Source organism: Pseudomonas mandelii, from assembly GCF_002251635.1.
Classification (GTDB): domain Bacteria; phylum Pseudomonadota; class Gammaproteobacteria; order Pseudomonadales; family Pseudomonadaceae; genus Aquipseudomonas; species Aquipseudomonas mandelii_B.
In genome coordinates this window covers 1-115,343 of record NZ_NMOJ01000012.1, presented here as the reverse complement: position 1 = coordinate 115,343, position 115,343 = coordinate 1, and the positions used below count along the sequence as shown (strand labels likewise).

The window sequence follows — 115,343 nt, the reverse complement described above, 5'->3', positions numbered from 1 at the left end:
TGACCACGGGCCAGCCGTTGCTGATCGACGCCGCCGGCATTCGCGCGGCTCAGGCCGATGGGCGCTTCTATTGCGTGGGGGATCGTCCCGAGTTCTGGATGGGCGCGCCGTTGAAAAATGCCTCGGATGACGTGTTTGGCATGCTGGCGATGCAGGTCTACGACGTTTCCCGTACTTACAGCGCTGAAGACCGTGCGCTGTTTCTGGTGGTGGCCCGTCACGTGGCCATGGCGCTGGACCGGATCCTGCACCGCGAGAACCTGGAAGGGATCGTCATGCGTCGCACCCTGGAGCTTTCGGCACTCAACGACGCCTTGAGGCAGGAAGTAGCAGAACGTGAGCGCGCCGAACATCTGCAGAGCGCGTTGTTCCAGATTGCCGAGCTGTCGAGCCAGCCTGGCGATATGGCTGAACTGTTTCAAACCCTGCATGGCATCGTCGGTGATCTGCTGTTCGCGCAGAACTTCTACATCGCGCTGTTCGACGACGCGACCACTGAAGTGACCTTTCCGTATTACGTTGATGAACGACAGACGACCTGCCCGTCGGCGCGGCGTGGACGCCGGGGCCTGACTGAGTACGTGATTCGTCAGCGTCGACCTTGTCTGATTGATGCCGGCGAGGCTGACCGATTGCATGCGCACGGTGAAATCGAAATTGCCGAAGAGTGCTACCGGTCCTACTCCTGGCTGGGCATTCCCTTGTTCGATGGCGATGTGGTGCGTGGGGTGCTGGCGGTGCAAAGCTATACCTCGCAAGTGCGGTATACCCTGCGTGACCAGGAGCTGCTGACGTTTGTGTCGCGGCACATCGACACAGCGTTGTCGCGACGCACGGCCGCCGAAGCCATCCATTCCGCCAACCTCAAGCTCGAAGCCCGGGTGCAGAGCCGCACCCGAGAACTCGATCACGCCAATGCCAAGTTGCAACACGAAAACTCCCACGATGCGCTAACCGGGCTGCCGAACCGTACCTACCTGCAACAGCACCTCAATCAGGCCTGGTCGCGATTCGGCAGCGAAGGCGGGCACCTGGCGGTGATGTTCATCGACCTTGATCGTTTCAAGATGGTCAACGACAGCCTCGGCCACCATTTCGGCGATCTGCTGTTGATGCAGGCCGCCCACCGTTTGCGCAGCTGCCTGCGTGACACCGACATGCTCGCGCGATTGGGGGGCGATGAGTTCTCGGTGCTCGCTCCCGAGGCGCCGCTGGACGTGGTGATCGAAATCGCCGAACGGATCCTGGTGGCGTTTGACCTGCCGTTTTTTATCAATGGCCATGAGGTTTTTTCGTCCTGCAGTATCGGTATTGTCAGCGCCGACAATCAGTTCCATCACGAACCGGCCGACTTGCTGCGCGATGCCGATGCGGCGATGTACCGGGTCAAGAGTGCCGGTCGCGACAGCTACGCGGTGTTCAATCAGGAAGTGCGCCGAGAAGTCTCAGACCAGATGGAGCGCGAAGGGGCTTTGCGCAATGCGCTCAAACGTACCGACGAACTGCTGCCGTATTTTCAGCCGATTGTCAGCGTTGAAACGGGTGAGCTCCTGGCCCTTGAAGCGCTGATCCGCTGGCATCAGCCGGGCGGCCGAGTGATTGCGCCAGGGGAGTTTTTGCCGAATGTCGAGGGTTTACGTCTGATCGGCCGACTGGACCTGTACATGCTCACCAGCGTCGCAGTGATCCTCGCACACCCTCAACACGCCAATTGGCCGCCGGTGCATGTGAATTGCTCCAGCTACAGCATGACGCGCCCGGACTTCGCCAGTGATGTGCTTGCCCTGTTGGCGCAGCATCGGGTCGCGCCGTCGCGGATCTGCCTCGAGTTGACCGAAGGCGCGCTGGTGGCCGAGCCGGCTATTGCCCGGCAGAACATGCAGCAATTGGCCGACAATGGCATGTCAGTGGTGCTCGATGATTTCGGTGCAGGATTTTCATCTCTGAGCTACGTGCATCAATACCGTTTCAGCGGCTTGAAGATCGACAAGTCATTCATCCTCGAACTGACCACCAGCGCCCGCAGTCGCGCGATCGTGCGGGCAATTGTGCGGATGGCCGAATCGCTGGACCTGAGCGTGGTGGCCGAAGGTGTGGAGGATGAAGCAACGCTAATCTTGCTGCGCGAAATGGGGGCAGGGCAGGCCCAGGGTTATTATTTTGCCAAACCTATGGGCTTGGAGGCGTTGTTGAAAACTTCGCTGGTCGATTGCTAGGGTTTGTAATGTTTCGAGGCAGTAGAGGACCGGGCACTGATCACTTTGAAGTCCCTATATATAACTAAACTAAAGATACATTTAGCATATCAATCTCGCCCGAGCGGTACATGTCACTTAGCGCGGTATCGACCAGCAAACGGAAGTCTTCATCGTTTCGATCCACTGCCATTGCAGTCGGTGCGTACTCGAAAATTCGGTCGAGCAAAACCAGATTGCTTGCAGACTTATCCGTGGCGAGAAGATTTTTCAGCACCATGCGTTCGGCGAAGAAGGCATCGGCCTTGCCTTCGGCGACCTGCTTGAGGCCTGCCGCGGTATTTTCGACAGTGACAAGCGTGGCCACGACCCCGAGTAATCGCATCCGCTCACGGATCCATGTCTCAGTGACTCCGCCTGCAATGGCGGCATAGGTCTGGTTGGACAACCCATGGTTGATCGTCGCTCGCCACGTTGGTCCGGTGTTAGCCACCTTGCCAGCAAGCGCATTGAGCAACGGCTGCGGTGCATCCTGACGCACCACTACCGAGAGGCCAGCCGTGTAGACCGGTACTGAGTAGCTCACCCTCTTGCGCCGCTCCAGAGTGGGGGCGGTCGGTGTACAGAGAATGTCGATTTTCCCCGAGCTGACGGCATTTATCTCGTCGGTGGGTGAGACCGACAGGTAGCGTATTTGCAAACCAGGCAGAGCCAATTCGGTCTTGACCTTGTCGGCGATCTTCAGGCACAGATCGATCGCATAACCGCTCGGTATATCGCTTGCCTGGGCGCTAAAAGGGGGGAAGTTCGGCAAGTAGCCGAGGGTGAAGGATTGAGTCGTCCGCACGCGCTCAAGCGTATCGGCACCCGCCAATACCGGCATCAGCGTGAGCAGGCAGACGAGCAGCAGGTTGTTGGCTTTGGACATTTTAACGTTCATATCCTGGTTCCCCGAATTCAGATGGCTGGCAGTCCTGAAGACGACGGTCAAGGGATGTTGGCCTGAGTCTGAGGCGGTGCAGATGGCTCGACAAACCGTTTGGAGAGGAAGCCGTAAAGCAGGTAGCCGAACGCCAGGACAAGGGCGCCGCCGAACACGGCTTCTTTGCCGCAGGCATACAAAGCGTACAAGGAGTAAGCCACGGCAATCAGTAACAGCGCCGTATTGCGGGTGTATACGCCTGCGCTGACTTTGGCTTTGTACATCATGACCAGCAGGCCGGTGGCCGCCGTCACATAGGGGATCAGGTTGGTCACTGCCGCCAGGCTGACGAGTTTTGCAAACTGAGCGCTGGCGTTGGGCGATATGGTCGACAGCGCCATCAAGGTCTGCAACACACCGCAGACAAGCATGCCGACAATGGGCGCGTTCAGCGCACTGACCTTGCTGAACAGTTTGGGAAACATGCCCTGGTCAGCCGTCATCTTGGCCGTTTGCGCCAGGGTGAACTGCCAACCCAGCAGCGAACCGACACAAGCCAATACTGCCAGGGCCATGATGATATTGCCGACTGTCGGGTTGAACATGTGTGCATAGACGAGCGCGAAAGGGGCCGATGAGTTGGCCAGTTCGGCATTGGGTATGATGCCCTGAATAACGGACGTCGACAGCACGTAAACCACTGCTGCACCGAGCGTGCCGAACAGGCAAGCCAGCGGCACCGTGCGCTTGGGATCGTCCACGGCATCGGAAGCCTGAGCCGCCGACTCCATGCCGAGGAAGGCCCACAGCGTCAGGGGGATCGCTTTGCTGATGGCTTCGGAGATGGGCAGTTCGTTGGGGTTCCATGCGGCAGCCAGCACGTCAGGCTTGAACCAGAACCAACCGATGATGCACAAGCCGGCCACCGGGATGATGACACCCCACACGGTGATCGCACCGATCTTGCCGGTGATGCCGGGGCCGCCAAAGTTGGCCACGGTGGTCAACCAGAGCAAGCCGACCGTTCCGATGAACAATGGAATGGCGCCACTTCCCAGCCACGGCAGGAACGATGTCATGTACCCCACCGCGGAGATGGCGACGGCCACGTTGGCGATAGCCAGCGAAAGGAAGTACAGGTACGAGCAGAGGAAAAACCCTGATTTGGCGTGTGCCTCTTCGGTGTAGGCAGACAACCCTCCTGGACGCGGGCAGAAAATACCGCACTGGGAAAAGCAGTAGGCGATGGACATTGAGCCAATGGCCGTGACGATCCATGACAACAATGAAACAGCCCCGAGTTGCGCCATGCTTGTCGGCAACATGATGATGCCTGAGCCCATCATGTTCACCGTGACCAGTGTGGTGAGCCCCATGAGGCTCATTTTCTTGCTTGAGTCGGCCATCGGAAACTCCTGGATCTGCTCGACGCATTGACCCTGTGCCCGACGCTTGGATACTTGTCGTCGGGCAAGGGCTTAACCTTGGTGTTTTTGTGACCCCATCTGTCTAGCGCTAATCAGGGTGGCTTTTCGCTTGCAGTGACGGTCAGCTTGTCCGCTTCGGTTACCCAGCCTCCGCCAGTAGCCTTGTAAACATCGACCATGGCGCTGAACACCGAACCCCGGGTCCGGGTGTAATTCAACTCGGCGTCGAACAAGCTTCGTTCGGCATCCAGTACTTCTATGTAGCTGGTGTATCCGTTGTCGTAGCGCAGACGCGCAAACCGGGTGTAAGTGCGCAACGCCTCGACCTGATTGGCCTGGGACACCATCTGCTCGCGGGATTTGCTCGCCGCCACCAGTGCGTTTTCAACATCCCTGAAAGCCGACTGAATGGTCTTTTGGTAGGCCAGCAAGGTTTGTTGCTGGAACGCCTCGGCTTGCTGGACTTCACCGGCGATGCCACCCGCGGTGAAAATTGGCATGCTCGCGGCGACACCATAGGACCAAGTGGCGGCGGGCCCGGTGAACAAATTCGAGAGTTGATCACTGACTGAGCCCAGTAGCCCGGTCAGGGAGATCGTCGGGAAATACAGCGCCTTGGCGGCACCGATGCGGGCATTGGCGGAAATCAGATCCAGCTCGGCCTGACGCAGATCGGGGCGTCGTTCCAATAAGTCCGAAGGCAAGCCGGCAGGCACCAACGGTAGCGTCAGTTGGGCCAGGTCACGTCCGCGCAGGATTGGGCCCGGGTTGCGTCCCAACAGCACGGCCAGGTTGTTTTCCTGCTGTGCAACCTGGGACTCGAATTGCGATACAGAGGCCTGGGTGCGCTGGAACTCGGAGAGGTTTTGCGCCAGTTCCATTTCGGAAATGGTGCCGGCACCAAAGCGCAGTTTGAAAATCTCGTAGGAGTCGCCGCGGGCCTTGGCAGTGGTGCGGGCGATTTCCAGTTCGCGGTCGAGATCGCGAAGCAGGATGTAGCTGGATGCCACCGACGACACCAGGCTCAGAATGACCGTGCGCCGGCCTTCTTCAGAGGCCAGCAGGTCAGCACGTGCGGATTCATTGAGGCGCCGCAAACGACCCCAGATATCCAGCTCCCAGCTGACACTGAGGGTGGCCTGGTAGTTGTTGTAAATCGGATCGACGTTGGCATCCAAAGGCACCGGGCCGTTGTCGCGTGGCGCCCTGGACCGACTGCCTTGCGCGCCGGCGCCGATTTGCGGAAACATCTGCGAGCGCACCACTCCGTAACGGCCCTGGAATTCCTCGACCCGGGCGGCGGCAATCTTGATGTCTTTGTTTTCCGCCAGCGCCGTGCGAATCAGGTCATTGAGCGCCGGATCCTTGAACTGTTCCCACCACAGCGTATTGGACAGGTCATGGGCTTCCTGGTCTGCATAACGGTAGGTTGCCGGGGTGTCCGTGGTCGGACGTTGGTAGTCCGGGCCGAGCATGCAGCCCGTCAGGCCCAGGCACACCACGAGGGGAAGATGAAAGGTGCGCATCTCAATCCCCCTCATGTCGGTGTTGCGCAGCGCCGCCGGGAATCTCCCCGGTCGACGTAGACGGCGGTGGTTGAGTGGTCTGCTTGACCGTGCCTTTTTTCTCGGTCAACCGTTCGACCAGGTAGTAAAACAGCGGGATAAAGAAGATTGCGATGACTGTCGCCGCCAGCATCCCGCCAATGACCCCTGTGCCGATGGAGTGGCGACTGTTTTCGGATGCACCGACGGCAATGGCCAGCGGGACGCAGCCAAGAATAAACGCCAGGGATGTCATCACAATCGGGCGCAAGCGCTCCTTCGCGGCGGTCATGGCGGCATCGTAGGCAGACATGCCGCTTTCGCGGTTCAGTACCGCAAACTCGAAAATCAGGATGGCGTTCTTGGCGGCCAGGGCCACCAGCATGGTCAAGCCGATCTGGAAATAAACGTCATTGCTCAACCCACGGATCAGCACAGCCAGCAGCGCACCGAACAATGCAAAGGGCACCGCCAGCAGCACCCCGACAGGCAGTGACCATTTCTCGTATTGAGCCGCCAGGATCAGGAACACCATGATCAGGCCGAAGATGAACACCCGGGACGAGGCACCGCCGCTTTTTTTCTCCTCGAAGGCTTCACCACTCAAGGCCAGGGCGTAGTCGTTGGTCATGATTTCAGCGCTTATTTCTTCCAGCGCCTTGAGTGCCTGGCCGGAGCTGTAACCGGGGGCTGCGTTGGCGGTGAGTTTGACTGCGGGGAAGTTATTGAAACGGGTCAGCAGGTCGGGACCGGTGACGTAGCGGGTGGTCAGCACGGCTTTGAGCGGCACCATCTCCTGGTTTTTGTTGCGCACGTAGATCTGTTGCAGGTCCTCGGCCTTGAGGCGATAGCTTGGTTCTGCCTGCAGGATCACCTGCCACAGCCGGCTGAATTTGTTGAATTGCGACACATAGAGCGAGCCGAACATGGTTTGCATGGTGCTATAGACTTCTTCCACCGGCACACCCAGCGACTCTGCCTTTTCCCGGTCTACGTCGACCAGCAACTGCCGGGAAAACACGTTGAAGGTGGAGGTGATGGCGCCGAGTTCGGGGCGCTGCCTGGCTTTGGCGACAAACGTGCCGACCATTTCTGCCAGTTGATTGACGCCGGCGTCCCCCTTGCTCTGAATCCATACCTCCATGCCGCCGGTGGTGCCAAGGCCGGGAATGGACGGCGGATTCACCGGCAGAATGATCCCGCCTTGAACGTTGGCAAAAGCATGGACTGCTTTCTGGATGACGGCGGGGGCGCTTTGTTCCTTGATTGTGTCCGAGTCCTTGTAGCGCTCCTCGAAATCCTTGAACCCGACAAAAAAGGCGCCGGCATTGTTCTTGTTCTGGCCGTCGAGCAGGCTGTAACCATTAACGATGGCAACGCCCTCGACGGCCTCGTCGTTCATGAAGAAGTCACTGGCTACTTTGCCCACCTCGCCGGTGCGATCGAGACTGGCGGCATCGGGCATGATCACGGCCCCCAGCAGATACCCCTGATCTTCCGGCGGCAAAAAGGCGCTGGGAATGCGCTGCGCCATGAGCAGAATCAACGCGATCATGCCGGCGAACAGTAACAACGCCATCACGAAGCGCTTGATCATGAAGGCCACCGAGCGCGAGTAGCCCTCGGTCATGCGTTCGAAGCTGTGCTCGAACCAGCGGAAAAAAGCATTTTTTTCGCCGTGTTGGGGTTTGAGCAGAAGGGCGGCCAAGGCAGGCGAAAGTGTCAACGCCACCAGACCGGATATCACCACAGAGATGGCGATGGTGATCGCGAACTGTTTGTAGAGCTGGCCCGTGATCCCGCCCATGAAGGCCACCGGGATGAACACCGCGCACAGCACCAGCACGATGGCCACCACCGGGCCTGCGACTTCATCCATGGCTTTTTTCGCGGCGTCCTTGGGCGTCATCTTGTGGACATGCATGTTGCGTTCGACGTTCTCGATCACCACGATGGCGTCGTCGACCACAATACCGATGGCCAACACCATCCCGAACAGCGTCAGCATGTTCACTGAAAAGCCCAATGCCGACATCCCGATGAAGGTGCCGACGATCGACACCGGCACCGCAAGCACCGGGATCAGGGTGGCACGCAGGCTCTGCAGAAAGATGAACACCACGATGACCACCAACACCAGCGCTTCGAAAAAGGTGTATATCACCTCGGAAATCGAGGCGCGGGTAAACGCGGTGGTGTCCATTACGATCTTGTATTCGATGCCCTCGGGGAAGGTCGTCTTCATGTCTGCCAGGGTCTTGGTAACCGCAGCAGACACGTCGAGGGCGTTGGCGCCCGGTTGTTGATACACCGCAATCAGCGTCGCCGGACGGCCCTGATAGGTGCTGCGCAGCGAGTAGTCTTTTTGTCCGAGTTCGGCACGGCCGATGTCCTTCAGACGAACGATTGCCGCCCCTTCGTTGCTGGCGCGCAGAATGATGTTCTCGAACTCTACCGGCTCGGTCAGACGTCCCTTGGTGGTCACGGCAAACGACTGCTCTACCGCCTGGCCGGTGGGCGACTGGCCAACGCGACCGACAGCAAATTGCTGGTTCTGATTGGACACGGCTTTTTGCACGTCTGCCGCAGTGATGCCCAACTGGGCCATCCGGTCGGGCTTGAGCCAGATCCGCATGGCGTAGTCGGGTGTGCCGAAAATACTGGCCTGGTTGGCGCCCGGAATACGCTTGATCGCATCCAGAATGTAGAGGTTGGCGTAGTTGGCCACATAGGTGCTGTCAAAACGATCACCTGCGGAGTACACGGCGAGGACCATCATGAAGGCCGAAGATTTCTTCTGCACCTGAATACCCTGGCTCTGAACCGCGGAGGGCAGTTGCGGCAGGGCCAGGTTGACCCGGTTCTGCACGTCTACCTGGGCAAGGGAAGGGTCGGTGCCAATCTCGAAGAACACATTGAGGGTCATGTTGCCGGTCGCTGAGCTCGACGAGTTCATGTAGATCATGTTGTCCGCGCCGTTGACCTGCTGCTCGATAGGCGCTGCCACATTATTGGCCACGACCTGGGCATCCGCGCCCGGGTAGGTGGCTGACACCGTAATCTGCGGCGGTGTGATATCCGGGTACTGGGCGACCGGCAAACTGACCATCGCCACTGCACCGGCCAAGGTGATGATGATCGAGATAACGGAAGCAAAAATGGGACGATCAATGCAATAGTGAGAGATGCTCATGGGCGACGCCCACTGTCTTGCACCGACGCGGTGGCTGTCGGTTTTGCCGTCGTCTCGGTTGCCGGGGGAGGGGGGGCGATGATATTCAGCGGCCCTCCGGGGGTCACTCTGATCGCACCATCGACCACGATGCGTTCACCGGCTTGCAGTCCTTGGGTGATAAACCAGTCATTGCCATACCAGTCACCCACTTCGACCACCCGTTGCTCGGGCTTGCCCTGTGCATTGATCACCCAGACGAAACGGCTTTTGGCTCCCTCCAGAACGGCCTTCTGCGGCACCGTAATGGCGTTCGGCCTGGAAGCCCCGATGGCCCGCACCCGCACGAACTGTCCGGGTCTAAGTAGGCCTGTCGGGTTGGCAACCACCGCCCGGACCAGAAAGGTCCCGGTATCCTGGCTATAAGAAGGCGCTGCAAAATTCAGGCGGCCACGCTCGGGGACAACGGTGCCGTCGGCCAGGACGACCTCTACGACGAACTCACTGCGCAGGGGAAATATAAGGTGTCCAGACGCAATCTCGTCGCGGAACTTGAGCGTCTCGTTTTCCGAAAGACTGAAGTTGACGTAGATAGGGTCCATCTGTGAAACGGTGGTCAGCAGCCCGGATTCACCCGGCGTGACGTAACTGCCTTCCTGCTTTTTGGCAAAACTTGAAAGGCCGGTGAGGGGCGAGGCTATGGTGGTGTAACTGAGGTTCAACTGTTCGGTTCGAACCGTGCCCTCGGCGGCAAGCACGGCAGCCCGTGTCTGACGCTCATCACCGACAGCATTGTCCAGATCCATCTTGCTGACCGCATTCTGCGCCGCCAAGGGACGGACACGGGCCAGCGTAGCCTTGGCGACTTCCCAGCGTGCCTGTTGTTGAGCCAATTGGCCCTGAGCCGACAGCAATGACGCTTCAAAAGGTTTACGGTCCATCTGGAACAGCGTTTGCCCGGTTTTTACCAAATCACCTTCGGTGTACAGCCGCTTCTCCAGGAAGCCGGCAACCCGGGCGCGGATCTCAACCTCGCGGGAACTTTGTGTCTGGGCAACGAATTCGAATGTTACCGGGGTGTCGCGGGCGGTGACCGTCATGACCGTCACATCGGGGGCTTGGCGAGCCAGGGTCACGGGCTCTTTGCCGCAACCGACCAGGCTCAAGACCCCGACCATAATGGCAACAGGCAAGCCGACGAGCTGCCTGACAACAATCATGTTTGCGCCCATTCTCACGCTCCCTAAACGCTTAGCCACGCTTTCGTAAAACGCTAACACCCGCAGACCGTGGCATTTCTGACAATAATCAATGAATACGACCGGCCAGCCGCGAGACCCATGGATTGGCGCTCAAGCCGTGCAGCAGCACGCTGAGTAAAACGGTACAGGCAGCGACAGATACCAAGGTGCGACTGGTTTCTAGAGGGTAGTCCAATATCATGACGGCGAAGACGATGCTGGCCAGGCCGCGTGGGCCGAACCAGCCGATGAACAGGCGGGTTTCGAAATCAAAGCCGGTTCCTGTCAGGCTGATCAGCACGGGCACTATGCGAATCACGGTCAGACTAAGCACTGCATACAGGCAGATGTTCAGGGTGAGATTGTTCCAGGCCCAAGGGATCACAATTGCGCCGAATACGACCCACGTGATGACCGACAGCAGGCTGGCGAATTCTTCACTGGCTTCGAGCAGATGATGCTTTTGTTCGGTAAACAAAAAACTGGCGAGCAACCCACCGACGAACGCGCCGATAAAACCGCTACCGCCCAATGTTTGCGCGGTGGCAAAGCACAAAATGGCGAGCCCCGGCAGTGTCAGTTGCGACCACATGGGGGCTTGCCAATGGTGTTTTGCGGCGTAACGCTGCAACAGCCAGGCAATGAGCGTAAGCGCCACACCACTGATTGCACCGATGCCCAGCTCCTCGATAACCAACTCTACTGCGAGTGAAAGCGGCGACTGCGTCTGCTCTTCGACCAGCAGTGCAAGGAACATCAGCAGCACTGGAACACAGATCCCGTCATTCAGCCCGCTTTCTACGTTCAGTCCTTCACGCACGGGGGCGGGCACCTTGGGATTACTCACCACCGCCTTCCCCAGCGCAGCGTCGGTGGGCGCCAGAAGGGTCGCCAGTATGGCCAGTTCCAATGGCGGTACTTGCGGGAACAGCCAGATACCGACCAGCCAGCCACTGAGCATGGTCAGTGGCAGACCTATCATCAATAAACGCAACGGCAACCCTTCGTGCGCCCTTAAAACCTTGAGATCAGCGTTGGCCGCATCGCTAAAGAGAACAATGGCCAATGTCAGCTCTGCCAGAATCCTGAGGCCGTCCTTGTCAATCCGGGGTTGCAGAATTCCCAGGAACGCAGGGCCAAGAATCAGGCCGGCAAGCATGAACATGAGTGGACCGTTGAGCAGGCGAGATTCGAAGCGCCCCGCAAATATGCTGTAGGTCAGGAGGAAGGCGGCAAGCAGAGCTAAGTTCTGATACATCGCAGACCTGCTTATCCAGGTTGATGTAAAGGCAATGGTGTCATTGCCAGGACGAGGCGCAGCTGAAATCAAAACATCAGGTTAGTCCACATGCTCGGGTTTGACCGGCTCGCCCGACTTCAAACCCAGCTGCGCCCTGACATCGTCGAGACTGGAGAAGCGATAACGCAGGATGAGTTCGTTCGTTGTCGATTCGTCTGATTTAAATCAAGGCAGGGCCACTCGGTACGTCCATTGAAACAAGTATTGCCTTGCCAACTGACTCAGTGGTGACCCAGGTTTCAGTTTTTTCTCTCGACCAACGATAAGAACGGTCGCTCCTGCGCGCTCGATAATGATGTAGCACGGTGAGTGTGGGTTTTGTGCTTTCTTGATCGATGTCAACCACATGGAGCGGACGGCTCTGTAGTCTCCAGAGATCGACATACCCGTGCGTAACGGGTTGCCTTGACTCAAGGCGACACCTCCATGATCTATCCGCTGATTCTGACGTTGCATCTGTTTGCCGCCCTGATCTTTATCGGCACGGTGTTCTTCGAAGTGCTGTTCCTTGAAAGTATCCGCAAACAGCTACCCACCAGGGTCATGTTGCTGGTGGAGGAAGGCATCGGCCGGCGAGCGCGCTCGCTGATGCCGTGGGTGCTGCTGGTATTGTTCGGTGCGGGGCTCGGCATGGTCTGGCTGCGCTACCTGCCAATCCTTGCCTCACCATTGGCTTCATCGTTAGGCACATTGCTTGCCTTGAAAGTCGCGGTGGCCGTGAGCGTACTGCTGCACTTCCTGGTGGCCATGTTTTTGTTCAAGCGTGGCCGAATGAGTCCGCGGTACCTGCAGTTCATCCACGGCAGCCTGTTTTGTCACATGGTCGTTATCGTGCTGCTGGCCAAGGGAATGTTTTATCTGACCTGGTGATCGGCTTTGACGGGTAGTCTGTTCTTCCAAGACTTTGCTTGTGCTTGATGCAAATCAAGGCGTATTGATCGTTGAACCCCGACACTGATGATCCGCAGCTAGTGTCGGAGACCTTCATGCTCGATTTCTTTCACAACCCCGGCGAGCTGGTCGCCCGGTGCGATCAGGGCGTGCTCGACCCCAACTGTCATGCCGACACGCAAAAATTCCATGAGGGTATCGGATCACTGGATCTGCTTCGCGCGTTGCGCGTCAGCCGCCAGAAGCGACGTCCGCTGTCCCTGAACGTGCAGCTACCCTCCAGCCTCAAGCTTTCCTTTTGTTCCCCTCGTGACAGCGCCGACGAGCACCAGGTTATTGAGCAGTACCTCCAGCATCTGGAGCAGGAGATCGACCTCGTCGGTTGCCACCTGGATGCGCAGCAACGGGTGGAACAGTTTCATCTGGGCGGCGGAACACTCACCACTGCTCACATAGGGCGGCTGATGAGTCACCTGCGTAGCCGTTTCAACTTTCTCTTACATGATTGCGGCGACTACAGCGTCGAAGTGGACCTCTATCAAACCGATTGGGCGACCATGGGCGTGCTGCGCGACCACGGTTTCAACCATGTCAGTATCGGCGTTCCGGATTTCGACAGCGACTGTGAAAGGTCGGTGGCCTGTTACCAGAACCCGGCGCCGATCCAGTCGCTCATGGACGCGGCGCGGACCTTTGGTTTTCGATCCATCAACGTCGATCTGGGTTTTGGCCATGCCTGGCAGACGCCAGACAGTTTTGCTTTGAAGCTGGCGAGCATTATCAAGCTGGAGCCAGACCGGCTGATGGTGTTCGATTATGCCCGGCCACCACGGCGCTATCGTCCGGTGCCCGGTGACAAAGTCAGAGCGCCGTGCAGCCAGGTCGATAAAGGCGCGATGCGCCAAATCTGCTTTGATCAACTGCTTTGCGCGGGTTATCACTACATCGGTATGGGGCAGTTTGTCCGGCCCGATGATGATTTGGCCGTCGCCCAGGAGCGAGGCCGGTTGCGCCGTACCTGTGAGGGCTTCTCCCGTCACGGCTATTGCGATCATGTTGGATTCGGTCTGGGTGCCATTAGCCAGATCGACGATTTGTACACGCAAAACACCGACGAGATTGAACGCTATCAGCAGCAACTGGACATGCGGCAGTTGCCGACGTGTCGAGGCTGGCGCTTCGAGGCGGGGGAGCAAATCAGGCAAATGGTCATGGAGCGACTGGCGTGTGATCTGGAACTGGATATACGCGCCATCGAAAGACGTTATGGGCTGGTTTTTTCCAGGTATTTCTCGTCGGTCTGGCCGTTGCTGGAGCAAATGAGTCGTGAGGGGTTGATTGAGTTGTCGGACCGCTTCATCAGCATTCTCCCTGCCGGTCGGCCGGAAGTGGATGCCATCTGCAACCTGTTTGAAAAGGATGTGGGCGGTGCGAGGTGTTAACCCATTTGCGAGTTGATTGATCATGAAGCCTTCCTTTGATTTCAATCGCGCCCTGGTCGAAAAGTATGACCGCCCGGGGCCGCGCTACACTTCTTACCCAACCGCGCCACAGTTCCATCAGGCCTTTGCCGTTGACGACTATCAGCGTGCCGCCCGCGAGAGCAACCGGGCAAGCGCGTCGAAACCGCTGTCGGTGTATATCCACATTCCGTTTTGCAAAAGTCTTTGTTACTACTGCGCCTGCAACAAAATCATTACCCAGAAAACCCATCGCGCAGTCGAGTACCTTCGGTACCTCAAGCTTGAGATTGCGATGCAGGCGGCCTTGTTCGATAGCACCCGTAAACTCACGCAATTGCACCTGGGCGGCGGCACGCCTACTTATTTAACCAGTGAACAGCTCGCGGACCTGATGGATTGCCTGCACCAGGCGTTCAATATGGATGACAGCGATGACCATGAATTTTCCATCGAAGTCGACCCGCGCACCATCAGTACCGAGCAGATCCGGTCGCTGCGCCAGTTGGGCTTCAATCGCCTGAGCTTCGGTGTTCAGGATTTCGACCCCGACGTGCAGGCCGCGGTCAATCGCCAGCAAAGTGAAGAGCAGATTTATGCGCTGGTTGCTGCGGCACGCGAGGCGCAATTTAAGTCGATCAGCGTCGATCTGATCTATGGCCTGCCGTTGCAAACCGTGCAGAGTTTCGACGTCACCCTCGGCAAGATCATCGCGCTGCGTCCGGACCGGATTGCCGCCTACAGCTACGCGCATCTGCCGGAAATGGTTCGCGCACAACGGTTGATTCGTCCCGCCGACATGCCGCCGCCGGAGCGCAAGCTGGAATTGCTTGAACTGACCATCCGCCGTCTGACCGCGGCCGGTTACGTCTATATCGGCATGGATCATTTCGCCTTGCCGGACGACGAGCTGTCACTGGCCCGCGCCAATGGCACCCTGCAGCGTAACTTTCAGGGCTACTCCACCCACGCCGACTGCGACTTGATCGGCCTCGGCGTGTCCTCAATCGGCAAGGTCGGCGACAGCTACAGCCAGAGCGTCAAGGAGCTGTCTCAGTACTACGCGCGTCTGGACCAAGGCCTGCTACCGGTGCATCGCGGTTACCGCTTGAGCGCAGACGACTTGCTGCGCCGCGAAGTGATCAGCGACCTGATGTGCCATGGCCGTATTACGTTTAACCGCTATGAAATGCGTCATGACATTCTCTTCACCGAGTATTTTGCCGATGCCTTGGCCCAACTGGAGGAACATGTTCGCGACGGACTGCTGCAGATCCACTGCGACGAACTGGTGCTGTTACCACAGGGGCACTTGATGATGCGCAGTGCCGCGATGGCGTTTGACGCCTATCTGGGTAGTGAGCAAAAAGGCCTGTTTTCACGCACGGTTTGAGTCATTGGCGCCTGTCCTCATGGGCTAATTTCTCAAGTTGATTTCAATCAAGGGCAGGGGGCGCAACGCTCCCTAACATGACCGAAAGCCCTTTTGAAATCAGCGAGCCCATGACAATCCATCCGCCTTCGATACACGGCAACCTGCGCGCCTGGGGCGTCGGGCTGGTGGTCATGCTAATGCTGATGCTCGCCACCTTTGAGGCGGTGCAAGCCAAGGAATACGGCGACATCGAGCAGCAGCGCATCGAGAAAACCTTCCCTCAGACCGATTCCGTTTCCGCCCCCGAAGGCCGGTTCAAGGTGCGCACGCTGTCCGCCGCCGGCAAGGTGCTCGGCTATGTGTTCCAGAGTCTGGACGTGGTGGACATTCCTGCCTACTCGGGCAAGCCGATCAATACTCAGGTGATCCTCGACACTGCTGGTGCGATTCAGGATGCCTATGTGCTGGAGCACCATGAGCCCATTCTGCTGATCGGCATTCCTGAGGCAAAACTTCACGGCTTCAGCGCCAGGTACAAGGGCATCAAGGTCAGCCAGCGGGTGGTCGTCGGCCATTCCAGCGACCCGAAGGCCGTCACCGTCGATGCGATTGCCGGGGCTACCGTCACGGCGATGGTGGTCAACGAGGTCATCATGCGCGCCGCCCACGACGTGGCCGTATCGCTCAAGCTGATCGAGGACACGGGCGGTGTGGCGCGCATGCCTGCCACCGTGCGCCAGGACTTTTTCGAACCCGTCACCTGGGAACAACTGACCGGCAACGGCGCCATCCGCCGCTTGAACCTGACCCGTGGTCAGGTCGACGCCGCCTTCAAGGGCACCGACGCCGAAGGCGTGGAAAACGCCGCCGCCGATCAGGTGGATGAGACCTTTATCGAGCTCTACACCGCCGACCTGAATCCGCCGACCATCGGCCGTGCACTGCTGGGCGACAATCAATATCGCTTACTTATGCAGGACCTCAAGCCCGGCGAGCAGGCCATCGTGGTGCTGGGTCGTGGGCTTTTTTCCTATAAAGGCTCGGGGTATGTGCGCGGCGGGATTTTCGATCGGGTGCAATTGCGCCAGTTCGGCAACGTCATCAGTTTTCGCGACATGGACCATCAGCGGCTCTCCGACGTCTTTGCCAAGGGCATGCCGGAATTCACTGAAATGTCGATTTTCATTGTGCGCGAGCCGGCCCGGTTCGACCCGGGATCGCCCTGGTCCCTGGAATTGCTGGTGCGTCGTCAAACCGGGCCGCTCAGTGGCACGTTCAGCAGCTTCGAACTGCCTTATCAACTGCCCGAGCCATACCTTGAGCGGCCACTGCCCAGCGCCGAAGAATTGGCCGCCCTCGAGGAAGCCGGTCGGCCGATGTGGTTGACCATCTGGTACCAGAAATCCTTTCAGATCACCCTGCTCGGCAGCGCATTACTGCTGCTGATGGCGATCCTGTTCCTGCAGGACTCCTTCACACGTCGGCCACGTTTTTTGCACTGGCTGCGCCGAGGTTACCTGGTCTTTACCGTGGTGTTTCTCGGCTGGTATGCGCTGGGACAGCTGTCGGTGGTCAATGTGCTGACCTTCGCCCATGCGCTGTTCGATCACTTTCGCTGGGAGCTGTTTCTCACCGACCCGCTGATCTTCATGCTCTGGGTCTTCACCGCTTCGAGCATTCTGCTGTGGGGGCGGGGCGTATTCTGCGGCTGGTTGTGCCCGTTCGGTGCCTTGCAGGAGCTGATCAACGAAGCCGCGCGCAAGCTGAGAATCCCCCAATACGAATTGCCTTTCGCGGTGCATGAACGGCTGTGGGCCATCAAATACATCATTTTGCTGCTGCTGTTCGGCCTCTCCCTTGAGTCGATGTCCACCGCCGAATTGTTCGCCGAGGTGGAACCGTTCAAGACCGCTGTCACCCTCAAGTTCGACCGCCAATGGTGGTTCGTCCTCTACGCGGTGGCACTGCTGGTCATCAACCTCTTCACCCGCAAAGTCTATTGCCGCTACATCTGCCCGTTGGGAGCCGCGCTGGCGATTCCGAGCAAATTTCGCCTGTTCGACTGGCTCAAACGCCGCAAGGACTGTGGCACTCCCTGCCAGCTGTGCGCCAAGGAGTGCGAGATCCAGGCGATTCATCCCGATGGCCGAATCAATGCCAACGAGTGCCACTACTGCCTCGATTGCCAGATGACTTACCAGAACGACAAAAAGTGTCCGCCGCTGATCAACAAGCGCAAGAAGCGCGGCAAACCGGCACCCATCGCTGTGCAACTGATACCTGTCGTGGAAGTGAGCGCTCTGGAATGAACCCCGCGAGCGCCTGTGCGCTGCGACCGTTTTTATCCCTTCAAGGAACACACCTGATGAACGACACAGAATCCAAGAAAACCACTGAAGTGCCGGAATCGACCGGCCTCAGTCGTCGCGGTTTCCTGGGCACCAGTGCGGTAACCGGTGCGGTACTGGCCGGTGCCACGGCCATCGGTGGCGCGGTGTTTACCCGTGAGACCTGGGCGGCTGCGGCCAAGGACGCGCAACTCAAAACCCACGTCGGGCCGGGCGAACTGGACCAGTACTACGGTTTCTGGAGTGGCGGTCATCAGGGGGAAGTGCGGATCATGGGCATTCCGTCGATGCGCGAGCTGTTGCGTGTACCGGTGTTCAACGTCGACTCCGCCACTGGCTGGGGCCTGACCAACGAAAGCAAACGGATCATGGGCGACAGCGCGCATTTCCAGAATGGCGACTGCCACCACCCGCATTTGTCCATGACTGACGGCAAGTACGACGGCAAATACCTGTTCATCAATGACAAGGCCAACAGCCGTGTTGCGCGAATCCGTCTGGACATCATGAAGTGCGACAAGATGCTCACCGTGCCCAATGTGCAGGCCGTTCACGGGCTGCGCCTGCAAAAAGTGCCGCACACAAAATACGTGTTCGCCAATGCCGAATTCGTGATTCCACACCCCAATGACGGCAGCACCTTCGACCTGCAGGACAAGAACAGCTACACGATGTTTAACGCCATCGATGCCGAGAAAATGGAGATGGCCTTCCAGGTCATTGTCGATGGCAACCTGGACAACACCGACGCCGACTACACCGGCAAATACGCGGCGTCCACCTGCTACAACTCGGAGAAGGCCTACGACCTGGGCGGCATGATGCGCAACGAGCGCGACTGGGTGGTGGTGTTCAACATCCCGCGCATCGAAGCGGCGATCAAGGCTGGCAAGTTCATCACCCTGGATGGCTCAAAAGTGCCGGTGGTCGACGGTCGTAAAACCGATGGCAAGGACAGCGCATTCACCCGTTACATCCCGACGCCGAAGAACCCCCACGGCCTCAATACCTCGCCTGATGGCAAATACTTCATTGCCAACGGCAAGCTTTCGCCGACCTGCACCATCATTGCCATCGCCAAGCTTGACGATCTGTTCGACGACAAATTCAAGGACCCGCGCGACGTGGTGGTCGGTGAACCCGAGCTCGGTCTGGGCCCGCTGCACACCACTTTCGACGGCCGCGGCAACGCCTACACCACGCTGTTTATCGACAGCCAGGTGGTGAAGTGGAACGTAGAGGAGGCCATTCGCGCGTACACCGGCGAGAAGGTCAACTACATCAAGCAGAAACTCGACGTGCAATACCAGCCAGGCCACAACCATGCGTCGCTGACCGAAACCAGTGAGGCCGACGGCCAATGGCTGATGGTGCTCAGCAAGTTTTCCAAGGATCGCTTCCTGCCGACCGGCCCGCTGCACCCGGAAAACGATCAACTGATCGATATCTCCGGCGAGGAAATGAAACTGGTGCATGACGGCCCGGCCTTCGCCGAACCCCACGACTGCGTCATGGCCCGCCGCGACCAGATCAAGACCAAGAAGATCTGGGACCGCAATGACCCGTTTTTTGCCGAGACGGTGGCGATCGCCGCCAAAGACGGGATCAAGCTGGAGACCGACAACAAGGTCATCCGCGACGGCAACAAAGTCCGCGTCTACATGACCTCGATGGCCCCGGCCTACGGTTTGCCGGAGTTCACCGTCAAACAAGGCAACGAGGTCACGGTGACCATCACCAACATCGACCAGATTGAAGACGTGACCCACGGTTTCGTGATGACCAACCATGGCGTGAGCATGGAAATCAGCCCGCAGCAGACCTCGTCGATCACCTTCATCGCCGACAAGGCCGGCCTGCACTGGTACTACTGCAGCTGGTTCTGCCATGCGCTGCACATGGAAATGGTCGGCCGCATGAAGGTCGAGAAGGCCTGACCGTTGCCCATCGACAGGAGCGAAGCAATGACTGATAGCAAGGGAAACCCGGTGACGGTCATTGCATTTGCGCTCCTGCTGATGTCCGGCAGCGCGCTGGCGGTGCAACCCATCACCTCGTTGCCGCTGCGGGTGGACGCCAATCAACGCTGGCACCTGCCGGCGGGGGAATACCCGGGCTCGTTCAGTGTCGATCAACCGATGCAGATTCTCTGCGAGCCCGGCGCGGTATTTCAGGGGGAGGGGCAGGGTAACGGTGTGATCATCAGCGCGCCGGATGTCGCCATCGAAGGCTGCACCTTTCTAAACTGGGGACACGACCTCACCGCCATGAATGCGGCGGTGTTTATCCAGCCCAAGGCCTATGGCGCGGTGATCAAAGGCAATCGCCTGCAGGGTAAGGGCTTCGGGATCTGGGTCGACGGCACTCAGGATGTGAGCCTGATCGACAACCGCATTCAGGGTGATCCGGCGATGCGCTCGCAAGATCGCGGCAACGGCATTCACCTGTATGCCGTGCATGGCGCCAAGGTCATTGGCAACCAGGTGCGCGACACCCGCGATGGCATCTACATCGACACCTCCAACGGCAACCTGCTGCAGGGCAATACCCTGGAAGACCTGCGCTACGGCGTGCATTACATGTTCGCCAACGATAACCAACTGATCGGCAACACCACCCGCCGCACCCGCACCGGCTACGCCTTGATGCAAAGCCGCAAGCTCACGGTGATCGGCAATCGCTCCGAACAGGATCAGAACTACGGGATCCTGATGAACTACATCACTTACTCAACCTTGCGTGACAACTTCGTCACTGACGTGCGCGACGGCTCGACCGGCGACAGCATGATCAGCGGCGCCGAGGGCAAGGCGCTGTTCATCTACAACTCGCTGTTCAACAGCATCGAACACAACCACTTCGAGCACAGCGCCGTGGGCATCCATCTCACCGCCGGCTCGGAAGACAACCGCATCGCCGACAACGCGTTTGTCGGCAACCAGCGACAGGTCAAGTACGTCGCCACCCGCTTGCAGGAATGGTCGGTGGATGGCCGTGGTAACTACTGGAGCGATTACCTGGGCTGGGACCGCAACAACGACGGCCTCGGCGATATCGCCTACGAACCCAATGACAACGTCGACCGCCTGCTCTGGCTGTACCCGCAGGTACGACTGTTGATGAACAGCCCTGGGATCGAGTTGCTGCGCTGGGTGCAACGGGCCTTTCCGGTGATGAAATCGCCGGGGGTGCTGGACAGCCATCCGCTGATGAAATCATCCACTCAACCCCTGACCCAGGAGCCCAACTCATGAACGTCATCGACATCGAAGGCGTCAGCCAGCGCTATGGGCATGCCACCGTGTTGCATCAGCTCAACCTCAGCCTGGCGGAAGGTGAAGTGCTGGGTTTGTTCGGTCATAACGGCGCGGGCAAGACCACCAGCATGAAACTGGTGCTGGGCCTGCTCCAGCCCAGCGAAGGGCAGGTCCGGGTGTTCGGTCGCTTGCCCTGCGATCCCCACGTACGACGCCTGCTCGGTTATCTGCCGGAGAACGTGACGTTTTACCCGCAGCTGAGCGGTGTTGAAACCTTGCGCCATTTCGCGCGACTCAAAGGTGCCGCGTCCGCCCAAGTGGACGCACTGCTGGAGGAAGTCGGCCTGGCCGGTGCGGCGCATCGGCGGGTCAAGACCTACTCCAAGGGCATGCGTCAACGGTTGGGGCTGGCGCAGGCGCTACTCGGCGAGCCGCGTTTGTTGCTGCTCGACGAACCAACAGTCGGCCTCGACCCCATCGCCACTCAGGACTTGTATCGGTTGCTCGATCGCCTGCGCAGCCAAGGCACCAGCATCATTCTGTGTTCCCACGTCTTGCCCGGTGTCGAGGCGCACATCAACCGCGCCGCGATTCTGACCCAGGGACGTCTGCTGGCACTGGGGAGTCTACGCAGTTTGCGCGAGGAAGCCGGGTTGCCGACGCTGATTCGCGCCAACGGCCTCAAGCACGCCGGGCCCTTGCAGCAACGCTGGAACAACGCCGGGCACCTCACCGAGCGCTGGGGCGTCGAAGGTCTTGAAGTGGCCGCACTCAATGGCAGCAAGCTCGGGCTGTTGCGCCAGCTGCTCAATGAAGACGAGCCGGCCGACGTGGAAATCCATCAACCGTCGCTGGAAGATATTTACCGCTACTACATGAGCCGGGCCGGTGCGGCGCCAATCGGGGAGGCCGTATGAACGCTGTCTGGAACATGGCCCGCAAGGAATTCAGTGACGGTTTGCGCAATCGCTGGTTGTTGGCAATCAGTGTGTTGTTCGCGGTGCTGGCCATCGGCATCGCCTGGCTGGGCGCCGCGGCCTCCGGGCAGTTGGGTTTCACCTCGGTGCCGGCCACCATCGCCAGCCTCGCCAGTCTGGCGACGTTTTTGATGCCGTTGATTGCGTTGCTGTTGGCCTATGACGCCATCGTCGGCGAGGACGAGAGCGGCACGTTGCTGCTGTTGCTGACGTACCCCTTGGGTCGCGGGCAGATTCTGCTCGGCAAGTTTGTCGGCCACGGGTTGATCCTGGCGCTGGCGACGCTGATCGGTTTCGGCTGCGCCATGCTGGCCATCGCGGTGCTGGTGGACAACGTCGAACTGAGCCTGCTGCTCTGGGCCTTCGGTCGGTTCATGGCGTCGTCGACGTTATTGGGCTGGGGGTTTCTGGGGTTGGCCTATGTGCTGAGCAGTGCGTCGGCCGAAAAATCCACGGCGGCCGGGCTGGCACTGGGCGTGTGGTTCTTCTTCGTGCTGGTGTTCGACCTGGCCCTGCTGGCGCTGTTGGTGCTCAGCGAAGGGCAGTTCAACCCGAAAGTGCTGCCCTGGTTGCTGCTGCTCAATCCCGCTGACATCTATCGCCTGATCAACCTTTCCGGTTTTGAACCCGGTGCCGGCAACACGGGTGTGCTGACGCTTGGCAGCGATTTGCCGATGCCGGGCTCGATGCTCTGGCTATGCCTGTCGCTGTGGGTGGCGGTGCCATTGGGTTCGGCCTGGTTGTTGTTTCGTCGCCGAGCGACATGAATTTTCACTTTGATGGTTTTGGAGTAGTTGACGATGAATGCGTTTTATCTGACGACGATGCGCGCGGTGGCGGGCCTGATGATGTGCCTCCTGCTGACGGCCTGTGACAACCCAGTGCAAGCCACTTACAGCGACACCGCCGCGGCCTTTCATCCCAGTGATGAATGCCATGTCTGCGGGATGATTATCGACGGATTCCCCGGGCCCAAGGGCGAAGTGGTCGAGCGGGCGGGGATCAAGAAGTTCTGTTCCACGGCGGAAATGATCGGCTGGTGGTTGCAGCCGGAAAACCATCATGGCGATGCAAAACTGTATGTCCATGACATGGGCCGCAGCCCGTGGAACGCGCCGAATGACGCCCATCTGATCGATGCAAAAGACGCCTTCTACGTGGTCGGTACCCAACTCAAAGGCGCCATGGGCGTGGTGCTGGCGTCGTTCTCAAGTCGCGAGGCCGCTGAAAAGCTTGCCGCTGAACAGGGCGGTCGCTTGCTGCGCTTCAGCGAGATCACTCCGGCGCTGCTGCAACAACACTAACGTCGTTTTAAAAGCCTGATCGCCGTCAAGTCGTTTTTTCGTCTCCTGCTCAAAGATAGGGCTCGCTACGTCCCCAGTGCTGGCATCCGTGATGCCCAGGAGAAAATGATGAAAACCGAGTTTCAAGATCGTTTGGCGGTGGTCACAGGTGCCAGCTCCGGGATCGGCCTTGCGCTGTGCGCCGCGCTGTTACCGCGCGGGGTCAAGGTGCTGGCGATGTCACGGACCCTCGGTGAATTGCCGGCCTTGCAGCAGATCTACGGCGAGCGGTTGCAGTGGTTTGCCGGGGACGTCACAAGTCAGCAAGACCTGAGCGAACTGGCCGAGCGCGCTGCGGCGATGGGCCCCGTGGACTATTTGGTGCCTAACGCGGGTGTCGCCGAAATGGCCGACAGCCTGGATATGCAGGCCTTCCAGCGTCAGTGGGCGGTCAACGGCGCTGGGGCGTTGAACACCCTGGCGGCGTTACGCGGGGAATTGGCGAGCCCGGCTTCGGTAGTATTTGTCGGGAGCTTCCTGACCGGCTCGAGCTTTCCCGGGTTGGCCGCTTGCATTGCCAGCAAGGCCGCACTCGCGGCTCAGGCGCGCACGCTTGCGGTGGAGTTCGCGAATTTTGATGTGCGCATCAATCTGGTCTCGCCGGGACCGACCGCCACCGCGATGTGGGACAACCTGGGGTTGAGCGAGGGGGAACTCGGCGACGTCGCCGACACCCTGGGTAAACGTCTGTTGCCGGGGCATTTTCTTGATGCGGCGGCGGTGGCCAATGTGATTGTTTTTCAGTTGTCGCAGGGGGCTCGGGGTGTTTACGGCGGATCAGAATCGGTTCATCATTAACTACACGTTGTCGTTGTTGTAACCCTTTTTGGGGGCATATCCATTTCTGCGGTAACGGCCACTGACGGTTCCGCTCTTACAGCGGGTTACTTGGAAGAGCGCCAAGTAACCAAGCGCTTTCGCCCCTGACGTCCGGTGCCTCGCTGTGGCTCGGCATGCCCTCGCTCCGGTCCTGCTCCGTGGGCCCGCCGCCATCGGCCATCCATGGCCGGGGGCGGCTACCGCGGCATCCTTGCCGCGGTGCCCACTGCGCAGAACCTCCGCTCGGCCTTCCGACGGGGCAGATCAAGATCAAAAGCCAGATCAAAAGCCAGATCCAGATCCAGATCCAACCTCACTCCTGTGGAAGCGAGCCTGCTCGNGCCCCAAGGCCCGTGGGTCAAACCTAATCCCTGTGGGAGCGAGTTTGCTCGCGATGGCGGTGTGCCAAGCGACGTTAATATCGACTGACACGCCCTCATCGCGAGCAGGCTCGATCCCACATGGATCGCGTTTAACCGCCGGACATTGGCGTCTACCCATAACAAGAGAACACCGCAATGACCCAGGAGACTTCGTCCCACCCCTTCACCTAATGCGCCGATAAGGAATGCATCGGCTCGGACCGACGATAGAAACAAGCCAGCGCAACGGTGAACCCCGTCAAGTATCTAAACCCTAGCTCGGAGGGTGTGCCATGACAATCCTGGATTCGCAGGTGGTCGTCGGTGTGGATGTGGCGAAGGACGAGATCGTTATCTATCGATCCGACCTGGAAAAGACCCTAAATATCGCGAACAAGCGATCAACCTTGAAGCAATGGCTCAAGACGCTGCCAGCGCACAGCGCTATCGCGCTAGAAGCGACCAATATCTATCACCTTGATACAACGGAAATGGCCCATGAAATGGGCCATGACGTTTACGTCATCGATGGCAGTCGCCTCAACAAATACCACGATGGAATAGGCATGAGGGCGAAAACAGATACGTTGGATGCCGAACTGCTGGCCCGTTACTTGAGCCGCGAATCCGACAGATTGAGGATCTGGAATCCGCCACCGAAGGCTTACACACAAATGAAAAGCCTGCTTCGCCGTCGGGCTCAGTTGGTCCGGGCCTGTGTTGCACTCAAGCAGAGCTGGAAAAACGAATCCTTGCTGAAAGAGCACTTCAACCAGCTTCTGGCCGCCATTGCCCAGTTCGAAAAGATGATTCAGAAAACGCTCAAGGAAATTGCTGAGGAAGGTGGGATTGATGATCAGGTGAAGCGTTGCCAGGCCATCGAGGGCGTAGGGCTCCTGACGGCCACCGCAGCGGCCACTGCTTTTATGCGTGGGGAATTTGCCAACAGCGACGAGTACGTCGCCTTCCTCGGCATGGATCCGCGTGTGAGGCAGTCAGGACAAAAGGATCAAAAGCGCCGACTCTCTAAACGAGGGGACTCGGAGTTCCGGCGCTTGTTTCACAATAGCGCTATGGCTGCCAGCCGTTCGCCGACCTGGAAGCCGTACTACGAACGCTATCTGGCCAGAGGTCTAAAAGGCACTCAGGCCTTGGTAATCCTGGCACGCAAGCTGGCCAGAGTGATGTTTGCCCTGATGAAAAACCAAACCGAATACAAGCCAAATTCTATGTTTGGGTGTTCCCCCCAAACATAGAATCTCCCACAGGGGAATGCGTATGCTTAAGGATGGCCCATGGCGGCGGCCCACGGTCCAAAGCCTGCGTGAGGGCACACCGAGCCTAGGCGAGGTGCCGAGTGGTGGGGCAAGAGCCCTTTTGGTTACTTTGGGGCTTTTCCAAAGTGACCCGCCGTAAGGGCGGAACCCATGTCAGCCGTGACCCAAACAACGGATATGTACTCAGCGCCCCCCGACAACCACAGCACTCAACCCGTAAAAAAAGATGTGTAGATACCTATGCCGCAGGCAATTTCATCGGAATGCGTTTGATCTCCTGGAGGGTGTTGCTGTCGTAGACAATCAGCGCACCGTCGGTGGCCCAGATGCTCAACAGCAGGAAACGGCCATCCCGGGTGAACTCAACATGAGCGGCGGTTTTACCGGGCATCGGGCGTAAGGTGTGGGCAATCTCCAGCGTCTGTTTGTCGATCAGGTGGATCGCATCGTTGTCGGGCCCGAAGAACACGTCAGTCCAGGCGTACCGCGAGTTGACATGACTGCGCATGAAAAACCCGGGCCCCAGGGTCGGAATTTCCTTGATCAGTTTCCAGGTCTTGAAGTCGATGACCGAGATCAGTCCCTTGCTGATATTCGGCGTGGCGAACACCCACTCACCGTTGCGTTTCCAATAGGTCCCCGACCCCAAATGCGGCATGCCCGGCAGCGGTATGTCGGCGACCACCTTGCCGCTGTCGAGGTCGATGACCTGGCCGCCCTGGGCCTTGCGCGACGTGGCCAGCAGCTGTTTGTAGTCCGGCGAAAAGGAAAAATCATCGAGAAAATCCCCGGCAGGAATCCGCCGGGGTTCGAAATCCGGTATGCCCGACCAGGACAGCTCCCAGACTTCCTTCACGTCCTTGAGTGCGACGATGAAACTGTCGCGCGGCGGGGCGGAGTAAACCGCGCTGACCCGTGACGCGGTACCGTTCTGACCGATGGTCGGGATGGTTTTGACCAGCGACAGATCGCGGGCATCGAGCACCACCAGGTTGCCGGGCAAATAGTTGCCCACCAGCACCCAGCGTCCATCCTTGCTCACCGCCAGGTTGCGGGTGTTAAGGCCGGCGCGGACCTCGGCGATCAGCTTCAGGTTGTGCAAGTCATACAGACTGATCCAGCCGTCACGGGATGCGAAGTAGACGAAGCGCCCATCGGGCGAGAACTTCGGTCCGCCGTGCACGGCGAAGTGCGAAGCGAACCGCGCGAGCACCTCAAAGCGGTCACCGTCGAGGATGTCGATGTGATGGTCGCCAGCTTCTACCACCACAAACAGGTTCAGCGGGTCGGCGCCGTGCTGGGGCGTGGAGGGCAGTTTGCTCAGGTCCGCGAGCATCGAGTAACTGCCGAGAATGTCGTCATTGCTCCAGGTGGGCGGGGTGGCGGGCGGTTGCTGAAGGTAATCCACCAGCGCGTCGACCTGCGCGGGGCTGAACACGTTGGCATAGCCGGTCATCTGGCTCGCGGGGCGACCGTTTTGAATCACGCTGCGAATTTCATTGGGTTTGATCCGGCTGAGGCTCTCAGGCAACAACGCCGGCCCTGCGCCGCCGAGACGGTTGATACCGTGACAGCTCTGGCAATGCTGCTGATAGAGTTGCGCCGCGTGTTCAAGTGCCGGCACTGCTGCGCCGGCCTGGGCCGCACTGACCCCTAACAGGTGGGCAAGAACGATGCGCCTCATATCGCCACCTTGGCGCGACGTAGCAGGGCTTGGGTCGGGTAGAGTCGCGCCGGGTATTCCAGCTGTTCTGCGTCAAACATATCGACCACTAAGCCGATTACCGTCAGTGTCGGAATACCCGGTGGACAATCCAGCGCGAGGGTCGGCAATTGGTGCAGCTTGCCGCGGGCGACGTGCTGGTCGGGTCGCGTGCCGTTGCTGATCAGCGCCGCCGGTGTGTCGGCCGACAGCCCGGCTTCGATCAAGCGTTGAGCGATGATCCCCAGGTTCGACAAGCCCATGTAAAACACCAGCGTCTGGCTACTGTCGGCGAGGCTGCTCCAGGGCAGCGACAACTCGCCATCGCGTTGCAAATGGCCGGTGATGAACCGGCAGGAATTGACCAGATCGCGGTGGGTCAACGGTATGCCTGCATAGGCGCTGCAGCCGGAAGCGGCGGTGATTCCCGGCACCACCTGGCAATCAATGCCGCGTTGCAGCAGGTACTCCAGCTCCTCGGCACCGCGACCGAAAATGAACGGGTCGCCGCCCTTGAGCCGGACCACGCGTTGCCCTTGATCGGCGAGGTCGGCCAGCAGCTCGTTGATCTGTTCCTGGGGCAGGCTGTGGCAGCCACTGGCCTTGCCGACGTAATGCCGAGCGCAGGTCAGGGGAATCAAGTTCAGCAGTTCGGGGCTGATCAGCCGGTCGTACACCACGGCGTCGGCCTGCATCAACAGGCTCCAGGCGCGCAGGGTCAGCAGGCGTGGATCGCCGGGGCCGGCGCCGACCAGGGCAACTTCGCCCGGCCGGAACGGCGACTCAAGTGTGGCCGGTATAGCAATTGATGGAGGCATGGGACGTCCTTGGTGCTTCATCAGGTTGGCCGGCCCCAGCCTTTGTCAGGTGGTTGGCCGGACGGGCTATTCAGTGGGTGATGCAAGGGATGTTCGTTGACGGCGTAACACCGATTTCGTCATCGCTGAGGTGGCAGCCGGGGTCCTGGCCCCACAAATCACCCTCGGCCCAGGCTCGCGTGCGGGTGTTGCCGTTGCAGATGGGCAACCAGCGGCATTGCGCGCAACGACCACCGACGGCGCGGGGATGCTCACGCAGGCGCAACAGCAGGGCATCCGGCTGATCCAGCCACAACGTGCGGAACGGCGTGCGGCGGGCATTGCCCACCGAGTGCTGCCACCAGTAGGTGTCCGGGTGCACTTCGCCGGTGTTGTCGATATTGGCAATGCCGCTGCCGGAGGCGTTGCCACCCCAGGCGCGGAGCATGTTTTCCAGGCGTGGGTAATGCTCGGGAATACGCAGGGCTGCCCATTGCAGCAGCAGAATGGCATCGGCATCGTTGTTACCGCTGACAAAATCGCTGTCGCGCCCCTGTTGGATGTCTTCCCAGGCTCGCTCAAAGATCAACGTCATGGCCTCGCGGCTCATCTGCTGGTGCGCGTCGAGTTTGCGACTGCGTTTACCGCGACCGCTGTAGTTGAGGTGCGACAGATAAAACTTCTGCACGTCGAACTCGCGCATCAGCGCCAGTAATTGGGGTAACTGCGGATGGTTTTCCTGGGTCAGGGTAGTGCGCAGCCCGACGCGAATGCCTTGTTCGCGACAGAGCCGGATCGCCTGCATGGAGCGGGCGAAGCTGCCCTTGAGTTGGCGGAAAGCGTCATGGGTGGCTTCCAGTCCATCGATGCTGATGCCGAGGTAATCGAAATTCGCCGCACTGATCTGCGCAATGTTCTGCTCATCGATCAGCGTGCCGTTGGTGGACAAGGCCACAAAGAAACCCTTGGTGCGGGCGTAGGCGCTGAGCACAAACAGATCCTCGCGCAACAGCGGTTCGCCACCGGAAAGTATCAACACCTTCACCCCGGCATCATGCAAATCGTCGATCACGGTCAGCGCGGCGGCCGTATCCAGTTCGTCGCGAAAGACACTGTCGGCCGAGGTGGCGTAGCAATGTTTGCAGGTCAGGTTGCAGCGCCTGAGCAGGTTCCAGATCACCACCGGCGCCCGGTTACTGCCCGGTGGACTGGTTCTGGGTGCAGGCGCCTGGCCTGCCAGCGCACGCAGGTATTGGCTGATCCTCAACATGCAACTCTCCTTGAGTCAGGGCGTGTTCAGTGCGAAACGACAGGTAATCGCAAGCCGGTTTTCTTCAGGATGCGGCTGCTCACCAGCATTTCGTCGGCAGCAGAGGCCTCGCCCAACAAATAGCGCAGGTGCTCGCGGTAGCTGTTGATCTCATCGCGGCTGCGGCCATGCACCATGGCGAACAGGTTGTAGCGCCATCCGGTTCGGCGCGGGCGGCGATAGCAGTGGCTGACGAAAGGCTGCGCGCCGATCAGCGCGCCGAGGCGCGTTATGTCGGTGTCGCGCACATCCCAGACCGTCATGCCGTTGTGGCGATAGCCCAGTCGGTAGTGATTGGGTACGGCGGCAATGCGCCGAATCGCGCCCTCGGCCTGCAAGCGCTTAAGTAGGTCCAGGGTGGATTCGATGCTTAATTCCAGTTGTTCGGCGAGCCACGCCCACGGGTCATCCAGCAACGGCAGACCGGCCTGGGTCAACGCAATCAGACGCTGGGCGAGGGTGTCTTCAGACCGGGAAATACAGACCGACATGGTAAGTCTCCTCCTTAGGCAGGTTGAGCAGGGGCAGGCCGGTCAGGGTTTCGATGCGCTGCAGCGTCTCGGCGATGCCTTCTTCGGTCGCGCAGCCAAGCACGAACCACATGTTCCAGGCGTGTTCGCGTCGGTAGTTGTGCGCCACTTCCGGCAGGCCATTGAGCTGTTCGGCGACGTCATCGAAACGTTCTTCCGGCACCGCCAACGCGGCGAGGGTGAAGGCGCCGCCCAGCCGTTCAATGTCGAACATCGGGCCGAAGCGTGTGAGCACGCCATCAGCGAGCAGGGTGTGCAATCGGTCGAGCAGTTCAGTGCTGCTGCTCTGCAGTTCGGCCGCCAATACCCGCCAGGGGTGGCGCACCAGCGGCAAGCCCAATTGCAAACGGTTGATCAGTCGGCGGTCGAGGTCATCCATGGGTCGGTACTCCGGTGCGCGAGGGCGCAAAACGGCCGCCGCACTGTTTGAAGACCTGGGTGCTGAACAGTAATTGATGGGGCAGGTCGCTCAGTAGATGCTCCTCCAACAACGCCTGGATCTGCGCCTCAACCTGCTCACGTTGACGCCCGTGCACCATGCAAAACAGGTTGTACCGCCACTGCGGCAGGCGCCGGGGCCGCTGATAGCAGAGGTTGATGCCGGGCGCTCGCCCCAGGCGCTGGCCGACTTCGTCAATCAGCGCATCGGGAATATCCAGCACCAGCATGGCGTTGGCGGTAAAACCCAGTGCGCGATGGTGCAGCACCAGGCCGATACGGCGAAACAGCCCTTGCTCGCTCCATTGGCGCATCTGTTCGAGTACCTGGTTTTCGTCAGCGTTGAGCCGTTCGGCGAGAGCCTGATACGGGCGCGACACCAGCGGCAACCCGCCTTCGAGGTGCCGGCGCAGCGCCAATGCTTGTTTGGGGTTCAATCCTGGTGTCATGAGTTTTCTCCCAGGGCAAAGCCCAGGTCGATGCGGTAGGCGGTCAACATCGGCAGGTCCAGCGGCATGAGGCCGGTGTCGTCCTCCAGTTCCTTGAGCACGCGGTCGATGTGTTGGCGATCAGGGCCGGTCAGCACAAACCACAGGTTGTAGAAATGCTCCCGTGCGTAGTTGTGATTGACCTCCGGGTACTGACTGACGCGATCGGCCACCTGTTGCAGGCGGTCAGCGGGCACGGCGAGGGCGGCGAGGGTGCTGGCCCCGGCGCGGCTGTGTTCGAACACCGGGCCGATGCGTGAGAGGGTGCCGGCCTGATCCATTTCTTCCAGGCAGGCCATCACCTGGGATTCGCGGCAACCGAGAATCCTGGCCATCTCCTTGTACGGTGACGGACACAGCGGCATGCCGTGCTGAAAGCGGTCGATGAGTTGGCGGCTGAGTCGTTCAAGGTCCATTTCAATACCCCATTTTCTGCGCGCGACTGCTGAAGAAGATGCCGCTCGGTGCTCTGGCGGGCAGGGTGCTCAGCAGCTTCAGGCGGTACGGATCCCAGACCTGGACCTGATCACCGTCGCGTAATGACAGCCACAATTGGTCGCCGCGTGCGGTGAATTCCATGTGCAGCACCGCTGGCCCGGGGCGCAGATCGGCGACCACGGCGTGGGTTTCGGTGTCGATGACCTGAACCCGATCGTTGTCCGGGTAGGCGAAATTGACCCACAGCTGCCGACCGTCCGGGCGCGACGTGACGAACACCGGTTGGCCGGCCACTGGAATCACGGCGGTCTGCTGCCAGGTGCGTGAATCCATCACCAACACTTGATGCCGGCCGACGGCGGGCACGAAGGCCTGGTTATCGGCGACGGCCCAGCCTTCCAGGTGCGGCATCTTGTAGACCGGGAGTTTCGCCTGACCGCGTCCGTAATCGCCGAGTACTCGCTGCACGCCGCGTTCTGGATGCCAGAGGTCGAGTTGCGCCATGCCGTCTTCACCGAACAGGCCGGCCATGTAATAGCGTCCGTCCGGGGTGATCAAGGCATCGTAGGGTTGCTCACCAATGCCGGTGAAACGGCTGATTTGTGGTGTGCTGCCCTGACTGAAATCGGCGGTCCAGATCTCGCCGGTATCGAACAGGCTGAAGACAAAACGTTGCCCCGGCGCGTCGACCAGGCCGACCACCCGGGAGCGCTTGCTGCCATCGGCCAGGGGCGTGGCCGGAATATCGGCCACCTGCTGAAGGGTTTCGGCATCAAAGACCTTGACCCCGCCGGGCACGTAGTTGGACACGGCGATCAGCTTGCCGTCCTGACTGATGGCGCCACCAATGCTGTTGCCGCCCTGGATGACGCGATGGTCGATACGCCAGGTCAGCAAGTCGATTTTGCTCAACCCGCCGTCGCGCCCGAACACATAGGCGTAGCGCTGGTCACGGGAGAACACCACCGAGGCATGGGACAGATCGCCCAAACCCTCGAGTCGGGCCAGTGCGGTTTGGGTGTCGCTTTCGATGATTTGTACGCTTGCGGTGGCGCGCTCCACGACCAGGCCCAAGTCGCCGGTGCCACGCAATGGTGGCTGAACGCAAGCGGACAACAACAGCCCGGTCGCCGCTGACAGCAGGATTGAACGGATCATGGTGCGGGATATCCCTGGAGAAGTAGATCGACCAGCCAACGGATGTCGCCGGGGCTGAGCAACGGGGCCCAACCGGGCATCGCGGTGCCGGGCCGGCCTTGGGTGACGGTGGCAATCAGGCTGTCCCTGGATTTGCCGGCCAGCGCTGCGCGCGTCAGTTCGGGGCCTAGCCCGCCAGTCAGGTGCAGCCCATGGCAGGCACCGCAGTCCTGGGTCAGCAGGTGTGAGAGTTGCGCCTGACGCTGGGCGTCCGGCGCCGCAACCGCGGTTGCGCAAATGAGGAGGAGGGCCGCCAGAATCACAGCGTGTCGATACACCATCAAGACGCCCTCCTGGCGGTTATTTGAGTGTCAGTACCCAAGTCGCGAGCGTTTTCGCTTCTTCTTCAGTCACCGGGTTGGCCGGCATGGGCATCGGCCCCCAGTTGCCTTGTGTACCGTTCTTGATGTGGCTCGCGAGGGTGTCCACGGCTCCGGGTACGCCAGCGTTCTTGGCCGCTACATCCTTGAGCGCAGGGCCGACAATCTTGGTGTCGATGGAATGACAGGCTGCGCAGGGTTTGCTCTTGAACAGCTCCAGCGCGTCTTGGGCCATGGCCGGTTGCACACTCAGCGCAGCGGTCAGGGCGAACAGTGAAAACAGAGTATTTTTCATGGTGTTTCCTTGCATTGATGGAGCTCAATAGATGTCGTGTTGGGTGTTGTAGACGTTGAACTTTCCGGTGGGTGTGATCAGTCGCTTGTCCTTGATGACTGACTTGAGCTTCAGTGTTTTGTCGTCGATCACCACCAGCGCCGACTCGTCTGCCTGGCCACTCCACACGGAGAACCAGACTTCATCGCCGGCCTTGTTGTATTCCGGTTGCACGACGCGCATGGCGCCTTGCTTGATGCCCGCGTATTCAGCGATGGGCAGCACGGTGTAGCCGGCGTCGAGTTTGTCGAGGTTGAACACCGCCACTGACTGGCTGAGTTTTGTATCCGGGTTGAGGGTGGTATCGACGTACAGATGACGGGAGTTGGGATGGGTTTTGATGAACAGCGATCCACCGCCCTGACCCTTGAGCGAGGCGACCTGCTTCCAGGCGTATTGCGGGTGTTTGGTCGGGTCGGTGCCGATCAGCGAGATACCGTCATCACCCAGATGGCTGGTGGCCCAGACCGGGCCATAGGTCGGGTGGTTGAAGTTGGCGCCGCGACCCGGGTGAGGGGTTTTGCCGACGTCCACCAGCGCGGTCAACTTGCGCTCCTTGGAGTCGATCACGGCGACCTTGTTGGAGTTGTTGGCGGCGGTCATGAAGTAGCGGTGCGTGCTGTCCCAACCGCCGTCATGCAGGAAGGGCGCAGCATCGATGTAGGTGACAGTGAGGTTTTTGATGTCCTGGTAATTGACCAGCATGACCTTGCCGGTTTCCTTGACGTTGACGATGAACTCCGGCCATTCGTGGGAGGCGATGATCGCCGCGACCCGGGGCTCCGGGTGATATTCCTGTTTGTCGACGGTCATGCCGCGGGTCGAAACGATCTGCTTCGGCTCCAGGGTTTCGCCATCCATGATGGTGAACTGCGGCGGCCAATAAGAACCGGCGATGGTGTATTTGTCTTCGTAGCCCTTGAACTTGGAGGTCTCGACCGAGCGCGCCTCGATGCCCACTTTGACTTCGGCGACCTTGGTCGGCTCCACCGGCCACAGGTCGATCATGTCGATCCGGGCGTCTCGACCGATCACCAGCAGGTAGCGGCCTGAGGCAGAGATTCGCGAGATGTGCACCGCGTAACCGGTCTCGATGAGTTTGACGATCTTCTTGCTGTCACCGTCGATCAGGGCGATCTTGCCGTCATCGCGCAACGTCACCGAAAACAGGTTCGGCAGGTTGAGTTTGCTCAGCTGCTTCTTCGGACGATCTTCGGGTTTGACCAACACTTTCCAGGTTTTCAGCGTCTCGGCCATGCCCCATTCCGGTGGCGTCGGCGGCGTGTGCTGAATGAACTTGGCCATGACCGTGATCTGATCCTTGGTCAGTGCATTGGACGTCCCCCAGTTCGGCATGCCCGCCGGTGACCCGTAGGTAATCAAGGCTTCCAGATACGGTTGCCCGCGGCTTTGGGTAATGTCCGGCGTCAGCGGTTTGCCCGTGGCCCCTTTGCGCAAAACGCCGTGGCAGCCTGCGCAGCGCTGGAAGTAGATTTCCTTGGATGAGTCGAACTCGGCCTGGCTCATGTCGGGAGCGCCAGCGGTTTTAACCATGGGCAGGTTGGCCACCGCTGCGGCGGGCTCTTCAGCGCTGGCGGCATGACCCACCGCCAGGGCCAGTGACGAACACAATGCAGCGCGGGTCAGGGCAAACGTTTTTCTATTGCTGATCAGCATTCCATTTCTCCTCAGGCAAGACCTTTGCGATGTGCTGAAACGGCAGCGCAGAACGCAGGTTCTTAGTGCCGTGCAAGGCTATGCCCGAGCAGGCCAATGTTCGCTTGACGACGATCAAGTTTGCCGGCCATCTCACTTGCCAGGTTGTCGCAGGGGCCCGTAGCGTGTTCCTTGAATCCGCTTTTGGAACAGGCAGCCCATGGACCGTAACCCGTCTTGCGAACCCTTCTATCAACCGCTCAACAATGAGGAGGCGCTGTTCGAGCAAGCCTGGCGACACGGCATGCCGGTGCTGATCAAAGGCCCGACGGGATGCGGCAAGACCCGCTTTGTCCAGCACATGGCTCATCGGCTGAAACTGCCGCTGTACACCGTGGCTTGCCATGACGATCTGAGCGCGGCCGACCTGATCGGCCGCCACCTGATCGGTGCCCAGGGCACCTGGTGGCAGGACGGACCGCTGACCCGCGCGGTGCGTGAAGGCGGCATCTGTTACCTCGACGAAGTGGTCGAGGCGCGTCAGGACACCGTGGTGGTGTTGCATCCATTGGCCGATGATCGTCGTGAACTGTTCCTGGAACGCACCGGCGAAGTGCTGAAGGCGCCGCCGTCCTTCATGCTGGTGGTCTCCTACAACCCCGGTTACCAGAACCTGCTCAAAGGCATGAAACCCAGCACCCGCCAACGTTTCGTGGCGATGCGTTTCGGCTATCCACCGGTGGCCGACGAAGAACGTATCGTGGCCCGGGAAGCCCAGGTGGACACCGCGCTGGCGGCGCAAGTGGTGCGGTTGGGCCAGGCGCTGCGCCGGCTCGATCAACATGATCTGGAAGAGGTCGCCTCAACGCGGCTGCTGATCTTTACCGCGCGCATGATCCGCTCCGGCATGAGCCCGCGTGAGGCCTGCATGGCCTGCCTGGCCGAGCCGCTGAGCGACGATCCGTTGACCGTTGCCGCGCTGATGGACGTGGTCGATGTCCACTTCGGCTGAGTCCACGGGCGTCTTTCGCCGTCACTTGCCGGGCGATCTGGCGATGTGGTTTTTCATTCTGGCCGAGCTGTCGGTGTTCGCCATCCTGATCCTGGCGTTCGCCGTGACCCAAGCGCTCAAACCGCAGATGTTCAGTGAAAGCCGCCTGTTGCTGAACACCTCAACCGGGTTGGCGATGACCCTGAGCCTGCTCACTGCGGGGCTGTTCGCCGCGCTGGCGCAGGAGCAAGTCAGGCGCTCGCGGCCGCGTCACGGTGCGGTCTTCCTGCTGATGGCGTTACTCGCCGCCAGTGTCTACGTGGTGCTGAAACTCACGGAATATCGGCACTTGCTCGCCTCGGGGCTGGGCATGGAGCACAACACCTTTTTCACCCTCTACTGGATCCTCACCGGTTTTCATTTTCTCCACGTACTGCTCGGCATGGTCATTCTCGGGTGGCTCGCGGAGCGCTGTCGCCGTGGCTTGTACGACGCCAGCAAGCGCAGCGGGTTTGAATCCGGCGTGCTCTATTGGCACATGGTCGATCTGATCTGGGTCATGCTGTTTCCGCTGGTCTACGTGCTGAGTTGACGAGGTTCTCATGTCTGTTTCCAGGGTATTGCTCGTCTGTTGGGCGGCGCTTGCCACGTTAAGTGTGTGCACGGTGGCGTTGGCCCACTTTGGCGCGACATCGCTGCTGTCGATGGCCATCTTGCTGGTGGCGGTGGGCAAGGCGTGGCTGATCACCGATGGCTTCATGGAGATGCGCCACGCACCGCGACTGTGGCGCCGGTTGATGTTGAGCTGGGCGCTGGTGTTGGCGGCGGTTGTAGGCCTGACGCTGGAGGTGGTCCGCTGAAGGAATACAGCCCGTAAAACAGCCCGACTTTCAACGTGGGAGCGAGCCTGCTCGCGAAGGAGCCGTCACATTCAACATCCAAGTTGACTGACACTCTGCCTTCGCGAGCAGGCTCGCTCCCACATTCGATCTGCGTTGTCAGTAATACCCGACCAAAACCATCTGACTTTCTTGATCGCCATCAAGCAGGTTCTAACCCTTCGCTTCCTATCATGGACGGGCCAAGCAAAGAGGAAGCGACCATGTCAGAGACCTTCACCAAAGGCATGGCCAGGAATATCTATTTCGGGGGAAGCATCTTCTTCTTCCTGATATTCCTGGCCTTGACCTATCACACGGAACAGACCTTTCCGGCCCGCAGCAATGAGGCGCAGCTCACCGAATCCGTGGTGCGCGGAAAGTTGGTCTGGGAGCAAAACAATTGCATCGGCTGCCACACGCTGCTGGGCGAGGGCGCCTACTTTGCGCCTGAGCTGGGCAACGTGTTCCAGCGGCGCGGTGGGGAAGCGGGCTTCAAACCCTTTCTGCATGCCTGGATGAAAATGCAGCCACTGGGTGTACCCGGCCGGCGCGCGATGCCGCAGTTCAAGTTGAGTGACCAGGAGGTGGATGACATCGCCGAGTTCCTCAAATGGAGCTCGAACATCAACACCAATGGCTGGCCGCCAAACAAGGAGGGCTAAGCGATGAGCATTGCTAATCCGCATCTGAAATTTGCCTCGCAAGCCGTGGCCAAACCTTACTTCGTGTTCGCCCTGATACTGTTTCTCGGTCAGGTGCTGTTCGGATTGATCATGGGCCTGCAATACGTGATAGGGGACTTTCTGTTCCCGATCATTCCTTTCAACGTGGCGCGGATGGTGCACACCAACCTGCTGATTGTCTGGCTGCTGTTCGGGTTCATGGGCGCTGCCTATTACCTGATTCCGGAAGAGGCCGACCGCGAACTGCACAGTCCGAAGCTGGCGATCATCCTGTTCTGGGTCTTCGCCGCCGCGGGTGTGCTGACGATCCTGGGCTATCTGCTGGTGCCGTATGCCGGCCTGGCCAGGCTGACCCACAACGAATTGCTGCCGACCATGGGCCGGGAGTTCCTGGAGCAACCGACCATCACCAAGATGGGCATTGTGGTGGTGTGCCTGGGCTTCCTCTACAACATCGGCATGACCCTGCTCAAAGGTCGCAAGACCACCGTCAGCATGGTGATGATGACCGGGTTGATCGGGCTCGCGGTGTTCTTCCTGTTCTCCTTCTATAACCCCGGCAACCTGGCCCGCGACAAGTTCTACTGGTGGTGGGTGGTGCATCTTTGGGTGGAAGGCGTGTGGGAACTGATCATGGGTTCGATGCTCGCGTTTGTCCTGATCAAGATCACCGGGGTAGACCGGGAAGTCGTGGAGAAATGGCTGTATGTGATCATCGCCATGGCGCTGATTACCGGGATCATCGGCACCGGTCACCACTTCTTCTGGATTGGTGCGCCTGAGGTCTGGTTGTGGGTCGGTTCAATCTTCTCGGCACTCGAACCGCTGCCGTTCCTGGCCATGGTGATCTTCGCCTTCAGCATGGTGAAGAACCGCCGCCGGCAACACCCGAACCGCGCCGCCACCCTGTGGGCCAAGGGAACCGTCGTCACAGCGTTCTTCGGTGCTGGCGTCTGGGGCTTCTTGCATACCCTGGCTCCGGTCAACTTCTACACCCACGGTTCGCAACTGACGGCGGCGCACGGCCACCTGGCTTTCTACGGTGCTTACGCGATGATCGTGATGACCTTGATCAGCTACGCCATGCCACGACTGCGCGGGTTGGGTGAAGCAGGCGATGAGCGCTCGCAGACCTTCGAAATCTGGGGCTTTTGGTTGATGACCCTGTCGATGGTGATGATCACGCTGTTCCTCACCGCAGCCGGTGTCGTTCAGGTCTACCTGCAACGCTGGCAGGTCGATGGTGTTGCGTTGCCCTTCATGGCCACGGTCGAACAACTGCAGGTGCTGTTCTGGGCCCGTTTTGGGGCCGGTCTTGGTTTCCTTGCGGGACTGCTCTGTTATCTGTTCAGCTTCAAGCAACGTGCCCGCGCAGCCTTGCGCGCCCCGGCGGCCGTGGTGCCTTCATGAGCTGCTGTCAAGGTTAGAAAAGGTCGGCCCGGCTGATACAGCGGGCCGTTTTTTTGCTTTACAAAAAGGGCAATGATCATGGCCTTTACCGTCGAACTGGAAGAGTGGGTCGGCAGCGTCTGGCATCGCTTCATCACCCGGCGCGCCAGCCCGGACTTCCCCGAAGCACGCGTTGAACTGGCCAGCCAGCAACGTCCGCTGGCGCTGCTGTTTCGCGCCATGGGCGGCGCCAGTGGCATCGGTGTCGAAGCCGCCAGCGACCGCGATCTGCTGTTGCGGCGCAACGTGTTGCAGCAGATCGCCGGCACCTGCAAGCAAGTGCCCCTGGCGTGGTGCGATGCGAGCAACCTTCGTCTACCGTCGAGTCTCGCGGTGTTTCCCGAAGTCGCACTGAACGAAGAACTCTATCGTTGGCTCGCCTTGCTGGCGGCACAGGCCGGCCAGATGCGGCACTGGGGACGGGACAATCAACGCTGGACGCAACTGCTGTTAGGGCGTTATCCCGCGTTGCGTGCCCGGTACAAACGTCTGGTCGATGCTCACCTGCAATTGCGCCCGGATCCGGCCACATTGAGTAGCGGCGAAGCGGCCCTGGAACGGGCGTTATGCCAGGCGCTGCGCGAGCCCGGCAGTGTCGAACATTTTCCCCGCAGCGAACGGGCCGCGTGGCCGCTGCCGCTGTGGTTGTACCCGCCGCGAAACCTCGCGAGCCCTCAGGCTGCCGACCTGGGGGAGGAGTCCGAAGAATCGTTGACGACCCCGCCCGGTGAGCAAAAGGGCGCAAGCAAACGCGCCAAGCGGATAGATGAAAGCACCCGTGACGGCGGGTTGTTGATCGTGCGTCTGGAGAACCTGTTCAGCTGGACCGAACACGTGGACCTGGATCGCTGGTCGGACGACAGCGAGGACCCGGACGCGGCCAAAGTCGCCGAGGACCTCGACGAGTTGAGCCTGTCGCGCACCCGTCTGCGCAAGGGCGGCGGCCTCAAGCTGCACCTGGATTTACCGCCGGCCGATGTCGACGATATTCCCCTGGGCGAGGGCATCAAGTTGCCGGAGTGGGACTATCGCAAACAGCAGATGCAAGACGCCTTCGTCAATCTGCAAATGATGGTGCCCCGGGACTGCGAGGCGCAGCCACTGCCGCCACGGCTGAAAGCTTCGGCGCACCGTCTGCGGCGCCAGTTCGAGCACCTGCGCAATGACCGCCAATGGTTACGCCAGCAACCCCAAGGGTCTGAACTGGATATGCAGGCCTGGCTGGATTTTCACGTTGAACGCGAGCATGGCCAGTGTGCGGAACGCGGTTTGTTCATGGAACAACGGCAGACACGCCGTGACCTGGCGTGCCTGTTGCTGGCCGATGTGTCGATGTCCACCGACGCGCACCTGAACGATGAGCATCGGGTGATTGATGTCATCCGCGACAGCTTGCTGCTGTTCGGTGAGACCCTGTCGGTGCTCGGTGATGATTTCGCCTTGTACGGGTTTTCCTCGTTGCGCCGTCATCAAGTGCGGATGCAGGAACTCAAGTCTTTCACCCAGCGTTATGACGACAACACCCGCGGGCGTATTCAAGGGCTCAAACCGGGTTATTACACGCGCATGGGCGCCGCCATCCGCCAGGCCACCCAACTGCTGGGCAAGAGCAAGCGCCGCAGCAAACTGTTGCTATTGCTCACGGATGGCAAACCGAACGATCTGGACTTGTACGAGGGACGTTACGGCGTTGAAGACACCCGCGAAGCGGTGCTGGAGGCGCGGCGCAAGGGGTTGACGCCGTTCTGCATCACGATTGATCGCGAGGCCGGGGATTACCTGCCTTACATGTTCGGCGCCAATGGCTACACCTTGATCCGTCAGCCCGAGCAATTACCCCTGCGATTGCCGCAGCTGTACCGCCAGTTGACCCAACCTTGAGGGGGGTACGCAGCATCAACTGATGCCGCGTGGCAGCCAGAAAAACATCGTCACGCAGAAGATCGTCAGGCCAATGCAGAACCACGTGAATCGGCGCAGCCGACGTTGCGCCGCGTGTGCGGCCAATACTGGCAAGGGCATGCCGCACTGGCGGCACTCGGTTTCTTGTGCGGGGTTGGCGCGTTGGCAATACAAGCAGACGGGCATGGCACTCACTCAAACTGCTCCAGGCGCAGACGATCGAGAATGGCGATCTGGCGGCCGTCCTGGGTGATGATGTTTTCATCGATCAGGCGACGGATAATCCGCGAAAAGGTTTCCGGCTGGATCGACAGGTGCCCGGCAATCAGTTGCTTGGCCATTGGCAATTCGAATTGGCTGCCAACGGTTTGCTGGCGCACCAGTTGCGTCAGCAGATAACGCACGACCCGGTGGGTGGCGTTTTTCAGTGACAGGGTTTCGATTTCGTTGACCCGTTGATGCAAGCGAACGCACAGCTTGCCGAGCAGCGCAAAGGTCAGTCGGCTGTTACTTTGCAGCAGGCGCATATAGGTGCTGTTGGATAACCGATAGAGCTGAGTGGGGCAGATCGCTTCGGCCGAGGCCACATAGTTCGGGGTGTCCATCAGCATCATCGCTTCGGCGAAGGTTTGCCGGTCACCAATGACCTCAAACACTTTCTCCTGCCCGTCGGGCGTCAGGCGATAGATTTTCACCGCGCCGGCAATCACGAAATAGAACGAGTCTGCCGGCTCGCCCTGACGGAACAACGGTTCGCCTTTGTCGATGCTCAGCAAATGGCTGGTACTCATCAACTCATCCAGCTGTTCTTCGTTCAACGGCTCGAACAAGTGATGACTGCGCAGAATCTGGTGATGGACGCGATGAAGCACCATAAGAATTCATCCTGAAGTTTGAAGAGGGGATGGCGATCAAGTCAAACGAGGCCCAGCGAGACACCGCTGGCCAACGCCAGCACCGAGGTCAGCACCACAAACCAGGCCAATGGCTGGATGACTTTTTTCATGACGACTCCTGGGATCGAGAAGGATCAGGTTTTCCTTAATTTTGAACCATTGAGCAAGACGCGGGCCATCCCTGGAGTCCTTTGTTTAGTGGGGTTGCCAGATAGGAGGGTAAAAACGACCACGGGGTTTAGGGTTCAAATAACCCTTTGATGGTCATTTCTACCCTGGCCCGGTCCCGCAGGGGCGCGGGTTCTCTCACCACAGCGGGCGAATGAACATCAGGGCACGGCCCTTGCACACTTGATCTGCGACAAAGGCAATTAATCGTCAATACCCGATGATTGCCCCCGGACTTGCCTCGACGCGTGTGGGTTGGCGTCAGGTCAGCAGCAAGGTAAAGGAGTAGCTTTATGCAAGTGCTTGACCGCCGTAAAGCGATGGCTATCGCGCCGCTGTTGCGTTTGGCCTTTCGGCCGTTTTTCCTCGCCGGCTGCCTGCTGGCGGTGTTGGTCATTCCGCTCTGGCTGTTCGCCTTCAGTGGTGAGCTTTCCGGCTGGCAGCCGGCGGGTGGCTGGCTGAACTGGCATCGACACGAATTGCTGTTCGGATTCGGCTTGGCGATCATCGCCGGCTTTCTGCTGACGGCGGTGCAGACCTGGACCGGTCGCCCCGGCATCAGCGGGCAACCACTGGCCATGCTGGCGCTGCTGTGGTTGTTGGCGCGCGTGGCCTGGCTGGTCAATGCACCGTTGCCGGTGCTTGCGGTGCTGGAACTGGCGTTCCCGCTGGCGGTGGCTGCGCTCATGGGATTCACCTTGTGGAAGGTGCGGCAGAAACGTAACTACCCCATTGCGGTGGTGTTGCTGCTGTTAGCAGCGGCCGATGGGTTGTCCCTGTATGGTCTGGTCGAAGGTCATGAAGGCTGGCAGCGTCAAGGCGTGTTGACGGGTATGTGGCTGGTGGCGGCAATGATGGGTTTGATCGGTGGGCGCGTCATTCCGTTCTTCATCCAGCGCGGCCTCGGCAAGGTCGAGGGCGTAACCCCTTGGCCGTGGCTGGATTGGCTGCTGCTGATTGGCTCACCGCTGGTAGCGTTGCTCTATGCCGCGGGACCTGCGCTTGCCCCCGATTTCTGGGTGGGCCTGTTGTTCGCGGTGTTGGCCGCTGGGCATCTGGTGCGCCTGGTGCGCTGGCATGATCGCGCCCTCTGGCATGTGCCGTTGTTGTGGTCGTTGTACCTGGCTTATGCCTGGCTGGCGGTGGCCTGTCTCGGGATGGCGCTGTGGCATTTCGGTGTGCCGATCAATCCGAGTCTGGCGGTGCATTGCCTGACCATTGGCGCCATGGGCGGCCTGGTGCTGGCGATGATTGCACGGGTCAGCCTGGGGCATACCGGCCGCGCGCTGGAGCCGCCGTCGGGCATGACCCTGGCGTTCATTCTGCTCAACCTGGCCTGTCTGAGCCGGGTCGTGTTGATCCTGTTTTTCCCCTTGCCGGCGTTGTGGCTGGCCGGTCTGTGTTGGGTGCTGGCGTTTGCGCTATACGCCTGGCGCTATGGGCCGATGCTGTTGCAGTCCCGGGTGGACGGCCATCCGGGCTAAGCACGCTAACTGATGGAGGCTGCCGGTGATGTATCCCTTTTTACTGGTCACCCACTTGCTGGCGGCGATTGCCTTCATCGGCACGCTGTTTTTCGAGGTGGTGATCTGGCACAACGCCCGCCAGCAGGTGGCCGTTAGCGCGCAAACGAGCGCCGATCAAGCGATTGCGGTGCGTTCGCGCAAGGTGCTGCATGGCGTGGTGTTGCTGTTGTATGCCGCCGGTATCAGCCTGGCGTGGCAACACCGGGGTGTATTGAGTCAGCCGCTGGCGAGCAGTTTTGGTACGTTGCTGAGCCTGAAGATCATCCTGGCCCTGAGCATCATCGGCCATTACTTTCTGCTGGCGTACTGGCTGAAAAGTGCATGCCTGACCACGACCCGCGCCACTTGGATTCGCCGCAGCATCCTCGGGCACATGGTGTTGATCGTGATCCTGGCCAAGGCCATGTTCTATTGGCACGGTTGATCGCGCTGGAGAACCCGCAACCCTGTAACGGCGCCATTCGCGAGCAGGCTCGCTCCCACATTGGGATACCGTTCCCCTGTGAGAGCGAGCTGGCTCGCGAAAGCTGTGTCACTGGTTTTGTATGACCCGCAATCGATCAATGGCGAGGTTTAAGTGCGTTGACGAACAACACGTTGTTTTCCAGATGGATGTGTTGCATCAAGTCATCACGGAACTCCAGCAGCCCGCGATACAGGGCACGCCAGGTATTACAGGCATTGGCCGGCGGGGTGATGTTGTTGGTCAGCGCAAGCAGCCTTTCCAATGCTTCGCCATGTTGATCATGTTCAAAGCGCAGCACCTGGATCGGCGGTGCGGCCTGAGGGCCGATGCCTTGTTGCAGCATCGGGAAGAGCACTTGTTCTTCCTTGAGCATGTGGCCTTCAAGTTCTTGTTGCATGTCGGTCAAGAGATCGGCCAGGCCGTTGGGGCAACTGCTGCGGGCACCATGGACCTGCTCGACGCGGCGGGCCAGACGAATCAGTTCCGGCAGTTGTTCGCGATGGCGGGCGTGGTAGCGCGCCAGAAGATGGGCGATCAACAGCTCCGAGGGTTCGTTGCGCCAGTCGTGCTGGGTTTCGCCGGTGTCTTGCAGCCGGTGCAGCGCATCGGCAATCAGGGCCGGATCGAGGCCTTTGCCAGCGGCCGCTTCAAGCAGGCTTTTATGCCCGCCACAACAGAAGTCCAGTTTAAAGGTGTGGAAAATCCGTGTGGCGCCGGGAATGTCGCACGCCAGTTGGCCGAGGCTTTGTTCCAATAGAGTCAGGCTCATCAGGGGTTCCTTGTTTGGATTTCAACGGTTCCCCAGGCTCATTGCATCCGGCATGCCATATTTAACATATTGAAAAATATGGCTTAATTTTTAGTTGTGGTGATAGACACCCGGACGCTTTAGGGTGAATCCAACCATAGAGGGTAATAACTACCATGCTGCGTGAAAGCCTGGCGGCCGACCTGATCGTCGAGTTGCCGAATGCTGTGCGGTTGCAACGTTTGGTCCAGACCCTGCGCGAGTACTTCAACAGTGGCGCCGTGGGATTGCTGCGTCTGGATGACGACAGCCTCAGGCCGGTCGCGACGGTGGGGCTGGTGCATGAAGCGTTGGGCCGCCGGTTTGTCATCGCTCAGCATCCGCGGCTGGCGGCGATCATGGCGTCGCGCGAACCCACCTGGTTCGAGCCCGACAGTCGGCTGCCGGATCCCTATGATGGCTTGCTCGACAATCACGCCGGCGAACCGATGCCAGTGCATGACTGCATGGGCGTGAGTCTGTATGTGGAAGGTCGGATCTGGGGGGCGATCACCCTCGATGCGCTGCATGCCGGGACCTTCGACAGCCGTGCGCGGGAAGAACTCAAGCGCTGCACCTTGCAGATCGAAGCCGCCGTGCGAGTCACCCGACTGGAACAGGAAAACCGCAGCCTGCGCTTGTCCCGCAGCGATATTCAAGACGTACGCAGACCGGCGGACGAAGGCGAAATCCTCGGGCAAAGTGAAGTGCTGCACCAGTTGCTCAATGAACTGGATGTACTGGCCGATTCCGAGCTGCCGGTGTTGCTGCTGGGCGAGACCGGCGTCGGCAAAGAGCTGTTCGCCCGGCGCTTGCATCGTCTGTCGCGTCGCAGTCATAAGCCGCTGGTGCAGGTCAACTGCGCTGCTTTGCCGGAGTCTCTGGCGGAAAGTGAATTGTTCGGCCATGTCAAAGGCGCGTTTTCCGGCGCCACCAGTGACCGTGCCGGGCGTTTCGATGCGGCCAACGGCGGCACGCTGTTTCTAGATGAAGTCGGTGAATTGCCGTTGGCTGTGCAGGCGAAACTGCTGCGCACCCTGCAGAACGGCGAGATCCAGCGCCTCGGCGCCGACAAGCCGTTGCACGTCGATGTGCGCATCATCGCCGCGACTAACCGGCACCTGCCGGACAGCATCCGCGATGGCTTGTTTCGGGCGGATCTGTATCACCGGCTCTCGGTCTATCCGGTGCCGATTCCGCCGTTGCGCGAGCGGGGTAACGATGTGTTGATGCTGGCCGGGCACTTCCTTGAGCTGAATCGGGCGCGGCTTGGCTTGCGCGGTTTGCGTCTGTCGCCGGCCGCCGAGCGCGCGCTGCTGACTTACAACTGGCCGGGCAACGTGCGCGAGCTGGAACATGTGATCAGCCGAGCCGCGTTGAAGACGCTCAGCCGCGGCACGAGTCGTACCCTGATCATGACGCTGGAACCCGAGATTCTGGACCTCGACAGTGCCATGGGCGGGCAGGGCGTGGTCGTCGAAAGTCCTCTGGACGAAACGGCTGACGCGCCGTTCCAGCCCCTGGGGGAAGCGGTCGACGATTACCAGCGCAAGAAAATTCTCCAGGCCTTGAGCCTGTCCGGGGATAACTGGGCCAGCGCCGCGCGGATCCTGGAAATCGATCCCAGCAACCTGCACAAATTGGCGCGGCGGTTACGCCTGAAGTAAGGCTGGGCATGCTCAGTGTTGATGGTGATCAAGGTGCTGTTGCGCGAAGTCTCGCACGCTGGGCAGAACCTTTTCGGAGATCACCGTCATGCCCCTTTCCCTGGCACAGATGCGCCGCAACTACACCCTTTTTGGCCTGCAAGACGAGGCGGCGCTGGACGACCCGCTGGCCATGTTCCGACAGTGGATGCAACTGGCCCGCGACACCGAGCGCGCGCCTGTCGAAGCCAACAGCATGGTGTTGGCGACTGTCGACAGTGAAGGTCGCCCGCACTGTCGGGTCCTGCTGCTCAAGGGCTTTAGTGATGAAGGCTTCACGTTTTTCGGTCATTACCAGAGCGACAAGGGGCAGCAGTTGGCTGCTAATCCGTATGCTGCGATGACCTTTTTTTGGCCGGGGCTGGAGCGTCAGGTGCGGATCGAGGGTCAGGTGTCCAGGCTCGCCCCGACGCTGTCGGATGCGTATTTCGATTCCCGCTCACAGGACAGTCGCCTGGGCGCCTGGGCCTCACCGCAAAGCCGACCATTGGCCAATCGGGCCGAGCTTGAATCGCTGTTGACACAAACCACCCAACGGTTTGCCGGCCAGACCGTGCCGCGGCCCGAGCATTGGGGCGGCTACTGCTTGCAGCCGGATCGCCTGGAATTCTGGCAAGGCCGTGCCGACCGCTTGCATGACCGCCTCGATTACCGGTTGCGCGATGGCGTATGGCAACGCAACCGCCTGGCACCTTGAACCCGCAGAACACGCAGCGATGGAGAACAATGTGTGAGCGAGCCCTGCTCGCGATAGCAGTGGGTCAGTCGACATCAATGTTGCCTGACAAGCCGCTATCGCGAGCAGGCTCGCTCCCACAGGTATCGTGTGGCCTACACGTTCTTCATATGTCCCTGTAGAGGTACCTCCTTGGAGGAATAGGCTCATCGGGCATTCCAGTTCAGGCTTTGCCCCATACCCTCATTTACGGGAAGGCTTGGATATGGCCCATCTGGCGCAACGCACGTTTGAACCCCTGAACATTGCCGTACTGACCATCAGCGATACGCGCACCTTTGACACCGACACCTCGGGGCAGACCCTCACGGATTTGCTGCAAACGGCCGGGCATGTATTGATCGATCGTGGTCTGGTCAAGGACGACATTTATCAGATCCGCGCCAAGGTTTCCCACTGGATCGCCGACCCCAAGGTGCAGGTGGTATTGATGACCGGCGGCACCGGTTTCACCGCGCGCGACAACACACCACAAGCGGTCTTGCCGTTGCTGGACAAACACGTGGAAGGCTTCGGTGAACTGTTCCGTCAGGTGTCGCTTGCGGAAATCGGCATGTCCAGCCTGCAGTCACGGGCATTGGCAGGGATGAGCAATGGCGTGCTGGTGTGCTGCGTTCCGGGTTCGCCGGGCGCGTGTCGAACGGCCTGGAACCAGATCCTGCTCGAACAGCTGGACAGCCGCACCGGCCCATGCAATTTCGCCCCCCATTTGAAACCGCAAGGGCAACGGGTCGTCGACGCCTGCGAGACCCGCTCATGACCGGCCGGGTGTGTGACCTTGGTCACTTGATGCCGGTGGACGAGGCCATCAATCGTTTGCTGGACCAGGCACCGCCGCCGCCCCTGGCGCAAAAGATCGACCTGGATCAAGCCTTGGGTCGGGTGCTGGCGGCGGACATTCATTCCCCCGTCAACCTGCCGGCCTGGGACAACAGCGCCATGGACGGTTATGCCCTCAGGGCCGCTGACCTGCCACCGGAGGGTGGCTGGTTGTTGATTGGCGGACGAATCGCAGCGGGGGATTCGGCGTGCTCACCGTTGCTCGCGCAGCAAGCAGTGCAGATTTTTACCGGCGCTCCATTACCTGCAGGCGCCGACACCGTGGTGCCGCAAGAGCGCTGTCGGATCGAGGGCGAGCGCGTGTGGTTCCCGCCCGTCAGTACTGGCGATCACGTGCGCAAAGAAGGTGAGGAGGTTCGCCGCGGCGACCTGTTAATCCAGGCCGGCAAACGTCTGCGTGCGCAAGAAGTGGGGTTGCTGGCTGGCGCTGGCATCGGGCGGGTCGAGGTCTATCGACCGTTGCAGGTGTGCTTGCTCAGCAGTGGCAATGAACTTCGTGAACCGGGTGATTCATTGGCGCCCGGGCAGATTTACAACAGCAATCGCTACTGCCTCGCCGCGTTGTTGAGCGGTTGGGGGGTCGAGGTGCATGACTATGGCGTCATGGCCGATGAGTTGGCCGCCAGCCGGCATGCCTTGAGCCTGGCGTCTTCGGAATGCGACCTGTTGTTGAGTTCCGGTGGCGTCTCGGTGGGTGAGGAAGATCACCTCAAACAAGCGATCGAGGAACTCGGCAGCCTGGATTTCTGGCGGCTGGCCATTCAGCCGGGCAAGCCGCTGGCCTTCGGCGAAGTCGCCGGCAAACCTTGGATCGGCATGCCGGGCAATCCTTCGGCGGCGCTGATTACCGCGTTGGTGGTGGTGCGCCCGTTCCTGCTCAGGGCTCAGGGCGTCAGCGATGTGTTGCCGGCGCCACTGGCCGTGCCCGCCGGGTTCGATTGGTTGCAGCGCAACAAACGTCGGCAGTACCTGCGGGCACGGCTGACACCCGGTGCTGATGGTCAGTTGAGCGTGGAGCTGCACCCTCAGCAAAGCTCGGCGATGTTGACCGCCGCGTGCTGGGCCGATGGCCTGGCGGTGATCGAGTGCGAGCAGCAAGTGCTCAAGCACGACAACGTGATGTTCCTGTCCTTCGCCGACCTGATGCATTAATCGCAATTGATTGCCGTCAAGGCCGTGCCTGCCGGTCTCGCTAGACTGGCAGCGCCTTCTTCGATCGCTGTACCACGAGCATCGAGGGAGGGTCCAGACGCGTTTTTCCATGAGGATTACCCATGCAACTGGTCTGTCCGGCAGGCAACCTGCCTGCGCTGAAAGCGGCGGTGCGCCAAGGCGCCGATGCCGTTTATGTCGGTTTTCGCGATGACACCAATGCCCGGCATTTTGCAGGGCTGAACATGGACGACAAACAATTCGACGCGGCGGTCGCCCACATCCGCCAGCACCAACGCAAACTCTACGTCGCGGTCAACACCTACCCGCAACCCAAGGGCTGGGAACGCTGGCAGCGCGCGGTTGATCGCGCCGCCGATTTTGGTGTGGATGCGCTGATCGCCGCCGACCCCGGCGTACTCAACTACGCCAGCCAGCGGCATCCGCAACTGGCGCTGCACCTGTCGGTGCAGGGCTCGGCGACCCATGCCGCGGCCCTGGAGTTTTATGCGCAACGCTACGGAATTCGTCGCGCGGTACTGCCTCGGGTGTTGTCGTTGGCGCAGGTGCGCCAGGTCGCTGCAAGCAGCCCGGTGCCCATCGAAGTCTTTGGCTTCGGCAGCTTGTGCATCATGGCTGAAGGGCGTTGCCATCTGTCTTCGTACATTACCGGTGAGTCGCCGAACCTCTGTGGCGTCTGTTCGCCGGCCAAAGCGGTGCGCTGGAGCGAAGACGCCGACGGCTTGAGTGCACGGCTCAGTGAAGTGCTGATAGACCGTTACACCCCTGAGGAACCCGCCGGTTACCCGACCCTGTGCAAAGGCCGTTTCCTGGTCGGCGGCAAACGCTTTCATGCGCTGGAAGAACCCACCAGCCTCGACACCTTGGACTTGCTGCCGGAATTGACGGCCATCGGCGTCGAGGCGGTCAAAATCGAGGGCCGGCAACGCAGCCCGGCGTATGTCGAACAAGTCACCCGTGTCTGGCGTGCGGCGCTGGATGCCCATCGTGGCTCGCCGGGCAGTTTTCGGGTCAAGGAGGAATGGCGCCGGGTGTTGGCCGGTTTGTCCGAAGGCAGCCAGACCACTTTGGGTGCTTACCATCGATCATGGCAATGAGGGAGGCGACATGAAGCTCAGCCTTGGACCGGTCCTGTTTTATTGGGACAAAGCGCAACTCAGCAACTTTTACGCCGAGATGTCGGCCTTGCCCCTGGATGTGATTTATCTGGGGGAAACCGTGTGCTCGAAACGCCGGTCATTTTCATTGGATCAATGGTTGGGCCTGGGGCGCGAGTTACAAGAATGCAGCCAGGCACAACTGGTTCTCTCCAGCCTGACGCTTATCGAAGCGGCCTCTGAGCTCTCTAGCCTGCGGCGGCTCTGCGACAACGGCCAACTGTTGGTGGAAGCCAACGACATGGGCGCGGTGCAGTTTCTGGCCGAGCGCAAGTTGCCGTTCGTGGGCGGTCCTGCGCTGAATGTGTACAACGGGCATACGCTCACGCAACTGCTGGACGGCGGGATGACCCGTTGGGTGCCGCCCGTGGAGTGTTCGGCGACGCTGATTAGCGATGTGCTCGATCAGGTGCGGGAGCTGGGTCGAGAGGTCCCGGAAGTCGAAGTCTTTGCTTACGGGCATTTGCCGTTGGCCTATTCCGCACGCTGCTTCACCGCGCGGGCGGAAAACCGGCCCAAGGACGACTGCCAGTTTTGCTGCATCAACTACCCCGACGGTCTGCCGCTGACCAGTCAGGAAGGGCAAGCACTGTTCACCATTAACGGCATTCAAACAATGTCGGCCGAGGTGACCAATCTCCTGGCAGATTACGCGGGTCTGGTGGCCTGCGGCGCTGATTTGTTGCGACTGAGCCCTCGTTATCAAGGCATGGCGCAGGTCATTGCCGCCTATCAACGGGTTCGTCTGGGCGAGACACCGCCGGTGTTCGTCGACGGTTGTAACGGTTACTGGCATGGCCAGGCCGGCATGTTGCGCATCGAGGAGGTCGGCCTGTGTTGAATCGGAAGAAGTGGCTGCTCAAAGGCGCCGACCGGTTATTGCCACTGGTGCGCCGGGTGCCTTTTGCAGTGCAGCGTCTGGCGTTGCAGCAGGCGTTGAATCGTTGCCTTGCCGAGCCTTTGCGCGACGGCGAGTTTGAAGTGTTGCGTGGGCGCTGGTTGTGCCTGCGGATTCCGGATTTGGGCTTGTCCTGGTATTTGACGCTGACCCGTCAAGGGTTGCGAATTGCCGAGCATGCCACGGCGCATGTGACCATCAGCGGTAACTGGCGCGAGTTTTTATTGCTGGCCAGCCGTCAGGAGGATCCGGATACGTTGTTCTTTCGCAGGCGTTTGGTGATTGAGGGTGATACGGAGTTGGGGCTGGCGCTGAAGAACCTGATCGACAGCCTCGATCCTGACGTGTTGCCTGTGTGGCTGTGGCGCAATCTGGAGCGGGCAGGGAAGGGGTTGGCGACGGTTTGCACCCAATCCCAGTGTGGGAGCGGGCTTGCTCGCGAAGGGGCCGTCACATCCAACATGGATGGTGACTGAAACTCCGCATTCGCGAGCAAGCCCGCTCCCACATTGGATTTGTGGCGGGTCAGACAGCCGCGTTGTAAAACTGCTCGCTGCTCTTCGCATCACTCGCAATCAACTGCCTGATCTCTTCGAACAACTCATCCCCCTGCGCTGGCGTGCAATCCTCGCCATTGCGTTTACGCAACCCGTAATGGCTTAGAATCAAGTGCACGTTCGCGTGCAGGCCATGTTGCTTCAAGCAGTTTTCGACGCATTGCAGCGGGCAGCCGTCCAGCGCAAAAATCCGCCGTCCCGAACGGGCCTTGTTGACCAGCGCCGCCACATGCCCGCCAACACCGACGATGCAGGACATTTCCGCCAGGCCGCAGCGATCAAGCCGCACGGCCAGGGTATTGGCCAGTTGGGCGACGTTTGAGCAGCCTGAGCAGGCATAAATCAGCGGCAAGGTTGAACGGGGCATCAGCACTCTCCATGGAGGGACTTCTTCAGTCTGCAAGAGCGGTGGCATTGCGCATTGACGGCGGTCAATTACGACTATTGGAAGGCCGCGAGATCCTCTTCGGCGAGGATGCTGATATTGCGGCGTTCCATCGCGATCAGGCCGCTGTCCACCAGGCGGTGCAAGATCCGCGAAAAGGTTTCCGGCTGAATGCCCAGCTTCGAGGCCACCAGGCGTTTGGACACCTGCAACACAATCAATCCGCTGACCGGGTTGCGCTCCTGCAACAGGAAATTGATCACCCGGCGGCTCGCGCTGGCCATGGTCAAGGTGTCGATGTCGCGCAGACGCAGGTGCAGGTGCACGCTCATGCTCGCCAGGATCGCCAGGCAGACTTTCGGCTGATCTTCCAGGGCATTGCGGTAGTGGTTGCCCTCGATACTCACCAGTACGCTGTCTTTCAGCGCCGTGGCGCTGACCGGGTAGAGACGGGCCTGGCTGAACAGTAAGGCTTCGGCAAAGGTCTGGCCCGGCTGGATGATCTCCACCAGATTCTCCTGGCCTTCGCCGGTCAGCCGATACAACTTGATCTGGCCGCTGACCAACAGGAAGAAACGCTTGGCCGGATCCCCTTGGTGCATGAGTGTGCTGTGACAACTCAGGCGCTTGAGCATCGCCAGGCCGCAGACTTCCTCGAAGATTTTCTCCGGTAGTTGGCTGAACAGATGGTGACGGCGCAACGTTAAAACGATGGAAGGGTGGGTCAGCATGGCGTACCTCCGCTGACGCTCATAGTAGAGAGCGTCGGCCGGATGACCTATGCCTCTGCCGGCCTACCTCCAAAGAGGCATGCCCGTCATCCGGCATTGCGCAGATGTTCCATGGCCCATACGGCGGCCTCGACCCGCGAGCGCAAGCCGAGTTTGTGCAGCAGGTTTTTCACATGAACCTTGACCGTCCCTTCAGTGATGCCGAGCTTGTGCCCGATGACTTTGTTGCTGAAGCCGCTGGCGATGGTTTTCAGCACCTGACGTTCACGCTCGGTCAGTTCCACCACGGTCTGGCGCTGGGGTGAGCGCAGTGCCTGGGCCATGACCTGGGTCAGCCCCGGGCTGATCACCAATTCGCCGTTCAAGGCATTGCGGATGTACTGAATCAACAGTTCGGGCTCCATGTCCTTGAGGAGGTAGCCGTCGGCATCCAGACGCAGTGCGTCGCGAATATCGTCTTCGGCATCCGAGACCGTGAACAGCAGCACCTTGCCGGTGTAGTGCATCGCCCGTAACTGGCGCAGGGTTTCAATGCCATTCATCACCGGCATGTTGTTATCGAGCAACACCAGATCCGGTTGCAGCGGCTCGATCAGTCCGAGCGCTTCTTCACCGTTGCTGGCTTCACCGACGATCAGGAAATCATCTTCGAGTTCGAGCATCTGGCGGATGCCGTGACGCATCATCGGATGGTCATCGACCAGCAGGATGGTGTGTTGCAGGGATGGGTTCATGTGACGCTACCTTCTGTTTTTTGTCCCAGAAACTCCGGTTGGAATTCCAGTTGGACACGGGTGCCTTGCGGCTCCCTGGAGACTATTTCGAGTTGACCGCGCAAGCTGCGGGCCCGCTCATCCATGATTTTCAGGCCGTGATGCTCGCGTTGGTCGACGTTGCCGCTGAAGCCACGTCCGTCGTCTTCGACGATCAGCCTCACGGTTTCACCGTCCTGACGCAGTTGCAGCCAGGCGTTTTGCGCATGGGCGTGACGCAGGCAATTGGAGAGCGCCTCGCGGGTGATCTGCAGAATGTGGATTTGTTCGCTGGCCGATAATTGAAAGGCCAGCGCGTCGACGTGCAGGTGCACCTGGCACTCCCCGCGACGGGAGAACTCTTCGGCGGTGTCCTTGAGCTCCTGCACCAGCCCCGCATCGTGAATCTGCAAGCGAAAGGTGGTCAGCAATTCGCGTAACTGGCGGTAGGCATTGTTCAGCCCTTCGCGCAGTTCGGCGGTGACGTTTTCCAGGGTCTCGATCGGTTCGCCACGACGCATCAGGGTTTGCAGGCGGCTGACTTGCAGCTTCATGTAGGACAGGGCCTGGGCCAGTGAGTCGTGCAGCTCGCGGGCAATGATCGTGCGTTCGTCGAGCAGCAGCAGGCGATGATCCTGTTCCCGTTGGCGCTTGAGCGAGAGCGAGGTGCCAATCAGGTTGGCCAGGGCCTGGATCAGTTGGGTTTCCCAGGCTTGCGTCGGGTGTCCATCGACAAAATGCGCCTTGAGCTCACCCAGTTCGCTGCCCTGGTTGCTGATGCTGAAGGTTTGCGGGCTGGCTTTATGGTGTTTCTGGCACGTGGCGCAATCGCTGCTGGCGCAAACTTCGCGGATGTTGGCGCCATGCAGGGCGAGCAACTGTTGGGCCGGGGCATGTAATTGACCTTGCAGGCACAGCGACAGGCGCAAGCCGGGCAGGCGTTGCTGAAAGCGCCGGATCAACTCATCCAAACCTTCGGCATTGGCCAGGCGTGTGGCCAGGCTTCGACTGCTTTGGTACAGCAATTCAAGGGCAGCATTGGCTTGTTGCAGGTTCAGGGTTTTTTGCTGCACCTGACTCTCAAGGGTGCGATGCGAGTCTTCGATCGTCTCGGCCATGGCGTTGAAACTCATGGCCAATTGGCCCAATTCGTCCTGGGACTGATGGTTGACCCGCACCTTGAAATCGCCACGACGAAAACGCTGGGTCGCGTCCACCAACTCTTTCAAAGGCGTGACCACGCCATATTGCAGTTCATAAAGCCCAAGCAGCAGGACGATCATCGTGGTGAACAGCGCCAAGCCCTGGATAACTTGTTGCCAGCCTTGCTTCTGTTCGCTTTGGCGCTGCAACAGGTCGACGAAATGGTTCAGTTGCTCAACGAAGGACAAGGCCTGGGCCTGAAAATAGGCGGCATCACCGCGCTCCAGTGCCGGACGCAAATCCTCGTTCCATTGTTGCTGGATTTGCCCGTAGCTGATCTGCAGCGCAGTGGTCGGGCCATCTTCCAGCACGGCTTTGAGTGACTGGCTGTTTAGACGGGTTTGCAGGCTGTCGGTGATGGCGAGGATTTCTTCGCCGGTTGCCCCTGCGGCCAGTTTCCAGCTCAGGTGGTAGGTCTCCATGCGCACAGAGCCAGCGGTGTTGATGGCAGCCGCATCACCCTGGCTGAACCAGGCGATCAGTCCGGCGCTCAACGAACTGGCGAGGGCGAGCACGGCGATCAGGATCACGGCCAGCCCGGCGCGAGCGGGCAGGGAGCTGCGCAACCAGCGCATCATCAGCGCAGGTCCCGGAAGATTTCAGGAAAACAGAGCATGCGGAACCCCAGGTCAGGGCTTTGCCGCCGATCCCGGGCGCGCTACCTCTAAAGAGTTGTCGACTGATCCTTGTCAGCAAAAACCTTGGCGAAAAACCTTAAGACACTGATAAACAAACGGTTTCAGGGTTCTTCTGTACTACCTCCTTAGAGGTAGACCCCGCAAGCATAGGCCTATGCCCCCATGGGCTTCGTTGACGTAGGTCAAGTTTTTGCGGGGTTGGCCTCTCTAGTCTGCCGCCATGGCTAACTGACTGGAGAGCATTGTGACCGAACCCCGTGTACGACAAGGCCTGGTGCTGGGCATGAGCACATTGGCCTTCACTGTCTGCTTTATGGTCTGGATGATGTTTGCCGTGCTCGGGGTGCCGATCAAGGACCTTCTCCAGCTCAACGAAACCCAGTTCGGCCTGCTGGCCGCGACGCCGGTGCTGACCGGTTCGCTGGTGCGTCTGCCACTGGGGCTGCTGACCGACCGCTTTGGTGGGCGCAGCGTGTTCTTCCTGCTGATGCTGGCCTGCGTCGCGCCGCTGTACCTGATCAGTCACGCCACCGCCTATTGGCAGTTCCTGGTGCTGGGCTTGTTCGTCGGCCTGGCCGGCGGCTCGTTCTCGGTGGGGATTGCCTACGTCGCCAAATGGTTCGACAAGGAGAATCAGGGCTTCGCCATGGGCATCTTCGGCGCCGGTAACGCCGGAGCCGCGGTGACCAAGTTTCTGGCCCCCGCATTGATCGCTGCCGGCAGCTGGCAGTTGGTGCCGAAAGTTTTCAGCGCCATTCTATTTATCACCGCGCTGTTGTTCTGGTTCCTCAGCGCCGAGAACAAAAACCACCGCAGCGCTTCGGGCGCCACGTTGCGTGAGCAATTGAGTTCGCTGAAGGACCCGGCCGTGTGGCGCTACTGCCAGTACTACTCGATCGTCTTCGGTGGCTACGTCGCCCTCGCGCTGTGGATGACCAAATACTACGTACAGGAATACGGTTTCAGCCTGCAAAGCGCGGCGCTGCTGGCGGCCTGTTTTTCCCTGCCCGGTGGCGTGCTGCGTGCGGTCGGTGGCTGGATGTCGGATCGCTGGGGTGCGCAAAGCGTGACCTGGTGGGTGTTGTGGGTCAGCTGGATCTGCCTGTTCCTGCTCTCGTATCCCCAGACCCAACTGCAAGTGCAAACGATCAACGGCCCGGTGGATTTTCACATCGGCCTCAACCCTGCGCTGTTCACCGTACTGCTGTTCGTCATGGGCATCGCCTTCGCGTTCGGCAAGGCCTCGGTCTTCAAATACATCGCCAATGACTACCCGAAAAACATGGGTGCGGTGTCCGGCATCGTCGGCCTCGCCGGTGGCCTGGGCGGCTTCGTGTTGCCGATCCTGTTCGGCGCCCTGGTGGACCTCACCGGCGTGCGCTCTTCCTGCTTCATGTTGATGTACGGCGTGGTCTGGGTCTCCCTCACCTGGATGTACTTCAGCGAAATACGCAAAAGCCCGGTGCTGGGTAAAGCGCCGCTGCTGACACCGTCCCCGAATTCCAGCATTGCCCTAGGAGAAGAACATGTCCGTTCTGCAAAAGCCTGACAAAGGCCCGGTCATTCATGACTGGCGCCCCGAGGACCCCGCGTTCTGGGGAAGTAGCGGTAAACAGACCGCCACGCGCAACTTGTGGATTTCCATTCCTGCGCTGCTGCTCGCCTTTGCGGTGTGGATGGTCTGGAGCACGGTGATCGTGCGTTTGAACGCCATCGGTTTCTCCTTCACCACCGACCAGCTGTTCTGGCTGGCGGCGTTGCCGGGGCTGTCCGGGGCGACCTTGCGGATCTTCTATTCCTTTATGGTGCCGATCTTCGGTGGCCGTCGCTGGACCGCCCTGAGCACCGCGTCGCTGTTGCTGCCATCGATCTGGATGGGCTTCGCCGTGCAGGACCCGAGCACCTCCTACAGCGTGTTCGTGTTGATTGCGTTGCTCTGCGGTTTTGGTGGCGGCAACTTCGCGTCGAGCATGTCCAACATCAGTTTCTTCTATCCCAAGTCGCAGCAGGGCACGGCCCTTGGCCTCAACGCGGGGCTGGGTAACCTGGGCGTCTCGGTGATGCAGTTCTGTGTGCCGCTGGTGATTACCTTCGGTGTGTTCGGTTTCATGGGCGGCTCGCCGCAAGCACTGCCGGACGGCGGCCAGTTGTGGTTGCAGAACGCCGGCTTCATCTGGGTGCCGTTTATTGTCCTGGTGACCGTGCTGGCCTGGTTTGGCATGAATGATCTGTCCAGTGCCCGGGCCTCGTTCAGCGAACAGGCGGTGATCTTCAAACGCAAACACAACTGGCTGATGTGCTGGTTGTACCTGGCGACCTTCGGTTCGTTCATCGGTTTCTCCGCCGCGTTTCCGCTGCTGATCAAAACCTCGTTCCCTGACGTCATTGCCTTGAAATTCGCTTTCCTCGGCCCGTTGGTGGGTGCGCTGGTGCGTCCATTGGGCGGCTGGCTGGCGGACAAGCTCGGCGGTGCGAAGGTGACCTTGTGGAACTTCGTGCTGATGATCGTGATGGTCTTCGGTGTTCTGCACTTTCTGCCGCAAAGCGGCCAGGGCGGTAACTTCTACGGCTTCCTCGGTATGTTCATGCTGCTGTTCATCACCACCGGCGTCGGCAACGGTTCCACCTTCCGCATGATCCCGGTGATCTTCCGTACCCAACATGAAAAAGCCTCGGCCGGCAAACCAGCCGCCGTGCGCGAACAAGCGCTGAAAAATGCCGGCAAAGAGTCCGCCGCCGTCCTGGGCTTCAGTTCGGCCATGGGCGCCTTCGGTGCGTTCTTCATTCCCAAATCCTTCGGTTCTTCGATGGCCCTGACCGGCGGCCCGGAGATGGCCTTCTACATGTTCGTCGGCTTTTACCTGAGCTGCATCGTGGTGACGTGGTGGTGGTACGCGCGCAAAGGCGCCGCGACACCCTGCTGAGTCGAGCCGAATCCAACCATTGCGTGGGCGGGGCACAGACCCCGCGACAAAGCCTGAGAGGACTACACCGTGAGTCATTTACTGGATCAATTGCGGTTTTTCAACCGCAAGCAAAACGAATTTTCCGACGGTCATGGCGAGACCCGCAAAGAGTCCCGTGACTGGGAGAACGTCTACCGTTCGCGCTGGCAGTACGACAAAATTGTGCGTTCCACCCACGGGGTGAACTGCACCGGTTCCTGCTCGTGGAAAATCTACGTCAAGAACGGCCTGATCACCTGGGAAACCCAGCAGACCGACTACCCGCGTACCCGTAACGATCTGCCGAACCATGAGCCCCGTGGCTGTCCACGTGGTGCCAGTTACAGCTGGTACATCTACAGCGCCAACCGGCTCAAGTACCCGAAAATCCGCAAGCCATTGCTCAAGCTCTGGCGCGATGCGCGGCAGACCATGGCGCCAGTGGAAGCCTGGGCCAGCATCGTCGAGGACAAGGCCAAGGCCGACTCCTATAAAAGCAAGCGTGGCATGGGTGGCTTCATCCGCTCCAACTGGGACGAAGTCAACGAGATCATTGCCGCGGCCAACGTCTATACGATCAAGCAATACGGCCCGGACCGGATCGTCGGCTTCTCGCCGATCCCGGCCATGTCGATGGTCAGCTATGCCGCAGGCTCGCGTTACCTGTCGCTGATCGGTGGCGCCTGCCTGAGTTTCTACGACTGGTACTGCGACTTGCCACCGGCCTCGCCGATGGTCTGGGGCGAGCAGACCGACGTGCCGGAATCGGCCGACTGGTACAACTCCAACTACATCATTGCCTGGGGTTCCAACGTCCCGCAGACCCGTACCCCCGACGCGCACTTCTTCACCGAAGTCCGTTACAAGGGTACCAAGACGGTCGCGATCACCCCGGATTACTCGGAAGTCGCCAAACTCACCGACCTGTGGCTGAACCCTAAACAAGGCACCGATGCGGCGCTGGCCCAGGCGTTCAACCATGTGATCTTCAAAGAATTCCACCTGGACAAACCGAGCGCCTATTTCACCGACTACGCCAAGCGCTTCACCGATTTGCCGGTGCTGGTGCTGCTCAAGCAAATGGTCGACAAGGCACCGGGCGCCGGTTACCAGCCGGACCGTTTCCTGCGCGCCAGCGATCTGACCGACAACCTCGGCCAGGAAAACAACCCGGAATGGAAAACCATCGCGCTGGATGTCAGTGGCGAACTGGTGTCCCCTCAGGGCTCCATCGGCTATCGCTGGGGCGAGAAGGGCAAGTGGAACATCCTTCCCCGCGAAGGCGGCGAAGGCCGTGAGATCGATCTGAAGCTGAGCCTGATCGGCGATGACGTGGCCGAAGTGGCGTTCCCGTATTTTGCCGGCGAGTCCCACGAACACTTCCAGCACGTGGCCGGCGATGCCGTGCAATACCGCCGCGTGCCGGTACACAGCGTGGTGCTGGCGGACGGCAGTGTGGCCAAAGTCGCCACCGTGTTCGACCTGTCGGCGGCCAATCTGGCGATCGACCGTGGCTTGGGGGGTGAAAACGTCGCCAAGGATTACAACGACGCCTCGGTGCCCGGCACCCCGGCCTGGCAGGAGCAGATCACTGGCGTCAGCCGTGAGAAAGCCATCCAGATTGCCCGTGAGTTCGCCGACAACGCCGACAAGACCAAGGGCCGCTCGATGATCATCGTCGGCGCGGCGATGAACCACTGGTACCACATGGACATGAACTACCGCGGGCTGATCAACATGCTCATGCTCTGCGGGTGTGTCGGTCAGACCGGTGGCGGTTGGGCGCACTACGTGGGTCAGGAAAAACTCCGTCCGCAATGCGGCTGGCTGCCACTGGCATTCGGCCTGGACTGGAACCGTCCGCCTCGCCAGATGAACGGCACCAGCTTCTTCTACGCCCACAGTTCGCAGTGGCGCCACGAGAAGATGAGCATGCACGACGTGCTCTCGCCATTGGCCGATAAATCACAATTCCCTGAGCATGCCCTGGACTACAACATCCGCGCCGAACGCGCCGGCTGGTTGCCCAGCGCACCGCAACTCAACACTAACCCTTTGCACATTTGCCGTGACGCGGCGGCGGCCGGCATGGACCCGAAAGACTACGTGGTCAAGTCGCTGCAGGACGGTTCGCTGCGCTTCTCCTGCGAACAGCCGGACAGCCCGGTCAACTTTCCGCGCAACATGTTCATCTGGCGTTCCAACCTGCTGGGCTCCTCGGGCAAGGGCCACGAGTACATGCTCAAGTACCTGCTGGGCACCAAAAACGGGGTGATGAACGAAGACATCGGCCAGGTCGGCGATTGCAAACCTGAAGAAGCCGAATGGGTGGATGAGGGCGCCATCGGCAAGCTTGATCTGGTCACTACGCTGGACTTCCGCATGTCCTCGACCTGCGTCTATTCCGACATCGTCTTGCCGACCGCAACCTGGTACGAAAAAGACGACATGAACACCTCGGACATGCACCCGTTCATTCACCCGTTGTCGGCAGCGATCGACCCGGCGTGGGAATCGCGTTCCGACTGGGAAATCTACAAAGGCATCGCCAAGGCGTTTTCCAGCATGTCCGAAGGGCACCTGGGCGTTGAGAAGGATCTGGTGACCATCCCGCTGATGCACGACAGCGTCGGCGAACTGGCCCAACCGTTTGGCGGCACCGACTGGAAAAGCGACGGCGTGGCACCGGTGCCGGGCAAAAACGCACCGAATCTGCACGTGGTGGAGCGTGACTACCCGAACATCTACAAACAGTTCTCGTCCCTCGGGCCATTGCTCGAAAAACACGGCAACGGCGGCAAGGGCATCAACTGGAACACCGAAGACGAAGTGAAATTCCTCGGTGAACTCAATCACAAAGAAGGCGATGCCGGTATCAGCCAGGGTCGGCCAAAAATCGACACGGCCATCGATGCCGCTGAAGTGATTCTGTCCCTGGCGCCGGAAACCAACGGCCAGGTGGCGGTCAAGGCCTGGGCCGCGCTGTCGGAATTTACCGGCATCGACCACAGCCACTTGGCGCTGTCCAAGGCCCACGAGGCGATTCGTTTTCGCGACATTCAGGCACAGCCGCGCAAGATCATTTCCAGCCCGACCTGGTCGGGCCTCGAAGACGATCACGTCAGCTACAACGCCGGCTATACCAACGTTCACGAAGGGATCCCGTGGCGCACCATCACCGGTCGCCAGCAGTTCTATCAGGATCACCCGTGGATGCAGGCATTCGGTGAACAACTGATGAGTTATCGGCCGCCGGTCAACACCCGCACCATCGAAGGGGTGAAAGGCAAGCGCAGCAACGGCGAGATCGAAATCGTCCTGAACTGGATTACCCCGCACCAGAAATGGGGCATCCACAGCACCTACAGCGACAACCTGCTGATGCTCACCCTCAGCCGCGGCGGGCCGATTGTCTGGCTCTCGGAGAATGACGCGAAAAGCGCCGGTATCGAGGACAACGACTGGATCGAGTGCTTCAACGTCAACGGTGCACTGACCGCCCGGGCGGTGGTCAGCCAGCGCGTCAAGGACGGCATGGTGATGATGTATCACGCACAGGAACGGATCGTGAACGTGCCAGGTTCGGAAACCACCAAGACCCGTGGCGGCCACCACAACTCGGTTACCCGTGTCGTGCTCAAACCGACCCACATGATCGGCGGCTATGCGCAGCAAGCCTACGGTTTCAACTATTACGGCACGGTCGGTTGCAACCGCGATGAATTCGTCGTGGTGCGCAAAATGTCCAAAGTCGACTGGCTCGATGGTTCAAGTGGCGATGACCTGCCACGTCCGCTGCCGACCGATATTGAGGAGAACTGAGATGAAGATTCGCTCACAAATCGGCATGGTTCTGAACCTGGACAAATGCATCGGTTGCCACACCTGTTCGATCACCTGCAAAAACGTCTGGACCAGCCGCGAAGGCATGGAATACGCCTGGTTCAACAACGTCGAATCAAAACCCGGGATCGGCTACCCGAAAGAATGGGAAAACCAGGACAAGTGGAAGGGCGGCTGGATCCGCAACGCCAACGGCACGATCAACCCGCGCATCGGCGGTAAATTCCGCGTGCTGGCAAACATTTTCGCCAACCCGGACCTGCCGAGCCTCGACGACTACTACGAACCGTTCGATTTCGATTACCAGCACCTGCACACCGCACCGCTGGGCGAGCATCAGCCCACCGCGCGTCCGCGTTCGCTGATCTCCGGCAAGCGCATGGAAAAAATCGAGTGGGGTCCGAACTGGGAAGAAATCCTCGGCACCGAATTCGCCAAACGTCGCAAGGACAAGAACTTCGACAAGATTCAGGCGGACATTTACGGTGAGTACGAAAACACGTTCATGATGTATTTGCCGCGCCTGTGCGAGCACTGCCTCAACCCGACGTGCGCGGCATCGTGCCCGAGCGGTGCGATCTACAAGCGTGAAGAAGACGGCATCGTCCTGATCGACCAGGAAAAATGCCGTGGCTGGCGGATGTGCATCAGCGGCTGCCCGTACAAGAAGATCTATTTCAACTGGAAAAGCGGTAAGTCCGAGAAATGCATCTTCTGCTACCCGCGTATCGAAGCCGGGATGCCGACCGTTTGCGCGGAAACCTGCGTCGGGCGCATCCGCTACCTCGGCGTGCTGCTGTATGACGCCGACCGCATCAGCGAAGTGGCGAGCACCGCCAATGAGCAGGACCTGTACGAGAAACAACTGGAGATCTTCCTCGATCCGAACGATCCGGCAGTGATTCGTCAGGCCCTGGCCGATGGCGTACCGCAATCGGTGATCGATTCCGCTCAGCGTTCGCCGGTCTACAAAATGGCCGTGGACTGGAAACTCGCCCTGCCACTGCACCCGGAATACCGCACCTTGCCGATGGTCTGGTACGTGCCGCCACTGTCGCCGATCCAGAACGCTGCCACTGCCGGCACCGTCGGCATGAACGGGGTGATCCCGGATGTCGACAGCCTGCGTATTCCCCTGAAGTACCTGGCGAACCTGCTGACGGCGGGTGATGAGAAACCGGTCAAGCGTGCGCTTAAACGCTTGCTGGCGATGCGCGCCTACAAACGTTCCGAGCAAGTCGACGGCGTGCAGGACCTGCAGGTGCTGGCGGATGTCGGCCTGAGTGTGGCCCAGGTCGAGGAGATGTATCGCTACCTGGCAATCGCCAACTACGAAGACCGCTTTGTGGTACCGAGCGCCCACCGTGAAGACGCCATGAGCGACGCCTTTGCCGAACGCTCCGGTTGCGGTTTCAGCTTTGGCAGCGGCTGCAGCGGCAGCTCCGACACCAACATGTTCGGTGCGAAGAAAGCCAACCGCCGCGACATCCTGAAAACCGTCCAGTTGTGGGAGGAATGAGCATGCAAATTCTCAAAGTGATTTCGCTGCTGCTCGATTACCCGACCGAGACACTGATTGGCGGTCGCGACGAACTCGAGCAAGCGATCATCCAGTCACGGGAAATCAGCCCCAAGCAACGCGGCGCGTTGTTCGAATTGTTGGAGTTGATCTGCGCCAATGACCTGATGGATGGGCAGGAGCACTACGGTGCGCTGTTCGGTCGAGGCCGCTCGCTGTCGCTGCTCTTGTTCGAGCACGTGCATGGCGAATCCCGCGATCGCGGCCAGGCGATGGTCGACATGATGGCGCAATACGAAGAAGCCGGTTTTGCCATCGGTGTCAAAGAGCTGCCCGATTACATCCCGCTGTACCTGGAGTTCCTGTCCACCCGCGAAGACATCGAGGCCCGGGAGGGCCTGGCGGATGTGTCGCACTTGCTGGCCTTGCTCGCGGCGCGTCTGGAAGAGCGTGAAAGTGCCTATGCCAGCTGCTTCCGGGCGCTGCTGCAAATTGCCGGGGCCGAGCCGCATCAAGCGGTGGCCGACCTGCGGGCGCAGGTGGCGGCGGAGCCGCGCGACGACTCCCTGGAAGCCCTCGACAAGATCTGGGAAGAGGAGGCCGTGGACTTTCTCCAGGCCGAACAGCAGGACCGTTGCAGTGGACTGCCAAGCGCACCGGGCAAGGCCCGGGAAGAAAGCGCGGTGCCGTTGCACTGGGTGGATTTTCAGCATGAAGGGTTGGCCGTCGTGCCGGCCAAGGAGGTAGGCAATGTCTAAATGGAACCTGTTGTTGTTCGGGGTCTATCCCTACGTCGCCCTCGCGATTTGCCTGATTGGCAGCTGGGCGCGTTTCGATCTGTCGCAGTACACCTGGAAGGCCGGCTCGAGCCAGATGCTCAATCAGCGCGGCATGCGCGTGGCGAGCAACTTCTTCCACATCGGTGTGTTGTTCGTACTCGCCGGACACTTTGTCGGCCTGCTGACCCCGGCATCGGTGTATCACCACGTGATCAGCACTGAGAACAAGCAGTTGCTGGCGATGGTGTCCGGTGGCTTCTTTGGTCTGTTGTGCCTGATTGGCTTGCTGATGCTGGTCAATCGGCGGCTTACCGATCCACGGGTCCGCGCCACGTCCAGCCCCTCGGACATTCTGGTTCTGCTGGTGCTGCTGGCGCAGTTGCTGCTGGGGCTGCTGACGATCGTTGCGTCCACCGCGCACATGGACGGCTCGGTGATGGTGATGCTCGCCGATTGGGCACAGAACACCGTGTTGTTGCGTCCGGTGGAAGCCGCGGCGGCCATCGCGCCGGTCGGGCTGATCTACAAGCTGCATGTGTTTCTCGGTTTGACCCTGTTTGTGCTGTTCCCCTTCACCCGTCTCGTACACATGATCAGCGCACCGATCTGGTACCTGGGGCGTCGTTATCAAATCGTTCGTCAGAAGTACTGAGGAGACAATCATGTCAGGTGGATGCGGATGTGGTGGCGGTAATGGGGGCAGCGGTGGCTGCGGTTCTTCAAAAAAAGCGGAGGCCATTCTCGACACGGCGCCGGTCGCAGAGGCGCAGTTCGAGGCGCTGCCGGTTGAGCCCGCAGGGGCCGATGACGCCCCGGCGCAGTTGATCGCCAGCAGTGAACAGGAGTGGCCGATCATCAGCGTCAACGAGGTGTCGATCACGCCGGAATCGATGGCGCTGGAGCTGCAATATCACCCGGCCGAAAGCCGCGAGGAGGCGGTGTACCTGGCCGCCAGGGCGTTGGTGATCCGCGAGTTGTTGCAGCAGCGCATTGCCGAACTCGGCGTATCGATGGAGATCGGTGCTGGCGAGAACGAAGAAGAAGCGGCCACGCGTTTGTTGCTTGAACGCGAGGTGCATGTGCCGCAGTGCGACGAGGAAACCAGTCTTCGTTACTACGAAAACAATCGCGGGCGCTTTCACAGCGCACCATTGTTGGCGGTACGGCACATCCTGCTCGAATGTGCGCCGGACGATGTAGAGGCGCGCAGCCTTGCGCATGTTCAGGCGGAAGTCCTGCTGCAACGTCTGGATGAATTCCCCGGCACTTTCGCCGAACTGGCGTTGAAATATTCGGCCTGCCCGTCGAAGGCTCAGGGTGGTTCTTTGGGGCAGATCAGCAAGGGCCAGACCGTGCCTGAACTGGAGCGTCAGTTGTTCACTCTGGCACCGGGCCTGGCCAGCAAACCGCTGGAAAGTCGCTACGGCTGGCATGTGGTCAGTGTCGATCAGCGAATCGAAGGCATGCCGTTGCCCTACGAAGTGGTGTCGACGGCGATCCGCACGCAGTTGCAGCAAGGCGTGTGGCAAAAAGCCCTGGTGCAATACCTGCAAACCCTGATCGGTGCGGCGGATATTCGCGGTATCCATTTGCAGGGCGCCGACTCACCGCTGGTGCAGTGAGCATCGAGGCAAACCGGGAGATGTGATGAACGCTGTAATGCAGGATGGCTTTGGACGGCAGATTGATTATCTGCGGATGTCGGTGACGGACCGCTGTGATTTTCGCTGTGTGTATTGCATGGCGAAAAACATGACCTTCCTGCCGCGTCAGCAGGTGCTCACCCTTGAAGAGTTGCAGCGTTTGGCAACGCTGTTCGTTGGCCTGGGTGTACGCAAGATTCGCCTGACCGGCGGCGAGCCGCTGATTCGTCCGGGCATTGTCGACCTTTGTCGCAACATCGCCGCGTTGCCCGGTTTGCGCGAATTGGTGATGACCAGCAACGGCTCGCAGCTGGGCCGTCTGGCCCGGCCGTTGGTCGATGCCGGGGTGAAGCGGATGAACATCAGCCTCGATAGCCTGGACGGGCAGAAGTTTCGCGCGATCACCCGCATTGGCGATCTCGATCAAGTGCTCAACGGCATCGAGGCAGCACGGGACGCGGGGTTCGAGCGAATCAAACTCAACTGCGTGGTGATGAAGGGCCGCAACTTTGATGAAGTCCCGGCGTTGGTGCAGTACGCCATCGACCAGCGCATCGATATCAGTTTCATCGAGGAAATGCCTTTGGGCGATGTCGGGCGTTCCCGGGGTGAATCGTTTTGTTCCAGCGACGAGGTTCGGGCGCTGATCGCCAGCCAGCATCGGTTACTCGACAGCGCCGAAAACAGCGGCGGACCGGCACGCTATGTGCGTCTGGAACGCCATCCCGAGACCCGAATCGGCTTCATTTCACCCAACAGCCACAACTTCTGCGGCAGCTGCAACCGGGTACGGATGACCGTTGAAGGGAAGCTGTTGCTGTGTTTGGGGCAGGACGATGCCCTGGATTTAAGAGGATTGCTGCGGCGTTATCCGCTGGATGATCAGCCCGTGATCAACGCCGTGCAGAAGGCCTTGCGCGGCAAGCCGTTGCGCCACGATTTCAGCCCCGAAGGGGAGGTGCAGATTGTACGGTTCATGAACATGAGTGGCGGTTGAGCTGATCTGTAAAACACAGCAAATCCATGTGGGAGCGAGCCTGCTCGCGATAGCGGTAGAACAATCGACATCAATGTTGAGCGTGCTGCAGTCATCGCGAGCAGGCTCGCTCCCACATTAGATTTTCTTCTGCCGTCATCGGACGTTCTTTCGCCGGGGAATCTTGATGTCGATCAATTGCAGATCAGCACTTTTTCCGTAGCCTTCACTGCATGTTGTGGTTTTAGATTTTTATAAGTCTATATGTAGTGTCTGGAGACCAAATGCAAAGCACGCTGATCGCAGTAGGATGTAACCGCTTGCACAAACGCGATGGCAGTCAGGTCGCCTTCGATGCCGACAAAATCCGTCAGGCATTGCTCGCCGCCGGCAAGGCGACGGGGGAGTACGCCGAGGTTGAGGTTGAAGGCTTGCTTAACGCGGTATTGGCCAGGCTCGAAGGTTTGCCAAGACTCCATGTCGAGCAAATCCAGGACCGTGTTGAACGGGTGTTGATGGACGCCGGATATTTCCTCGCCATGCGTGCCTACATCGTCTACCGCGAACAGCACGGGCGCTTGCGCCGCGACCGCCGGACCATGGTCGAGGTGGCGACTTCGATGAACGAATACCTGGACCGTGAAGACTGGCGGGTCCAGGCCAACGCCAATCAGGGGTATTCACTGGGCGGACTGGTGTTGAACGTGTCGGGCAAGGTCACTGCCAACTACTGGCTGGACGAGGTGTACAGCGAGGCCATAGGCCAGGCCCACCGCGAGTCGGATTTGCATGTGCACGACCTCGACATGCTCGCCGGTTACTGCGCCGGCTGGTCGCTGCGCACCCTGTTGCACGAAGGGCTCAACGGTGTGCCGGGGCGTGTTGAAGCCGGTCCGCCAAAGCACTTGAGCAGTGCCTTGGGGCAGATGGTGAATTTTCTCGGCACCCTGCAAAACGAATGGGCCGGCGCCCAGGCGTTCAGCTCGTTCGACACCTATCTGGCGCCCTACGTGCGCAAGGATCAACTGAGTTTTCAGGAAGTACGCCAGGCGATCCAGGAGTTCATCTACAACCTCAACGTACCGTCACGCTGGGGCACGCAGACGCCATTTACCAACCTGACCTTCGACTGGGTGTGCCCCCAGGATTTGCGTGAGCAAATACCCGTCATCGGCGGTGAAGAAATGCCGTTTGCCTATGGTGACCTGCAAGCCGAAATGGAGCTGCTCAACCGCGCTTACATCGAAGTGATGCAGGCCGGCGACGCGAAAGGGCGGGTATTCACCTTTCCGATCCCGACCTACAACATCACCCATGACTTTCCGTGGGACAGTGAAAACGCCGATCGTCTGTTCGAGATGACCGCGCGGTACGGCCTGCCGTATTTCCAGAACTTCCTCAATTCTGATCTGCAACCCAATCAGGTGCGTTCAATGTGCTGCCGTTTGCAGCTCGATGTGCGCGAGTTGCTCAAGCGTGGCGGCGGCTTGTTCGGCTCAGCGGAACAGACCGGATCGCTTGGCGTTGTCACCATCAACTGCGCACGGCTGGGGTATGTGTTCAAGGGTGATACCAGTGGATTATTGCAGCGCCTGGACACACTGATGGAACTGGCGATGGAAAGCCTGGAGGTCAAGCGCAAGGTGATTCAGCACCACATGGATGCCGGTTTGTACCCGTACACCAAGCGCTACCTCGGAACCCTGCGCAACCATTTCTCGACCATCGGCCTCAACGGCATGCATGAAATGCTGCGCAATTTCACGGGCGACGAGGAGGGCATGCACACCGAGCATGGCCGGCAGTTTGCCCTGAACATGCTCGATCATGTGCGCGCCACGTTGCTGCGTTTCCAAGAGGAAACCGGCCACATGTACAACCTGGAAGCGACGCCAGCCGAGGGCACGACTTACCGCTTCGCCAAGGAAGACCTCAAGCGTTACCCCGGCATTCTCCAGGCTGGCAGCGTGCAAGCGCCGTATTACACCAACTCTTCCCAACTGCCCGTGGGCTACACCGAAGACCCCTTCGAGGCCCTGGAGCTTCAAGACGAACTGCAATGCAAATACACCGGCGGTACCGTCTTGCATCTGTACATGGCCGAGCGGATTTCCTCGACCGAGGCGTGCAAGCAACTGGTGCGCAAAGCCCTTGGCCGCTTCCGCCTGCCGTACCTGACCGTGACCCCGACGTTCTCCATCTGCCCGGTGCACGGCTACCTCGATGGCGAGCATGAGTTCTGCCCCAAATGCGACGAGGTCTTGCTGCTGCAAGAACAGAAGCTCGGCACCGTTCATTGATTTCGATCCACTCAACCGCAAGGAGCTTCACCATGACTGCATCGCAAGCACTGCCCCAGGCTCAACGTCAACGCTGCGAAGTCTGGACCCGGGTGATGGGCTATCACCGCCCTGTGTCGGCGTTCAATCCGGGTAAACAGTCGGAGCACCGTGAGCGGGTGCACTTCACTGAAAGCGCGGCGCTGGCCGGGCGCCAATGAGTCGAACGCTTCGGGTCGGGGGCATGGTGCCCCTGACCACTATCGACTATCCGGGGCAGCTCGCCTGCGTGCTGTTTTGCCAGGGTTGCGCCTGGCGTTGTCGTTACTGCCATAACCCGCAGTTGATCCCGCCTCGTGGCACAGACGAAGTGGATTGGCGGCGGGTGCTGGCGTTTCTGCAACGGCGTCAGGACCTGCTCGATGCGGTGGTGTTCAGTGGCGGTGAGCCGACCCTGCAGGACGGTTTGCTCGGCGCCATGGAGGAGGTGCGGGCGATGGGGTTTCGCATTGGTTTGCACAGTGCCGGTATCAAGCCGGCTGCATTCGCCAAGGCATTGCCTGGCGCTGATTGGGTCGGCTTCGATGTGAAGGCGCTGCCCGAGGATTGCCAGGCGATCACCCGGGTCGAGGGCAGCGGAACGGCCAACTGGCGCAGCCTTGAGCATCTGCTGGCCAGTGGTGTCGATTATGAATGTCGTACCACTGTGCACTGGCATCTGTTCGAGCCGGCGCGTCTGCTGATCCTTGCCAAGCGCTTGAGCGAACTCGGCGTCAAGCGTTTCGCCGTGCAACTGGTTCGCACCGAGCGGATGTTCGACCCGTTGCTGCCGAGTGTTTCGGCACAAGCCTTGCTACCTGACTTATGGGAAGCCATGCGCGAGCTGTTTCCCGCTTTCGTGTTACGGGGGTAACCGTGGCTGCGAATCAACGTTTAACGGTGACATCCATCATTAGGTTTTCAAATGCGCTGCCAATCGGCAGGTATCAAACAGGGAGCATTTGATATGGCCAAATTAACGACAGCACAACGTATCGTCATCGGCTTTGCCATCGCGCCGTTGGCGCTGATGGGCATGGCATTTTACGCGTTGCACGATCTGGCAACGCTCAAGGAACAGGCGGTAGTAATCGTCAAGCAGGACTGGCCGAAGATCGATCCGATCATGGTCATCGCCACCGGCGTACGTGATAACGCCAGGAACACCCGGGATCTACTGATCGATAAAGATAATCAGCAGGTGCAGCAGTCAATCGACGCTACCAAGAAACGGATTACCCAGGCACTCGATACGCTTGAACCATTGTTCTATTTGCCAGAGGGCAAAACCGCTTATGCCGCGTTGAAGAAGAATCGTGAAGCCTACGTGGCGGCGTTCACTCAAGTGCAGGTGTTGATCCGGCAAGGGGCTTTCGATGACGCCATGGCACAGCTGAAACAAAAGGTCGTGCCGGCCGAACGCGAGGTTTATGGCAGCCTGGATCAATTGATGGCGCTGCAAGGCAAAATATTCGCCGACAGAGAACAATCAGCGCAGGCACTGTACAGCGATGCCCGGCGCAATATGCTCGGGTTGTTTTTGTTCTGTGTGGCGCTGGTCATCGCCGCGGCGGTGATCGTCACGCGCAGTGTGACCCGTCCATTGGGCGGCGAGCCGGATGATGCCGCACGGTTTTTAAGTCAGATCGCTCAAGGCGACCTGACGATTCAGGTACCCGTGAACTCAAGTGCCGGCGGCAGCGTGATGATGAACATGCATCAGATGCAGCAAAGTCTGAATGCCATGGTCAGGCACATCGCGATGTCGGTGGACCAGGTGGCCAGTTCCTCCGAAGAGCTGAGTGCGGTCAGCAGCCAGACTAGCAGCAACCTGCAATTGCAAGGGCTGGAGATCGAGCAGGCGGCCACCGCCGTGAACCAGATGACCGCGGCGGTCGATGAAGTGGCGCGCAATGCGGTCAGCACCTCCGAGGCCTCGCAGGCGTCGGACGAAGACAGCAAGCACGGCCACTACCAGATCAGCGAAACCATCAGCGCGATCCAGAACCTGGTGGACGAAGTGCTCGGCGCGTCGAACAAGGCCGAGGGCCTGGCGGTCCAGGCCCAGGACATCAGCAAGGTGCTGGAAGTGATCCGCTCGATTGCCGAGCAGACCAACCTGCTGGCGCTCAACGCCGCCATCGAAGCNGCGCGGGCCGGCGANGCCGGGCGTGGTTTTGCGGTGGTCGCCGACGAGGTGCGGTCACTGGCGCAACGCACACAGGATTCCACCGAAGAAATCGAGCAGATGATCAACGGCATCCAGCAAGGCACCCAGGGCACCGTCGACGCGCTCAACAGCAGCGCTGAACACGCCGGCCAGACCCTGCAACGGGCCAATAGCGCCGGCAGCGCCCTGGAAAAAATCACCGCCGCCATCTCGCAGATCAACGAGCGCAACATGATGATTGCCAGCGCTACGGAGGAGCAGGCATTGGTGGCGCGTGAGGTGGACCGCAATCTGATGGGGATTCGCAACTTGTCAGAGCAGGTCTTGCTGGGTGCCCAACATACTCACACCGCAGGTCACGATTTGGCGCAAATGGCCGGGGCGCTGCACCAGACGGTGGCGCGTTTTAAAGTCTAGGTAATTCGGGTTGGTGGTTGTGGATGAGGGCGCTCAGGACCAGCCCCAGAACTGCAACCACCAGTCGAACCCTACCAAGCCGATGGCGAGTAACAGGCAAGTGCTGCCAGCGCAGCGACGAACCTGGGAAAGGCCTTCGCGGTCCAGCCGTTTCCAACCCAGCAACAGGCTCCAGCCCATCGCAGCCATTAACAGACAAGCCCTGGCCGGTTGTACCCACTCCAGCAGCAGACCTTCATAGCGCAGCAATTTCACCGTTGTGGCCGACAGCCCTAGAAACAATCCCGCACCACCCAAGGGCGTGAGTGTCAGCGCCAGGGGCCAATACAGGGCAGGATCTTGCGCCAGTCGAGCCGTCAGGCGCAGAAGGATCATCAACGCCGTGCCCAACACCATCGAACTCAAACTCAAGTAAGCGACGATGCTGAAACCGTCGAGCCAGCTGAAGCTGTCGTTGAGCTGCGGGTAATGGGTCAGCAGCCACCAGGGCGCGTTGTCCTCAAGGGCCCAGAGTTGGTCGTGCTCGACCAGCCATTGGGCGAGGGTTTGTTTGAGGGCGACGAACCATGGGCTGACCGTCCACTGAAAGGCGCCCATGGCCAGACCGATCACACCGAACAGCAATAGACGCGCGTCCCATGGTGAAAGCGTCTGCGCCGTCGCATGAAGAATCTCTTGGTTGCTGGAGCGCGCGATCAGCTGAACCGCGCCGCGTTGTCCGCTGCAACGTCCGCAGGCATGGCAGTCACTGGCGCCTTGCATACGACGGATATCGAGCAAGGGCGCGCAGTTGGGCGGCGGCAGGCGTGGCGCGGGGTTTTCCATCCAGCGTTGTTCGTCGACCTGAAAATGCACGGGCGCCAGTCGGGCGAGCAGGGCGAAGACGCCACTGACCGGGCACAGGTAACGGCACCAGACCCGCTTGCCTCGGGCGAACAGCAACCCGACGACGACCGCGGCGACGGTCGAACCGCCCAGAATCAACAGCGCCGCCTGGGCGTAGTCATAGACGCTGATCAACTGGCCGTAGAGGGTTGTCAGGCAGAACGCCAGGGTTGGCCAGCCGCCCCAGCGCAACCAGCGCGGTACACCCAAACCTTTGCCGTAATGGCTGGCCCATTCGCTGAGTGAGCCTTCCGGACAGAGAACGCCACACCAGATTCGTCCAAACAGTACGATCGACAGCAACACGAACGGCCACCAAATGCCCCAGAACAAAAACTGCGCGAACAGGGTCAGGTTATCGAGCAGCCGTGCCTGGCTGTCCGGCAGCGGCAACACCGCCGGGATCACCAACAGCAACGCGTAAAACAGTACAACGACCCACTGCACGGCACGGATGACGGGCGCGTGACGACGCATGCCGTCGCCCAGGCGCTGCAGCCATTGATTGCGGCGACTCAGCTCAGGCATGGGACTTTTTCCACAGCACGCTGGCGCAGCCAACCTCCGACGGTCAGCCAATAACCGGCCAGCACCAGTAACGTCATGCCGCTGGGCGTCGCACGATAACCGGCAAAACCGGCAAGAAAACCACCCAGTCCATGGCTGTCGCTGAGCAAGGCACTGCTGTCCCAAAGCGCATCACCAACGAGGCTGTACATCACCTCCGGTAAATCCATGGCGAGTAATTGGCCGCCAATTCGCTCGGTACCGCTGACCAGCAATGCCGCGCCGAGTATCAGCAAAACAGCTTCGCTGATGGAAAAGAATCGCTGCCACGAGATGAACCGGCGACTGCTGTGCAGCAAGGCAATGGTCAGCGCCGACAGCACCAATCCCATTGCGCCGCCGACGACAAACAAACTGAGCTGCGGACCTCGCAACTGAGCACCGGAGCCATAGAGAAAGACTACCGTTTCACTGCCTTCGCGGCTGACGGCGAGCAGGGCCAGCAGTAACAGACTCGCGCCACCATGCCGAGCCAGGTAGCTATCAGCGTGTCGTTGCAAATCGTGCTTGAGCGTGCGCCCGTGGCGGTGCATCCAGCCGACCATTTGCACGATCAGCAGGCTGGCCACCAGCGCAAGTGCAGCCTGAAACCATTCACTGGCTGAACCGCTCATGGCCTCACCGGCAAACAGAATCAACACCGCCAGCAGGCCCGAAAGCATCAACCCCAGCACGACGCCTGCCCACAAGTACTTCGCCAGTCGATCACCCTGATGCTGCTGACTGACCCAGGCCTGGAGAATGCCGATCACCAGCAGCGCCTCGACGCTTTCGCGCCAGACAATGAACATTGATTGATACATGAAAACTCCGTGTTTGAACGGGTTATTTCGCGAGGATGCCGCCCTCGGGCAGTTGTGGATTGAACTCGTCGAAGAAGGGGTAGTGGCCGGGCCTGAGCGGGTGAATGACCACGAAGGTTGTCACGCCCGGCGACAGTACTTTTTCAACCCGCAATGGTGTGCTCTCAAATTCGGCTGGGCCTTGGCCGATATTTCTCAGGATGATCTTGAAGCGCTGACCGGCCGGAACCTCCAACAGGGCAGGAGTGAAGTGGCCATCGCGCAGGCTGAGTTCATAGCTGGGTAATTCGGCATAGGCCATGAACGGCGCCACTGCTCCGGCAAGCATCAGCCAGGCAATCTGCAGGCGCTTCATTCAATAGCCGCCTTTTTTACCAATGCCGGCGTAGATGAACTCGTAGTGCAATTCGCAGCGTTCAAACCAGGGGGCTACGCCGGTTTCCTTATCGGTATGACGGCCAAGGGACCCATGACCGCCGGGTGGCAGGACGGTGAAGGTCAGCTGATATTTGCCTGGGCCGAGCAGCTTTACATTGTCGCCATAGTGCGGGCCGTCATTGGCGACCATGGCGTGGAAATCGCCTTTGAGTTCGTTCTCGCTGCCCTGTTTTTTCAGATAGAACGAGACATTGAGGTAAGGCACGAAACTGCCTTCCTGAAAGCCCTGTCGATTGTCCGCCGTGGCGCGAATGTCGGCTTCCAGATGCACATCGGAATCCGCGGTGGCCCGCATCATTCCGGCAGGTGCCATCTCGATCGGCTGCAAATACACCGCCCCGACTTCCAGCCCAGGACACAACTGTGGCTCACCGATCGGGTATTCCTTAGCGTGAGCCAGCGGTGTGAGCAAGAGCAGGGCAAGCGAAAGCGACAAGGGGGTACGCATAATTTCTTCCTGGGCATTGACGAGTAGGAGCCCGAGTCTAGGAAGCATTGCTGCGAACAATAATGATTGGCATCAAGTTTCGAGAAATTAAACCGATGGCACATCACTCTGGCGAAATCGCTGGGCGCGCTCGACGGTGTGGGTCATCTGTTCGGCTGCGTGAATGGTCAGCGGATGCTGGGTAAAACCGGGTCTGGGGGAAATGTAGGTGGCCATCTCGCGCGCAACGGCGAGCTGGTGTTCCGAACCATCGGCCAGCAGGGCGATGACCAGGTTTTCCAAGGCAATCACTCGGACACGCAGATGAACCAGTTCGGCGTTGGTCAAGGCGGGCGGAACGGTAAACGTTTTGTCATCGAGAGATGTTGCAGCATCTTGATCGTCCCAAGTTGATAGGCCGCTTGGGAAAGGATTTTTATTGAGCATGAGAGGCGTCTCCAAGTCTGTTAAAGCGTTAGCTTAGCCCCGGGATTGCGAAGGAGGTGAGCGCAGACATCTGATGTCGATTCTTGATGTGTATCAAGGCTGGCTTTGCGTAAGGGCTATAGGTTGGAAGAACGCCTCCCAATGACCGGAGATCGGCATGGCTAAAAACTTCCCCATCAACCCCAAGCACCCCGAACGGATTTGTTGGGGGTGCGACCGTTATTGTCCGGCGAAGTCCCTGGCCTGCGGCAATGGTTCCGACCGTACGATGCACCCGGCCGAACTTTTCGGCGAGGATTGGAATGTGCCTGGTGACTGGGGCATCGAGCAGCTCATCACAACTGACAAGTCGACAGATGATGTAGCGGACACCTGGACTGGCAGTCAGAGCGAGTAGCGGGTGACAGAAGCAAACAACCAGACAGTTTCATGCTTTTAGTTACCATTTTTTAGGTTATTTAGTTCGGATAGCTGGCAGGCTGCTCAAAAAAAACATCACATCGATCATCGATGCGATTTCGCCACTTTAATATAACTAAACTAAATAGGCATTTAGCTTAGTTATAATTGTCCGTTATTAATGGGGAAGGGTAGTGCATTAAATGAACTAGGGGTCGTTCTTCCTTGGTTCGCTATCTTTCAATCATGTACGGTATCTTTCAAAGCTTCAAGCAGACACGTGTAATCGGTAACAAGCCAAATAAATCAGGGGCTCCAGCGTTGTGAAGCTTCTGGCTTTGGCTTCTAAGAGCTGAACGAAAACGAGTGAAAAGACTGTTGTAATGACATATTTATCGCCCTGGATGGTTGAAAGCGCTTATCGCTATTTGAAGGCTGCGAAGCACCTTAGACGTGGCCATGACATTCTGGACATTGCGCAGATCAATGCTGCAATTGGCATGGAAATCCTGCTCAAAAGCTTCGTGTCAAAGCCCAATGGCAACCTTGGCCAGGTTAATGAAACTTACGAACTAGACCTGGTAGCAATAAAAGCTGCGCATGAGCATTTGAAAGCGACAGACAGAATTCCGGCTTATCGGAAAGACAGAGGGCCAAATAAGCACGATCTGCTTACGTTGTTTCACGCGATACCTGAACCGATCAGGCAGAATATTCGGCTTGATCGTCACGAGCATTGGATCGAGAAGGATCGTGAAGTTTTCACCAATGCGCGTTATCGATATGAAGCCGGTGCTCCTGGAGGTTACGACGATATTTTGATCGGTGTCTTGGACGAACTGATTGAGGAGGTTGTGCACTGGTATCGTGAGCTGGGCAGCAAAGATGTGTTCATCGTGTTTTATGGAATGTCGCCGCTGGAGCAGTTGCCGGATTCCGATCAGGAGCCGGACAACCTGTGAGCCTGCCTTCAAATCTGATCACCAGAGCCCCCCAGCCCCATATAAGACATTACGCATAATGTATATTATGTTAAATGATGTGTCAGAGCGGAACTTCTACCGAAGGTTCTTTCGAGCTACCACTGCTGTACCCCGCACCGACAGAGCTCTCTGAGTGCAAGTGATAGCGAGTCGCCTGTCACTCAAGCGATTCGTGCGATGACCAACTGGGATTCATCTGACGTACTGAGCCGAGCCGGTGGCTCGAAGGATGGAGGAAGCGCTATATGAAATCGCGCCAATACGTCAGTTCGCATGCCTGACCATCAGCGCGTCTAACTCCGAAGACACCACGATCATGACCTTCCGGCACCTGCTGGAAATACATAAGTTGGCCCATGCGATCTTCACCATCATCAATGGTTCTTTGCAGGAAAAAGGCTTCTCCCTACGTCAGGTGTGTTAACGTTCTGACCGGTTTCAAGCATTTTTTCTCCTGTTTGACCGGATCGAACGCTGCCTTCCAGCGTTTTCTCGAGAACCCTCGCTTCATTGGTGGCCTGCCCACCCTCCGGCCTTCTGTTTCACCGACAGATGCTGCCTTCATCACATTGCACTATCGGTAAAGCCGATTTTAGTGCGCATCACTACAGAGCTTGATGGCCCGACCGTTGCCGGTACGAGCATCACTCTTTCCCGCGCTCAGTCGTCGTCAGGGCCAAGATCCCGCGCGCGATGAACCGCCTGAAGAAAGGAGTCTTTATGACTTTTAGAGTTGCCATTCTTGGCGCCGGCCCTAGCGGCTTGGCACAATTACGTGCTTTTGAAGCTGCCCGTTGCGACGGCGCTGAATCCCCCGAGATCGTTTGCTACGAAAAGCAGAGTGACTGGGGCGGTCTGTGGAATTACACCTGGCGCACCGGTTTGGATCTGTATGGCGAGCCCGTCCATGGCAGCATGTACCGATATCTCTGGTCAAACGGCCCCAAGGAATGCCTGGAGTTCGCCAATTACAGTTTCGAAGAACACTTCGGCCGGCCGATTCCTTCCTACCCGCCACGCGCCGTGTTGCGAGACTACATCATCGGCCGCGTAGCCAAAAGCAACGTGCGACAGCACATCCGTTTCAATACAGCGGTGCATTGGGTTGCCTATGACGAGAGCACCGGCAAGTTCGCGGTCACCGTGCGCGACCTCAAGCAAGACCAACTGATCACCGAAGAATTCGATCACGTAATCGTCGCCACCGGGCACTTCTCGACCCCCAACGCGCCCTACTTTGAAGGCTTGGAGCAGTTCCCCGGTCGCGTATTGCACGCCCATGATTTCCGCGATGCATGCGAGTTTCAAGGCAAAAATTTGCTGCTGGTTGGCAGCAGCTACTCCGCAGAAGACATCGGCACGCAGTGCCACAAGTACGGCGCCAAGTCGGTTACTTTCAGCTATCGCACCAAGTCTATGGGCTTTGATTGGCCGGAATCTTTTGCCGAAGTACCGTTGCTCACCCATGTGGTCGGCAAGACCGCACATTTTAAGGATGGCACCAGCAAAGAGGTCGACGCGATCATCCTGTGCACCGGGTATCAGCATCACTTCCCGTTCATGCCCAACGAGTTGACGCTGACCACGCGCAACCGGCTCTACCCGGAAGGCTTGTACAAAGGCATCGTGTCTTTGGCCAATCCGAAGCTGATGTTCCTCGGCATGCAGGATCAGTACTACACGTTCAACATGTTCGATGCCCAGGCCTGGTATGCCCGGGACATTATGCTTGGCCGCATCACGCTACCAGTAGAGCAAGCCATGGTCAGCGACAGCCGTGAATGGGTTGCTCGCGAAGAGCAAGTGGCCGATCCCTTTGAAGCCATCGACTATCAAGCCGCCTACATACTCGACCTGCTTGAGCCCACCGATTACCCGCCTTTCGATGTTCTCGCCGTGGCTGATATCTTCAAGGAGTGGGAGCATGACAAAGAAGCGGACATCCTCGGCTATCGCAACAAAAGCTACCGCTCCACGCTGACCGGCACCATGGCGCCCGTGCATCACACGCCGTGGATGGATGCGATGGACGATTCACTGGAAGCCTTCCTGCACGGCAAGCAATCGAAGCCTGCAAAGGTATCTACATGAATCAGCCAAGCCTGAGCCAGGCACGTTCGCACTCCCCTCTCCAGTCGACCGATAAGATCGAGTACGGAATCATCCCTGGCATGTTCCCAATTTCACACGATCGCCGTGTTGGAAGAAATTTATGATCCGCCTCCTCTCTTCGACCTGAAATCCTGTGGCTGTATCTGCAGCCCAAATTTTCGACACGATCGATTGGATGTTCCCCAACCGGCCACTGGCCTAGTCGATTACTGGGTGCCTGGTTTCCTCATAGGAGTGACAAATTGCTGACTCGACCCGACAAAGATGCGCTACGTGCAATGCTCGAATCGCAAGTTCAAGAAAAGCTACAGCACGACCCTGATGCGGTAACGACTTATGCAGCACAGCCTGAACCCGAACGGAAGCCATACACCAGTAAGCCCACGGTTCAGGACAAGGCTTTTCACAAAGAGTTAGAGCAAATGCGTGCAGATGCCGAAGCCGGAGTGATACATACGCCTAAGCGTGAGTCTCAGGAGACGGGGGCTCCTAGCCTTAGGCTGGACGATTATCCAGATCTGTAAAACACGCCGCAGTGAATCTAAAGGCATTGGACGGCTTCAGAATTAGAACCAATGGAGACCACACGTGAGAAAGCCCCCTTTGAAGGTCATCATTGAAGAATGGGATGGTGACGGCGCTATTCGAATTCCGGACGAAGCGCTGCAGGAATTGGAACTGGATGTCGGCGACGCTGTGTATTTGATAGAAGAATTTGTTGGCAATACGCGCTGCCTTGTCCTATCAAAAAAGCCTCAAATCACGGATCTGATAGACGAGCTCACGGAAGCATGGAATAGCAGGCAGCTTGGTAACGCCCAGGAGAAATGAGACAGCTGCAATGCGCTTCGCGAATCAATCGGGGCAGGCCAACTGCGGAGTGAATCGCTCAGGGCATATGAATACTTTGGGTAACGCCCAGGAGAAATGAGACAGCGCGCTATGCGCTTCCTTGACACACACGGAAGGCCGCCAGCAGTCAGTCATGGCGCGAGAGCTGCCTCGATCAAGCGGGCGTTATGTAATGGCCTGATTAAGCGGTAGCGGTGACCAAGGCGACCATTTATCGTCCATGAAGCGCTCAAATCACGTAAGGCTCGAACAGCCTNAACTGAGTCACGAGCAGCACGCATGGCTTACGAGACTTCACTGAAAACCGACAATACAGCACACGAAGGCGCCCGAGTGGTGCAGGAGACCGTGGATGTCATGCAAGGCCTGGCTGGCGAATTGAATCACGCAGCCGAGGGTATCAATGATGTCAGTCAGCAGTCGGAAGTAATCAGCAGCATCGTGCAGACCATCCGTGGCATCGCCGAACAAACGAATCTTCTTGCGCTAAACGCAGCCATCGAAGCGGCTCGTGCCGGGGAGCAGGGTCGAGGTTTTGCGGTGGTTGCTGACGAAGTGCGCAATCTGGCTTCGCGCACAAGCCAGGCCACCATCAAAATTGTCGAGGTGGTGCAGCACAATCGTTTATTGGCCCAGGGGGCAGTAGCCAGGATGGAGGCGAGTAAAGACAAGGCAGAACAAGGAGTCAAGTTAGCTGGTGAGGCTGGTCAAGTAATCCTGGATATTCAGGATAGTGCTCGCCAAGTCGTAAAGGCGATCAGCAATTTCTCGTCGACATTAGCTAGATGATTCAGCCTTGCGGCATGTGCAAAATCTTGGTTTGATCGACACATGGATAGTGATTGAAAAGCGGGGTTTGAATGAACGAAAAATCACGACCAGTATCTCCTTGTAGCGCCTGCAGGGAGGGCAATGANACCACCTACATCGAAGCGATCAAAATACTTGAGGTTGTTGGGATTGCTTACCTCTCCATCGCCGAAGCGGACTGGGATAATGCACCACGGATGCCGGAATCGTTCCGTCGCGCAGTCCGTAGTTCCTTCAGCGGGGCGATCATCTACGCCGGTCGTTACACTGCACAAAGCGCTACGCAGCTGCTGGATTCAGGATTGGCCGACCTTGTCGCTTTTGGCCGTACGTTCATGGCCAACCCGGATCTACCAGCCAGAATCGCGAACGATTGGCCGCTGAACCCTCTGAACTCAGCCACAGTGTATGGTGGTAATGCCGAGGGTTATACTGATTACTCCGTGTATGGCGGGTAACCGCTAAAAATGAGATGTCACTCACTGGGGCTCTGAAAATGATCGACGCAGAACTGCTGAAACTGGTGGTTGAAGCATCCAACGATGGCATCGTGGTAGCAGAGCAGGAAGGCGACGAGAACATCCTGATCTATGCCAACCCTGCCTTTCAGCGCCTTACGGGGTACAGCGTTGACGACATCCTGTACCAGGACTGCCGCTTCCTGCAGGGTGATGACCGTAATCAAGCTGGTTTGACAGTAATCCGCGAGGCGATAAGGAACATGCTCCCCTGCCGCCAAGTCATTCGCAACTATCGCAAGGACGGCAGCGCCTTCTGGAACGAGCTGTCGATCACTCCAGTGTTCAACGACACAGATCAACTCACCTACTTCATCGGTATCCAGAAGGACGTCAGCGTCGAAGTTGAAGCCAAGGAACGAGTGCGTGAACTGGAAGCTGAGGTCGCACAACTGAAGACTCAACTGGCTCAATTTCAATCTAAAGCCTAGATGGATCCGCACTTGATGGGTTAACGATCCAGTATCCACTCGTAAAAACGTCCCTGTTTCTGAACCAGGGACTGGTGAGTTCTCAAGCAACGTGCCAACCCAACCCCCTCGCAATGATCCGCTAGAACTCGTGCACTGCCGTAATCGTAATCAGATGGTGCACAAGATCATGGCCCATTCCAGCTATCCGGCCAGATGCCAATGGCCCGGCCTTTCGCCGAGTTTGGTGTATGCCGATGCCCTACGTAATCGAAAGACAAACGTGGTGCTTAAGGATGGCTGGGCTGCACGGATGTTCTGGTATAGAAGCTCCTGTAAGTAATCTCGACCTGAGTTACTATTTCAACGCTGGCGGAGCTAGCATCTGGCTTAAGGCCAGCAAGCATCTGCGCGTTTGATTTCTTCGTTAAATAGTAGGCTCAATAAAAGACAGCAGTCCAAGCTAGCGTCAGGGCGCCTTGTTTTCGATCAGACAATTACCGCCATCCACCACCAGCACTTCACCGGTGATATAGCTGGCTTCTGGAGACGCCAAAAACGCCACTGCAGCGGCAACCTCTTCTGGACGACCGGCGCGACCGATCGGAGTGTAGGTACCAGCGCGGCTTTCCTCCTCGGTCAATGCTCCTGTATCAATCCAGCCTGGTGCAACACTGTTGACGGTGATGCCCCGTTTACCGACTTCCAGCGCCAGGGCCATATTCATCCCCAGCATCGCTGCTTTTGCCGCACTGTAAGCCGATTCACCTGGATTGCTGCCGCGTGTACCGGACGTCGAACTGATGTGGACGATGCGTCCGTAACCGCGCGTCTTCATCCCAGGCAACACCGCACGAGTCAGCAAAAAAGCGCTAGTCAGGTTGCGCAAAAGAGATAGATTCCAGGTCGCCAAATCCATGTCCGCCACTTCGACGAAGGGCTCCGGGCTGCCGACCATAGCCATACCGGCGTTATTGACCAAAATGTCGATATGGCCGAACTGCTCATAAGCCCAATCGGTCAGCTCCTTGACCTGCAATTCGTCAGTCAGGTCGGCTGTCATCGCCCGAGCGTCTATACCCTCAGCCTGCAACTCGGCGACACGTTGCTGGATCCGCGCACTGCTGGCAGTGATCAAGACACGCGCGCCTTCGCGGCCCAAACGTCGGGCGATCGCCAGACCAATGCCACTTTCACTGCCCGCACCGCTGACCAGAGCGACTTGACCTTGCCACATTGGAATCACCATTTCTTATCTCTTTGTGATCACAAATTTAATGCACGTTAGCAAAAAAGCCGATGAATGCCGGTGATTCGGGAATTTGTGATCAGGCCGAGCACCGATCGACATCGATACATGGAAGTCAGATGGTGCTGGCTTTACGAGCGGCGCAAATTGCCCTTAATACTAAAGGGTTGGATCTGGGTGCTGATGACTACATGGTCAAGCCTTTTGCGTTCCCCGAGCTACTTGCTAGAGTCCGAGTCTTGCTGCGTAGAGCAAACCCTCCATCCAGTCAGCCCCATTTAGTAATCGGTGATCTTGAGCTTGACCTACTCAAGCATCAGGCGTTTCGAGGAGGGAAACGGATCGACCTAACGGCGAAAGAGTTTTCATTATTGGAGTTTATGCTCCAGCACCGTGGTGAAGTTCTTCCGAAATCCCTTACCTGCGCCCTCCTTCGGCAAAATGGGCTCCGCTAGTTTGCTGCCGAGACGGGTTCTGATACCTCGACAAGCACACCTTCCTTCAATTTGAAGTGAAAGTGGGCGTTTACCGGTTTCGACCACAGGTCTTTGTCCTGCATTTCACGAGCGAACGTTGGAACACCAACAGTGACCGTGGCGGCGTAAACACCATCACCAGCTAAGGGGCTGTTTTCAGAGTAATGCAAACCACTGCCGCCCCACATCGGCGGTAGAATCGTTTCTACGCTCTTTCCATTGGCTTTGTTCGTCGCAGCGAAGGTAACCGTGGAGTACGGGAGTCGCGTCTTGGTTGCGTTGTCCGTCACCTTGATCTCAATATGATACCGCTCGTTCTTTGCGGGAACATGTTCACTCCACTGAGCAGGTGTTCCCATCTGCATCCACATAGCTTCGGCGCCCTCAAGCTCCAACTGGATTGTCAGCCCGTCGTTGATGACTCTACCTATTAGAACTGCGCTTTCCGTTGGATCTTTCGGTGAGGTGAGCGTCTTGATCTGCGGCTCTTCCGCTTGCGCAAGGCATGTGGCGACTGGCAGTGCTATTGCGGATCCTAAAGCGAACAGCAACTTTTGGGTGTTTGTCATCTCAAGTGCTCCTGGCTGAGTGAAGCTATCGCGGATGCAATTTCCAACGCCAATTAGATCTCACTGTCGTTTCCACCAATCACGTTTGCAATAGCATCAATGGCTAAGTTCATCTGCAAGCCCTTTGAATAGCTACGTTGGTACTTCACTCTAGCCCATGGACTGCCTACTGCCGGTTAGCTGTCAGAAATGTAATATTTCAAACAGCTAATCAACGCTGCTCCAGGCTGGCAATCACATTGCCCACAACGAAGTCCATCTTTCCAATGCGCGGCCCGTGATCCTACTGGACAAAGGGAGGCAATTCATCTCCTCGCAACGGCTATCTCACCGCATCAAGGCCGGCGCAGCAAACTTCGTCCAGGGGCATCGAAGGACTCTATAAATCTCCGAAACTACCTGCATCGTCGCGTCTTCGATCGATCCTTCATTACGGCATAAAACCCAGCCGTGATCTGCAACCGCTTGCTCGAACGACCTGGTACAAGCGACATGTTCTTCCAGCTTATGGATTACGGTACTGCTCAGCCCGCGCCGGCGCGCCGCTGCCCTCGCCCATGAAATATCAGGGGCGGTGACAACCCCGACATGCAGGTCTGGGACACGCACGTTTCGATCAATGTTCAACTGTAGAATCTCTGCAAACGCGATTGTCCGGCGAAACGCGGCATCAGACGGGTACCAGCGATCGATCAAAATGATGCTGCCAGGTGGCTGTTTAGCCAGCACGTGCCGGGAAATCCAGTGACGGCTATCAGCAAAGCGCTCACAAACCCCCAGCTCCAAATCCCGGGAGGGATTTCTGACGAGCTTGTTAACGAGGGCCATTGTTTCACCCCTATAGGGATCGCTTTTTTTCTCGCAAAGCCGGATCACCTTTTGGTTGTCTGCCCTCAGTACTTTCGTAACGGCCTCCAACAGTGTTGTTTTGCCAGTGCCTTTGGGCCCATCTAGAGAAACAAACAGCGGACGATTCATTCTTCAAACAACGAGTGATATACGTTTTTTTGCCCGGTTCGTTCGTTGAAACCGCTTGGCGCGACTACGCGAATCGAGTGGAGGGTTCTTATGAACAGACAGTGATGAGCACTCTAACTCGNTTTCNGTTGCGCCCCCNACGCCAACTCAATACCCGTCGCCTGCCGATACTGCCGCGGCGTGAAACCGGTCAATGCCTTGAACTGTCGTGTGAACGCACTGTGGTCGGTGTAGCCGCACTGCAATGCCACGTCGGTAATGGGAATTTCGGTGTGCAGCAGTCGGTGCGCATGCTCCAGGCGCACTTTTTGGATCATCTGCCGTGGCGTCAGGTGGAACACGCGTTTGCAATAGCGTTCCAGCTGCGCCACGGAAATACCGGCGATCCGCGTCAGTTCACCCAAGGTGATACGGCGATTGAAATGCGCGCGAATGTGTTCATCCACCGCCGCCAGGCGCTGGTACGCCGGATGGCTATCACTGGCCGATTGCAGGTCGACCGAAATCCCGGCCAGGCCCATGATTTCACCGCTGCGGTTATATAACGGGCGCTTATGCGTCAGGCACCAACCTGGCTCTCGACTGCCGTATAAGTGCAACTCCAGTTGGTCTTCCAGGACAAAGCCTTGCTCCAGTACACGACGATCCTGTTCGGTGTAGCCAGGCCCCAATTGTGCTGGAAAGACTTCGGCACTGGTTTTTCCAAGCAGCGGTTGCAACTGTTTCAACCCGCAACGCTGAACCAGCGTGCTATTGGCCATGACATAACGCGCCTTCAAGTCCTTGATAAAGATCGCGGCATTGGGGATTACGTCCAGCATCGGCAACAGTAGTGCCACGCTCGCCAGTAAGTCTTCGAGTGTATCGGGGCGATTCAGGTCGTTTCCTTGGCACAGGACTGCCCATGCGTTCTGCGTCATGACGCTAGTTCTCCCTCTCCGCGGACAAGCAAAAATCCTCCCTTGCGCCCTCTCCGCTCCACAGCTGGCCTTCACTTCGGAGCCGGTGTCGAGGCGCGCGCAAGCAGATTGCCCCAAGGTCTACCCCGTGTCGAGGCCCTCGGCATTGTGCTGATTTCGTCATTTGCAGCCATGGAAAACATCAATCGCAATCGTCCCTGACGCGCTCACTCTATCCGCAGCTTCGGTGGCCTGATGGTGGCAACCGACGGACCGGCACACTTCGAAAGGACAGGTAGATGAAACGAGTGCATGTCATCGACTCCCACACCGGCGGCGAACCGACTCGCCTGGTGATGAATGGTTTCCCCCAACTGCCCGGCCAGACCATGATCGAGAAGCGTGATGCCCTGCGCGATCAGCATGACCACTGGCGCAGGGCCTGCCTGCTGGAGCCCCGGGGCAACGATGTGCTGGTTGGTGCCCTGTATTGCGAGCCGGTCTCGCCGGATGCCACCTGCGGGGTGATCTTTTTCAATAACGCCGGCTACCTCGGCATGTGCGGCCACGGCACCCTCGGCCTGGTCGCCTCCTTGCACCACCTGGGGCGCATCGAGCCTGGCGTGCACACCATCGACACGCCGGTCGGCCCCGTTGCAGCCACCTTGCACGAAGACGGCGCCGTGACCCTGCGCAATGTGCCCGCCTACCGCTATCGCCAGCAGGTGCCGGTAGACGTGCCTGGCCATGGGACGATCTGTGGCGATATCGCCTGGGGCGGCAACTGGTTTTTCCTGGTGTCGGAGCATGGCCAAACGCTGCAAATGGACAATGTCGACGCCCTCACCGACTACACCTGGGCGATGCTCAAGGCCCTGGAAGCCCAAGGCATCCATGGCGAAGACGGCGCCGTCATCGACCATGTCGAGCTGTTTGCCGACGACGACCAGGCCGACAGCCGCAACTTCGTCATGTGCCCGGGCAAGGCCTACGACCGCTCGCCATGCGGCACCGGCACCAGCGCCAAACTCGCGTGCCTGGCCGCCGATGGAAAACTCGCCCCCGGCGCGCCGTGGGTACAAGCCAGCATCACCGGCAGCCAATTCGAAGCCCGTTATGAATGGGATGGCGAGCGCATTCGTCCTTTCATCACCGGCCGCGCGTACATGACCGCCGATAGCACGCTGCTGATCGACGAACAGGATCCCTTCGCGTGGGGCATTTGAGCGAACACGCTGCACTTCCCCCTCAAACACATTGAATGAACGCTGCAAGGAGTGACAACAATGAGCGCCAACATCTTCACGGGCTGCATGCCTGCACTGATGACCCCCTGCACCGCCGAGCGCAAACCCGACTTCGACGCGCTGGTGGCCAAAGGTCGCGAACTGGTCGATATCGGCATGAGCGCCGTGGTGTATTGCGGTTCCATGGGTGATTGGCCGCTACTGACCGAGGCCGAGCGCCAGGAAGGTGTGGCCCGCCTGGTNGCCGCCGGCGTTCCGACCATTGTCGGGACCGGTGCCGTCAACAGCCGTGAAGCGATTTCCCACGCGGCCCATGCGGCCAAGGTCGGTGCCAAGGGCCTGATGGTCATCCCTCGCGTGCTCTCCCGGGGTGCCTCGCCGGCCGCGCAAAAAGCTCACTTCGCGGCGATCTTGAAGGCCGCGCCCAACCTGCCGGCGGTGATCTACAACAGCCCGTACTACGGCTTCGCCACCCGCGCCGAACTGTTCTTCGAACTGCGCCGCGAACACCCGAACCTGATCGGCTTCAAGGAATTCGGCGGCGCTGCCGACCTGCGCTACGCGGCGGAAAACATCACCTCCCAGGACGATGACGTGACCCTGATGGTCGGCGTCGACACCCAAGTGGTGCACGGTTTCGTCAACTGCAACGCCACCGGCGCTATCACCGGCATCGGCAACGCCTTGCCACGGGAAGTGCTGCAACTGGTTGCCCTGAGCAAGCAGGCTGCCAAAGGCGACGCCAAGGCCCGACGCCTGGCCCGTGAACTGGAAGCCGCGCTGGCCGTGCTGTCGTCCTTCGATGAAGGCTGCGATCTGGTGCTGTATTACAAGCACTTGATGGTGCTCAACGGTGACCAGGGCTACGCCCTGCACTTCAACCAAACCGACACGCTCAGCGATGCCCAGCGGCACTACGCCGAGAACCAGTACGCGCTGTTCCGCCAGTGGTACAAAAACTGGTCGACCGAACAGAACGTCGCCTGACCTCACCCTGACTGCGCCCGCTGTGAAACCGCCCGGTTTTGCAGTCAGGGCCACTTTTTTCCAGGAAGCGCCATGACTCTGCCTGCTGCACATAACCCGCACGACAACGCGGACATTGCCGTGGTCGGCGCCGGCATCATCGGCGTCGCCTGCGCCTTGCGGCTGGCACGCCAGGGCCTGCGGGTGGTGGTCATCGACCCACAGGACCCCGGCATGGGCGCCTCCTACGGCAACGCCGGGCACCTGGCGACCGAGCAGGTTTTTCCGATTGCCGACGTGTCCATCCTCAAGCGCCTGCCCACCATGCTCATGGACCCGATGGGCCCGCTGCGCCTGGACTGGAAATACCTGCCGCGCGCCCTGCCCTGGTTCACGCGCCTGTTGCTGAACCTGCGCCATGCCCCCTTCCAGCGGACCGTCGCCGGCCTGCGCGCACTCAACGAAAGCAGCCTGGGCGCCTGGCACCGACTGCTGGAGGACATTGCCCGCCCCAATCTGCTGCGCGAAGACGGCTCGTTGCTGGTGTTCGAACGGGCCGACTCGCATAAAGCAATCGAAGCGCTACAAGCACGGATGCGCCATCAACACGTACCGATCGACTACTGGCACGCCAACGCGGTGCGCGAGGCGGCGCCACAACTCAGCGAGCGAATTCAGGGCGGTCTGTTCTTCCCGCGCACCGGGCATTTTCTCGACCCTTACCGGGTGGTCTGCGAACTGGTCCATGCCGCCAAAGCCTGCGGCGTGCACTTCCTCAAGCAACAGGTCCTGGGCGCACACCTGCAGGAGCACGGTGTCTCGCTCATCACCGACCAGGGCCGTTTCACCGCCCGCCAGACCCTGATCGCCTGCGGTGCTCACTCCGCGAAGCTGACGGCAGCGCTGACCGGCAAAAAAGTACCGCTGGACACCGAGCGCGGCTATCACCTGATGCTGCCNNATGAACACGGGCGGTTGCCGTTCGCCGTCACCTCGCTGGAGCGCAAGTTCATCATGACCCCGATGGACGATGGCCTGAGATTGGCCGGCACCGTCGAGTTCGCCGGCCTCGAGCGAGCTCCGCTGATGGAGCGTGCCTGGCAGTTGCACCGATTGAGTGAAGGCCTGTTCAAGCGTGACTTGAACGCTGAGGCGGCCACGCCGTGGATGGGGTTTCGCCCGTCCTTGCCGGATTCCCTGCCGATCATCGACCGGGTGTGCGACGGCAAGGTGCTGCTCGCCTTCGGTCACCAGCACCTGGGGCTGACGCAGGCGGCGGTCACTGCCGAACTCATCGCGCAACTGGCTTCGCCCGCGCCTCATCCCCATGGATTGCCGGCGATTGCGCCCTACAGACTGGATCGATTCTGAAGATCACCCGCCGCCGGGCGGGTGTGGCAAGTTTCAAGCACTGGCATACACTGCGTACACCCCATGCAAACGAATGACTGTTCAACGGATCGTCAGGTCCTCGGCAATCCGGGCATCCCGTAATGATCTGGGTGAAGCCAACATGAAAACGGTCACGGCCCTTTTCACCTGTCTGCTCGCTGCCAGCGTGTGCGCGGCGGCGAGCACCTGCGCCCACGCTGCGTCCCCTCCCGGCATCGACTGCGCCAAGACCAGGGTGGCCGTCGAAAAGCTCATCTGTCGTGACCCACAACTGACGCAGATGGATATCGAACTGACGCGTCTTTATCGCCTGGCGCTCACCGATGAACGTTCAGTTCCGCCCCCGGACAAAGTCATCATCGACCAGCAGTTCTGGATCGATGCCCGCAATGGGTGTGCCTCGGGACCGGAGCAAAAGATGTGCATCATCCGCAGTTATGCCGAGCGTGCGCACCAACTGCGCCAAGGCTCGGCCATCGTGAGAACCAAGGATCCAGACCGACTCACCGAAGGCCCGCTGGCGTATCGCTGCGCAGGGTTCAACGCGCTGATTGCCGCCACCTTCTTCAGCACGCAACCGGGTGTCGTGTACCTGAAATGGGCCAACACCGCGATCACCCTGAATCAGGTGCCGAGCGAGTTGGGCACCCGCTACACCGGCAAGGATTACCAGGGCAACTACAGCTTCTGGCAGGACGGCGGCGTAGTGCTTTTCCAGAAGCCAGGCTCACGGGAAATGAGTTGTACGGTCGAGCCGGTCGGCTGATATCGCTGCCTTCAAACCACCCCGACTTCCACCCTCCCACCGTTCAACGCTCCAATTGCCGAATCAGATCGGCCTGCTCGACGATGGCTTCCTTGACCAGATCGCCAATCGACAGCAGGCCAATCAGTTCACCGTCTTCCACCACCGGCAAATGACGCAGATGACTGTCGGTCATGACGGCCATGCAGCGCTCGATGCTTTGCTGACTCGGCGCAGTCACTACCGGCGAGCTCATGATGTCGCGCACTGGCGTCCCCACTGAAGAGCGCCCCTGCAGCACGACTTTGCGGGCATAGTCACGCTCGCTGATCACCCCGACCACCTGGCCTTTGTCGATGACGGGAAGTGCCCCGACGTTCTTTTCGGCCATGAGCTTCAGGGCCTCCAGCACCATTTCATCAGGTGCGATGCTATGCACCTGACGGTTCTGCACGACCTTGAGTTTGAGCAACTCAGGCTCACGGGAAATGAGTTGTACGGTCGAGCCGGTCGGCTGATATCGCTGCCTTCAAACCACCCCGACTTCCACCCTCCCACCGTTCAACCGCACCGGCCAGACCCGCAAACGCTGTTGCGGATACTCTAGGCAACCGCCGTCCGCCAGCCGGAAATGCTGTTTGTAGATCGGCGAGGCCACCACCAGATCACCCTTGATGCTGCCAATCAGGCCGCGACCGATGACATTCGCCCCGGATTGCGGGTCATGGTTGTCGATGGCGTAGAGGGTCTGCCCCTCGGCTGCGGGCAGGTAGAACAGCGCCACTTGTGCGCCGTCCAGCCAGACGACGACGCCGGAGTTGCTGACCAGGTCCTGTTGCTCGCAGACGGTTTGCCAGGCGCCGGTGTTTTCCTGGGGCGCGCTGCGTCGGGTAGTGGGCTGGCTCATCAGGCAATCTCCTCGGTGACAGGGATAAGGTTGAGTTCGGCGGCCATGATCGGGCGCCGTTGGCCGCGCTCCTGGACAAAGTGGATGTCCGGGTCCGGGCGTTTGTCGTTGACGAAGGTGCGGAAGCGCTTAAGTTTTTCCGGGTCTTTGAGGGCGTTGGCCCACTCGCATTCATAGCGGTCGACCACCAATTGCATCTGCGATTCGAGCTCTTCGCCCAGGCCGAGGCTGTCGTGGATGATCACGTCCTTGAGGTAGTCGAGACCGCCCTCCAGGCTTTCGCGCCATACCGAGGTGCGCTGCAATTTGTCGGCAGTGCGGATGTAGAACATCAGGAAACGGTCGATGTAGCGGATCAGGGTTTCATCGTCGAGGTCGGTGGCGAACAGCTCGGCGTGACGCGGGCGCATGCCGCCGTTGCCGGCGATGTAGAGGTTCCAGCCTTTCTCGGTGGCGATCACGCCGACGTCTTTGCTCTGGGCTTCGGCGCATTCACGGGTGCAACCGGACACCGCGAACTTGAGCTTGTGCGGCGAGCGCAGGCCCTTGTAGCGGTCCTCGATGGCCAACGCCATTTTCACGCTGTCCTGCACGCCATACCGGCACCAGGTGCTGCCGACGCAGGACTTCACCGTGCGAGTCGATTTGCCGTAGGCATGCCCGGTTTCGAAACCGGCTTCGATCAGCTCGGCCCAGATGTCCGGCAACTCGTGCAACTGCGCGCCAAACAGGTCGATCCGTTGGCCGCCGGTTATTTTGGTGTAGAGGTCGTATTTCTTCGCCACCACGCCGATGGCGATCAGTTTGTCGGCGGTGATCTCGCCGCCGGGAATGCGCGGCACCACCGAATAGGTGCCGTTTTTCTGCATGTTGGCCATAAACGTGTCGTTGGTGTCCTGCAACGGCACCAATGAGGCGTCCATGATCGGCTGGTTCCAGCACGATGCGAGGATCGAGCCCACCGCCGGTTTACACACGTCGCAACCGGTGTGGCCACGGCCATGTTTGGCCAACAGTTCTTCGAAGGTGATCACCCCTTCTACCCGTACCAATGCGTAAAGCTCCTGACGGGTATAGGCGAAGTGTTCGCACAGGCTTTTGTCGACGCTGACGCCACGGGCAATCAGCTCATGCTCGAACACCTGCTTGAGCAACCCGGCACAACCGCCGCAGCCGGTGCAGGCCTTGGTTTGCGACTTGAGCAGGCCGAGGTCGGTGCAGCCACCGTCAATGGCCGAGCAAATGGAACCCTTGGTGACGTTGTGGCACGAGCACACCGTGGCCGATTCGGGCAACGCGCCCGGGCCCAGGGTCGGCGCGCCTTCGGACGATGGCAGAATCAGGCTGGCGGGTTCCACCGGCAAGGCAATCGCGTTCTGCATGTATTGCAGCAGCGTGTCGTAATAGCTGTTGTCGCCGACCAGCACCGCACCGAGTACGTGCTTGCCCGTCGCGTCCACCACCAATCGGCGGTAGCTGGCGGTGGTTTCGTCGATGAATTGATAACTGCGCGAGCCCGGCGTGCTGCCGTGCGCATCGCCGATGGAACCGACGTCGACGCCCAGCAGCTTGAGCTTGGTCGACATGTCCGCGCCCATGAACGGCTCGGCAGCTTCGTTGCAAAGCCGTGCGGCAACACCCAGCGCCATCTGGTAGCCCGGGGCGACCAGGCCAAAAATGCTGCCGTTCCACGCGGCGCATTCACCGATGGCATAGATGTTCGGATCGCTGCTCAGGCAGTGGTCGTCAACCACCACGCCGCCACGCGGACCGACTTCCAGCGAGCACTGGCGGGCCAAGGTGTCTTGGGCGCGGATACCGGCGGAAAACACGATCAGGTCGGCTTCCAGAAATTCGTCATTGGCGAAATTCATCCGGTAGCGATATTCCTCGCCAGGGCTGATCGATTGAGTGCCACGCGACAGGTGCACGCCGACGCCGAGGCGTTCGATCTGAGCCTTGAGTGCACGACCGCCCTGCTCGTCCAGCTGCACCGGCATCAAGCGCGGGGCGAATTCCACCACGTGAGCTTCCAGGCCCAGGCTTTTCAGGGCATTGGCGGCTTCCAGACCGAGCAAGCCACCACCGACGACCACTCCACGTCGGGCATTGGACGCAGCGGCACGGATGGCATCGAGGTCCTCTAGGGCGCGGTACACCAGGCGCGAATCGCCCTCGGCGCCTTCGATCGGCGGCACAAACGGGTAGGACCCGGTGGCCAACACCAATTTGTCGTAAGCGACGCAGCCTTGCGCGGTGATCACCTGGCACCGGGCGCGGTCGATTTCCAGGACCGGCACACCCAAGTGCAAGGTGACGCCCGGGGTCTGGTACAACGAGGCTTCACCCAGGGCGAGCGACTCGGCATCACGTCCGGTGAAATATTCGGAAAGGTGCACGCGGTCGTAGGCGCGCATCGGCTCCTCGCTGAAAACATGCAGCCGATAGTGATCAAGGGCACCGCGCTCGATCAGCTGTTCGACACAATGATGTCCGACCATGCCGTTACCGATCACGATCAGCGTTTGCAGCTTGTTCAACGCGGCGACATTGGAATTCATAAGAAGTACCCGACTAAGCCCATCACGGTTCAAAAAGCAAAAAAAAACGCCTGAAACCTTGCGGTTCCAGGCGTCTTTGCCTGTTCTTTTGCGGTGTTGAAACCAGACGTCTATGCCTGACCCACCGATGTTGCCCACGAATCGATCGTCGTTGACCGAGGGGGCTGCCCACTCGACTGCGCTCACGGTGGGCCTGATCAATGTAATGCAGCGATTGTGCCAAGCGCTGAATGTCAGTATTTTACCGCGCCTTCCGGGGCTTTACGCAGATGAACGTTGCGCTTTCTGCCTTGGCTTAGTGCATGCCGGCCCACGAAAGCTTTATAAAAGTGCATTACAGATACCAGCGATACTCCCGCGCACTGATCTCCTGCATGAACGCCAGATGATCCTGGCGCTTGTTCTCGCAATACACGTCCACGAACTCCGCTCCCAGCCCTGCGCGCAGCTGCGGTTGATGCTGCATGGCGCGCACCGCTTCGAGCATCTCCAGCGGGAAGTCGACCCCACTGTTGCGGTCTTCATTGAGCGGCGGGATCGGTTCGTTGCCTGCTTCCAGGCCCTGTTCGAGTCCCACCAGAATCGCTGCCAGCACCAGATACGGGTTGGCATCGGCACTGGCCAGGCGGTGTTCGATACGCAGGTTTTTCGCATCCGATTCCGGAATGCGCAGGCACGCATCACGATCCTCAAAGCCCCAGCTCGCCCGGGTGGCGATGTTGGTGGTGCCGCCCAAACGGCGAAAGGCGTTCTGATTTGGCGCGAAGATCGGCATGCAATGCGGCAGCAATTCCAGGCAGCCGGCCACGGCGTGACGCAGCGGTTGTTGCTGGTGCGCCGCCAGCACATTGTTGCCCGCGCCGTCGTACAGGCTCACATGCACATGCATGCCGCTGCCCGGGTATTGCAGATAAGGCTTGGCCATGAAGCTGGCGCGGTAACCATGCTTGAGTGCCACGCCTCGGGTGCTGCGACAGAACAAGGCCGCCCAGTCCGCTGCGCGCAAGCCATCATCTAGATGCCCGAAATTGATCTCGAACTGGCCCGGACCGAGTTCGGCGGTGATCACCGTGGTGTCGATGCCTTGGGCCCGCGACGCCTCGACCATCTCGTCAAGCACCGGCGCAAAGCGTGACAGGCGCTCAATGTGCATGTTCGGTTGATCGTCGGCATCGTCGGTCAGGCCATCCCGGGGGAATTGCGGCAGTCCGTCGCGCAGCTTTTTATCGAACAGATAGAACTCCAACTCGAACGCCACCACCGGATGGATGCCTTTGTGGTGCAGGCGGTCCAACACCTGCGCCAACACCTGGCGNGGTTCGAACACGATCGGCTNNTCGGTGCCGTCCGAGGTGATCAGCATTTGCCCCAGCGGCTGTGACTCCCAGCTCACCGGCTTGAGCGTGCCAGGCACCAGGCGCCGGTTGGCGTCCGGGTCACCGTCGTTAAAGCAGTAGTCGCCAATCTTGAACAAACCGCCTTGCACACCGAGCAGCACACAGTTTTGCGGCAGTTTCAGCGCGCTGCCGGCCGCGACCTTTTCCAGCATCTCCACGGGATAGCGCTTGCCGTAAAAGTGCCCCGGAATATCCAGGGAAATCAGGTCGACATAACGTACATCAGGGTAGCGTTGGCGAAAGGCGTGCACCTCGGCCAGCAGATCAGCGTCCATCATGGTTGGTCCTATTGTGATGATCAGGTGTAGACCCAGAGCACTCGCGTGAGGTGCTCGGAGAGGTTTCCGTAGCGGCAACGGGTATGGCTGTCGAACTGAAAGCTGTCGCCAGCGTGCAAGGTGACGGCCTCGTCATCGCCCAACCACAGCGTCAACTCGCCTTCGAGCACGTAGCCGCCCTGCTCCGAACTGTCACTCAAGTGCCGCTCGCCACTGCTGGCACCGGCTTCGAGGTGACTTTCGAGCATGGAAAACGACGCGCGCATGCTCGGCGAGACCAGGATGTCGGTGATGCCATTGGCGTAATACACCGTGCGCCGCTCGTTGGGGCGGGTGACCCAGGCCACCGCCTTGGGTTTGGGCAGGCTGTAGAAGTAGGTGGTGGGCACATCGAGGGCGTGGCTGATCGCCGTCAGGTCGGCCACGGTGGGTCGTGACAGGCCGCGTTCGACCTGTGAGAGAAAGCCAACGGAACGACCGATCTGGTCAGCCAGATCCTTCAAGGTGTACTTCTTGTGCTTGCGCAGATCGTGAATAAGGATCGCCAGCGCGGCGATTTCTTCTTGCTTGTTCATGCCTGGATTTCCGCCAAGTGATTCATCAAATGCTGTCGCGCAGTCGATACCACGCCTTGCCGATGGCTTCCAGCGGCGCCGCCAGGTATTTACCGCCGGGGAAGCTGGGGTTACTCAAGCCCTGATACAACGCCAGTTCATCGCTCTGGCCGAGAATCGCGTCGGACACGGCGCGGGCGGCGGCCAGCGTGGGCAGCACGCCATGCCCGGAATACCCCTGAAGCCAGTAGCGATCACCCTGGCGGCCAATGTCCGGGGTGCGTTTGAGTGTCAGGTCGATGTGCCCGCCCCAGGCGAACTCCAGCTTCACGCCTTTGAGCTGCGGGAAAACCCGTTCCAGAAACGGCCGGGTTGCGCCGGCAATGTCCCTGGGCATACCGCCCAGATACGTGCAGCCACCGCCGAACAGCAGGCGGTTGTCCGGCGTGCGACGGAAATAGTCGAGGACGAATTGGTTGTCGGTGACGCAGACATTGCTCGGCAACAGCGCCGTGGCCTGCTCGGCCGTCAGGGGCGCGGTGGCGACTTGATAAGTGCCCACCGGCAACACGCAACTGGCCAGCTGTGGGTCGAGCTGGTCGAGATAGGCATTGCAGGCCAGCACCAGCACATCCGCGCGAATCGATCCGCGTTCGGTGTTTACCAGGAATTGGCCGCCCTCCTCTCGATAACTCAGCGCCTTGCTTTGTTCATGGATACGGCCGCCCGCACGCTCGATGGCCGCGGCCAGGCCGAGGGCCAGTTTGAGTGGGTTAAGGTGCGCGCCTTCAGGGTCATAAAGCCCGGCCTGATAGCGCTCGCTGGCCACCCATTCCGGCAACTGTTCACGGCGGATGAACTGCAAGCCGTCGTGGCCCCACTTGTGACTGGCTTCGTGCTGCCACTCGGTCAGCAGACCGACCCGACGGGGCATCACCGATGTCCACAAATGGCCTGCGCGGTAGTCACAGTCGAAACCATGGCGAGCCGGCAACTCACGCAGCTCTTTCGCGGCCCAGCGCATGCCATCCCACAACCGCCGCGCGCGTTCGTGGCCCAGCGCTGCTTCCAGCGGCGGCATGTCGCACGACCAGCCGAGAATAGCCTGCCCGCCATTGCGCCCCGAAGCTGCCCAAGCCACTCGGCTGGCTTCCAGCAGCGTCACCCGCTTACCAGCCAAAGCCAGGCGCAACGCAGTATGCAGGCCGCTAAAACCGGCACCGATGATAACGATCTCGGTGTTTTGCTCACCAGCAAGCGCCGGTCGGGTGGTCAGGCGATCAGCGCAACTGTGGGCGTAATAGCTGGCGACATGCTGCGTGGACTGCTGAAACATACAAGCCTCATGAAATTATCTTTTTATAATTTCATGAAAAACTACAGCATTAATTTCATGCAGGCAACTCAGGTGTGCGGCGATTTATGCCACGGGTAGCCTTGGGCGCTGAGTTGAAAGGCGTAATCGAACAGACGCTTCATGTACTCGCCATCGAATTTCTGATTGCGCGGACAGATAAAATCCGCGCCGATGTACGCCAGATTGAAGTCTGCGCCATCCTGCTGGGCGATCCGGTAAATGTGATTGAGGTCGCTGATCCCCTGGGTCTGGATCAAGGTGCTGATGGCTCGCCCGCCGATGCTTAAGGTCCGGCGCTTGGTGCCGGACCACTGCGGTTCCAGTTTGCCGTTGCGAATGACATAGAAGTGTCGGGCCCGGCGGATACGCGCGCCGGCCACACTGTTCAGCGCCATCACGGTGCCCGGCGGATAAAGGAACACCTGGGTGAGGACGCCTCCGTCCACGTGCATTTCCTGAAACTGTTGGCCGTCGACCTCCACATCGATCATGACCGGTGAAACGGCACCGGGAATGCTCATCGACGCGATCATGATGTTGCGGAACAGGTGCAGCGCTCCCGGAGCTCCGCTGGAAGCAATCGCACCCATGTTCCAGGTGACGGGCCGCCCGGCATCGAGGTCGGTGGTGCCGATCATCAGTAGCCGTCCCTTGGCGTACTGCGCCGCGATGGCCGCCAGCACGTCGGCGGTGATGTACTTGGCAATGAGGCGCGCCAGGGGCTTGCTGTCCGAGATGCCGTCGCTGGCCAGACGGGTCAACACACTTCGCGCATGGAAAACGTCTTTCGGACCGATTGCGCTGCAGATCCCCAGGATGACCGGGTCATACTCAGGCCCCAGGTAAGCGAACGGAGCGACCAGGGCACCTGCGCTGATGCCGGTGACGACTTTGAAAGCCGGTCGGCTCCCATGCAAGGTCCAGCCGGCGATGATACCCGCGGCGAAGGTGCCGGCGTCGCCGCCCCCCGAAATGGCCAGATAGTAGGCCAGTGGCAGCGCGTCGGTCGGCAAGTCTTTGTCGGCGAGCGCCTCGACCTCGCGATCGTTGGCCAGGCTCGCATCCACGATGAACGCCGTCAGGTCCCGGTCCAGCCAGTAGCGCGCATTCGGGATGCCCGGGATGACCGCTTGTTCCGTCAGCTCTTGCGGCACCGCATCACGGCGTTGCAGGCACCCTTCGCGCAACATGTTCATCGTTGAGGCGCTGGGCCTGGGCAGAAATGGTTTCACAACGCCTCCTCCGTTCCCTGCCATCGACAGAGCGCACTCGACTGACTGGGTGAAAACTGGCCTGCGCCATCATGCGCGCGCCCAAAAAACCATGACTACTTTTCAGTCAGGCGGCGGTCTCCTGAAGACCAGCAGTTTGCCGGTGGCTCGCTGCACCACCTTGTCATTCTGATTGAGGGTTTCCATGAACATCGTCACCACGCCCCGGTCGGGCTTGGAGCTGGACGGGTCGATGGCCTGCACGGTGCATTGCAGGCGCAACAAGTCATCGGGGTAAGTCGGCGTCGGCCAGCTCAGCTCGATGCCCAACCCGATGATGCCGTCCGCCAGCGGCACGCTGTCCACCAACAGCTTCATGGTCAGGGCGGCGGTGTTCCAGCCACTGGCGGCCAGGCCCCGGAAAAGGCTCAACTCGGCGGCTTCAGGGTCGAGGTGAAACGGTTGCGGGTCGTATTCCTGGGCGAAGGCCAGCATCGATGCTCGATGGACACGCAGGCTGTCGCTTTCGAACTGCTGACCCAGTCTCAGGTCATCGAGGTAGAGTTTTTCCCAGGCATGTACGGTCATGATTGATCCCTCCGCAGCGCATCAGGAATAGCCGATTTCGCTGATATCGATGGCCACCAGCAAGGCATCCATGTCGGCCTGACCGTCCTTCCCGCGTCGGTAGGCACGACGCTTGCCGGGCATGCGCAGCCCGTCAGCCTCGATGTAGTCAGACACGTACTGGGCGGCAGGCATACCACCACTGACGTCTACGTTGTAGTCGTGTCGTCTCAGCAGGAAGTCTTGGCCGAAGTAGAAATCCTGTTCGGCGCAGTGCGTGGCGATGCGCTCGGGAAAGCGCACCCGCAAGCGGCGCCAGCGCTGTGCGCTTTCTTGCCAGGGTTCGATTTCCTCGGTTACCACACCCGGCAAGGCGAACAGGAAAGGCATGGTCAGGTAGGACCAGAGCGCATACCCGTTGAAGTACGCGCGATGCAGTGGATCCCACGGGGTGTTTTCGGTGTGGTCGCGGAAGGATTCCCTGGGCGCCTGGCGCTCGGCGATTACCTGCCCGTCCGTGGTTTCGATAGCGATTCTGTCGGGTGAATAGGCTGTTCGTTTATCCGGGCCACCAAAGGGGGACACCGAGGCTTTCTGTTCATGCAGCCAAACGGTCATTTGCCGAGGGGCGCTGTCTTGGGTCAGCCCTTTCGCGCCCCAGAGCGAGCCACCGGTCACGAGGGTGGCGCGCACGGTATTGAAGCTGCTCCAGCGGTCCAGACCACCATGGGCGATCAGCACCTGATCCAGCAGTGGACGATCCTGCGCATTCACAGTGGCGGCCCTCCAGTTTCCGGTGGTCGATCCTGCACCCACTGCCAGAATAATTGATAGCCGACGGCAAGAACCACCGGCCCGATGAACAGCCCGATGATGCCGCTGGTGACCATGCCGCCCAACGCGCCAATCAGCACCACCGGCATCGGCACATCGACACCGCGCCCCAGCAACAAGGGTTTGAGGACATTGTCCACCAGGCCGGCAATGAACACATAGATGGCGAAAATAATGGTCACGGTGCTGGCGCCTTCGGTGGCAAAGACGAAGCCAATCACCGGCAGCGTAATCAGCGTCACCGGCAACTGCATGATGCCGAGCAGCAGCACCGCCAGGGCCAGCAGACCGGCACCGGGCACGCCCTTGAGAACAAAACCGAGGCCCACCAGCAGCATCTGGATGAACGCGATGCCGACTACGCCCAGCGCCACCGCCCGGATGGTGGCAGTGCACAGTTCGGCGATTTTCGGCCCCCGGGCCGGACCGCTGACTCGCGAGGCAATTTGGACTGCGGCGCGGCTGCCGCCTTCGCCATGGGCCATGAAAATACCGGCAATGATCAAGGCAAAGATGAACGTCAGGAAACCCATGCCAACGCCCGCGAGTTTGCCCAACAGGCCCAGACTGACGTGTTTGATTTGCGGTACGTATTTCGCGGTCAGGTCGGGAAGATCGGTTGAGGCTTGAAGCCACAGATCAGAGAGTGGCTGGCCCACCACCGGCCAACTGGCAACGGACTCGGCCGGCGGTGGAATGTGAAAACCGCCGCCCTTGACGACTTCCATCGCCCGTTCGACCGAATCGGCAATCGAGGTGCCCAGCAGGTAGATCGGCACCATCAGGATGACGATGGCGATCAGAATGATCAGCGTCGCGACGTGCCCTGGTTTGTGGCTCCCCCTGAGTCGCTCTTGCAGCGGATAGAGGGTGATCGCGAGGATCAGCGACCACAGCATCAAGTCGCGGAACGGGCTGAAGATTTCGAAACAAAAAAGCACGAGAACCGCGATCAACCCGGCGCGAATCAGTACATCGAGCAGGGTGCGGGTGAGCGTTTTCTCGGTAAAGGGCGTGGGCTCCACGGATGCCTCCTTGCAGATCACTGCAACGGTAGCGGATCGGTTAGCCCAGCATAGACGCTCAATACCCGGCGCGAGACCTCAACGCAGTTTCAATGGATCGACCAGTCCGGCGGCAATGGCCATGCCCACCAGGTCCGGCAGGGTGTTGGCCTGCATGCGCTTCATCACACGCGAGCGATACAGGTCGACGGTTTTTGCGCTGACCCCCAGTTGCTCGGCGATTTCCCGGGTGGTGTAACCCTGCACCAGCGGCAGCAAGACATCGCGCTCGCGGGGGGTCAGTGTCAGCAAACGGGCCTGCAAGGCGTCATGGCCCTGATTGCCCGAACGGTTGGCCGCGCAGTTGCTCAGCGCCTGTTGCACGCTGTCCAGCAACAACTGCTCGTTGTAGGGTTTTTCGATGAAGTCATGGGCGCCGGCCTTGAACGCGCGCACCACGATGGGCACATCGGCGTGGCCACTGACGAAGATGATCGGCAGGTTCAGCTCCCGAGCGCGCATTTCTTCCTGCACGTTCAACCCGCCCATGCCGGGCATGCGCACATCCAGCAGCACGCAGGCGTCGAGCGTGGCATCACAGGCACTGAGAAACTCCACGCCACTGGTGAACGGCAAGGCCTTGAGCCCGACCGATTCCAGCAGCCAGACCGTTGAATCGAGCATGCCCTGGTCATCATCGACCACATACACCACGTGCTCCGTCACACCTGCCATTGCATTATTCCTGTTGTTGTTTTGTTGGGCCGGCAAGCGGCAAGCGGCAACCCATCAGCAGCCCGACCGGTTGGCGCTGGGCCTGCAATTCACCGCCGAAACCTTCGATGATGCTGCGGCTCATGGACAAGCCAAGGCCCAGGCCATCGGCCTTGCTGGTATAGAACGGGGTAAATATCTGCTCCAGTTCGGGCTCACTGACGCCCGGCCCCTGGTCTTGCACGCGGATTTCCACGGTGGCACCACCGCCCTGCTCCGCCGTCATCACGATTAGCGATGGCTGCCCCGGATGTTGTTCGCGGTTGGCGTCGATGGCATTGCGCAACAGATTGAGCAGCACCTGCTCCAGCAACACCCGGTCGGCATAAACGGGCGGCAGATTATCCGGCAGTCGATCCTCGATTGTCACTTGGCAATTGCTCGCCTCCCAGGCACACAAACGCACGGCCTCACGGGCGACATCGGTAAAATTCAGCGCCTGCATGCGCCGCTGGCCTTTGCGCAGAAACGCCCGTAACCGCTTGATCACTTCAGAGGCATGGGTGGCGTGAAGGGTGATGCGTTGCAGCCCTTGGGCCACTCGTTCGGCGGCCTGGGGATTGGAATCGAGCGTCTGTAGATAGCGCTGGCTGGCATTGGCGTAATTGACCACGGCGGCCAGTGGCTGGTTGATTTCGTGGGCAATGCCCGAGGCCAGTTCCCCCAGCGTGACCAACCGTGCGGTGTGCGCCAGTTCGTCTTGATGGCGGCGCTGCTGCACCTCGCGCAATTCACGCTCGGTCATGTCCCGGGCGACCAAGGAATAGTAGCGCTCGCCACCGGCCGAACGGTGCGCCAGCAGCACCAGCGACACCGGCACCGAAGTGCCCCCACCGGGGGGCTGCAACCGTGCATCGGTGCTCCACACGCCGTCGCGTTCAGCGCTGCTCCAGCCATCACGTTGAAGGCGCGTCAGGTCAGCGTTGGCGAATAACTGCGCCAGGGCCGGCATCGGTTGTTGCTCGTCGATATCGAGGATGCGCCGTGCGGCCGGGTTGAGGTACGTGACTTGCCCGTCAGGGTCGATGAACAACACCGGATCGGTGTTGGCCTCGACCACTTCCGCCAGGCGCCGCTTGTTCTCTTCGGCCTGCACCCGGGCCGTGATGTCCCGGGACACGCTGACCACTTCAACCACCGCACCGGTGTAGGTTTCACGGATCGCCCGGCTGGCGGTTTCGAACCACAGGTAATGCCCGGCACGGTGGCGAATGCGGTAGGTCATGGTGTGATAACCGTCCTGCTCCAGCGCGTCCCGCGCACGCTGCACAAGGTTGGCGAGGTCCTGGCCGTGGAACAGACCCTGGGCCATTTGCCCGCGCAGTTCTTCCGGCCAGTAGCCGAGCAATGTCCAGGACGCCGGCGAGGCATCGAGAAAACGCCCGTCCGGGGTGTGCCGGGAAATCAGGTCGGTGGTGTTCTCGATGATCAGCCGGTACAGCCGCCGAGCCGTGGCGGCTTCGCGCTCGGCCAGCACCTGTGCCGTGGCGTCGCGGCAACGGGCGAGCACGCGGTTGTCCTGGGGGTCGGGGATAAATGTCCAGATCAGAATCTGCGCCTCGAACTGAGCTTCGACCCCTTCGATGGCACGTTGCTGGTCGAGGCAGGCGCGCACCAACACGCGATGATTGACCGGCAGAAAACCCAGCACGTCCGTCAACGGCTTTTCCGCGAGCAAGGCCAGCAGCGCCGCGTTGAACTCCAGCGGCCGGCCCTGCGCATCGAGCAACAGACTCGGTTGCGGATCGTGCCCCAACAGCGGCGACCCCCGCAGCATGCCGTTGACACTGCTGAGCAAGGTGGTCAACAAATCCTGCACCCAACCCAGCCAGTCCAGGCTCACGCCGTCGCAGACCTCCACCAGCAACAGGCCTGCCTGCCCCGCCTGCAAGGCCAGATCAAACACCTGGCCATGGCTGATAGCGGCACGGCGCAACCGGCCGGACAGCCAGCAATCGAGTTGCCGGACCTGGGCCAGGTCCAGGCGCCCGGTCTCGCCCAGCCGATCAAACAGCAGCTGATCGCTGGCCAGCGACGGATCGCCCAGGCCCGGCGGAAAATGCTGGGCGGCACCTTCGTGGCTGTAAATGCGCGCAGTGGGTTGCCAGCTCAGGTAAACCGCCCGGCGTACCTCGGGACATTCCTGCAACGCACGGCACAACGCATCCGCCCGAGCAGCCAGGGAAACGCCCTCGCGCTGCAGGCGCAACCAGCTGTGCAATCGAACGGGAGTCAGGGTCATCACAGGTCCGCGTTGTCGGGGGAGCCAAGAATATACCGGCGCTAGAGGTATCGCCGCACTCATTTGGAACCAGAAGAATCAAATATAGTACATATACTATACTGCGTAGGTTGTACTTCCATATCAATGGCGGATTGTTATATAAAGCAGACCGGACATAAAAGGATGGCCTCAGCGGCTACGCTGAACAGGCCATCCATAGAGCTAACAATCAGCCACCGAGTACCCGTCATGTCGATCTATGAACAAGGGCTAGGCCCTTCGGCTGTCAATCACATTGCCTTGTCTCCGCTCAGCTTCATCGAGCGCACTGCCAGCGTTTACCCCCACTACCCGGCCGTGATCCACGGTTCGATCCGTCGTACCTGGGCGCAGACCTACACCCGTTGCCGGCGCCTGGCCTCGGCGCTGGCTGGTCGCGGCATTGGCAAGAACGACACGGTGGCGGTGATGCTGCCCAACATTCCTGAGATGCTTGAAGTGCATTTCGGCGTGCCGATGATCGGTGCGGTACTCAACCCGCTCAATGTGCGCCTGGATGCCGAAGCCATTGCCTTCATGCTGCAGCACGGTGAAGCCAAGGTGCTGATCACCGACCGCGAATTCCATGACGTGATTCACGCGGCCATCGGCATGCTCGATCACCCGCCGCTGGTCATCGACGTCAATGACCCGGAATACGGCGAAGGCAAGGCCGTCAGCGATCTGGACTATGAAGCGCTACTGGCCGAAGGCGACCCGGATTACGCTTGGCAATGGCCGGACAACGAGTGGCAAGCCATCTCGCTGAACTACACCTCCGGTACCACCGGCAACCCGAAAGGCGTGGTTTACCACCATCGCGGCGCGTACCTGAACTCGCTGGGCAACCAGATGACCTGGGCCATGGGCAACCATCCGGTGTACCTGTGGACCCTGCCGATGTTCCACTGCAACGGTTGGTGCTACCCGTGGATCATCACTGCAATGGCCGGTGTGCATGTGTTCCTGCGCCGCGTCGATCCGCAGAAAATCCTCACGCTGATCCGCGAGCACCAGATCACGCACCTGTGTGCTGCGCCTATTGTGCTCAATGCATTGGTCAACATGCCGGAATCGGCAAAAGCGGCCATCGATCACCCGGTCAATGCCATGGTTGCCGGTGCTGCACCGCCCGCCAAAGTCATCGGCGCCGTGGAAGAAATGGGCATCAAGGTCACCCACGTCTATGGGCTGACCGAAACCTACGGTCCAGTAACCCTCTGCGCCTGGCATGCCGAATGGGATGAGTTACCGCTGGACGAACGGGCACAGATCAAATCCCGTCAGGGCGTGCGCTACCCGACACTTGAAGGCGTGATGGTCGGCGACTCGAAGACGCTGGAACCCACCCCGCGGGACGGTCAGACCATCGGTGAGATCTTCATGCGCGGCAACACCGTGATGAAGGGCTACCTGAAAAACCCGACCGCCACCGCCGAAGCGTTCGAAGGCGGCTGGTTCCACACCGGCGATCTGGCGGTGTGTCATCCCGATGGTTACGTCGAGATCAAGGACCGACTCAAGGACATCATCATTTCCGGTGGCGAGAACATTTCCACCATCGAACTGGAAGGCGTGCTGTATCGCCATCCGGGTGTGATGGAAGCGGCCGTGGTCGCCCGTCCCGATGAAAAATGGGGAGAAACGCCTTGTGCATTCATCACCTTGAAGGCTGATCACCAGGACGTTCGCGAGGCCGACATCATCAGTTTCTGCCGCGAGCATCTGGCGGGTTTCAAAGTCCCGCGCACGGTGATCTTCACCCTGTTGCCGAAAACGTCCACCGGCAAGATCCAGAAGTACGTCCTGCGCGACAGGGCTAAAGCGCTCTAACCCGAACCGACGTTTTACCCACCCGGCGGCAGGTGTTTCATCTGCCGCTTCGGGCTCGTGCACGCCGAATTCAGCCCCGTCAAAACGCCTATAACAACAAATGTGGAGCCACCCATGATCGACATCCATTCAACCGATACCCAACGTTGCGAGCGCATTCGGACCAATCCGAAGTTCCTGCAATTAGTCAGCAGCCGTTCGCGTCTGGCCTGGTCGCTGAGTGCCGCCGTACTGGGCACCTACTACGCGTTCATGCTGGTGGTGGCGTTTGCCCCGCAATGGTTGCATGCGCCGATCGCCGAGCATCGGATGTTGACCCTGGGCATGCCGGTGGGCGCGGCGATCATCATTTTTTCCTGGCTGCTGACCGGTTGGTACGTCTACCGCGCCAACACGCGTTTCGATGCACTGGGCGCCGCCATTCTTGAGGAGAGCAAGTGATGAACCTGCTTCGTAAGCTCATCCTCGCCGCTGCCGGGCTGTTGCCGGCCTCCATCGTCCTCGCCGCCCCGACCATGGGCGCAGTGGAAAAACAACCGCTGAACCTGCATGCGATCGGCATGTTCTTCGTCTTCGTGCTGGGCACCCTGGCGATTACCTGGTGGGCCGCACGGCAAACCAAATCGACGTCGGACTTCTACACCGCGGGCGGTGGCATTACCGGGTTCCAGAACGGTCTGGCGATTGCCGGTGACTACATGTCCGCTGCCACGCTGCTGGGGCTGTCCAGCCTGGTGTTCGCCAAGGGCTACGATGGCTTCATCTACACCATCGGCTTCTTCGTCGGCTGGCCGATCATCACCTTCCTGATGGCCGAGCGTCTGCGCAACCTGGGCCGCTATACCTTCGCCGACATCGTTTCCTATCGACTGGACCAGAACAAGGTGCGGATTTTCGCTGCGTTCGGTTCGCTGACGGTGGTGTGCTGCTACCTGATCGTGCAGATGGTCGGGGCCGGTCAATTGATCAAGTTGCTGTTCGGTCTCGACTACCCGGTTGCGGTGGTGATCGTCGGTGCGTTGATGCTGGTCTACGTGATCTTCGGCGGCATGATCGCCACCACCTGGGTGCAGATCATCAAAGCCGTGCTGTTGCTGGCGGGCGGCACCACCCTGGCGGTGATGGCCATGTCGCAGTTCGGTTTCAGCTACGAAACCCTGGCGGACAAAGCCGTCCAGGCCCATGCCAGCGGCTGGAACATCATGGGCCCGGGCTCGATGCTCGCCGACCCGATCAACACCGCCTCGATGTCGCTGGGCCTGGTGTTCGGGATTGCCGGTCTGCCGCACATCCTGATGCGTTTCTTCACCGTGCCTAACGCCAAGGAAGCGCGTAAGTCGGTGTTCTACGCCACAGGCTTTATCGGTTTCTTCTTCCTGGTTGTCTGCACCCTGGGCTTTGCCGCGATGGTCATCATCGGCACCGACCCGCAGTACTACGTCAACGGTGAAGTCGGCGGCGCCTTGATCGGCGGCGGCAACATGGTTGCCATGCACCTGGCCAAAGCAGTCGGTGGCAACCTGTTCTTCGGTTTCCTCTCGGCCGTGGCCTTCGCCACCATTCTGGCGGTGGTCTCCGGGCTGGCCCTGGCCGGTGCCTCGGCGATTTCCCATGACCTCTATGCCACGGTGTTCAAGAAAGGCAAGGCCAGCCAGAAACAGGAAATGCGCGTGACGCGCATGGCCACGGTGGGCCTGGGCATCATTGCGATTCTGCTGGGCATTCTGTTCGAGAAGATGAACGTCGCGTTTCTGGTGGGCCTGACCTTCGGCATCGCCGCGTCGACCAACTTCCCGGTGCTGATCATGGCCATGTACTGGAAAGGCCTGACCACCAAAGGCGCGATCCTCGGCGGTTTCGCCGGCCTGATCTGCGCACTGGTGCTGGTGGTCCTGTCGCCAGCGGTGTGGGTCACCGTGCTTGGTCACGCTCACGCGATCTTCCCCTACGACCACCCGGCGCTGTTCTCCATGCCGCTGGCGTTCTTCGTGATCGTGGTGGTGTCGAAGCTCGACCGCAGCGTGCGCGCCGACAAGGAGCGTGATGCCTACGCCGACCAGTTCGTTCGCGCTCAGACCGGGCTTGGCGCCGCCAGCGCTTCCGCTCATTGATTGAAAGGGCACGGCCCGTATTTACGCCGCCGTGCCCATCGCACAACCGTTCTATTGAGGTTCACGTTATGCCCGAATTCAACGCTCCGCTGCGCGACATGCGCTTCGTGCTGCATGAAGTGTTCGACGCCCCGGCCCTGTGGGCGCGCTTGCCGGCCCTGGCCGACACGGTCGACGCCGCCACCGCCGATGCCATTCTTGAGGAAGCGGCGAAAGTCACTTCGCACCTGATTGCGCCGTTGAATCGCAGCGGCGACGAAGAAGGCGCCCAGTGGCTCGAGGGTCAGGTCAGCACGCCGATCGGCTTCAAACAGGCTTATGCCACCTTCATCGAAGGCGGCTGGGTGGGCCTGTCCGGTAACGCCGATTTCGGCGGCATGGGCATGCCGAAGATGCTTGCCGTGCAGTTCGAAGAAATGCTCTACGGCGCCAACTCAAGCTTCGCCCTGTATTCGGCGTTGAGTTCCGGGGCCTGCCTGGCGCTGGATGCCCACGCCAGCGAGACCCTGAAAAATCTGTATTTGCCACCGATGTACGAAGGCCGCTGGGCCGGTTCCATGTGCTTGACCGAAGCGCATGCCGGCACCGACCTGGGGATCATCCGCACCCGCGCCGAACCCCGGGCCGACGGCAGTTTCAGCATCACCGGCAGCAAGATCTTCATCACCGGTGGCGATCAGGACCTGACCGAAAACATCATCCATCTGGTGCTGGCGAAACTGCCGGATGCGCCAGCCGGACCGAAAGGCATCTCGCTGTTCGTCGTGCCCAAGGTGCTGGTCAATGCCGACGGTTCACTTGGCGACGCCAATGCCGTGAGCTGCGGTTCGATCGAACACAAGATGGGCATCAAGGCTTCGGCCACCTGCGTGATGAACTTCGACGGCGCCAGCGGTTGGCTGGTCGGCGAAGCGAACAAAGGCCTGGCGGCGATGTTCACCATGATGAACTACGAGCGCCTGTCCATCGGCATTCAGGGCATCGGCTGTGCGCAAGCGTCCTATCAGAGCGCCGTGGCGTATGCCCGCGAACGTGTACAGAGCCGCGCACCGACCGGCGCGATTGCCCCGGACAAAGTGGCTGATCCGATCATCGTCCACCCCGATGTGCGCCGTATGCTGCTGAGCATGAAAGCCATGACCGAAGGTGGTCGCGCGTTTGCCAGTTATGTCGGGCAGCAACTGGACCTGGCGAAGTTTTCCGATGACGCCAAGGAGCGCGACAGCGCGCAAACCCTGGTCGCGCTGCTGACGCCAGTGGCCAAGGCGTTCTTCACCGACACCGGCCTGGAAAGCTGCATCAACGGCCAGCAAGTGTTCGGCGGTCATGGTTACATCCGCGAATGGGGCCAGGAGCAGTTGGTCCGTGACGTGCGCATCGCGCAGATCTACGAAGGCACTAACGGCATTCAGGCGCTGGACCTGCTCGGTCGCAAAGTGCTGGCCGACAGCGGCTTCGCGCTGCGTCAATTCACCGGGGAGATCCGTCGTTTCGCCCATCAGCCCAACGCGCCCTACTCCGTGCAGTTGTTCGATGCCGTGCAGCGTCTGGAAAACCTCAGCGACTGGCTGCAAGACCAGGCCGCCACGAACCGCAACGAAATCGGTGCTGCTTCGGTCGAGTATTTGCACCTGTTCGGTTACGTCGCCTACGCCTGGCTCTGGGCGCGCATGGCCCAGGTCGCGAAGAAAAAACTCAGCGAAGACCCAACGTTTTATGGCGCGAAGATCGCCACCGCCGATTTCTACATCCGTCGCCTGCTTCCGCGCACATTGAGCCTGGAGCATTCCATTCTCGCCGGCAGCGCCTCGTTGTACGGCCTGAGCGCCGAACAGTTCTAACGATTGAACCGACGCGGCACCACGCTCCTCTCGATTCGGCGCCGCGTTTTTTTGTTGATAAGCCCTCGCCTTCCTGGCGAGGGCCGCGGGACCTGTCTTTCCATAATAAAAACAAAGGGGCTTCACCATGGACCGCAACACCCGCACCCTCGCTACCCGACTGTTACTGGCCGGCGGCGTCATCAGCCTCTCGGCCCCCGCCGCTGCGGACTTTGTCAAAGACAGCAAGGCCAGCCTTGAGCTGCGCAACTTCTATTTCAATCGGGATTATCGCCAGGACAACGCCGCCCAATCCAAACAAGAGGAATGGGCCCAGGGTTTCCTGCTGCGCTATGAGTCGGGCTTCACCGACGGTTTGATCGGTGTCGGTTTCGATGCGATTGGCCTGGTCGGCGTCAAGCTCGACTCCAGCCCTGACCGTGCCGGCTCCGGCCTGCTCAAACGCCATCGCGACACGAGCAAAGGCGCTCAGGACGAGTACGGCGAACTGGGATTGACCGCCAAACTCCGCGCTTCCAAAAGCACCCTGAAACTCGGCACGCTGCTGCCGAAATTGCCGACGGTACTGGCCAACGATTCACGGCTGTTGCCACAAACCTTCAAGGGCGGTCAGTTGACCTCGCTGGAGATTGAAGGCTTGACCGTCGATGCCGGGCGGCTGACCCAGGTCAATCAACGTGATTCTTCGGACTACGAGGACATGGGCATCACCCGGACCGGCGCCAAAGGCATCACCACGCGGCACCTCGACAGCGACAGCTTTGATTTCGCCAGCCTGAACTACAAATGGACCAGCAACCTCGCCACCGGCTACAGCTACGGCCACCTCGACAATTTCTACAGCCAGCACCTGGTGAACCTGACCTACGTGATGCCGGTAACGACGGGGCAATCGTTCAAGACTGACCTGCGCTTTGCCCGCTCCACGGATGATGGCGGCAGCAATGTCGACAACAATGCGATTGGCGCGATGTTCACCTACAGCCTCGGCGGGCATGCGGTGGGCCTGGGTTATCAAGGCATGAGCGGCGACACCGGCTACGCCTACGTCAACGGCACCGATGCGTTTCTGGTGAACTTCGTGCAGATCGGTGACTTCGCCAGCAAGGACGAAAAATCCTGGCAGGCGCGTTACGACTACAACTTTGCAGCCATGGGTGTGCCGGGGCTGACCTTCATGACGCGCTATATCACTGGCGACAATATCGACCTGGGCGGCAACCGCCCCGAAGGCAAGGAATGGGAGCGTGATACCGACATTGGTTATGTCGTGCAGAGCGGTCCGCTGAAGAATGTCGGCGTGAAATGGCGTAATGCGACGGTGCGTTCGACCAACTTCGGCAATGATCTGGATGAGAATCGCCTGATTGTCAGCTACACCCTGCCGATCTGGTAAACCCGTTCAGGTTTCACAAAGGGGGGACTCGCTTGGCGGCGCAGTCCTCTTTTTTATTGTGGATTTTCGCTGTGATGACGGGCCTCATCGCGGGCAAGCCCGCTCCCACAGGGATCTTCAGTGTCCCCAGATCCCTGTGGGNCTCCCGACCTACCCCATCCCGCGGCAGTAGCCATAGTAGGTTAAGATGCCTGCAAACCAGGCCCGCCGCGAGACGCCCCGCATGACTGATACCACCCCCCGCCTGATCAAGAAGTACCCCAATCGCCGACTCTATGACACCCACACCAGCAGTCATTTGACGCTGGCGGACGTGCGCCAATTGGTCGTCGATAAAGTTGCGTTTCAGGTGGTCGATGCCAAGAGCGGCGAAGACCTGACGCGCAGTATCCTGCTGCAAGTGATTCTAGAAGCCGAAAGCGGCGGTGAGCCGATCTTCACCAGCGAGATGCTGATGGGGATTATCCAGTTCTACGGTCCTTACCAGGGGGTGCTCGGCAGCTACCTGGATAAAAGTATTCAGACCGTCATCGACATTCAGTCCCAGACCGGCGCGCAGTCATCGGAGGCATGGAGCGACTTCATGCATCAACAGGCCCCGGTCATGCAGGACCTGATGCGCCAGTATGTCGACCAGTCCAAGGCCTTGTACCTCAATACCCAGAACCTGTTCGGCATGTTTGGCGCCAAGCCGGGCACCGATAACGGGCCGAAAAAAAATGGCGATGGGGAATAAACCCATCGCCATTGTTTGTGCCGCTGGCCTGAAACGACTTACTTGTTACCGCTGGTAGCCTTGGCGCCCGCTTCCGGTGCTGCTTTGGCGGCAGCGGCAGTGGCGGCGTCAAAATTGCTCTGAGCCACATCGGAAGCCTGTTTCACGGCTTTCTGTGCACTTTCGAACACGGTACTGGCATTCGCCAGGCCCGACTTGAATGCAGCCACGACAGGCTCGGAGCCGGCCGGTGCATTCTTGCTGATGGCTTCAACAAACTCATTGACCTGCTGGGTGCCTGCCTCGACCTGACTCGACGTCAGTTTGGCGATGTCCGACTGCGTGCCCACGATCAGCGCTTGAACCTGACGATTGAACTCGGCCAGACGTTCGGTCTGCGCGCTCGGCTGGGTGAACGACGCCTGCAAATCGGCAAAACCTTGTGGATCACGCACGGCCAGCAGCTTGCGCACGCCTTCGAAGTGTTCTTCGGTGGAGTCGCGCAGAGCCTTGAACTGCAACTGGCTCAGCTGTTCAACGCTGGCGAAGACTTTGCCGCTGATCTGCTGCAAAAGATCGAGGTTGGCTTTTTGAGCGGTTTGCAGTTTTTCCGAATTGAAAAAAGACATGCTTGAATCTCCTGGTACTGGAAGGCCCGGATGGACCAGAGGACGCGATAGCGATCCTGCCAGACATCGCGTTAGCCTTGATATTGCAGTGCACAAAACTATTTGGCAACGGCTATTTTGTGCGGCGCACAATAAAGTTCGCTTCCTTGACCGTTATTCCCTATACACTCGTGAAAATCGAACGGCCGGCTTGGCTGCTATTAGTCAGGGCAACGTTCCCACGCATGGTGTCAGGAGTTCACAATGGGTCAGGAAGAAAATATTGCGCTGCACGATGAAGGGCTTTCGACTCCGTCCGGGTTGTTCGAGCACCTGAACCATCTGCAGCGCCTCAACACCCGCAACGTTCTCGACGCCGTGCAACAGCGCCAGGCCAAAACCTACGCACCTTCAAGCCTTGAACAACTCCGGCAGCCGACCGCCGCCGACTGGCAGGAATACTTCACCGACCTTGGCCAACGCAGCGTGCTGTTCTGGGACACCTTGCGTCAGCGCGGCGACAACACCCTGGCCCACGAACGCGCCGGGTATCCGCTGCTGCTCAAGTTCAACCATGAAACCCTGATTGCCGGTGAAGACCTGCCCCGCCCGGTCAACTACTCGTTGCTGCAGATCCTCCCGGGCCCCGGGCAACAGCTCGACAGCAAAAAGCAGCCGGTGATCATCATTGACCCGCGCGGTGGCCACGGTTCAGGGATTGGCGGTTTCAAACAGGATTCGGTCATCGGCGAAAGCCTGCGCGCCGGTCACCCGACCTATTTCATTTCGTTCAGCCATTCACCACGCCCGGGGCAAACCCTGGCGGACATCGTTGAAGCCCAGGCGCGGTTTATCGAAGAGGTCAGCACGCGACATCCCGCCAGCGCCAAACCCGTGGTGATCGGCAACTGCCAGGCCGGCTGGGCCTTGATGGGCCTCGCGGCGACCCGCCCTGAACTGCCGGGGCTGATCATCGTCAATGGCGCGCCTTTGTCGTACTGGGCAGGCGTCAACGGGCGCAATCCGATGCGCTACACCGGCGGATTGCTGGGCGGTGGCTGGATGGCGCGCCTGGGCAGCGACCTGGGCAATGACCGTTTCGACGGCACCTGGCTGGTGAGCAATTTCGAAAGCCTCGACCCGGCCAACACCTGGTGGGGCAAGTACTACCACCTGTTCAGCGAAGTCGACAGCGAGGCTCCGCGCTTCCTGGATTTCGAACGCTGGTGGGGCAGCCCGACCCTGCTCAATGGCGAAGAAATCGAGATGATTGTCGATGACCTGTTCATCGGCAATCAGCTGTCCGGCGGCCTCGGGCGCAAGAGCAGCGGGCTTGACCTCAAGCGTATCGAAGTGCCGGTGGTGGTGTTCTGCTCCTATGGCGACAACATCACCTCGCCGCAGCAGGCACTGGATTGGATCACCGACGTCTATCCCAGCGATCTCGCCCTGCAAAATGCCGGACGCACCATCGTTTATCTGCGGCACGCGAGCATCGGCCATCTGGGCATCTTTGTGTCCGGTGAGGTGGCGCGGCGTGAACACCGTGAGTTGCTGGGCGCCGTCGACGCGATCAACGAACTGCCGGGCGGGCTCTATGAAATGCTCATCGAGGATCTGCCGGAACATTCGCAAACGCCCTATGCCGTGCGTTTCGAGCGACGACGTATCGCCGACATCCACGGTGACGTGCAGCCGCCCCGTGACGATGATCGCGAATTCGCACTGGTCGAGCGTGCCTCTGATTTTAACAACACGCTTTACGACGGGTTTGTACGGCCGTGGTTGCGCCAGTTGATCAACGAACCGACCGCCGAACTGATGCGCAAGGCCCACCCGTTCCACCAGCAACAGGTGATGTGGAACAGTTTGAACCCCGCGCTCTGGTGGCTGCCGGGCAGCGCCGCCCAGGTGAGCAAGGATCGACACCCGGCAAGCCCATCCAATCCATTGCTGGCTTGGCAGGCATTGTTTTCCAACCAGATACAGGATGCCTTGAACGGCTATCGGGACCTGCGTGATGCCGCTCAGGAAATGAGTTTTTACGGTGTGTATGGCGTGCTCAACAGCCTCACCGGCAATGCACCGGCACGCAATCTCCAGGCGCATGCCGAGCAGCACGATAAAGTCCTGATCGAACGCCTTCAGGACGCCCTGCCCCTGGGCGGCTTGATGGAAGCCTTGATCCGGATCCTGTTCCTGCTGGGCCGCGACAGCGACGAGCCGGGCAAGCAAAGCGTCGAGAAACTCATCCTGCAATTGCAAGTGCTGCTACAGGACTACAGCGCCGAACCACTGGACCTGCGCGAAACCCTGCGCCTGCAAAAACTGCTGGTCGCCACCCACCCGCAGGAAAGCCTGCGCAGCTTGCCCCTGATGCTGGCCGAGGTCGAAGAACGCCAGCAAGTGCTGGCCGCTGTTGCCAATTTGCTGCCGGAGTTGCTGACCAGCGGCGCAGACAACCCGTTCTGGTGTGAGCTGCACACGCTGCTTGAGGTGCCGCTGCCGGGGTTCAACCTGACTCAACCACCGGGTGAAGCCGATGTTATTGAGGAAAAAGCCCCGGCGATAACCCCGGAGCCGATCAAGCCAAAAGTTTCGGCAGTCGTACCTGGCCCCATCAAGGCGAAAACTCCAGTGGTCGTAGCTGAACCCACCAAGCAAAAAGCCCCGGTAACCGCGCCTGAGCCGACACCGCCCAATCCG

103 protein-coding genes and 3 pseudogenes (1 of these 106 running past the window's edge) are annotated in these 115,343 nt (G+C 59.7%); 60 read left to right on the top strand and 46 right to left on the bottom strand.

The window, feature by feature from the left end; genetic code table 11:
* On the top strand, positions 1 to 2,216 hold the 3' portion of the coding sequence (locus B7L09_RS02055) for a sensor domain-containing phosphodiesterase (RefSeq protein ID WP_094467495.1). The gene continues 670 nt to the left of window position 1, outside the view; only the last 2,216 of its 2,886 coding nucleotides appear in the window; its start codon lies off the left edge, out of view; it ends in the stop codon at positions 2,214 to 2,216.
* Positions 2,217 to 2,280: 64 nt separating this feature from the next.
* On the opposite strand, the gene B7L09_RS02050 is transcribed toward B7L09_RS02055, so the two are convergent.
* The 6 genes from B7L09_RS02050 to B7L09_RS02025 all read right to left on the bottom strand — a co-directional run bounded on the left by B7L09_RS02050 (position 2,281) and on the right by B7L09_RS02025 (position 11,759).
* Entirely contained in the window at positions 2,281 to 3,135 is an 855-nt protein-coding gene (locus B7L09_RS02050) for an amino acid ABC transporter substrate-binding protein (RefSeq protein WP_094467494.1), read from the bottom strand.
* Positions 3,136 to 3,182: 47 nt separating this feature from the next.
* Complete coding sequence (potE, locus tag B7L09_RS02045) at positions 3,183 to 4,523, bottom strand: putrescine-ornithine antiporter (RefSeq protein WP_010460119.1); 1,341 nt, start codon at positions 4,521 to 4,523, stop codon at positions 3,183 to 3,185.
* Positions 4,524 to 4,636: 113 nt separating this feature from the next.
* On the bottom strand, positions 4,637 to 6,070 hold the full coding sequence (locus B7L09_RS02040) for an efflux transporter outer membrane subunit (protein ID WP_010460121.1): 1,434 nt from the start codon (positions 6,068 to 6,070) through the stop codon (positions 4,637 to 4,639).
* A gap of 1 nt (position 6,071) precedes the next feature.
* On the bottom strand, positions 6,072 to 9,281 hold the full coding sequence (locus tag B7L09_RS02035) for an efflux RND transporter permease subunit (RefSeq protein WP_010460123.1): 3,210 nt from the start codon (positions 9,279 to 9,281) through the stop codon (positions 6,072 to 6,074).
* Complete coding sequence (locus tag B7L09_RS02030) at positions 9,278 to 10,492, bottom strand: efflux RND transporter periplasmic adaptor subunit (RefSeq protein WP_010460125.1); 1,215 nt, start codon at positions 10,490 to 10,492, stop codon at positions 9,278 to 9,280. The genes B7L09_RS02035 and B7L09_RS02030 overlap by 4 nt, the downstream gene beginning before the upstream one ends.
* Before the next feature lie 76 nt (positions 10,493 to 10,568).
* Positions 10,569 to 11,759, bottom strand: coding sequence for a cation:proton antiporter (locus tag B7L09_RS02025; RefSeq protein WP_010460127.1), 1,191 nt, complete (start codon positions 11,757 to 11,759; stop codon positions 10,569 to 10,571).
* Positions 11,760 to 12,227: 468 nt separating this feature from the next.
* Between B7L09_RS02025 and B7L09_RS02020 the strand changes: the two genes are divergently transcribed.
* The 11 genes from B7L09_RS02020 to B7L09_RS01970 all read left to right on the top strand — a co-directional run bounded on the left by B7L09_RS02020 (position 12,228) and on the right by B7L09_RS01970 (position 25,889).
* Positions 12,228 to 12,671, top strand: coding sequence for a CopD family copper resistance protein (locus tag B7L09_RS02020; RefSeq protein ID WP_010460129.1), 444 nt, complete (start codon positions 12,228 to 12,230; stop codon positions 12,669 to 12,671).
* 116 nt (positions 12,672 to 12,787) lie between these two features.
* Positions 12,788 to 14,134, top strand: a complete 1,347-nt coding sequence (locus tag B7L09_RS02015) for an oxygen-independent coproporphyrinogen III oxidase (protein ID WP_010460131.1) — start codon at positions 12,788 to 12,790, stop codon at positions 14,132 to 14,134.
* A gap of 22 nt (positions 14,135 to 14,156) precedes the next feature.
* On the top strand, positions 14,157 to 15,545 hold the full coding sequence (gene hemN / locus B7L09_RS02010; RefSeq protein WP_010460133.1) for an oxygen-independent coproporphyrinogen III oxidase: 1,389 nt from the start codon (positions 14,157 to 14,159) through the stop codon (positions 15,543 to 15,545).
* 77 nt (positions 15,546 to 15,622) lie between these two features.
* Entirely contained in the window at positions 15,623 to 17,836 is a 2,214-nt protein-coding gene (gene nosR / locus B7L09_RS02005) for a transcriptional regulator NosR (protein ID WP_010460136.1), read from the top strand.
* 53 nt (positions 17,837 to 17,889) lie between these two features.
* The gene (nosZ, locus tag B7L09_RS02000) at positions 17,890 to 19,812 is read left to right on the top strand and encodes a TAT-dependent nitrous-oxide reductase (RefSeq protein WP_370654475.1); all 1,923 of its coding nucleotides are present in this window, start codon (positions 17,890 to 17,892) and stop codon (positions 19,810 to 19,812) included.
* A gap of 27 nt (positions 19,813 to 19,839) precedes the next feature.
* A complete protein-coding gene (locus B7L09_RS01995; protein WP_010460140.1) occupies positions 19,840 to 21,129 on the top strand; it encodes a nitrous oxide reductase family maturation protein NosD in 1,290 nt (429 codons plus the stop codon).
* Positions 21,126 to 22,049, top strand: coding sequence for an ABC transporter ATP-binding protein (locus B7L09_RS01990; RefSeq protein WP_010460143.1), 924 nt, complete (start codon positions 21,126 to 21,128; stop codon positions 22,047 to 22,049). The genes B7L09_RS01995 and B7L09_RS01990 overlap by 4 nt, the downstream gene beginning before the upstream one ends.
* Complete coding sequence (locus B7L09_RS01985) at positions 22,046 to 22,876, top strand: ABC transporter permease (RefSeq protein ID WP_010460145.1); 831 nt, start codon at positions 22,046 to 22,048, stop codon at positions 22,874 to 22,876. Before B7L09_RS01990 ends, B7L09_RS01985 begins: the two co-directional genes overlap by 4 nt.
* A gap of 33 nt (positions 22,877 to 22,909) precedes the next feature.
* Entirely contained in the window at positions 22,910 to 23,413 is a 504-nt protein-coding gene (locus B7L09_RS01980) for a nitrous oxide reductase accessory protein NosL (protein ID WP_010460147.1), read from the top strand.
* A 108-nt stretch (positions 23,414 to 23,521) separates the two neighbouring features.
* Positions 23,522 to 24,250 carry an SDR family NAD(P)-dependent oxidoreductase gene (locus B7L09_RS01975; RefSeq protein ID WP_094467493.1) on the top strand — a complete coding sequence of 243 codons (729 nt, stop codon included), beginning with the start codon at positions 23,522 to 23,524 and terminating at the stop codon, positions 24,248 to 24,250.
* Positions 24,251 to 24,926: 676 nt separating this feature from the next.
* Entirely contained in the window at positions 24,927 to 25,889 is a 963-nt protein-coding gene (locus B7L09_RS01970) for an IS110 family transposase (protein WP_010460152.1), read from the top strand.
* 259 nt (positions 25,890 to 26,148) lie between these two features.
* Here B7L09_RS01970 and B7L09_RS01965 read toward each other — a convergent pair whose 3' ends face one another.
* From B7L09_RS01965 to B7L09_RS01915, 11 genes are all read right to left on the bottom strand, one after another.
* Entirely contained in the window at positions 26,149 to 27,594 is a 1,446-nt protein-coding gene (locus B7L09_RS01965; protein WP_094467492.1) for a nitrite reductase, read from the bottom strand.
* Positions 27,591 to 28,430 (bottom strand): uroporphyrinogen-III C-methyltransferase, encoded by an 840-nt coding sequence (cobA, locus tag B7L09_RS01960; RefSeq protein WP_010460156.1) that lies wholly within the window; start codon positions 28,428 to 28,430, stop codon positions 27,591 to 27,593. Before cobA ends, B7L09_RS01965 begins: the two co-directional genes overlap by 4 nt.
* 70 nt (positions 28,431 to 28,500) lie before the next feature.
* Positions 28,501 to 29,679, bottom strand: a complete 1,179-nt coding sequence (gene nirJ, locus B7L09_RS01955) for a heme d1 biosynthesis radical SAM protein NirJ (RefSeq protein WP_010460158.1) — start codon at positions 29,677 to 29,679, stop codon at positions 28,501 to 28,503.
* Positions 29,680 to 29,705: 26 nt separating this feature from the next.
* The gene (gene ahbB / locus B7L09_RS01950; RefSeq protein ID WP_010460160.1) at positions 29,706 to 30,209 is read right to left on the bottom strand and encodes a siroheme decarboxylase subunit beta; all 504 of its coding nucleotides are present in this window, start codon (positions 30,207 to 30,209) and stop codon (positions 29,706 to 29,708) included.
* Positions 30,184 to 30,627, bottom strand: a complete 444-nt coding sequence (locus B7L09_RS01945; RefSeq protein WP_010460162.1) for an Lrp/AsnC family transcriptional regulator — start codon at positions 30,625 to 30,627, stop codon at positions 30,184 to 30,186. Before B7L09_RS01945 ends, ahbB (B7L09_RS01950) begins: the two co-directional genes overlap by 26 nt.
* The gene (gene ahbB / locus B7L09_RS01940; RefSeq protein WP_010460165.1) at positions 30,620 to 31,135 is read right to left on the bottom strand and encodes a siroheme decarboxylase subunit beta; all 516 of its coding nucleotides are present in this window, start codon (positions 31,133 to 31,135) and stop codon (positions 30,620 to 30,622) included. Before ahbB (B7L09_RS01940) ends, B7L09_RS01945 begins: the two co-directional genes overlap by 8 nt.
* Entirely contained in the window at positions 31,132 to 31,590 is a 459-nt protein-coding gene (locus B7L09_RS01935; RefSeq protein WP_010460166.1) for an Lrp/AsnC family transcriptional regulator, read from the bottom strand. The genes ahbB (B7L09_RS01940) and B7L09_RS01935 overlap by 4 nt, the downstream gene beginning before the upstream one ends.
* Position 31,591: 1 nt before the next feature.
* Positions 31,592 to 32,770 (bottom strand): cytochrome D1 domain-containing protein, encoded by a 1,179-nt coding sequence (locus B7L09_RS01930; RefSeq protein WP_010460168.1) that lies wholly within the window; start codon positions 32,768 to 32,770, stop codon positions 31,592 to 31,594.
* The gene (locus B7L09_RS01925) at positions 32,767 to 33,090 is read right to left on the bottom strand and encodes a c-type cytochrome (RefSeq protein ID WP_010460170.1); all 324 of its coding nucleotides are present in this window, start codon (positions 33,088 to 33,090) and stop codon (positions 32,767 to 32,769) included. The genes B7L09_RS01930 and B7L09_RS01925 overlap by 4 nt, the downstream gene beginning before the upstream one ends.
* Positions 33,091 to 33,109: 19 nt before the next feature.
* Positions 33,110 to 33,424 (bottom strand): c-type cytochrome, encoded by a 315-nt coding sequence (locus B7L09_RS01920; RefSeq protein WP_042932083.1) that lies wholly within the window; start codon positions 33,422 to 33,424, stop codon positions 33,110 to 33,112.
* A 24-nt stretch (positions 33,425 to 33,448) separates the two neighbouring features.
* The gene (locus B7L09_RS01915) at positions 33,449 to 35,140 is read right to left on the bottom strand and encodes a nitrite reductase (RefSeq protein WP_010460174.1); all 1,692 of its coding nucleotides are present in this window, start codon (positions 35,138 to 35,140) and stop codon (positions 33,449 to 33,451) included.
* Positions 35,141 to 35,339: 199 nt separating this feature from the next.
* Between B7L09_RS01915 and B7L09_RS01910 the strand changes: the two genes are divergently transcribed.
* The 6 genes from B7L09_RS01910 (at position 35,340) to B7L09_RS01885 (ending at position 41,004) form a co-directional block, all read left to right on the top strand.
* Positions 35,340 to 36,131 carry a CbbQ/NirQ/NorQ/GpvN family protein gene (locus B7L09_RS01910; RefSeq protein WP_010460176.1) on the top strand — a complete coding sequence of 264 codons (792 nt, stop codon included), beginning with the start codon at positions 35,340 to 35,342 and terminating at the stop codon, positions 36,129 to 36,131.
* Entirely contained in the window at positions 36,115 to 36,702 is a 588-nt protein-coding gene (locus B7L09_RS01905) for a cytochrome c oxidase subunit 3 family protein (RefSeq protein ID WP_042932082.1), read from the top strand. Before B7L09_RS01910 ends, B7L09_RS01905 begins: the two co-directional genes overlap by 17 nt.
* Before the next feature lie 10 nt (positions 36,703 to 36,712).
* On the top strand, positions 36,713 to 36,970 hold the full coding sequence (locus B7L09_RS01900) for a cytochrome C oxidase subunit IV family protein (protein ID WP_042932080.1): 258 nt from the start codon (positions 36,713 to 36,715) through the stop codon (positions 36,968 to 36,970).
* Between the two features lie 242 nt (positions 36,971 to 37,212).
* Positions 37,213 to 37,653 carry a c-type cytochrome gene (locus tag B7L09_RS01895; RefSeq protein WP_010460184.1) on the top strand — a complete coding sequence of 147 codons (441 nt, stop codon included), beginning with the start codon at positions 37,213 to 37,215 and terminating at the stop codon, positions 37,651 to 37,653.
* 3 nt (positions 37,654 to 37,656) lie between these two features.
* Positions 37,657 to 39,084, top strand: coding sequence for a cbb3-type cytochrome c oxidase subunit I (locus B7L09_RS01890; protein WP_010460186.1), 1,428 nt, complete (start codon positions 37,657 to 37,659; stop codon positions 39,082 to 39,084).
* A gap of 78 nt (positions 39,085 to 39,162) precedes the next feature.
* A complete protein-coding gene (locus B7L09_RS01885) occupies positions 39,163 to 41,004 on the top strand; it encodes a nitric oxide reductase activation protein NorD (RefSeq protein WP_042932810.1) in 1,842 nt (613 codons plus the stop codon).
* A gap of 15 nt (positions 41,005 to 41,019) precedes the next feature.
* Here B7L09_RS01885 and B7L09_RS01880 read toward each other — a convergent pair whose 3' ends face one another.
* Positions 41,020 to 41,220 (bottom strand): hypothetical protein, encoded by a 201-nt coding sequence (locus tag B7L09_RS01880; protein ID WP_010460191.1) that lies wholly within the window; start codon positions 41,218 to 41,220, stop codon positions 41,020 to 41,022.
* Positions 41,217 to 41,900, bottom strand: coding sequence for a Crp/Fnr family transcriptional regulator (locus B7L09_RS01875; protein WP_010460193.1), 684 nt, complete (start codon positions 41,898 to 41,900; stop codon positions 41,217 to 41,219). The genes B7L09_RS01880 and B7L09_RS01875 overlap by 4 nt, the downstream gene beginning before the upstream one ends.
* Before the next feature lie 482 nt (positions 41,901 to 42,382).
* Between B7L09_RS01875 and B7L09_RS01870 the strand changes: the two genes are divergently transcribed.
* Both B7L09_RS01870 and B7L09_RS01865 read left to right on the top strand, forming a co-directional pair.
* Entirely contained in the window at positions 42,383 to 43,573 is a 1,191-nt protein-coding gene (locus B7L09_RS01870) for an NnrS family protein (RefSeq protein WP_010460195.1), read from the top strand.
* A gap of 28 nt (positions 43,574 to 43,601) precedes the next feature.
* Positions 43,602 to 44,039 carry a CopD family copper resistance protein gene (locus B7L09_RS01865; RefSeq protein WP_010460197.1) on the top strand — a complete coding sequence of 146 codons (438 nt, stop codon included), beginning with the start codon at positions 43,602 to 43,604 and terminating at the stop codon, positions 44,037 to 44,039.
* A gap of 136 nt (positions 44,040 to 44,175) precedes the next feature.
* Here B7L09_RS01865 and ytfE read toward each other — a convergent pair whose 3' ends face one another.
* Positions 44,176 to 44,850 carry an iron-sulfur cluster repair protein YtfE gene (ytfE, locus tag B7L09_RS01860; RefSeq protein ID WP_010460199.1) on the bottom strand — a complete coding sequence of 225 codons (675 nt, stop codon included), beginning with the start codon at positions 44,848 to 44,850 and terminating at the stop codon, positions 44,176 to 44,178.
* Positions 44,851 to 45,005: 155 nt separating this feature from the next.
* On the opposite strand from ytfE, the gene norR reads away from it, so the two are divergent.
* The 7 genes from norR to ubiT all read left to right on the top strand — a co-directional run bounded on the left by norR (position 45,006) and on the right by ubiT (position 51,854).
* Positions 45,006 to 46,535, top strand: a complete 1,530-nt coding sequence (gene norR / locus B7L09_RS01855) for a nitric oxide reductase transcriptional regulator NorR (RefSeq protein ID WP_010460201.1) — start codon at positions 45,006 to 45,008, stop codon at positions 46,533 to 46,535.
* An 88-nt stretch (positions 46,536 to 46,623) separates the two neighbouring features.
* Positions 46,624 to 47,271, top strand: a complete 648-nt coding sequence (gene pdxH, locus B7L09_RS01850; RefSeq protein ID WP_010460203.1) for a pyridoxamine 5'-phosphate oxidase — start codon at positions 46,624 to 46,626, stop codon at positions 47,269 to 47,271.
* Positions 47,272 to 47,515: 244 nt separating this feature from the next.
* Entirely contained in the window at positions 47,516 to 48,070 is a 555-nt protein-coding gene (gene moaB, locus B7L09_RS01845; RefSeq protein ID WP_010460206.1) for a molybdenum cofactor biosynthesis protein B, read from the top strand.
* The gene (locus tag B7L09_RS01840; RefSeq protein ID WP_010460208.1) at positions 48,067 to 49,302 is read left to right on the top strand and encodes a molybdopterin molybdotransferase MoeA; all 1,236 of its coding nucleotides are present in this window, start codon (positions 48,067 to 48,069) and stop codon (positions 49,300 to 49,302) included. Before moaB ends, B7L09_RS01840 begins: the two co-directional genes overlap by 4 nt.
* A gap of 122 nt (positions 49,303 to 49,424) precedes the next feature.
* Positions 49,425 to 50,420, top strand: a complete 996-nt coding sequence (ubiU, locus tag B7L09_RS01835) for a ubiquinone anaerobic biosynthesis protein UbiU (protein ID WP_010460211.1) — start codon at positions 49,425 to 49,427, stop codon at positions 50,418 to 50,420.
* Positions 50,421 to 50,430: 10 nt separating this feature from the next.
* A complete protein-coding gene (locus tag B7L09_RS01830) occupies positions 50,431 to 51,321 on the top strand; it encodes a U32 family peptidase (protein WP_010460213.1) in 891 nt (296 codons plus the stop codon).
* Positions 51,315 to 51,854: a ubiquinone anaerobic biosynthesis accessory factor UbiT gene (gene ubiT, locus B7L09_RS01825; protein WP_255141561.1), complete on the top strand. Its 540-nt coding sequence runs from the start codon at positions 51,315 to 51,317 to the stop codon at positions 51,852 to 51,854. The genes B7L09_RS01830 and ubiT overlap by 7 nt, the downstream gene beginning before the upstream one ends.
* Positions 51,855 to 51,903: 49 nt before the next feature.
* Here ubiT and B7L09_RS01820 read toward each other — a convergent pair whose 3' ends face one another.
* The 4 genes from B7L09_RS01820 to B7L09_RS01805 all read right to left on the bottom strand — a co-directional run bounded on the left by B7L09_RS01820 (position 51,904) and on the right by B7L09_RS01805 (position 55,584).
* A complete protein-coding gene (locus tag B7L09_RS01820; RefSeq protein WP_094467491.1) occupies positions 51,904 to 52,302 on the bottom strand; it encodes a putative zinc-binding protein in 399 nt (132 codons plus the stop codon).
* Positions 52,303 to 52,376: 74 nt separating this feature from the next.
* Positions 52,377 to 53,051: a Crp/Fnr family transcriptional regulator gene (locus tag B7L09_RS01815; RefSeq protein ID WP_010460219.1), complete on the bottom strand. Its 675-nt coding sequence runs from the start codon at positions 53,049 to 53,051 to the stop codon at positions 52,377 to 52,379.
* A gap of 86 nt (positions 53,052 to 53,137) precedes the next feature.
* A complete protein-coding gene (narL, locus tag B7L09_RS01810; protein ID WP_010460222.1) occupies positions 53,138 to 53,785 on the bottom strand; it encodes a two-component system response regulator NarL in 648 nt (215 codons plus the stop codon).
* Positions 53,782 to 55,584, bottom strand: coding sequence for a HAMP domain-containing protein (locus B7L09_RS01805; RefSeq protein ID WP_010460223.1), 1,803 nt, complete (start codon positions 55,582 to 55,584; stop codon positions 53,782 to 53,784). The genes narL and B7L09_RS01805 overlap by 4 nt, the downstream gene beginning before the upstream one ends.
* A gap of 304 nt (positions 55,585 to 55,888) precedes the next feature.
* On the opposite strand from B7L09_RS01805, the gene B7L09_RS01800 reads away from it, so the two are divergent.
* The 12 genes from B7L09_RS01800 (at position 55,889) to B7L09_RS01745 (ending at position 72,254) form a co-directional block, all read left to right on the top strand.
* Positions 55,889 to 57,193 carry an MFS transporter gene (locus B7L09_RS01800; protein ID WP_010460225.1) on the top strand — a complete coding sequence of 435 codons (1,305 nt, stop codon included), beginning with the start codon at positions 55,889 to 55,891 and terminating at the stop codon, positions 57,191 to 57,193.
* Positions 57,171 to 58,568 (top strand): NarK family nitrate/nitrite MFS transporter, encoded by a 1,398-nt coding sequence (locus B7L09_RS01795; RefSeq protein ID WP_010460226.1) that lies wholly within the window; start codon positions 57,171 to 57,173, stop codon positions 58,566 to 58,568. Before B7L09_RS01800 ends, B7L09_RS01795 begins: the two co-directional genes overlap by 23 nt.
* 69 nt (positions 58,569 to 58,637) lie before the next feature.
* Positions 58,638 to 62,411, top strand: coding sequence for a nitrate reductase subunit alpha (locus tag B7L09_RS01790; RefSeq protein ID WP_010460228.1), 3,774 nt, complete (start codon positions 58,638 to 58,640; stop codon positions 62,409 to 62,411).
* 1 nt (position 62,412) lies between these two features.
* Positions 62,413 to 63,951 carry a nitrate reductase subunit beta gene (narH, locus tag B7L09_RS01785; protein ID WP_010460230.1) on the top strand — a complete coding sequence of 513 codons (1,539 nt, stop codon included), beginning with the start codon at positions 62,413 to 62,415 and terminating at the stop codon, positions 63,949 to 63,951.
* A gap of 2 nt (positions 63,952 to 63,953) precedes the next feature.
* Positions 63,954 to 64,709 (top strand): nitrate reductase molybdenum cofactor assembly chaperone, encoded by a 756-nt coding sequence (narJ, locus tag B7L09_RS01780; protein ID WP_010460232.1) that lies wholly within the window; start codon positions 63,954 to 63,956, stop codon positions 64,707 to 64,709.
* A complete protein-coding gene (narI, locus tag B7L09_RS01775) occupies positions 64,702 to 65,382 on the top strand; it encodes a respiratory nitrate reductase subunit gamma (RefSeq protein ID WP_010460234.1) in 681 nt (226 codons plus the stop codon). The genes narJ and narI overlap by 8 nt, the downstream gene beginning before the upstream one ends.
* A gap of 10 nt (positions 65,383 to 65,392) precedes the next feature.
* A complete protein-coding gene (locus B7L09_RS01770) occupies positions 65,393 to 66,352 on the top strand; it encodes a peptidylprolyl isomerase (RefSeq protein ID WP_010460236.1) in 960 nt (319 codons plus the stop codon).
* Positions 66,353 to 66,377: 25 nt separating this feature from the next.
* Positions 66,378 to 67,370, top strand: a complete 993-nt coding sequence (gene moaA / locus B7L09_RS01765; protein WP_042932077.1) for a GTP 3',8-cyclase MoaA — start codon at positions 66,378 to 66,380, stop codon at positions 67,368 to 67,370.
* A 263-nt stretch (positions 67,371 to 67,633) separates the two neighbouring features.
* A complete protein-coding gene (locus B7L09_RS01760; protein ID WP_010460240.1) occupies positions 67,634 to 69,649 on the top strand; it encodes a ribonucleoside triphosphate reductase in 2,016 nt (671 codons plus the stop codon).
* Between the two features lie 32 nt (positions 69,650 to 69,681).
* Complete coding sequence (gene nrdD / locus B7L09_RS01755; protein WP_010460242.1) at positions 69,682 to 69,849, top strand: anaerobic ribonucleoside-triphosphate reductase; 168 nt, start codon at positions 69,682 to 69,684, stop codon at positions 69,847 to 69,849.
* On the top strand, positions 69,846 to 70,541 hold the full coding sequence (locus B7L09_RS01750) for an anaerobic ribonucleoside-triphosphate reductase activating protein (RefSeq protein WP_042932075.1): 696 nt from the start codon (positions 69,846 to 69,848) through the stop codon (positions 70,539 to 70,541). The genes nrdD and B7L09_RS01750 overlap by 4 nt, the downstream gene beginning before the upstream one ends.
* 51 nt (positions 70,542 to 70,592) lie before the next feature.
* Positions 70,593 to 72,254 carry a methyl-accepting chemotaxis protein gene (locus B7L09_RS01745; RefSeq protein ID WP_438269288.1) on the top strand — a complete coding sequence of 554 codons (1,662 nt, stop codon included), beginning with the start codon at positions 70,593 to 70,595 and terminating at the stop codon, positions 72,252 to 72,254.
* A gap of 33 nt (positions 72,255 to 72,287) precedes the next feature.
* Here B7L09_RS01745 and B7L09_RS01740 read toward each other — a convergent pair whose 3' ends face one another.
* The 5 genes from B7L09_RS01740 to B7L09_RS01720 all read right to left on the bottom strand — a co-directional run bounded on the left by B7L09_RS01740 (position 72,288) and on the right by B7L09_RS01720 (position 75,821).
* Complete coding sequence (locus B7L09_RS01740) at positions 72,288 to 73,667, bottom strand: 4Fe-4S binding protein (RefSeq protein ID WP_010460247.1); 1,380 nt, start codon at positions 73,665 to 73,667, stop codon at positions 72,288 to 72,290.
* On the bottom strand, positions 73,655 to 74,509 hold the full coding sequence (locus B7L09_RS01735) for an FTR1 family iron permease (RefSeq protein WP_010460249.1): 855 nt from the start codon (positions 74,507 to 74,509) through the stop codon (positions 73,655 to 73,657). The genes B7L09_RS01740 and B7L09_RS01735 overlap by 13 nt, the downstream gene beginning before the upstream one ends.
* A 22-nt stretch (positions 74,510 to 74,531) precedes the next feature.
* Positions 74,532 to 74,864: a cupredoxin domain-containing protein gene (locus B7L09_RS01730; RefSeq protein WP_010460251.1), complete on the bottom strand. Its 333-nt coding sequence runs from the start codon at positions 74,862 to 74,864 to the stop codon at positions 74,532 to 74,534.
* Positions 74,865 to 75,395 carry an iron transporter gene (locus tag B7L09_RS01725; protein WP_010460253.1) on the bottom strand — a complete coding sequence of 177 codons (531 nt, stop codon included), beginning with the start codon at positions 75,393 to 75,395 and terminating at the stop codon, positions 74,865 to 74,867.
* Positions 75,396 to 75,482: 87 nt separating this feature from the next.
* Entirely contained in the window at positions 75,483 to 75,821 is a 339-nt protein-coding gene (locus tag B7L09_RS01720; RefSeq protein WP_010460255.1) for a hypothetical protein, read from the bottom strand.
* Between the two features lie 157 nt (positions 75,822 to 75,978).
* Between B7L09_RS01720 and B7L09_RS01715 the strand changes: the two genes are divergently transcribed.
* The 9 genes and pseudogenes from B7L09_RS01715 (at position 75,979) to B7L09_RS01675 (ending at position 81,926) form a co-directional block, all read left to right on the top strand.
* Positions 75,979 to 76,218, top strand: coding sequence for a DUF3079 domain-containing protein (locus tag B7L09_RS01715; RefSeq protein WP_010460257.1), 240 nt, complete (start codon positions 75,979 to 75,981; stop codon positions 76,216 to 76,218).
* Between the two features lie 385 nt (positions 76,219 to 76,603).
* Entirely contained in the window at positions 76,604 to 77,182 is a 579-nt protein-coding gene (locus B7L09_RS01710) for a hypothetical protein (protein ID WP_042932072.1), read from the top strand.
* Between the two features lie 250 nt (positions 77,183 to 77,432).
* Positions 77,433 to 77,618: pseudogene (locus tag B7L09_RS01705) on the top strand (IS5/IS1182 family transposase); the annotation flags it as partial.
* A 305-nt stretch (positions 77,619 to 77,923) separates the two neighbouring features.
* Entirely contained in the window at positions 77,924 to 79,294 is a 1,371-nt protein-coding gene (locus tag B7L09_RS01700; protein WP_010460262.1) for a trimethylamine monooxygenase, read from the top strand.
* 263 nt (positions 79,295 to 79,557) lie between these two features.
* Positions 79,558 to 79,839 carry a hypothetical protein gene (locus B7L09_RS01695; RefSeq protein WP_010460264.1) on the top strand — a complete coding sequence of 94 codons (282 nt, stop codon included), beginning with the start codon at positions 79,558 to 79,560 and terminating at the stop codon, positions 79,837 to 79,839.
* A 64-nt stretch (positions 79,840 to 79,903) separates the two neighbouring features.
* The gene (locus B7L09_RS01690; RefSeq protein WP_010460266.1) at positions 79,904 to 80,146 is read left to right on the top strand and encodes an AbrB/MazE/SpoVT family DNA-binding domain-containing protein; all 243 of its coding nucleotides are present in this window, start codon (positions 79,904 to 79,906) and stop codon (positions 80,144 to 80,146) included.
* 300 nt (positions 80,147 to 80,446) lie between these two features.
* Complete coding sequence (locus tag B7L09_RS01685) at positions 80,447 to 80,956, top strand: methyl-accepting chemotaxis protein (protein ID WP_094467489.1); 510 nt, start codon at positions 80,447 to 80,449, stop codon at positions 80,954 to 80,956.
* Between the two features lie 116 nt (positions 80,957 to 81,072).
* Positions 81,073 to 81,435: pseudogene (locus B7L09_RS01680) on the top strand (oxidoreductase); the annotation flags it as partial.
* 38 nt (positions 81,436 to 81,473) lie between these two features.
* Positions 81,474 to 81,926, top strand: coding sequence for a PAS domain-containing protein (locus tag B7L09_RS01675; protein WP_017338856.1), 453 nt, complete (start codon positions 81,474 to 81,476; stop codon positions 81,924 to 81,926).
* A 448-nt stretch (positions 81,927 to 82,374) separates the two neighbouring features.
* On the opposite strand, the gene B7L09_RS01670 is transcribed toward B7L09_RS01675, so the two are convergent.
* Complete coding sequence (locus B7L09_RS01670; RefSeq protein WP_255141535.1) at positions 82,375 to 83,142, bottom strand: SDR family NAD(P)-dependent oxidoreductase; 768 nt, start codon at positions 83,140 to 83,142, stop codon at positions 82,375 to 82,377.
* A 173-nt stretch (positions 83,143 to 83,315) separates the two neighbouring features.
* Here B7L09_RS01670 and B7L09_RS32200 point away from each other — a divergent pair.
* Positions 83,316 to 83,573, top strand: a pseudogene (locus B7L09_RS32200) (DNA-binding response regulator); the annotation flags it as partial.
* Positions 83,574 to 83,605: 32 nt separating this feature from the next.
* Here B7L09_RS32200 and B7L09_RS01660 read toward each other — a convergent pair.
* The 3 genes from B7L09_RS01660 to B7L09_RS01650 all read right to left on the bottom strand — a co-directional run bounded on the left by B7L09_RS01660 (position 83,606) and on the right by B7L09_RS01650 (position 86,097).
* Positions 83,606 to 84,199, bottom strand: coding sequence for an iron transporter (locus tag B7L09_RS01660; RefSeq protein ID WP_010460275.1), 594 nt, complete (start codon positions 84,197 to 84,199; stop codon positions 83,606 to 83,608).
* A 327-nt stretch (positions 84,200 to 84,526) separates the two neighbouring features.
* Complete coding sequence (locus B7L09_RS01655; RefSeq protein ID WP_064452416.1) at positions 84,527 to 85,177, bottom strand: dTMP kinase; 651 nt, start codon at positions 85,175 to 85,177, stop codon at positions 84,527 to 84,529.
* 113 nt (positions 85,178 to 85,290) lie between these two features.
* Positions 85,291 to 86,097, bottom strand: a complete 807-nt coding sequence (locus B7L09_RS01650; protein ID WP_094467487.1) for an AraC family transcriptional regulator — start codon at positions 86,095 to 86,097, stop codon at positions 85,291 to 85,293.
* 278 nt (positions 86,098 to 86,375) lie between these two features.
* Here B7L09_RS01650 and B7L09_RS01645 point away from each other — a divergent pair, with 278 nt between their 5' ends.
* The 4 genes from B7L09_RS01645 to B7L09_RS01630 all read left to right on the top strand — a co-directional run bounded on the left by B7L09_RS01645 (position 86,376) and on the right by B7L09_RS01630 (position 90,447).
* Complete coding sequence (locus B7L09_RS01645) at positions 86,376 to 87,302, top strand: 4-hydroxyproline epimerase (protein ID WP_094467486.1); 927 nt, start codon at positions 86,376 to 86,378, stop codon at positions 87,300 to 87,302.
* 60 nt (positions 87,303 to 87,362) lie between these two features.
* A complete protein-coding gene (locus B7L09_RS01640) occupies positions 87,363 to 88,310 on the top strand; it encodes a dihydrodipicolinate synthase family protein (RefSeq protein WP_094467485.1) in 948 nt (315 codons plus the stop codon).
* 72 nt (positions 88,311 to 88,382) lie between these two features.
* On the top strand, positions 88,383 to 89,660 hold the full coding sequence (locus B7L09_RS01635) for an NAD(P)/FAD-dependent oxidoreductase (protein ID WP_094467484.1): 1,278 nt from the start codon (positions 88,383 to 88,385) through the stop codon (positions 89,658 to 89,660).
* A gap of 142 nt (positions 89,661 to 89,802) precedes the next feature.
* Positions 89,803 to 90,447 (top strand): MliC family protein, encoded by a 645-nt coding sequence (locus B7L09_RS01630; RefSeq protein ID WP_094467483.1) that lies wholly within the window; start codon positions 89,803 to 89,805, stop codon positions 90,445 to 90,447.
* Positions 90,448 to 90,490: 43 nt separating this feature from the next.
* Here B7L09_RS01630 and B7L09_RS01625 read toward each other — a convergent pair whose 3' ends face one another.
* The 12 genes from B7L09_RS01625 to B7L09_RS01570 all read right to left on the bottom strand — a co-directional run bounded on the left by B7L09_RS01625 (position 90,491) and on the right by B7L09_RS01570 (position 104,112).
* The gene (locus B7L09_RS01625) at positions 90,491 to 90,916 is read right to left on the bottom strand and encodes a CBS domain-containing protein (protein WP_255141610.1); all 426 of its coding nucleotides are present in this window, start codon (positions 90,914 to 90,916) and stop codon (positions 90,491 to 90,493) included.
* 39 nt (positions 90,917 to 90,955) lie between these two features.
* Entirely contained in the window at positions 90,956 to 91,333 is a 378-nt protein-coding gene (gene nirD, locus B7L09_RS01620) for a nitrite reductase small subunit NirD (RefSeq protein WP_094467482.1), read from the bottom strand.
* A complete protein-coding gene (nirB, locus tag B7L09_RS01615) occupies positions 91,333 to 93,894 on the bottom strand; it encodes a nitrite reductase large subunit NirB (protein WP_094467481.1) in 2,562 nt (853 codons plus the stop codon). The genes nirD and nirB overlap by 1 nt, the downstream gene beginning before the upstream one ends.
* 334 nt (positions 93,895 to 94,228) lie before the next feature.
* Positions 94,229 to 95,569: a glutamine synthetase family protein gene (locus B7L09_RS01610; protein WP_438269287.1), complete on the bottom strand. Its 1,341-nt coding sequence runs from the start codon at positions 95,567 to 95,569 to the stop codon at positions 94,229 to 94,231.
* A 20-nt stretch (positions 95,570 to 95,589) separates the two neighbouring features.
* Entirely contained in the window at positions 95,590 to 96,144 is a 555-nt protein-coding gene (locus B7L09_RS01605) for a helix-turn-helix domain-containing protein (RefSeq protein WP_094467480.1), read from the bottom strand.
* A 25-nt stretch (positions 96,145 to 96,169) separates the two neighbouring features.
* The gene (locus B7L09_RS01600) at positions 96,170 to 97,459 is read right to left on the bottom strand and encodes an NAD(P)/FAD-dependent oxidoreductase (RefSeq protein WP_094467479.1); all 1,290 of its coding nucleotides are present in this window, start codon (positions 97,457 to 97,459) and stop codon (positions 96,170 to 96,172) included.
* Between the two features lie 68 nt (positions 97,460 to 97,527).
* Positions 97,528 to 98,712 (bottom strand): patatin-like phospholipase family protein, encoded by a 1,185-nt coding sequence (locus B7L09_RS01595; protein ID WP_255141526.1) that lies wholly within the window; start codon positions 98,710 to 98,712, stop codon positions 97,528 to 97,530.
* A 102-nt stretch (positions 98,713 to 98,814) separates the two neighbouring features.
* The gene (locus B7L09_RS01590) at positions 98,815 to 99,279 is read right to left on the bottom strand and encodes a MaoC family dehydratase (RefSeq protein ID WP_094467477.1); all 465 of its coding nucleotides are present in this window, start codon (positions 99,277 to 99,279) and stop codon (positions 98,815 to 98,817) included.
* Positions 99,280 to 99,300: 21 nt separating this feature from the next.
* Positions 99,301 to 100,032, bottom strand: a complete 732-nt coding sequence (locus B7L09_RS01585; protein WP_094467476.1) for a hypothetical protein — start codon at positions 100,030 to 100,032, stop codon at positions 99,301 to 99,303.
* Complete coding sequence (locus B7L09_RS01580) at positions 100,029 to 101,117, bottom strand: AI-2E family transporter (RefSeq protein WP_094467475.1); 1,089 nt, start codon at positions 101,115 to 101,117, stop codon at positions 100,029 to 100,031. The genes B7L09_RS01585 and B7L09_RS01580 overlap by 4 nt, the downstream gene beginning before the upstream one ends.
* 78 nt (positions 101,118 to 101,195) lie before the next feature.
* On the bottom strand, positions 101,196 to 101,831 hold the full coding sequence (locus B7L09_RS01575; RefSeq protein WP_094467474.1) for a response regulator transcription factor: 636 nt from the start codon (positions 101,829 to 101,831) through the stop codon (positions 101,196 to 101,198).
* 4 nt (positions 101,832 to 101,835) lie between these two features.
* Entirely contained in the window at positions 101,836 to 104,112 is a 2,277-nt protein-coding gene (locus tag B7L09_RS01570; protein ID WP_094467473.1) for a PAS domain-containing sensor histidine kinase, read from the bottom strand.
* A gap of 231 nt (positions 104,113 to 104,343) precedes the next feature.
* On the opposite strand from B7L09_RS01570, the gene B7L09_RS01565 reads away from it, so the two are divergent.
* The 6 genes from B7L09_RS01565 (at position 104,344) to phaR (ending at position 112,050) form a co-directional block, all read left to right on the top strand.
* Entirely contained in the window at positions 104,344 to 105,966 is a 1,623-nt protein-coding gene (locus B7L09_RS01565) for an acyl-CoA synthetase (RefSeq protein WP_094467472.1), read from the top strand.
* 114 nt (positions 105,967 to 106,080) lie between these two features.
* Positions 106,081 to 106,407, top strand: a complete 327-nt coding sequence (locus tag B7L09_RS01560; RefSeq protein ID WP_094467471.1) for a DUF485 domain-containing protein — start codon at positions 106,081 to 106,083, stop codon at positions 106,405 to 106,407.
* Positions 106,407 to 108,077, top strand: a complete 1,671-nt coding sequence (locus B7L09_RS01555) for a cation acetate symporter (protein WP_094467470.1) — start codon at positions 106,407 to 106,409, stop codon at positions 108,075 to 108,077. Before B7L09_RS01560 ends, B7L09_RS01555 begins: the two co-directional genes overlap by 1 nt.
* Positions 108,078 to 108,145: 68 nt before the next feature.
* The gene (locus B7L09_RS01550; protein WP_094467469.1) at positions 108,146 to 109,918 is read left to right on the top strand and encodes an acyl-CoA dehydrogenase C-terminal domain-containing protein; all 1,773 of its coding nucleotides are present in this window, start codon (positions 108,146 to 108,148) and stop codon (positions 109,916 to 109,918) included.
* Positions 109,919 to 110,045: 127 nt separating this feature from the next.
* On the top strand, positions 110,046 to 111,314 hold the full coding sequence (locus B7L09_RS01545) for an OprD family porin (protein WP_094467468.1): 1,269 nt from the start codon (positions 110,046 to 110,048) through the stop codon (positions 111,312 to 111,314).
* A gap of 187 nt (positions 111,315 to 111,501) precedes the next feature.
* The gene (gene phaR / locus B7L09_RS01540) at positions 111,502 to 112,050 is read left to right on the top strand and encodes a polyhydroxyalkanoate synthesis repressor PhaR (protein WP_094467467.1); all 549 of its coding nucleotides are present in this window, start codon (positions 111,502 to 111,504) and stop codon (positions 112,048 to 112,050) included.
* 38 nt (positions 112,051 to 112,088) lie between these two features.
* Here the strand turns inward: phaR and phaP are convergent, their stop codons facing one another.
* On the bottom strand, positions 112,089 to 112,658 hold the full coding sequence (gene phaP, locus B7L09_RS01535; RefSeq protein WP_094467466.1) for a TIGR01841 family phasin: 570 nt from the start codon (positions 112,656 to 112,658) through the stop codon (positions 112,089 to 112,091).
* A gap of 243 nt (positions 112,659 to 112,901) precedes the next feature.
* On the opposite strand from phaP, the gene B7L09_RS01530 reads away from it, so the two are divergent.
* Positions 112,902 to 115,343 (top strand): DUF3141 domain-containing protein (locus B7L09_RS01530; protein ID WP_255141518.1); only part of this gene is annotated, 2,442 nt, incomplete at its 3' end.

What these genes read in the sequence shown, in the direction of transcription:
- B7L09_RS01715 (WP_010460257.1), top strand. Translation starts at nt 75,979, where the DNA reads ATGGCTAAAAACTTCCCCATCAACCCCAAGCACCCCGAACGGATTTGT.
- pdxH (WP_010460203.1), top strand. Translation starts at nt 46,624, where the DNA reads ATGCCCCTTTCCCTGGCACAGATGCGCCGCAACTACACCCTTTTTGGC.
- B7L09_RS01995 (WP_010460140.1), top strand. Translation starts at nt 19,840, where the DNA reads ATGACTGATAGCAAGGGAAACCCGGTGACGGTCATTGCATTTGCGCTC.
- B7L09_RS01965 (WP_094467492.1), bottom strand. Translation starts at nt 27,594, where the DNA reads ATGAGGCGCATCGTTCTTGCCCACCTGTTAGGGGTCAGTGCGGCCCAG.
- B7L09_RS02015 (WP_010460131.1), top strand. Translation starts at nt 12,788, where the DNA reads ATGCTCGATTTCTTTCACAACCCCGGCGAGCTGGTCGCCCGGTGCGAT.
- ahbB (WP_010460160.1), bottom strand. Translation starts at nt 30,209, where the DNA reads ATGTCGGTCTGTATTTCCCGGTCTGAAGACACCCTCGCCCAGCGTCTG.
- nrdD (WP_010460242.1), top strand. Translation starts at nt 69,682, where the DNA reads ATGACTGCATCGCAAGCACTGCCCCAGGCTCAACGTCAACGCTGCGAA.
- B7L09_RS01895 (WP_010460184.1), top strand. Translation starts at nt 37,213, where the DNA reads ATGTCAGAGACCTTCACCAAAGGCATGGCCAGGAATATCTATTTCGGG.
- B7L09_RS01970 (WP_010460152.1), top strand. Translation starts at nt 24,927, where the DNA reads ATGACAATCCTGGATTCGCAGGTGGTCGTCGGTGTGGATGTGGCGAAG.
- B7L09_RS01730 (WP_010460251.1), bottom strand. Translation starts at nt 74,864, where the DNA reads ATGAAGCGCCTGCAGATTGCCTGGCTGATGCTTGCCGGAGCAGTGGCG.
- B7L09_RS01820 (WP_094467491.1), bottom strand. Translation starts at nt 52,302, where the DNA reads ATGCCCCGTTCAACCTTGCCGCTGATTTATGCCTGCTCAGGCTGCTCA.
- B7L09_RS02030 (WP_010460125.1), bottom strand. Translation starts at nt 10,492, where the DNA reads ATGGGCGCAAACATGATTGTTGTCAGGCAGCTCGTCGGCTTGCCTGTT.
- B7L09_RS01865 (WP_010460197.1), top strand. Translation starts at nt 43,602, where the DNA reads ATGTATCCCTTTTTACTGGTCACCCACTTGCTGGCGGCGATTGCCTTC.
- B7L09_RS01590 (WP_094467477.1), bottom strand. Translation starts at nt 99,279, where the DNA reads ATGACCGTACATGCCTGGGAAAAACTCTACCTCGATGACCTGAGACTG.
- B7L09_RS01560 (WP_094467471.1), top strand. Translation starts at nt 106,081, where the DNA reads ATGATCGACATCCATTCAACCGATACCCAACGTTGCGAGCGCATTCGG.
- B7L09_RS02035 (WP_010460123.1), bottom strand. Translation starts at nt 9,281, where the DNA reads ATGAGCATCTCTCACTATTGCATTGATCGTCCCATTTTTGCTTCCGTT.
- B7L09_RS01550 (WP_094467469.1), top strand. Translation starts at nt 108,146, where the DNA reads ATGCCCGAATTCAACGCTCCGCTGCGCGACATGCGCTTCGTGCTGCAT.
- B7L09_RS01655 (WP_064452416.1), bottom strand. Translation starts at nt 85,177, where the DNA reads ATGAATCGTCCGCTGTTTGTTTCTCTAGATGGGCCCAAAGGCACTGGC.
- B7L09_RS01975 (WP_094467493.1), top strand. Translation starts at nt 23,522, where the DNA reads ATGAAAACCGAGTTTCAAGATCGTTTGGCGGTGGTCACAGGTGCCAGC.
- B7L09_RS01630 (WP_094467483.1), top strand. Translation starts at nt 89,803, where the DNA reads ATGAAAACGGTCACGGCCCTTTTCACCTGTCTGCTCGCTGCCAGCGTG.
- potE (WP_010460119.1), bottom strand. Translation starts at nt 4,523, where the DNA reads ATGGCCGACTCAAGCAAGAAAATGAGCCTCATGGGGCTCACCACACTG.
- B7L09_RS01685 (WP_094467489.1), top strand. Translation starts at nt 80,447, where the DNA reads ATGGCTTACGAGACTTCACTGAAAACCGACAATACAGCACACGAAGGC.
- B7L09_RS01805 (WP_010460223.1), bottom strand. Translation starts at nt 55,584, where the DNA reads ATGATGCGCTGGTTGCGCAGCTCCCTGCCCGCTCGCGCCGGGCTGGCC.
- B7L09_RS01720 (WP_010460255.1), bottom strand. Translation starts at nt 75,821, where the DNA reads ATGCTCAATAAAAATCCTTTCCCAAGCGGCCTATCAACTTGGGACGAT.
- hemN (WP_010460133.1), top strand. Translation starts at nt 14,157, where the DNA reads ATGAAGCCTTCCTTTGATTTCAATCGCGCCCTGGTCGAAAAGTATGAC.
- B7L09_RS01870 (WP_010460195.1), top strand. Translation starts at nt 42,383, where the DNA reads ATGCAAGTGCTTGACCGCCGTAAAGCGATGGCTATCGCGCCGCTGTTG.
- B7L09_RS01675 (WP_017338856.1), top strand. Translation starts at nt 81,474, where the DNA reads ATGATCGACGCAGAACTGCTGAAACTGGTGGTTGAAGCATCCAACGAT.
- narJ (WP_010460232.1), top strand. Translation starts at nt 63,954, where the DNA reads ATGCAAATTCTCAAAGTGATTTCGCTGCTGCTCGATTACCCGACCGAG.
- phaR (WP_094467467.1), top strand. Translation starts at nt 111,502, where the DNA reads ATGCCTGCAAACCAGGCCCGCCGCGAGACGCCCCGCATGACTGATACC.
- B7L09_RS01795 (WP_010460226.1), top strand. Translation starts at nt 57,171, where the DNA reads ATGTCCGTTCTGCAAAAGCCTGACAAAGGCCCGGTCATTCATGACTGG.
- B7L09_RS01575 (WP_094467474.1), bottom strand. Translation starts at nt 101,831, where the DNA reads ATGGCAGGTGTGACGGAGCACGTGGTGTATGTGGTCGATGATGACCAG.
- B7L09_RS01570 (WP_094467473.1), bottom strand. Translation starts at nt 104,112, where the DNA reads ATGACCCTGACTCCCGTTCGATTGCACAGCTGGTTGCGCCTGCAGCGC.
- nosR (WP_010460136.1), top strand. Translation starts at nt 15,623, where the DNA reads ATGACCGAAAGCCCTTTTGAAATCAGCGAGCCCATGACAATCCATCCG.
- B7L09_RS01660 (WP_010460275.1), bottom strand. Translation starts at nt 84,199, where the DNA reads ATGACAAACACCCAAAAGTTGCTGTTCGCTTTAGGATCCGCAATAGCA.
- B7L09_RS01910 (WP_010460176.1), top strand. Translation starts at nt 35,340, where the DNA reads ATGGACCGTAACCCGTCTTGCGAACCCTTCTATCAACCGCTCAACAAT.
- nirB (WP_094467481.1), bottom strand. Translation starts at nt 93,894, where the DNA reads ATGAATTCCAATGTCGCCGCGTTGAACAAGCTGCAAACGCTGATCGTG.
- B7L09_RS01980 (WP_010460147.1), top strand. Translation starts at nt 22,910, where the DNA reads ATGAATGCGTTTTATCTGACGACGATGCGCGCGGTGGCGGGCCTGATG.
- ahbB (WP_010460165.1), bottom strand. Translation starts at nt 31,135, where the DNA reads ATGACACCAGGATTGAACCCCAAACAAGCATTGGCGCTGCGCCGGCAC.
- narH (WP_010460230.1), top strand. Translation starts at nt 62,413, where the DNA reads ATGAAGATTCGCTCACAAATCGGCATGGTTCTGAACCTGGACAAATGC.
- B7L09_RS01555 (WP_094467470.1), top strand. Translation starts at nt 106,407, where the DNA reads ATGAACCTGCTTCGTAAGCTCATCCTCGCCGCTGCCGGGCTGTTGCCG.
- moaB (WP_010460206.1), top strand. Translation starts at nt 47,516, where the DNA reads ATGGCCCATCTGGCGCAACGCACGTTTGAACCCCTGAACATTGCCGTA.
- B7L09_RS01760 (WP_010460240.1), top strand. Translation starts at nt 67,634, where the DNA reads ATGCAAAGCACGCTGATCGCAGTAGGATGTAACCGCTTGCACAAACGC.
- phaP (WP_094467466.1), bottom strand. Translation starts at nt 112,658, where the DNA reads ATGTCTTTTTTCAATTCGGAAAAACTGCAAACCGCTCAAAAAGCCAAC.
- B7L09_RS01945 (WP_010460162.1), bottom strand. Translation starts at nt 30,627, where the DNA reads ATGGATGACCTCGACCGCCGACTGATCAACCGTTTGCAATTGGGCTTG.
- B7L09_RS01600 (WP_094467479.1), bottom strand. Translation starts at nt 97,459, where the DNA reads ATGTTTCAGCAGTCCACGCAGCATGTCGCCAGCTATTACGCCCACAGT.
- nirJ (WP_010460158.1), bottom strand. Translation starts at nt 29,679, where the DNA reads ATGTTGAGGATCAGCCAATACCTGCGTGCGCTGGCAGGCCAGGCGCCT.
- B7L09_RS01925 (WP_010460170.1), bottom strand. Translation starts at nt 33,090, where the DNA reads ATGGTGTATCGACACGCTGTGATTCTGGCGGCCCTCCTCCTCATTTGC.
- B7L09_RS01885 (WP_042932810.1), top strand. Translation starts at nt 39,163, where the DNA reads ATGGCCTTTACCGTCGAACTGGAAGAGTGGGTCGGCAGCGTCTGGCAT.
- B7L09_RS01935 (WP_010460166.1), bottom strand. Translation starts at nt 31,590, where the DNA reads ATGGACCTTGAACGACTCAGCCGCCAACTCATCGACCGCTTTCAGCAC.
- B7L09_RS01700 (WP_010460262.1), top strand. Translation starts at nt 77,924, where the DNA reads ATGACTTTTAGAGTTGCCATTCTTGGCGCCGGCCCTAGCGGCTTGGCA.
- B7L09_RS01735 (WP_010460249.1), bottom strand. Translation starts at nt 74,509, where the DNA reads ATGTATCAATCAATGTTCATTGTCTGGCGCGAAAGCGTCGAGGCGCTG.
- B7L09_RS01725 (WP_010460253.1), bottom strand. Translation starts at nt 75,395, where the DNA reads ATGCGTACCCCCTTGTCGCTTTCGCTTGCCCTGCTCTTGCTCACACCG.
- B7L09_RS01710 (WP_042932072.1), top strand. Translation starts at nt 76,604, where the DNA reads ATGACATATTTATCGCCCTGGATGGTTGAAAGCGCTTATCGCTATTTG.
- B7L09_RS01930 (WP_010460168.1), bottom strand. Translation starts at nt 32,770, where the DNA reads ATGATCCGTTCAATCCTGCTGTCAGCGGCGACCGGGCTGTTGTTGTCC.
- B7L09_RS02020 (WP_010460129.1), top strand. Translation starts at nt 12,228, where the DNA reads ATGATCTATCCGCTGATTCTGACGTTGCATCTGTTTGCCGCCCTGATC.
- B7L09_RS01985 (WP_010460145.1), top strand. Translation starts at nt 22,046, where the DNA reads ATGAACGCTGTCTGGAACATGGCCCGCAAGGAATTCAGTGACGGTTTG.
- B7L09_RS01890 (WP_010460186.1), top strand. Translation starts at nt 37,657, where the DNA reads ATGAGCATTGCTAATCCGCATCTGAAATTTGCCTCGCAAGCCGTGGCC.
- B7L09_RS02040 (WP_010460121.1), bottom strand. Translation starts at nt 6,070, where the DNA reads ATGCGCACCTTTCATCTTCCCCTCGTGGTGTGCCTGGGCCTGACGGGC.
- B7L09_RS01565 (WP_094467472.1), top strand. Translation starts at nt 104,344, where the DNA reads ATGTCGATCTATGAACAAGGGCTAGGCCCTTCGGCTGTCAATCACATT.
- B7L09_RS01740 (WP_010460247.1), bottom strand. Translation starts at nt 73,667, where the DNA reads ATGCCTGAGCTGAGTCGCCGCAATCAATGGCTGCAGCGCCTGGGCGAC.
- narI (WP_010460234.1), top strand. Translation starts at nt 64,702, where the DNA reads ATGTCTAAATGGAACCTGTTGTTGTTCGGGGTCTATCCCTACGTCGCC.
- B7L09_RS01670 (WP_255141535.1), bottom strand. Translation starts at nt 83,142, where the DNA reads ATGTGGCAAGGTCAAGTCGCTCTGGTCAGCGGTGCGGGCAGTGAAAGT.
- B7L09_RS01920 (WP_042932083.1), bottom strand. Translation starts at nt 33,424, where the DNA reads ATGAAAAATACTCTGTTTTCACTGTTCGCCCTGACCGCTGCGCTGAGT.
- nirD (WP_094467482.1), bottom strand. Translation starts at nt 91,333, where the DNA reads ATGAGCCAGCCCACTACCCGACGCAGCGCGCCCCAGGAAAACACCGGC.
- B7L09_RS01545 (WP_094467468.1), top strand. Translation starts at nt 110,046, where the DNA reads ATGGACCGCAACACCCGCACCCTCGCTACCCGACTGTTACTGGCCGGC.
- B7L09_RS01605 (WP_094467480.1), bottom strand. Translation starts at nt 96,144, where the DNA reads ATGAACAAGCAAGAAGAAATCGCCGCGCTGGCGATCCTTATTCACGAT.
- B7L09_RS01770 (WP_010460236.1), top strand. Translation starts at nt 65,393, where the DNA reads ATGTCAGGTGGATGCGGATGTGGTGGCGGTAATGGGGGCAGCGGTGGC.
- norR (WP_010460201.1), top strand. Translation starts at nt 45,006, where the DNA reads ATGCTGCGTGAAAGCCTGGCGGCCGACCTGATCGTCGAGTTGCCGAAT.
- narL (WP_010460222.1), bottom strand. Translation starts at nt 53,785, where the DNA reads ATGAACCCATCCCTGCAACACACCATCCTGCTGGTCGATGACCATCCG.
- B7L09_RS01750 (WP_042932075.1), top strand. Translation starts at nt 69,846, where the DNA reads ATGAGTCGAACGCTTCGGGTCGGGGGCATGGTGCCCCTGACCACTATC.
- cobA (WP_010460156.1), bottom strand. Translation starts at nt 28,430, where the DNA reads ATGCCTCCATCAATTGCTATACCGGCCACACTTGAGTCGCCGTTCCGG.
- B7L09_RS02025 (WP_010460127.1), bottom strand. Translation starts at nt 11,759, where the DNA reads ATGTATCAGAACTTAGCTCTGCTTGCCGCCTTCCTCCTGACCTACAGC.
- B7L09_RS01840 (WP_010460208.1), top strand. Translation starts at nt 48,067, where the DNA reads ATGACCGGCCGGGTGTGTGACCTTGGTCACTTGATGCCGGTGGACGAG.
- B7L09_RS01990 (WP_010460143.1), top strand. Translation starts at nt 21,126, where the DNA reads ATGAACGTCATCGACATCGAAGGCGTCAGCCAGCGCTATGGGCATGCC.
- B7L09_RS01645 (WP_094467486.1), top strand. Translation starts at nt 86,376, where the DNA reads ATGAAACGAGTGCATGTCATCGACTCCCACACCGGCGGCGAACCGACT.
- B7L09_RS01875 (WP_010460193.1), bottom strand. Translation starts at nt 41,900, where the DNA reads ATGGTGCTTCATCGCGTCCATCACCAGATTCTGCGCAGTCATCACTTG.
- B7L09_RS01900 (WP_042932080.1), top strand. Translation starts at nt 36,713, where the DNA reads ATGTCTGTTTCCAGGGTATTGCTCGTCTGTTGGGCGGCGCTTGCCACG.
- B7L09_RS01830 (WP_010460213.1), top strand. Translation starts at nt 50,431, where the DNA reads ATGAAGCTCAGCCTTGGACCGGTCCTGTTTTATTGGGACAAAGCGCAA.
- B7L09_RS01815 (WP_010460219.1), bottom strand. Translation starts at nt 53,051, where the DNA reads ATGCTGACCCACCCTTCCATCGTTTTAACGTTGCGCCGTCACCATCTG.
- B7L09_RS01915 (WP_010460174.1), bottom strand. Translation starts at nt 35,140, where the DNA reads ATGCTGATCAGCAATAGAAAAACGTTTGCCCTGACCCGCGCTGCATTG.
- ytfE (WP_010460199.1), bottom strand. Translation starts at nt 44,850, where the DNA reads ATGAGCCTGACTCTATTGGAACAAAGCCTCGGCCAACTGGCGTGCGAC.
- ubiU (WP_010460211.1), top strand. Translation starts at nt 49,425, where the DNA reads ATGCAACTGGTCTGTCCGGCAGGCAACCTGCCTGCGCTGAAAGCGGCG.
- B7L09_RS01905 (WP_042932082.1), top strand. Translation starts at nt 36,115, where the DNA reads ATGTCCACTTCGGCTGAGTCCACGGGCGTCTTTCGCCGTCACTTGCCG.
- moaA (WP_042932077.1), top strand. Translation starts at nt 66,378, where the DNA reads ATGAACGCTGTAATGCAGGATGGCTTTGGACGGCAGATTGATTATCTG.
- B7L09_RS02050 (WP_094467494.1), bottom strand. Translation starts at nt 3,135, where the DNA reads ATGAACGTTAAAATGTCCAAAGCCAACAACCTGCTGCTCGTCTGCCTG.